Origin of the sequence: Massilimicrobiota sp. An142 (assembly GCF_002160725.1) — a bacterium.
In the GTDB taxonomy this organism is placed as follows: Bacteria; Bacillota_I; Bacilli_A; order Erysipelotrichales; family Coprobacillaceae; genus Allocoprobacillus; species Allocoprobacillus merdigallinarum.
In genome coordinates this window covers 1-115,343 of the sequence record NZ_NFLD01000001.1, presented here as the reverse complement: position 1 = coordinate 115,343, position 115,343 = coordinate 1, and the positions used below count along the sequence as shown (strand labels likewise).

Below are 115,343 nucleotides of genomic sequence, written 5' to 3'. Positions count from 1 at the left end.
TTTGAAGAACTGGAAAATATTTTGATTATGAGTGATGTTGGTGTCAATATGGTTATGACAATTGTGGATGAAATTAAAAAAGAAGTTCGTCTTCAAAACATCAAAGATCCTAAAGAAATTAATGAAATTATTATTGATAAGATGTTTGTCATTTATGCTAATGATTCCTATATGACTACAAAAATCAATTATGATGATGAAGATTTAACAGTTATTTTAATGATTGGTGTTAATGGTGCAGGGAAAACGACAACGATTGCTAAGTTGGCTCATATGATGCTAAATGAAGGCAAGACAGTCATGGTTGCTGCAGGTGATACTTTTAGAGCTGGGGCCATTGATCAGCTAGATGTCTGGGCTAAACGTCTAGGTATTGAATGTGTGAAAGGTAAAGAAGGTGGAGATCCGTCTTCAGTTGTCTTTGATGCTTTAAAACGTGCAAAAGAACAAAAAGTGGATGTTTTGATTTGTGATACAGCCGGACGTTTACAAAATAAAGTGAATCTCATGAACGAATTAGAAAAGATGAATCGTATCATAAAGCGTGTTGTACCACAGGGACCACAGGAAACTCTTTTGGTTATTGATGCGACAACAGGACAGAATGGAGTTTCACAGGCACAGGAATTTTCTAAAATCACAGATATTACAGGTCTTGTTTTAACAAAGATGGATGGAACTGCTAAAGGTGGTATTGTTTTATCTATTAAAGATGCTTTAAATATTCCAGTTAAATTTGTTGGTTTAGGTGAACAAATGGATGATTTACAGGAATTTGATCTTGAACAATATATCTATGGTTTATGCAAAGGATTATTGGAGAAATAATATGACATCACATTTAGAAAAGACACAACGTGTGAATTTGTTGATGGATTGTTATGGTGATTTATTGACAGATAAACAAAGACAATATTTATCGTTATATTATGAAGAAGATTTTTCTTTGTCTGAAATTGCTGAAGACCTGATGGTTTCTCGTAATGCTGTATATGATCAGCTAAAACGAGCAGTAGCTTCATTAGAAGAATATGAGTCAAAACTTCATTTGATGGAAAAGCATATTGAGCGTATGGCTTTGATTCAAAAAATTGAAAATCAGCAAATTGATAATCAACAAATGCAAGATTATTTAGAAATGTTAAAGAAGATATAGGAGGATAAAATATGGCTTTTGAATCGCTTTCTGAAAGATTGCAGGAGAGTTTAAAAAAGATTAGAGGACAAGCAACTTTAACAGAAGAAAATATGGACGAGATGCTTCGAGAAATTAGATTGGCTTTATTAGAAGCAGACGTGAATTTTCAAGTTGTTAAAGAATTTATTGCGAATACGAAACAAAAAGCTTTGGGACAGGATGTCTTAGGTTCATTAAAACCTGGACAGGTCGTTGTCAAGATTGTTCATGATGAGTTGGTTGAATTATTAGGAACAACAGTCAGTGAACTAGATTTATCAAAAAAACCAACAGTTATTATGATGGTTGGATTGCAAGGTTCTGGGAAAACAACAACTTCTGGAAAGATTGCAAAATTATTATCTAAAAAATATAGTAAAAATCCATTATTGGTTGCGGCAGATATTTATCGTCCAGCTGCAGTTGATCAGTTAAAGACGCTTGGGGAACAATTAGATATTCCAGTCTTTGAAAAGGGAACAGATGTGAAAGCAGAACAAATTGTCAGTGAGGCTATGAATTATGCTTATGCGAATCATCATGATGTTGTTCTTATTGATACTGCTGGGCGTTTACATATTGATGAACCTTTAATGAATGAATTACAGAACATTAAAGATATTGTTCATCCTAGTGAAATCTTATTAGTTGTTGATGCTTTGACAGGACAAGACATTGTCAATGTTGCTCAATCATTCCATGATCATTTACAAATTACAGGTGCTGTTCTAACAAAATTAGATGGTGATTCACGAGGTGGGGGGGCACTATCTATTCGTCATATTACACATGTACCGATTAAATTCATTGGAACTGGTGAAAAATTAGATGCGATTGATTTATTCTACCCAGATCGTATGGCAGATCGTATTTTAGGAATGGGTGATGTTGTTTCATTAGTTGAAAAAGTTCAAGATGTTTATGATGAAAAAGAAACAATGAAAACATTTGAACGTATGAAACGTGGTACTTTTGGTTTGGATGATATGCTTGAACAAATGCATCAAGTTAGAAAATTAGGACCTTTATCTGGTATTTTAAAGATGATTCCAGGTATGCCAAAAATGCCTCAAATCAATGATGAAGATACTGATAAAAAATTAAAATTAACAGAATCCATTATATATTCCATGACATTAGAAGAAAGACGTGATCCATCTATTTTAAATGCTAAACGTAAAGAAAGAATTGCAAAAGGATGTGGACGTAGTGTGGCTGATGTCAATCGTTTGATAAAACAGTTTGAAGCTTCTAAACAAATGATGAAACAGATGGGAAATATAGATCCAACAACGGGTATGCCTACGCAAAGGCCACAAAATCGTATGAATTTTAATCCTAATCGTAAAAAGGAAAGACATAAGAAGAAAAAGAAAAGATAGCCAAAAGTCCTTATTGATGATATAATCAATAAGGCTTTTGCATGTTGTGAAGCTATGTAAAAAAATATAAAATAAAAGAATTTATACAGAAAGTATGATAGTATTATAGGAAAATAAATGATTGGAGATAGTAAAATGGATCAAAAACAAATTAAAGGATTAACTCATGGTGAAGTGCTACAACGTCAGCAACGTGGTGAAGTTAATCGACAACAAAAAACAATTAGTAAAAGTTATAGTCAGATATTTCGCGAAAATATCTGTACATTATTTAATTTATTAAATGTTTTAATTGCGATTGCTTTAGCGCTTGTTGGAGCTTGGTCAAATCTTGTTTTTATTGTGATTATCATTGCTAATGTCTGTATAGGAATTATTCAAGAGATACACGCTAAAAAGCTGGTTGATGAGTTATCATTGCTGATGATTCCTCATGTTAAAGTTTTAAGAGATCAGCAACAAGTGACAATTCATGTTGATGAAATCGTAATGGATGATATTATGATTTTAGAAGCAGGAGATCAGATTTGTTGTGACAGTGTTGTTATTGATGGTGAAATTGAAGCTAATGAATCTTTATTAACTGGAGAATCTGATCCTATTCATAAAAATCAAGAAAGTGATTTGCTTTCAGGAAGTAGTGTTATTAGTGGAAAATGTTATGCAAAAGTTATTCATGTTGGTGAAGATAACTATACATCACGTTTAACAAATGAAGTCAAAAAAGCAAAAGAATTACAATCAGAATTATTAAATTCAATGCGTAAAGTAACAAAAGTGACAAGTTTTATGATTGTTCCTTTAGGAATCATTTTATTTCTTGAAGCTTATTTTCTTAGACAAGATGCTTTGTCACAGGCTGTGATCAGTAGTTCTGCAGGTTTGTTAGGAATGTTGCCAAAAGGCCTTGTTCTATTGATGAGTGTAAGTTTGGCAGCAGGGGTCACAAAACTTGCCAAGCAGAAAATTTTAATTCAGGATATTTATTCTTTAGAAACACTTGCTCATGTTGATACATTATGTTTGGATAAAACAGGAACAATAACAAATGGAAAAATGAAAGTTGAAAAGGTAGAGTTTTTATCTTCTTTATCATCTGATACATTTACAGAATATTTTGGTTCTTATTTGCATTATAGTGATGATAACAATGCAACTTATCAAGCGATATGTGATCATTTTACACTGAATGAAAAATATGTTCCAAGTCAAAAGGTTGCCTTTTCATCACAACGAAAATGGAGTGCCATGACATTTGATGATTATGGAAGTATTGTTATGGGAGCGCCTGAACGTTTAATGAAGAATCTTCCAGCATCTTTAATGCAGCAGATTGAAAATGGTAAACGTGTGATTATTATTGCCTATACTCAAAATAAGCTTGATGCTAAAGCTCCCCTTCCTGAAGTGACACCCGTTTTGGCTATTGTTTTAACTGATATGATACGTAAAGATGTTGAAAAAACATTGCAGTATTTTGATAGTCAGGGTGTAGATGTGAAAGTTATTTCAGGAGATCATGTTTTGGCTGTCTCTAAGATTGCTCAAATGGCAGGATTGAAAAATTATGATAAGTATATTGATTTAAGTGAAGTTCAAAATAGTGAAAGTCAAATGGACGAACTTGTGAATCAATATTCAGTTTTTGGTAGAGTGACACCTCAACAGAAAAAATGGCTTGTTGAAGCATTAAAAAGACAAGGTCATACAGTCGCAATGACAGGTGATGGGGTGAATGATATGTTGGCTTTAAAAGAGGCAGATTGTAGTATTGCGATTGCTGAAGGGAGTGAAGCAGTTAAACAGTTATCTCAAATTGTTTTATTGAATTCAGAGTTTTCATGTTTGCCTGAAGTTGTTTTAGAAGGACGTCGAGTTGTTAATAACTTAACAAGAGTTGCTAGTGTTTTCTTTATTAAAACAATTTATTCTATTATTTTAACAATAGCATGTGCAATTTGTAATATTCCATTCCCATTTATTCCTATTCAAATTACTTTAATTGACTTTGCAATTGAAGCTTGGCCATCATTTTTAACATTGTTAGAACCACAAACACAAAAAATCAAAGGTCAGTTCTTACCAACAGTATTAAAAAATACATTCCCTCATGCTTGTGGTGTCTTATTATGTTTTTTACTTGTTTATACAGGTCGACCATTATTCCATATTCCTATGGAACAAAGTGTCACAATGATGTATTTGGCACTTGCATGTATGAGTATGCAGGCTGTCATTGTTTCAAGTTTCCCAATGACGAAATTACGTTTATTTGTCTGTGTAACTATGGTTTTAGGATTTATTTTGGCTATCCTTTTATTCCATCAATTATTACACATCACAATGCTTACATATTCTCAAATCATTCTCACAATCATTATTACTTGCATTGGATTACTCTTTAAAGAGGTTGTTAGACATATTATTGCTTTCAAAACAAAAGATGTTAAGTAAAAATACTTGACACATTTCAAATATATGTTATACTAGGAAAGCAAAATCAATAAATGGAGGAAAGATTATGGCAGTAAAAATTAGATTAAAAAGAATGGGTGCAAAAAAATCACCATTTTATAGAATTGTAGCGGCAGATTCAAGAATGCCTAGAGATGGACGTTTCTTAGAACAATTAGGAACTTATGATCCTAGACAAGATCCAGCTGTTGTCACAATCAAAGAAGAAGAAGTTTTAGCATGGTTAAATAAAGGTGCTCAACCTTCTGATACAGTAAGAAATATCTTAAGCCAAAAAGGTATTATGAAAAAATTTGCTGATTCAAAAGCAAAAAAATAAGCTGGTGATATAAAGTGGATTACGTCAAAACTTTACAGGAACTTGCAAGTGAACTTGTTATTGAAAAAGATAAATTAGAAGTCAGACAGATGCCTTCATTAGATGAAGATACAATCGTTTTATATGTCTATGCTTCAAAAAGTGATATTGCAAGATTAATCGGTAGAAAAGGAATGATGGCTAATTCTATACGTCAACTTATGTCTGTAAGTGGACGTTTAAATCATCAAAAATTAGACATCAAATTTGAATCTTACGGAGAATAGATGTGGTTCCACATCTATTTTTTATTCAAGGAGGACATTATGAATCAAGTCATTGTTGGAAAAATCGTGAATACACATGGCATTAAAGGAGAATTGAAAGTCAAAGCATCAACAGATTTTATTGAAGAAAGATTTCAAAAAGGGGCTACACTTTATCTGGAATATCAGGGCCAAACTATAGAAATGACAGTTGCTTCACACCGTTTTCATAAAGGACATGTGTTAGTGACTTTTGAAAATCACCGTGATATTAATTTAGTGGAAAAATATAAAGGATGTTTACTTTATGCTTATAAAGATGAAAACTTATTAGGTGATGATGAATATTATGTCAGTGATATTATTGGCTGTCAGGTTTATAATGATGGTCAGTTGATTGGTGTTGTACAAGATGTTCAACTTTATGATCATCATGATATTTTAGTTGTTAAGGGAAAAGAAAAAATTATGATTCCTTATGTTGATGCTTTTATTGTTGATGAAGATATAGAAAATAAGCGTATAGACGTACATTTAATAGAGGGATTTTTATAATGAAAATTGATATTTTATCATTGTTTCCTGAAATGTTTAATGGTTTCTTAGAAACTTCTATTATCAAAAGAGCTATAGATGCACAGGTTGTGGAAGTTCACGTTCATGATTTTAGAGAATTTGCTGATAATAAACATAAAAAAGTAGACGATTATCCTTATGGTGGGGGACAAGGTATGGTTTTAATGTGTCAGCCTATTATTGATTGTTTAAAGACACTGACGACTCCTGACAGTCTTGTCATCTTAATGTCACCACAGGGACAGACATTTCATCAGCAATTAAGTTATCAATTATCTTTAGAAAAACATTTGATTTTTATATGTGGACATTACGAAGGATTTGATGAACGTATTCGTGACTATGTGGATATGGAACTTTCCATTGGTGATTATGTCTTAACAGGTGGAGAACTTGCCAGTATGGTATGTTGTGATGCAATTATTCGTTTATTGGAAGGCGCTATTCGTGAATCTTCTCATGAAGATGATTCTTTTAGTCAAGGATTGTTAGAATATCCACAATACACACGTCCTTATGAATATGATGGAAACTGTGTTCCTGATGTTTTGATGAGTGGTCATCATGAAAAAATTAGACAATGGCGTTTGGAACAATCTTTAAAGAAAACTTATTTGAAACGCCCTGATTTGTTAAAAACTAGAAACTTTACTGATGAAGAATTAAAAATATTAGAAAAAATCACAAAAAAAGATTGATTTTTATAATAAAAAATGATAATATTTCTTAGTCTTTGGACGCAGAAGCTCCGCTGGTTAAATAACGTATGAACTTCGAAGATAAATTTTGTGAAGGAGGAAGTCATATCATGAATATGCAATTAGTACAAGAAATTACTAAAAAACAATTAAGAAACGACATTCCAGATTTCAAACCTGGAGATACTTTAAAAGTTTATGTAAAAATTCAAGAAGGAGATAAAACACGTACTCAGTTATTTGAAGGTGTTTGTATTGCTAGAAAAGGTGGAGGAATTTCTGAAACTTTTACTGTTAGAAAAATTTCTTACCAAGTTGGTGTAGAAAGAGTTTTCCCACTTCATTCACCAATCATTGATAGAATTGAAGTTGCTAAAATTGGTAAAGTACGTAGAGCTAAATTACATTACTTACGTGGATTATCAGGAAAAGCTGCAAGAATTAAAGAAATTCGTAAATAAAAAGTATGGGATGGTCCCATACTTTTTTTCTAGTCTTTTGAGCCTATTAAATGTATAATAAAAAGGTACATAGAAAAGGAGCGATGAGAATGAACAAAAAGAAACTCTATGTTTCTATTGTAGAAATTATAGTTGTGATTGCTGTGACTATCGGTATTTTTAAATTTGTTGTAATACCAGTAAGAATTGAAGGCATTTCAATGGAAAATACATTACATGATCATAGTATAGCTATGATTAATGCCATGGGAATTCAAGAAGATAATATCCATCGTTTTGATATTGTAGTGATTGATAGTCAGCAGCTTAATGAAAAGATTATTAAACGTGTTATAGGATTACCTAATGAAACAGTACGTTTTGAAAATGATGAATTATATATAAATGATGAGCTTGTTCAACAAGATTTTTTAGATCAGGATTTTGTTGAAGAATCAAAATTAACTTATAATGTTGAACAATTTACAGATGACTTTGAAGTCACTTTACAAGATGGTGAATATTTTGTGATGGGAGATAATCGTTTGCGTTCCACTGATTCTCGAGAGTTGGGACCATTTACTATTGATGATTTTGTTGGAATGAAAGGACTTGTGATCTATCCATTTACTGATATTCAATGGATTGATTAAAAAGGATGGTGATGAAAATGGCTAATCAAGGATCAAAAATGAATATTCATTGGTTTCCTGGACATATGGCTAAAGCCAGAAGAGAAATAACAGAAAAAATAAAAGTTATTGATATTGTCATTGAATTGGTAGATGCACGTGCTCCTTATTCATCAAAAAATCCAATGATTAATGAGATAACAAAAAATAAGCCTCGTCTTATTGTTTTAACAAAGAAGGATATGGCAGATGACCAGTATACCAAACAGTGGGTTCAATATTATGAAAAATGTGGCTATCAGGCTATGAGTGTGAATCTAAAGAATTTCAATGAATACCAGAAAGTTATTGAAAAATGCCGTGTTGTTTTGAAAGATAAAATGGAAAAGGAAAAAGCCAGAGGTCTCAAACCACGTGCTATTCGTGCTATGGTTTTGGGAATTCCAAATGTCGGGAAGTCAACTTTTATTAATAAACTGGCAAATCGTAAAGCTACAGTGACAGGAAATAAACCAGGTGTGACTAAGGCTCAACAAATTATTCGCATTGCTAAAGATTTTGAATTATTTGATACACCAGGTGTATTATGGCCAAAACTTGATGATGAACATGTGGCCAAAAATATAGCATTATTGGGATCAATCAAACAAAGTATTTTACCTTTAGATGATTTGTTTATTGAAGCTATGCGTTATTTGTCTAAGCATTATCCTGAACTTTTAAAAGAACGTTATCAATTAGAAATTGATGAAAATGATCCTGATTGGATTATTCATACATTTGATCATATTGCAAAAATAAGAAAAATAAAACCATTACGTGGGGAAACGGATTATGATCGTGTTATGGAACTTTTCTTTAGTGAAGTCAATGATGGTAGCATTGGAAAAATCACATGGGAGGATCCAACATGTGTGAACGACTAAAATATGAGCAAATGGCTTATGATTTAGGAAAACATTATATTGTGGGACTTGACGAAGCTGGTCGTGGTCCAATGGCTGGTCCATTGGTTGTAGGAGCTGTTATTTTCCCTCGAGATTATTATGATGAAAGAATTAATGATTCTAAAAAATTAACTGAAAAAAAACGTGAAGAACTTTATCGTATTATTATTGAAAATGCATTAGCTTATCAAATTGAAATTATTGATGTTGAAGATGTCGATCGTTTAAACGTTTATCAGGCTAGTAAAAAAGGAATGCTGGATGCTATTGAACATATATCTATTCGCCCAGATTATGCATTGACAGATGCCATGCCTTTAGGTGATAGTATTGAACATCAGTCTATTATAAAAGGGGATGGATTATCTTTAAGTATTGGTGCAGCGAGTATTTTGGCTAAAGTGACACGTGATCGTATCATGCAGGATTATGCTAAGATATACCCTGAATATGGTTTTGATAAGCATAAGGGTTATCCCACAAAGCAACATAAAGAAGCTCTCAAAAAATATGGTGTTACACCTATTCATAGACGTTCTTTTCAGCCAGTTATTGAAATGTTAAATCAACAATTAAGTTTATTTGATGAATAAAGACATCATCAGATTCTATGTTTTTACTACAAAGTAAAAAATATTAAAATTATTATATCTTACGTTCTGTGAAGTGCATTTTTCTCAATGCGTTGATCAAAGCAATCAATAGAAAAATTGATTGTTTTTTATTTTTTGAAAAAAATTCATGGAAAAAAAGAAAAATGACAATTTTTTGCGTATATAAATAATAGGAGGATAATTATATGGAAGAATTAGTATTGTATTTTTCTTTAAAGTATGAAGGGGATTTTCAAAAAATCTATAAAGCTTTAATGAATAAAGAAAGAGTTGATGAAGAATTAAAAGTAGAATTAATGAAAAGGATGAATTGTCGTTACATAACAATTTTTAGTGATGAATATCCAGAATTGCTGAAACAGATTAACTGTCCACCATTTGTTTTGTATTATTATGGGGATTTATCATTGTTGAAAACAAAAACGATTGGGGTTGTGGGAATGCGTAATATGAGTGAATATGGGAAACGAGCAACACATTTGTTTGTGAAAGATTTAGTTCAAAATGGGTATACCATTGTCAGTGGGATGGCAAGAGGTATTGATACTGTAGCTCATCAAAATGCAATTGCCTATGGTGGACGTACCATTGCTGTACTTGGAACAGGTATTGAATACTGTTATCCTAAAGAGAATAGACTATTATATGAGGAGCTGAAAGAACATCAGTTGGTATTAAGTGAATATCCTTTTTTAACTGCTCCTCAAAAACGTCTGTTTCCATTTCGTAATCGTATTATTGCGGGTTTATCTTACAGTATATTAATAAGTGAGGCAAAACAAAAAAGTGGAACCATGATTACAGCTGGCTATGCTTTAGAACAAGGAAAAGACATTTATTGTATTCCAGGACGTTTTGATGATTATCAGGGGTGTAATGAGCTTATTAAACAGGGAGCTAAACTTGTTTTAAGTGCTCAGGATATTATGGAAGATGAAGATTATGGTTGACAAATCAAAAAAAAGACTTAATAATAGAAAACACGTAGGAGGTAATATGATGGGTAAGAATTTAGTGATTGTTGAGTCGCCATCAAAATCAAAAACAATTCAAAAGTATTTAGGTGCAGATTTTGAAGTGACTTCATCAAAAGGGCATATTAGGGACTTGGCAACTACCGGAAAAGGTGGTTTAGGAGTCGATGTGGAAAATAATTTCAAGCCTAATTATGTTATTAATAAAGACAAAAAAGATGTTGTGAAAGAGTTGAAAAAATGCGTGAAGGAAGCTGATTATGTTTATTTGGCTACTGACCCTGACCGTGAAGGTGAAGCAATCTCATGGCATCTTGCAGAAGTGTTGGGATTAGATGAAAATTCAACAAATCGTATTGTTTTTAATGAGATTACACGTGATGCTGTTATCAATGCATTGAAAAATCCTCGTACAATTGATCAAAATCTTGTTAAATCACAAGAAACGAGAAGAGTTTTAGATCGTATTATTGGATTTAAGCTTTCTAAGCTTCTACAAAAAAAGATTAAATCGAAATCAGCTGGTCGTGTTCAGTCAGTTGCATTGAGATTGATTTGTGAAAGAGAAAAAGAAATTGAAGCTTTTATTCCTGAAGAATATTGGAAAGTCAAAGCTCAATTTGAAAAAGATGATGTGACATTTGAAGCAGAGCTTGCTAAATATCACAATAAAAAAATTGAACTTCATAATGAAGCAGAAACAAATGCTGTTTATGAGGCTTTAAATAAAGAGTTTCGTGTTTCTGATGTGAAGAAAACACAGAAGAAACGTGCTTCAAAACCACCATTTATTACATCTACATTACAGCAGGAAGCATCTTCAAAGTTGAATTTTAAAGCAAAACGTACAATGATGATTGCCCAAAAACTTTATGAAGGTGTCGATATTGGTAATGAAACTGTCGGTCTTATTACGTATATGAGAACGGATTCGATTCGTTTATCTGAAGGATTTATTCATGAAGCTAAGCAATATATCGGTGAAAAGTTTGGTCAAGACTATGTCGGTAGTGTGAAGGTGTCAAAGAAAAAAGACAATGTTCAGGATGCTCATGAAGGTATTCGACCAACAAGTATTATGCGTACTCCAGAAAGTGTGAAAGAGTATTTAAGTCGTGATGAATATAAGTTATATTCTTTAATTTATGCTAGAGCAATTGCTTCATTAATGGCTCCAGCTAAATTGAATGCTACAACACTTTCATTGGATAATAATGGTTATGAATTTAAAGCGAGTGGTTCAGTTATTTGCTTTGATGGATATTTAAGAGTTTATGGCGCTTATGAAAAACAAACTGATGAAATTCTACCTGAAGTGACAGTTGATGAAAAATTATTAAGTCAGGATATTCAAAAAACACAGCATTTTACAAAACCACCAGCTCGTTATAGTGAAGCAAAATTAATTAAGGAACTTGAAGATTTAGGAATTGGTAGACCAAGTACTTATGCAAGTATTATTGATACAATTGTAACAAGACAATATGTTGAACTTGTTGATAAAGCATTTAAACCAACGGAGTCAGGTTTATTAACAAATGAAAAGCTGGTTGAATTCTTTGATAGTATTATCAATGTTGAATATACAGCTCAAATGGAAAAAGAACTTGATGAAATTGCTGAAGGACATGATGATTATGTTCATGCTTTAACAACATTTGAAGATAAGTTTGAACCTTTGTTAGAAAATGCTTATGATAAGATGGAACAGATTCAACCACAAAAAACAGGGGAAACATGTCCTGAATGTGGTGGTGATCTAGTGATTCGTAAAGGAAAATATGGATCGTTTGTTGCTTGTTCTAACTATCCAACATGTAAATATATTAAAAAGGAACCTGAAACGATTGAGTATACAGGAGAAACATGTCCAAAATGTGGTAGTCCAATGATTTATAAGACAGGACGTTATGGGAAGTTTGAAGCATGTTCAAATTATCCTGAGTGTAAATATATTAAAAATGAACGAAAAAAAGCTGAACCAGTGATGACAGATGAAGTTTGTCCAAAATGTGGTAGTCCAATTGTCATTAAAAAGGGACGATTTGGTGAATTTAAAGCTTGTTCAGCTTATCCAAAATGTAAAACAATTATTAAATAAAAGTCCCATATGGGACTTTTTAGAAAGGAAAAACAAATGGAAAGAGTCAATATTATAGGGGGCGGATTAGCAGGAGTAGAAGCTGCTCATCAGTTGATTTTACGCAATATTCCTGTGCGTCTATATGAAATGCGTCCACATCAGACAACTGGTGCTCATAAAACTGAATACTTTGCTGAATTGGTTTGTTCTAATTCATTAAGAGCAGATGGACTTCATAATGCTGTAGGTGTATTAAAAAAAGAAATGGAAATGAATCACAGTTTAATTATGAAATTTGCCAGAGAACATCAAGTTCCTGCTGGAGGTTCATTAGCTGTTGATCGTTTTGGGTTTTCAAAAGCAATTAGTGAATACATCGAATCTCAGCCATTAATTGAAGTTGTACGACAAGAAGTGACTCGGATTCCTGAAGGTCCAACAATTATTGCTTCAGGCCCACTGACAAGCCCTGCTTTATCACAAGATATTCAACAGTTATTGCAGAAAGATTATTTTTATTTTTATGATGCAGCAGCACCTATCATAGAAAAAGAAAGTATTGATTTTTCAAAAGCTTATCTCAAATCAAGATATGATAAAGGAGATGCTGAATATATTAACTGTCCAATGAATGAAGAACAATTTGAAGCTTTTTATAAAGCTTTAATTGAAGCTGAAGTTGTTAAACCAAAAGATTTTGAAGAAAAGTTTTTTGAAGGCTGCATGCCTTTTGAAGAAATTGCCAGAAGAGGAAAACAGACTTTACTTTTCGGACCGATGAAACCTGTTGGATTAGAAAAGGATGGTCAAAGACCATATGCGGTTGTTCAATTAAGACAAGACAATGCTGTTGGTTCACTTTACAATATTGTTGGATTCCAGACACATTTAAAATGGGGAGAACAGGAACGTATTATTCATATGATTCCTGGTTTAGAAAATGCTAAAATTGTACGATATGGTGTTATGCATCGAAACTGTTTTATCTGTTCGCCTCGCTATCTGAAACCAACATATCAGTTTATAAATCGTGATGATCTGTTTTTTGCTGGACAAATGACAGGTGTTGAAGGATATGTGGAGTCAGCTCAAAGTGGCATAGTGGCTGGTATTAATATGGCAAGATATTTACAAGATCAGGAATTACTGATTTTTCCTAGAGAGACAGTGATGGGCTCTTTGGCATATTATATTACTCATGGTAGTGAAGATGATTTTCAGCCAATGAAAGCTAATTTTGGGATTTTACCTGATTTAGCTGTGCGTGTGAAGAAAAAAGAACGTAAGGATGCCTATGCCAAACGAGCTATTGAAACAATGGAGGATTTTATTTCAAATGTCTGATTTTTATAAGACAATGAAAGAATATTTACATTATTTGCAGTATTTTAAAAACTATTCATCTTTAACAATCAAAGGATATCAAAGAGATATTGAAGAGTTTATTCAATACTGTCAGCGTGAGAATATTTCTTGTTTTGAAACAGTGAAGTATTCTTTTTTAAGAGGCTATTTGGCTTATTTACATACTAAGAATTTATCACCTAAAACGATTAATCATCATATGAGTAGTCTAAGAGGACTTTATCGCTATTTACAAAAAGAAGAACGCATTGATGATAATCCGTTTCTACTTATTGAATCGTTGAAAGAACCACAACGTCAACCAGATTTTTTATATATTGATGAAATGTTAGATTTGTTAGATAGTATTGATACACATACATCATTAGGACGTCGTAATAAAGCAATGCTTGAATTAATGTATGCCTCAGGACTGCGTTGTTCAGAAGTTGTAGAGCTGCAGTTATCACAAATTGATTTTTCTAGACAACTGCTGTTGATTCACGGAAAAGGTGGTAAAGATCGTTACGTTCCGTTTCATGATTATGCGGCTTCATGGTTAAAAGATTATATTGAAAACGATCGCCAAGAGATAATGTCAAAATCACAACAGGATCATTATTTTGTATTTATTAATAAGTTTGGTAAACCTTTAACAAATCGTGGTGTGGAAGATATTGTCAATCGTGTGGTCAAAGCATATGATCCCACTAAGAAAATTCATCCTCATACTATTCGTCATTCGTTTGCAACGCATTTATTAGAACAGGGTATTGATTTACGTGTTGTTCAGGAGCTATTAGGACATGCTCATTTATCAACAACACAGGTTTATACACACATTACAAAACAGCATTTAAAAGAAATTTATGATCACTCACATCCAAGAAATCAACAAAATCATTAAGAAGTGAGAATATTTGAAAAAAATGTTGACGATAAGATGATAAAATGATAATATACAAATGTTGTAGACCTCTAGCTACAACCGCACATACAAGGTGTTAAAGCTTAGCTGCCTTGATTGGCGAGTCTGAGATTATTATAAAAAGAAGGAGGTACATCATGTACGCAATTATTGAAACTGGTGGAAAACAATTAAAAGTTGAAGTTGGAGATTCTATTTTTGTTGAAAAATTAGATGTTGCTGAAGGAGAAGAAGTGGTTTTAGATAAAGTTTTATTTATTGGAGATAAAACAAATAAAATCGGTAATCCTTATATTAAAGGAGCTACTGTCACTGCTCAAGTTGAAAAACAAGGTAAAGAAAAGAAAGTTTTAATCTATAAATATAATCCTAAAAAGCATTATCATAAAAAACAAGGTCATAGACAACCTTATACAAAATTAGTGATCAAAGATATTAAAAAAACTGCTAGAAAAGCAGCTCCAAAAAGCGAAACTGCAGAAGCTGCTGAATAATGATTGAAGCTGTTATTAAAAAGCATAAACAATCCATTATTCAAATAACGGTTTCTGGACATGCTCAAAGTGCTGAATATGGCAAAGATTTAGTATGTGCTGGGGTAAGTACTGCTTGCATAGGAATTGCAAATGCATTGGTGCATTATCAGTTTTTATCACAAGAGCTAGGTACGATTGAGATTAATGATGGATATATTGATATTAAGGTTCAACATACGAATGAGCAGATTCAAGTGGTGCTAGGGACATTTGAAGTCATGCTGGAAACAATTGAAGAATCTTATTCAAAATACATGAAAATCAAAAAGATGGAGGTATGAAACCATGATGTTTAAATTAGATTTACAATTATTCGCTTCTAAAAAAGGTGTTGGTTCAACAAAAAATGGTCGTGATTCTGAATCAAAAAGATTAGGAGCTAAATTATCTGATGGGCAATTCTGTACTGCTGGTTCTATCATTTACAGACAAAGAGGAACTAAAATCCATCCAGGTGTAAATGTTGGAAAAGGTGGAGATGACACTTTATTTGCAAAAGTAGATGGTGTTGTGAAATTTGAAAGAGACGGAAGAACAAGAAAAAAAGTTTCTGTTTATCCAGCTGCTTAATAGGAACCCCTTATATGGGGTTCTTTTTTTGAAAAAGACGGTAAAGAAGGTGAAAAGATGAAGTTTATTGATAAAGTACATATTTATGTTGAAGCAGGTAAAGGTGGCGACGGTGTTGTGGCATTTCGTCGTGAAGCCTATGTACCTAAAGGTGGACCTGCTGGAGGAGATGGTGGAAAAGGTGGTAGCATTATTTTTGAAGCTACAACATCACTTTCCACTCTATTAGACTTTAGATATCATCGTGAATATAAAGCAAAAAGCGGTGGTCAGGGAATGGCTAAAAAGATGCATGGTGCAGATGGTGCTGATATGATTTTAAAAGTCCCTGTTGGAACTGTCATTTATGATGAAGATAGTGGACGTGTTTTGGCCGATTTAACTCATGATAAACAAAGAGCGGTGATTGCTAAAGGTGGACGTGGTGGACGTGGAAATGCACGATTCGCAACAAGTCGTAATCCTGCTCCAACTATTTGCGAACGCGGAGAACCTGGTGAAAAATATAATTTGATTTGTGAATTAAAATTACTTGCGGATGTTGGGTTGGTTGGATTCCCGTCAGTGGGGAAATCAACGTTATTATCAGTTGTAACACGTGCAAAGCCAGAGATTGCTGATTATCATTTCACAACAATTGTTCCTAATTTAGGAGTGGCTCAATCTAAAGATGGACGTTCATTTGTTATGGCTGATTTACCTGGTTTGATTGAAGGAGCCAGTCAAGGAAAAGGATTAGGTCATCAGTTCTTACGTCATATTGAAAGATGTCGTGTTATTGTTCATGTTATTGATATGGGTGGTACTGAAGGTCGTGATCCTTATGAAGATTATTTGGCTATTAATAAAGAGCTTGGTGAATATAAATATCGTTTATTAGATAGACCACAAATCATTGTTGCTAATAAGATGGATGAACCTGCAGCTGAGGAAAATCTTGAACGTTTTAAAGCCCAATTGAATGAAGATATTCCTGTTTTTCCTGTTATTGCTTTGATTCAAGAAGGTGTAGATATGGTTCTTTATGCAATTGCGGACTTATTGGATCGTACACCATCATTCGCCAGTGAAGAGGAAGAAACAGAAAACAGTGTTCTCTATACATATGAAAAACCAGATGAAATTGGATTTGAAATTCATAATATGGGTAATGGGCAATGGCACGTTACTGGTGAAAGAGTGGAAAAAATTGTTCAAATGGCATCGCTTGGTAGCGATGATGGTGTCAAACGTTTTGCACAGAAAATGCGTAATATTGGTTTGGATGATGCTTTGCGTGTGGCAGGTGTTCAAGCTGGAGACACAGTTTCAATTTTAGATTTTGAATTTGAGTTTTATGAATAAACCAATTCCATAATAGATGAAAAAATGAGAAAATTGCTTCTCATTTTTTTATTTATGTTAAAAGTGTGCTATAATGATGTGGATATTATGAAATGGGAGTTGTCACATGTATAGTTATATTAAAGGTGTTATTGTCGATATGTGTAAAGATCATATCGTGGTAGATAATCAAGGAATTGGTTATTTGATTTATGTTTCTAATCCTTATCAGTTTACAAAAGGAAAAGAAACATTAGTTTATGTGTATCAACAGGTCAGAGAAGATGGTATTATTTTGTTTGGTTTTTTAACCAAAGAAGAAAAAGATTTGTTTTTAAAGTTGATACTTGTCAAGGGAATTGGTTGTAAAACGGCTATTGGTATTTTAGCTACTGGTGATGTTCAAGCAATCATTTCAGCAATTGAATCCAAAAATATTACCTATTTAAGAAAAATCCCAGGTATTGGACCTAAGGCCGCTCAACAGATTGTATTAGATTTACAAGGTAAATTTGATATACCATCATCACAAATTGTTTTAACATCAGTAGAATTTGATGAAGCTGTAGAAGTTTTGATAGCTTTAGGATATAAACGTCAGGATGTTGATCGTGTGATGAATACACTTTCTCATGAATCGCTAGATACAAATGGGTATGTAAAAAAAGCTCTAGGTTTATTAGTCAAGATATAGGAGGGTGACTATGGATTTAAATCATGATGTTTTAGATATCAATGAACATATAGAAGATGAAGAAAATCAATTAAGACCTCAATCTTTTGATGAATATATTGGACAAAGTCATTTGAAGAAGAATTTAAAAGTTTTTGTTGGGGCGGCTAAACTAAGAAATGAAACATTGGATCATGTTTTATTGTATGGGCCACCTGGTTTAGGAAAAACAACTATGTCCATGATTATTGCTAATGAAATGGGAACGCATTTAAAAGCAACAACTGGACCAAGTATTGAAAAAACTGGTGATTTGGTTGCTATTTTAACATCACTTGAACCTGGAGATGTCTTATTTATTGATGAAATTCATCGTTTGAATAAAGTAGTAGAAGAAATTTTATATCCAGCAATGGAAGATTTCTATGTAGATGTTGTTATTGGAAAAGAAGCTTCAACACGTTCTATTCGTATTGATTTGCCACCTTTTACACTTGTTGGAGCGACAACACGTGCTGGTGATTTATCAGCACCATTAAGAGATCGTTTTGGTATTGTTTCTAAACTTGAATATTACAATGTTGAAGAATTAACATCTATTATTAATCGTACCAGCCAGGTTTATCATATTGAAATGGATGATGAAGCTAAAATTGAATTAGCCAAAAGATCACGTGGAACACCAAGAATTGCCAATCGTTTATTTAGACGAGTGAGAGATTTTGCACAATATAATGGTGATGATGTTATTACAAAAGAAAGAACAGTGGAAGCTTTACAATCGTTAAAAGTAGATGAATTAGGTTTAGATGATGTTGATCATAAATATCTATTAGGTATTATTCAACGTTTTCGTGGTGGGCCAGTTGGCTTAGAGGCTATTGCTGCAAGCATTGGTGAAGAACCATTGACTTTAGAAGATGTTTATGAACCTTATTTATTGCAGACAGGATTGATTAAAAGAACGCCTAGAGGGCGTGTTGTTACTGAATTAGCATATCAGCATTTTCACATTTTAAAAGAATCTTAGGATTCTTTTTTTATTTGAGGAGGTATTTATGAAAAAGAAATATCAAGTGTTAGGTCTGATTATTTTAATGATATGTTCTATTGTATATGATTTTCAAAAACCAGATGTTCAAAAAGAAGAGATGATTTCTTTGTCTTATGTTATTTTAGAAGGGGAATTTTTAAAAACAGGAAAGTATGAATTTGAAGGTGAAAAAACAATTCAGGATATTATTGATGAGGTTGGCGTTTCTGAGCAGGCTAATTTAAATTCTGTAAAGGGTGATAAGATTGTTGAAGATGAAAGTCGTTTATATATACCACCCCAACAAGAGCATGCGATTTCTTTAAATAATGCTTGCCAAGAGGAACTTATGAGTTTGCAGGGAGTAGGCGAAAAAACAGCGTTAAAAATTATTGATTATCGTCAACAACATCCTTTTGAAACAATTGAGGATATTATGAATATCAGTGGAATTGGAGAAAAAACATATTTAAGGCTTAGGGAACATCTATGCTTATAAGATATCATTGTTTCTATTATGCATTAGGACTTCTATGTCTGACATTGGGAAAAGTTCTTCATCCACTTTTTTATTTGTTATTAGTGGTTTATGCTATTTTTGTTTATCGACGATTATCTTTATATCATTTATGTTTGATGATATTTTTATGTATCATTTTTTATTTACAGCCACATCATATTTTACAATTACCTTCAGTGATTGAAGGTGAAGTCGTCAAAGCAAGTGAAAAATATTGTTATTTGAAAACAGATATAGGAACCGTTAAGCTTTATCATCAGGAAGCTATTGAATATGGTGATGTGATTAAAGTAAAAGTTGAACCACTAGAACTTTATGAAAATACAAATGATTATGCTTTCTGTGAAAGAGATTATCTTTATGGACAAAAGATTTTTCATAAAGCTTATTTACAGACATTACTCAAGCAACAGCATCATCCTACATTTTATCACTGGCTGGAACAGCGTTTATCAGAACATCAAGATATAAATGATTATCAGAAATTATTTATTTTGGGTGAAAGAAATGAAAGTATTCATGATGATTATCAGGTTTTGACAGATTTATCTTTAGTCCATATGTTTGCTTTATCAGGTATGCATATTCATATTTTGTATGCTCTCATCAAAAATGTTCTTGGTTTATTTTTACCACGTTCTTTGTCTCGATTGATAACCTATTTATTGATTGGTTTTTATATTTTTTCTATCCCAATGCTTGTGTCTTTATATCGTGCTTTTTTTGTTTTATTGTTGTATGATTTATTGAAAAAGTGGCTGAATAAATTAGATGTTTTTGCTATTTTGATTATGGCATCTTTATTTTATAATCCTTATATCATTTTTAATATTTCTTTTGTTTTTTCTTATTTTGTTTATTTTATTGTTTTATTGACACAACATATGCGTTATTCTTCATTTTGGATTTATTTATCTTCTTTACCTATTATTCTCACACTTAATGCTCAAATTCCACTGATTGCTTTTTTTGTTAGTGATATTTTGAATCTTTTTATTGAATATTTTTATAGTTTATGTATTTTTTCAATTATTTTTCCTGCTTTAGAAATTATTTTAAAATATTATGTAAGTGTTTTTCAAAGTATTTTATCTTTTTTAGAAACAATCAATCATTTTATTGTTTTTTCAAAACCTACATTAGCATGGCTTGTCTTGTTTTATTTCTTTTATTTTCGGCTTTTATTACGTCAGGAACTCCAGCATCGCTATCGCCATGATATATGTGCTTTACTTTCGTTAATGCTGGTGTTAAATGTATGGAGTCAATATAAGATTTATGGAGAAGTGACAATGATTGATGTTGGACAGGGAGATTGTACTTTGATTCGTTTACCAATGAATCAGGGACATATTTTAATTGATACTGGAGGGCATCAGGAATATGATTTGGCTACACAAACAATTATTCCCTATTTAAAGTCAGTTGGAATTTCACATTTAGATTATGTTTATATTTCTCATGATGATTTTGATCATTGTGGAGCATTAGATTCTTTGCTGGAACATTTTTCAGTTGGACAAGTGATTGATAGTTTTGAAGAGAGTCGACAAATTGGATGTGCTCATATTCAAATGTTAAAAAGTGACAAAATTTATAGTGATTCAAATGACCAGTCTTTACTCATGTATGTGACTTTACCAGCTATGAATATCCTGTTTATGGGGGATGCTTCTGTTGCTGTTGAAAAGGATGTTGAAAAACAGCTTCAAGACTTAGATGTTGATGTTCTTAAAGTATCTCATCATGGAAGTGCAACGGCTACATCAGCCACTTTTTTATCACAAATTCATCCTGAAATTGCAATGATTGGTGTCAAGAAGGATAATATGTATCATCATCCATCATTAGAAGTGATTGAACGATTGCAAAGAAAAGGAATCACAATTTTACGTACTGATCAAGATGGGATGTTTCATATTCGATTTTATGGAAAAGAACGTTACATTTTAAGGTGATTCATGTATAATGATAGGCGTGGGGTGATTCTATGAATTTTGTTATTTATGGTGAAGATAAATTATTAATGGAACAAAGATTGAAGACATTAAAGAAAAAATATCATATTCAGGAAGATGATATGAATATTGTGACATATTGGTGTCAGGACACACCGTTATCATCTATCATAGAAGATGCTTTAACACCACCTTTTTTAAGTGAGTATAAAATGATTGTTGTGAAAAACCCCGTTTTTTTGACAACGCAAAAACAAAAAATAGCAAGTGATGAAGATATTCAAAAATTTATGGATTATTTAAAACTAGACAATCCTACTACAGTTCTTGTCATCTATCATGATCAAAGAAATTTTGATGAAAGAAAAAAAGTTGTTAAAGAGTTGCGTAAAAATGCTCATTTTTATGATATTGAAAAAATGGATGAACATCAATTATATAAAGCCACTCATCAGGCTATTAAAAGTCGTGGCTGTGAGATTGATGAAGAAGCTTTAAGGTTGTTTTTATCACGTATGCCAAATAATTTATTAGAAATTTCTCAGGAAGTTCAAAAACTTTGTTTATATACAAAGCATATTACAACACAGACAGTTGATTTGTTAGTGAGTAAACAGATTGAAGAAAATGTGTTTGAATTAACTCAAGCTATTTTAAACAAGGAAACAGCGAGAAGTTTTCGTATTTATAAAGATCTTATTATGAATAATGAAGAACCAGTGAAATTAATTGTGTTGATTGGAAATGCTATGCGTTTATTATACCAGGTGAAATTATTGGATAGAAAAGGCTATAATGATAAAGAAATAGCCCAAATGTTATCTATTAAATCTGGCCGTTTGTGGTATATTAGACGAGATAGTCGAAATTTTGATTTGAAAGAATTATTGGTTTGTATTGATGAATTATCACAACTTGATATTGCGATAAAAACAGGAAAAATTGATAAATACAAGGGTTTAGAACTCTTTTTAATGCGAATGGGAGGAAATGGAAAATGGAATCAATGAGAGAATTATTTAAAATTGGTGTTGGGCCCTCTTCATCACATACGATGGGGCCTCAAAGGGCAGCCTTAAAAATAAGTGAAATGTATCCTGAAGCCACACATTTTCATGTTGATTTACACGGTTCATTGGCTTTAACAGGGAAAGGACATTTAACTGATTATATAATTGAAAAGACTTTTGCGCCAAAACCTGTTCAATTTTCTTTTAAAAGTGAAGAATTACCTTTTCATCCTAATGGCATGATTGTTCATGTTTATAAGGATGATGTAGAAATGAAAACGGTAGAAGTTTATTCTATTGGTGGTGGTTCCATCCTATTTAAAGGAGATTTGGCTCAAGATCCAGTTCAGGTATATCAACAAAATACAATGAAAGAAATACTTGACTATGTAGATGTTCATGGTATTTCTTTATATGATTATGTTTTAGAAAATGAAGGTGAGGATTTTGATCATTTTCTTTCTGATATATTGGAAGCTATGTTTGAAAGTGTTGAAAATGGTTTGAAAAAAGAAGGAGTCATTCAAGGAAAGCTAAAATTAAAAAGAGTAGCAAAATCAATGTTTCAACAGGCACAAAATACGCGACGTGAAGCTGATCGTGAAAGACTATTTATTTCTAGTTATGCTTATGCTGTGTCAGAAGAAAATGCTGATGGTGGACAAATTGTGACAGCACCAACATGTGGGGCAAGTGGTATTATGCCGGCTATTCTTTATTATTGTTATAAGCAATTACATATTGAAAAGAAAGATTTGATTAAAGCTTTAGCTATTGGCGGTTTATTTGGTAATGTTGTTAAAACAAATGCTACAATTTCTGGCGCTGATGGTGGTTGTCAGGCAGAAGTAGGAACGGCCTGTGCAATGGCGGCTGCTACAATGGCTTGGATATATGAACTTAATAATTCGTTAATAGAGTATGCTGCTGAAATGGGATTAGAACACAATCTAGGATTGACTTGTGATCCTGTAGGTGGTTATGTTCAAATTCCATGTATTGAGCGTAATGGATATGGATCATTACGTGCATTAGATGCAGCAATGTTAGCTAAACAGTTAGGTTATTTAAGAAAAAACAAAGTATCTTTTGATACTATTGTCAAAGTCATGAAAGAAACGGGTAAAGATTTATCTAGTGATTATAAAGAAACCTCTCTAGGTGGATTAGCGAAAGAATTTGGTTTATCATGAGTGCTTTATATGTTCATGTTCCATTCTGTCAGCATATTTGTAGCTATTGTGATTTTTGTAAAGTCTTTTATGATGAAAAATGGGCCTGGGATTATTTAAAAGCTTTATCTTTTGAAATAAAAGATAAAGCTTTATCAACATCTTATGATAGTATCTATATTGGTGGTGGAACACCAACTGCTCTTACTTATCAGCAGCTTCAATACTTATTTGAATTATTAAAACCTTTTTCCAAACAAGTTCAAGAATATAGTATTGAAGTCAATCCAGAAACAATGGATCAAGAAAAATTAGAGCTTTGTTTTCAAAATGGTGTCAATCGTTTAAGCATTGGTGTCCAGACCTTTCGTGATGATTTATTAAAAAAGATTGGTAGAGTTCATACATCTAAACAAGTTTTAGAACTCATAAAAGATGCTCAAACAATAGGCTTTCAGGATATTAATATTGACTTGATGTATGGATTACCAGATCAGACATTAGAAGATGTTCAAGCAGATATTCAACAATTATGTCAATTAGACATAGGACATGTTTCCTATTATGCGTTGATTTTAGAGGATCATACAATCTTAAAAAATATGAATTATCAGCCTTTGGATGATGAAGAAGATGCCAAGTGGTATCATTTTATACGTCAGGAATTAAAAAAATATGGTTTCCATCAATATGAAGTGAGTAATTATTATCGTTATAAACCATCGTTACATAATCTTGTATATTGGCATTATCAGGATTATGAGGGGATTGGTCTTTCTGCACATTCGTTAAAAAAACATCATCGTTATGAAAATACAAAATCTTTGACACGTTATTTGAATCATCATTATTTAGAAAATGATATTCCATTGTCTATGGAGGATTGCTTGTTTGAAAAAATAATGATGGGTTTACGTTTGAATGAAGGAATTTCTCTTGAGGAAATGAATAGATTATTTGATATTGATTTTCAAGTGAAATATCAAGATGTCATTACTAAATATCAAAATATGAATTTTTTAGAAATAACGAATGGATATTTAAAAACAACATCTTTAGGGATGAATTATCTCAATAATATTTTAATAGATTTTTTAGAAGATGAACAGGGATGACCTGTTTTTCATTCTTTTTTAGCACAAAAGTGTTGACAGTGCTAAAAAGATGAGTATAATGTAATTAGCACAAGAGGAAAAGGAGTGCTAAAGGAGGCTATGATATGCTGACAGCTAGGCAATTACTGATTTTAAAATGTATTGTTGAAGAATTTGTGGAAACGGCTGAGCCAGTAGGATCAAAAACCTTAATGACGAAATATCAGCTTCCTTATTCGAGTGCAACAATTAGAAATGAAATGTCGTTTCTAGAAGAACACGGTTACTTAGAGAAGACGCATACGTCTTCAGGGCGTGTCCCATCAACAAAAGGATATCGTTTTTATGTCGATACTTTGATGCAACCTAGTGTAGATGACGAGGTGAAAAATCAGGTTTCAACAATTTTGGGAGATCGACATCGCTCTTTAAATGAAATTATTAAAGAGAGTTGCCAAATTTTAAGTCAATTGACTCATTTGACAACAGTCGCATTAGGACCAAATGCAATTTATGAACATTTACAGAATATTACACTTGTTCCTTTATCTGAACATACTGTGACAGCCATTATCGTCACAGATAAAGGACATGTTGAAAATCGAAACTTCAATATTAAAAATAATGCTTATATGGAAGATTTAACGAGTTGTGTCAATGTCATGAATGAATTGCTTGATGGAACACCAATGAATCAAGTCGTTTATCATTTAGAAAGAGATGTCAAACCTATATTAAGTGCTCGTATTAAAGAACATGAAGTTCTATTCAATGCTTTCTTGGAAGCATTTATGAAGTTTGCGAATAACAATGTTTATTTTTCTGGAAAAGAGAATATGTTATATCAGCCAGAATATAACGATGTGAATAAATTACGTCGTTTAGTAACTGCATTTGAAAATTCACAATCTTGGAAAAGTTTGGAGCCGATTGCTTTGGAAGATGGTGTAACGGTCAGAATTGGAAGTGATTCACCAATAAAGGATTTAAATGATGTTTCGGTGATTTCAGCTTCGTTTAAAACAGGGAATGAGTCTAAAGGATCTATTTCAGTCATTGGGCCAACGCGTATGCCTTATGAGAAAGTCGTTTCTTTAGTTGAGTATATTTCAAAGAGCTTAGAAGAAGTTCTTGTAAGTCAAAATGATGAAGATGATGAATAGAGGTGAAACAATGGCAAAGGAAAAGGAAACTGAAAAAGAAGAAGTGACAGAAGAAGTTGTAGATGAACAAACAAATGAAAATGAAGAAAAGCAAGATGAGAATACAACAGAAAGCTTAGAAAAGCAAATGAAAAAATTGGAAGAAGAAGTCAATACATGGAAAACGGATTATTATAAAGTTTTTGCAGATATGGAAAACTTAAAAAGACGTTTAGAAAAAGAACATCAAAATTCATTAAAATTTATGATGCAGTCATTTATTGAAGAATTGCTTCCAGTAGTGGACAATTTTGAACGTTCGTTGAATGTGCAAAATCCAAGTGAAGAAGTTCAAACTTTCTTGAAAGGTTATCAAATGATCTTTGATCAGCTGATGAACATTTTAAAGAAAAATGGTGTAGAAGTGATTGAAGCTCAAGGTAAAGAATTTGATCCAAATCTACATCAGGCAGTTATGACAACACAAGATGAAAATTTTGATCACAATGTTGTTGTGGAAGAACTTCAAAAAGGTTACAAATTGAAAGATCGCGTTATTCGTGCATCTTTAGTCAAAGTCAATGAATAAATTTTAGGAGGATGATCATTATGGGTAATAAAATTATTGGTATTGATTTAGGAACAACAAACTCATGTGTAAGTGTGATGGAAAATGGTGAAGCAAAAGTTATTGCAAATCCTGAAGGATTAAGAACAACTCCATCTGTTGTTGCTTTCAAAAATGGAGAAATTATTGTTGGTGAAGCTGCTAAACGTCAAGCAGTTACAAACAAAGAAACTGTTATGTCAATTAAAAGACATATGGGTACAAGCTATAAAGAACATGTTAATGGTAAAGATTATACACCTCAAGAAATTTCAGCTATGATTTTACAAAACTTAAAAGCAACTGCTGAATCTTATTTAGGTGAATCAGTTAATCGTGCTGTTATTACAGTACCTGCATATTTCAATGATGCTCAACGTCAGGCAACAAAAGATGCTGGTAAAATTGCTGGATTAGAAGTTGAACGTATTATCAACGAACCAACTGCAGCAGCATTAGCATTTGGTGTTGATAAATTAGATAAAGAACAAAAAGTTTTAGTTTATGACTTAGGTGGAGGAACATTTGATGTTTCTATCCTTGATTTAGCTGATGGTATGTTTGAAGTTTTAGCTACTGCTGGTGATAACCATTTAGGTGGAGATGACTTTGACCAAGCTATCATGAACTGGATTGTTGCTGAATTCAAAAAAGAACAAGGTGTTGATTTAAGCAACGATAAAATGGCTATGCAACGTGTAAAAGAAGCTGCAGAAAAAGCAAAGAAAGATGTTTCTGGTATGATGCAAACTCAAATTTCATTACCATTCATTTCTGCCGGTCCAGCTGGTCCATTACATCTTGAATTAACACTAACAAGAGCTAAATTTGATGAATTAACACATGATTTAGTTATGCGTACAGAAGGACCTGTAAGACAAGCATTAAGCGATGCAGGTATGTCTCCAAGCGATATTGATCAAGTTTTATTAGTTGGTGGTTCTACACGTATTATTGCAGTTCAAGAATCAGTAAAGAGATTACTTGGAAAAGAACCTAACAAATCAGTAAACCCTGATGAAGTTGTTTCTATGGGTGCTGCAATCCAAGGTGGAGTTATTGCTGGAGATGTTAAAGACATTGTCTTACTAGATGTAACACCATTATCATTAGGTATTGAAACAATGGGTGGAGTTATGACTGTCTTAATTGAAAGAAATACAACTATCCCAACAACTAAATCACAAATCTTCTCTACTGCTGCTGATAATCAACCTGCTGTTGATATCAACGTATTACAAGGTGAAAGAACAATGGCTAAAGATAATAAACAATTAGGTTTATTTAAATTAGATGGTATTGAACCTGCACCTAGAGGAGTCCCTCAAATTGAAGTAACTTTCAGCATTGATGTTAACGGTATTGTTAATGTTAAAGCAAAAGATATGAAAACACAAAAAGAACAATCTATCACTATTCAAAACTCAACTGGTTTAAGTGATGAAGAAATTGATAGAATGGTTAAAGAAGCTGAAGCAAATAAAGCTGATGACGAAAAGAAACGTAAAGATATTGAAACAAGAAATAAAGCAGAACAAATGATTAATGAAATTGATAAAGCTTTAGCTGAACAAGGTGATAAGATTGATGATAATCAAAAAGCTCAAGCTACTGCTTTAAGAGATGAATTAAAGAAAGCATTAGATGCTAACGATATGGCTACACTTGAAGCAAAAATGAGTGAATTAGAACAAGTTGCTCAACAAATGGCAGCATATCAATATCAACAATCACAACAAGGAGCTAATCCAACAGGTGATGCTTCAAATACAGCAACTCAAGATGATGATGTTGTTGATGCAGATTTTACAGAAAAAAATTAAAATAAAGCCAAGGCTTTGCCTTGGTTTTATCTAGTCAAGAGGTGAGATTATGGCTGAAAAAAGAGATTATTATGAAGTGCTAGGTATATCAAAGAGTGCCAGTGCTGATGAAATAAAAAGAGCATATCGTAAAATGGCTAAAAAATATCACCCTGATGTCAATAAGGAACCTAGAGCAGAAGAAAAGTTTAAAGAAGTTCAGGAAGCCTATGATGTTTTATCTGATGACAATAAAAAAGCTGCCTACGATCGTTATGGTCATGCTGCATTTGATCAAGCTGGTGGATTCGGTGGAGGAGCCGGAGGCTTTGGCGGATTTGGTGGCTTTGAAGATGTTGACTTAGGAGATATTTTTGGTTCATTCTTTGGTGGTGGAGGATCACGTCAAAGAAAAAGTGGACCTATGCGTGGTGAAGACCGCTTTGTTCAATTAGAAATTGATTTTATGGATGCTATTAAAGGTAAGAAGGCAGAAATTAAAATCAATTATGATGAACAATGTTCACATTGTCATGGAACTGGTGCGAAAACACCTAACGATTATCAGACATGTTCTAGATGTGGTGGAACAGGTACGATTCGTACACAACAACGTTCGCCTTTTGGAACGTTTGTAAATCAGACAACATGTCCTGATTGCCATGGTACAGGTAAAGTCGTTAAAGAAAAATGTCCTCACTGTCATGGTAATGGATATGTCAATAAAAATATAACAGTTGAATTAAATATACCAGCTGGTATTAATACGCACCAACAGTTACGTGTTCAAGGTAAAGGACATCGTGGTACAAATGGTGGACCTAATGGTGATTTATATGTTGAAATCTATGTCAAACCACATCAACACTTCCAACGTGATGGTAGAAACATTTATATTTCTATTCCAATTTCAGCAGTTGATGCCACTCTAGGTTGTGAAGTAGATGTCCCAACGGTTTATGGTGATGTGACATTAAAAGTTCCAGAAGGAACACAACCAGGTACAACATTACGTTTAAAGGGTAAAGGTGTGAAGGATTTACGTAGTGATAATTATGGAGATCAATTTGTTAAAATTGATGTTAAGATTCCTACAAAATTATCTCGTGAAGAAAAAGATCTTTATCATAAGTTAAAAAAAGCCGCAAAAAAAGAATCAATCTTTGATCAATTCAAAAAAGGTTTTAGAAGATAGCATGAATTTGTTATCTTCTTTTTTCATATGATAGGGTATAATGATTGAATAAAAGAGCATAAAAAAAGCATCCAGGAAGGATGCAATCTTTATCATTAAGCACTTTTTCTAAGAGTTCTTAATTCTCTTGCTGAAATTTTTACTTTTTTTGGTTTACCATTGACTAAAATAGTAGCTTTTTGTAAGTTAACATTCCATTTTCTCTTAGTTGCATTTAATGCATGAGAACGAGAATTACCAGACATAGGTCCTTTTCCGCTCACTTCACATTTTCTAGCCATTATATTCACCATCCTTTACAAAGTGTCATTCACATACCTAAGTATAATATCATTAATAAAAAGAAAATGCAAATACTTTTTTATATAAACATAAAAAATATTTTGTATTTGAACGTAAATATAATATATGAAAAATATGAATATTTCAATATTTTTTTAAATTTTATTTACAAGATAATATAAGTGGGTTATAATGCGTATGCATTGTTATGAAATAATTGTCAACAATTTAAAAATAAGATATAATATAGTTAACTATTTATGAATTTATGATAAGAACGGAGGAATAGTTATGATAACAAAAACAACTGATTTAGGAGATATTCATCTTTCATTAGATGTCGTTGCTAGCATTACTGGGGGTGCTGCAACTGAATGCTATGGAGTTGTTGGAATGGCAAGTCAAAAGATTATGAAAGATGGTTTTTATGATCTTTTAGGTAAAGATAATTATGCTAAAGGGATTGTCGTAGAAGATGGGGAAACAGGAATTATTTTAAATGTCTATATTATCGTTGGATATGGTGTCAAAATTTCTGAGGTTGTTTATGAAGTTCAAAAGAAAGTGAAATATGTTTTAGAAACAACTTTAGATATTGATATTGAAGCAGTGAATGTTTTTGTACAAAGCATTCGTGTAACAGATTAGTGGAGGGTTAACATGAGAATCATTGATGGTAAACAGTTTAAAGAGATGGTTATAACAGGTGCGACTGTTTTGCATAATAATCATCCAGAAATTGATGCACTAAATGTTTTTCCTGTGCCTGATGGAGATACAGGTACAAATATGTCTTTAACATTTAGTTCTGGGGCAGATGAGATTGAAAAGTTAGATTCTAACGATATATATGAAATTTCAAAAAAATTATCTAAAGGTTTATTGATGGGAGCAAGGGGAAACTCTGGTGTTATTTTATCACAGATCTTTAGAGGTATTTCTATGGCTTTTGAGGGAAAATCTCAAGTGGATGCTGTAGAATTAGCACAAGCTTTACAAAATGGAGCAAAAGTAGCTTATAAAGCTGTTATGCGACCTGTTGAAGGTACAATTTTAACTGTCATAAGAGAATCAAGTGAAGCTGTTGTAAAATATGCAAAACCTGGTATGGAAATCGAAGATGTTTTTTCTTACTTTGTAAAAGAAGCTGAAGAATCATTGGAAAGAACACCAGAACTTTTACCTGTATTAAAAGAAGTTGGTGTTGTTGATAGTGGTGGTGCTGGTCTCTTATTGATTTTAACAGGGTTTATGGCTGCTTTAGCTGGTGAAGAAATTGAACGTGTAGATATTAATAACGATAATGCAAAAGAAGCACTTGTTGATGTTGAATCTGATAGTGAAGATGCATATGGTTATTGTACAGAATTTATTTTTAGATTGGATCCAGCAAAAATAAAAGTTTTTAAAGAAGAAAATTTACGTAATGAACTAGAAAGATTACCTGGTAATAGTATTGTTGTTGTTCAGGATGAAGATATTGTTAAAGTTCATGTGCATACATTAAAACCAGGAAATGCTTTAAATGTGGCACAAAGATATGGTGAGTTTATTAAATTAAAGATTGAAAATATGCAAGAACAGCATAATTCTATTTTAGAAGCTAATAGTACACCCGCTGCTAATGCAAAAGCAACATTAACTGCACCTAAAGAAGAACCAAAAGAAGTTTCTATTATTAGTGTGGCTGCTGGTGATGGTATTAAAGATATGTTCTTAGAATTGCATTGTGATTATGTTGTCAGTGGTGGACAAACAATGAATCCTTCTGCTGAAGATATCGTTCAAGCTATTCGTGATGTTAATGCAAAACATGTCATTATATTACCAAATAACTCAAACATTGTGATGACAGCACAACAGGCAGCTATTATTTTAGAAGATGAAGTAGATGTTCATGTGATTCCTTCTAAAACAATTCCACAAGGTTTATCAGCATGTATTATGTTTAATCCAGAAGTGTCTTTAGAAGACAATTTAAATGAAATGAATGAGGCTATTGCAAATGTGAAAACTGGACAAGTGACTTTTGCGATTAAAGATACAAATATTGATGGTGTGGATATTAAGGCTAATCAATATATGGCATTATGTGAAAAAGAGATTATTGCCTGTGTTCCAAATAAAGTAGAAGCTTTAAAAGAAACTTTAAATGGATTGGTTGATGAAGATTCAGAAATTATTACTTTAATTTATGGTGAAGATGTGACTGAAGACGAAGTTGAAGATATTGAAAGTTATGTTGAAGATCACTTTGAAGCTGAAATTGAATGTGTAAATGGAAAACAACCGGTTTATTCATTTATTGTAGGTGTTGAATAAATAAAATATTAAAAAAGTGCTGATTACATCAGCACTTTTTTAATAAACAATCAAATTTTACGCTTATTTTAGCTTATTTACGCACTGATCTGTGTATTCAAAGCAAAAAACATCGTGTTTTTTTATTATGAAGATAGCAAAGATTAGATTTTTTAATATGAGCAAGCATCATCTAAAAATTCTAGATATAGAAAAAGGATAACAAATGATACAGTTGGTGGTTATTTTGATTATACAGGTAGGATGAATGCAAAAAAAATTTATTATTTAGTTGATTTGATATCTTTACTTAAATAATAAGTTCATCAATGTTATATTAAAATCAGATTATTAAAAAATTGTTATAAAAAAATGTTTCATAATTTTATAGTCCATTTAAGTAAATTTTTTTATGAATACTTTCTAATTCTAACGTTTCATCATAGTTTTTAGCGAACAATATAGCAAACATCAAATCAAACAGATATTTACTTGATATATTAAATACAAGATCGCCAAGTTTACTAATAGATGGATCAAAGGCGCATATTAAAGAATAGTTACAATTTTTAGCGAGATTGTTTTGTCCATCTGTAGTCAAAGCAATGCTAGGAATTTTTCTTTTCTTTATTAATTTAGCTGTTTGTAAAATTTGCTTATTAATTACATGTTTGCTCATAAAAATAATAACATGATTTTTTTGTACATTAAGACCTAAATAAAGTTGTTTGTCGGCTGTTTTATATACCGTAACTGTTTTATTAACAATACAGAAATTATGGCTGGCATATTCAGCAATGTCGCTATTGGCATCATCTGCAACGATATCTATATAATGAGCGTTTTGTATTATTTGAATGATATTATAAAAATCAGAGTAGTTTAATGCTTCTTTTGTCTGTTGGATAACCGAGGTTTGTAGTTCTGTTAGGTTATTAATTGTAGATAAAATGTCGTTTTGATCTATTACATTTTGATATTCTGTAGACATTTGTTTAACAAAGCTTTGAATATGAATTTTTAGATCATTAAAGTTTTGAAAACCACATTTTTTTGATAAGCGTAAAATAGTGGTTGGATGTGTAAATGTAGCTTCAGCAAGCTTACGTGATGACATATAAGGTATACTATCAATATTGTCAAGCATATACTGCCAGATATATATATCATTATCATTTAGTTGATAGTGTTCTTTTAAATAATTTATAATGTGTGACATGGTAACACCTCCATTTATATTGTAACAATGTTACTAGAAACTATCGATTTTTTTATGTTTTTTGTAACAGAAACTCTATCTTCTTTATATCCATTGTATGTTTTTTTTAATATGTTATTCTGTCATCAGGAGGTGGTGTTATGAAAGATAATTTTTTATGGTGAGCATCAAGTGCTGCTCACCAAATTGAAGGAGGTTTAAAAGGAACAACAAAAGGTCTGTCAGTTAGTGATGTTTTAACTGTTGGAGGAATAGGTAAATCTAGACAGATTACTGATGGAATTGTTGAAGGTGAATATTATCCTAATCATGAAGCTATTGATTTTTATGGACATTATAAAGAAGATGTCAAATTGTTTGCTGAAATGGGGTTAAAGTGTTTCAGAACATCTATTTCATGGGCACGTATTTTTCCTTGTGGCGACGAGGATAAACCTGATGAAGAAGGACTACAGTTTTATGATAATTTGTTTGATGAATTGCTAAAGTATGGAATTGAACCTGTTATTACATTATCACATTTTGAAATGCCTTATGCATTGGTTAAAAAATATGGTGGATGGCGTAATCGAAAACTTATTGATTTCTTTGTTAGATTTGCAAAAGTTTGTTTTGAACGATATAAAGATAAAGTGAAATATTGGTTAACATTTAATGAAATTAATAATCAGGCTAAATATCAGGCAGATGTTCCGGTATTTACAAATTCAGGAATTATTTTTAAAGAAGGCGAAGATCGTGAAAAAATTATTTATCAGGCTGCTCATTATGAGTTTGTAGCAAGTGCACTATGTGTAAAGATAGCTCATCGTATTGATTCAAATCTTAAAGTGGGATGTATGATTGCCTGTGAAGCTTTTTATCCCTACAGCTGTCATCCTTTAGATATGATGCAATCTATTGAATCTGGTCGTGAAGTATTCTTTTATAGTGATGTGCAAGTAAGGGGCTATTATCCTGCTTATGCATTGAAAAAATTTGAAAGGAAAAATTATCATTTAGATATGACTTCAAAAGATCTGGAAATATTGAAAAATGGTTGTGTTGATTTTATTGGTTTAAGCTATTATTTCTCATATGCTGTTAGTCATCAGTCACATCATATTGATTCAAACAATATTAATATTGTTTGTGATAAGATAGTAGATAACCCTTATTTAGAAAAAACAGAATGGGGCTGGCAAATTGATCCAATTGGATTAAGATATAGTTTAAACACTTTATATGATCGTTATCAAAAACCTCTGTTTATTGTTGAAAATGGTATAGGAGCTCAAGATCAGTTAGTAAATGGTAAGATTCATGATTATTATCGTATTGATTTTTTAAAGCAGCATATAGAACAATTAAAATTGGCTATTGAAAAAGATGGAGTAGATGTTATCGGTTATGCCGTATGGGGTGCTATAGATATGATTTCATTTTCGACTGGAGAAATGAAGAAAAGATATGGATTTATTTATGTTGATAGAAATAATGATGGTACTGGAAGTTATCAAAGATATAAAAAAGATTCTTTTGAATGGTATAAAACAGTTATTGAAACAAAGGGGGAAATTTTATGAACTTATTTAAAGAAACAACAATAGAAAATTTAGAAGTATCCAATCACTTTATTCGTTCAGCGACATATGAAGGAAAAGCAACTGAAGATGGTTATCCAACTCAGCAAACAATTAATATTTATCAAAAATTAGCTGAAGGAAATGTTGGAACTATTATTACAAGCTATTCATACATTACAGACTATGAACAACCACAGAAATATCAGTTAGGAATATATAGTGATGATATGATACCGGCATATAAGAACTTGACTGACCAGATTCATCAATACAATTCGAAGATCAACATGCAAATCGTTCATGGTTCGTCATGGGGACAAGGATATCCCGAAACAGCTAAAATTTTAGGTCCATCAACAATGGAACATCCAGATTCACATCTTGTCTCTAAAGAAATGACAAAAGATGAAATTCAGGAAGTAGTTCAATTATTTGCTAAGGCTGCATTGAGAGTCAAAAAAGCTGGCTTTGATGGAGTACAGATTCATTGTGCTCATAATTATCTTTTGGCTCATTTTATTTCACCGTTATTTAATCATCGTATTGATGAATACGGAGGAAGTGTTGAAAATAGATTTAGAATAGTAAAAGAAGTTTATCTTGCTATAAGAGAAGCTGTAGGTAAAGATTATCCTGTATGGATCAAGATGAATTCATCAGACGAATTGCCTGGTGGCTTAACAGTTGAAGATTTTCTATATATGGCCAGTGAATTAGCTAAGCTTGGAATAAGTGCGATTGAAGTAAGCGGTGATCGCTGGAAAACGCACAGTTTGAAAGAAAGAGCATATTATAAAGATGCAGCTATTAAATTATCAAAGATTATTGATACACCAATTATCCTTACTGGTGGTCTAAGAGAGATGTCGGATCTAAAAGATGTAATGTTGCATAGTCGAATTAATTTATTTGGATTTGCCAGACCGTTTATGAGAGATCCATATTTTATTGAATCGCTAAAGAAAGAACTAGATGTCTGATATATAAATTTTTGTAAATGTATAATGTGATGTTTTTAAATAATTACTCAAGGATACATTTTAAAATGTATTTATGTTTAATTATAAATGAGATGAATTAATTTATTATGAAAAAATAAATACTCCTCATATAGATAAAAGTGAAACCTTGTAGAATGATAGTTCTCAATTTATTATAGGTATAATCTGTCAAATGAAGAAATATTACTTTAATAGTCGCAATGTTTATTAAAATTAAAGAAAAATAACGAGTTTAAAAGTACCACCTAAAAATTCCAGATATTGAGATAAGATAACAAATGATACAGTTGGTGGCTATTTTTATTATACAGGCAGAGATGAATCTAAAGATATTGTACTCTTGTAAAAATAATGACACCAAAGTACGATAACGTACGCAACAAACAAAATATAAAATTGAAAAAACAAATATTTTATAATGGTTTTAAAGATTTTGTGACTGTAATAGTGTTTCGGTTTCGATGTTATTTCTAAATAAGAAAAAATTAGGTGTTATTTAAAAGTTACGATATAATTATAATAAATTAATATAAGCGAGGTTTTGATTATGATAAAAATGATTGTATCGGATATGGATGGAACACTTTTATTAACAGATGCTTCAATTAGTAAAGAAAATTTAGAAGCTATTAAATATGCTCAAAGTAGAGGAGTGAATTTTACAATTGCCACTGGACGAGATTATTTTGGTATAAAAGGAATCATGGATCGTTATGATTTGCATTGTTCATGTATTCTAGGAAATGGGGCTCAGTTTTGTGATGAAACAGGAAAAATTTTATCTAGCTGTTATTTTCCTAAAGATAGATTTAAAGAGGTTTTAAAGATTTTTGATGATTTAAATACCTACTATATGATTTTTACAACAGCTGGTTTTTATACAACTAAAAAACCACAAATAGTTCGTGATGCTTTTATTGATCGTTGTATTCAGCGTTTTAATCGTAAAAAAGAGGAATATTTTAATGGAGTGCAACAAGATATGCCCTGTATGCATTTAAAAGAAATCAAGGATGTTGATGAGTTTTTAGAACAAGACATTGATATTATTAAAGTAGAAGCGTTTAATACTAATACAGTTTTAATTTCTAAAGCTAAAGAAAAATTAGCAAATCTTTCAGGAATTGCTTATTTATCTTCTTTTGACGACAATGTCGAAGTGACTGATAAAAAAGCACAAAAAGGGCTTATTTTAGAACAGGTTGTTGCTAAGATGAATATTTCTAAAGATGAAGTTATGGTTTTAGGTGATGGGCTCAATGATATTACAATGTTTGAACGTTTTAGATATTCATTTGCACCTGAAAATGCAGATTCTACAATTAAAGAAATGGCTTATCAGGTCGTAAAGAGTTGTGAAGATAATGGAGTGGCTCAAGCAATCTACACAATGGTTTAAAAGTTTATATGAAAAAAGTAATTACACGAGCTAAAAAATGATAAATGATATTTCCTTTTTAGAAGTTGAAAGTTTATAGGTTTATCTTGAAATAACAGAGTAAATGTTAAATCATGTGCTCTTTTTTACAATTTTGTTGCTGCTATTTTTACATTTTTAATTTAACATCTTTTTTTGTCTTGCATCGTTGAAAAATGGAGTTTAAAGAAAAAATACTACAAGTGATTCAGATAATCTATGAAAAAATATATATGATTGAATTTCATTATTCTTTATCTTGTTTAATTTTATTTAATTCTTCTTCTAACTTTTGAAAACTTTTCTTTAAAAGATCATACTCATTATCCTGATTATCTTCTTGAGAGTTTGAGTCTTGTTCATTGGATTGACTATCTGTTGTCTGAAAGGAAGAAAGATAACTGCTGTTAAGAGCTAATAAATCACCAAGTACATTGAAAAAGGCACCAACAACAGCTTGTTCATCAACGGATAAACTTTCTGTTAAAGGGGCAACCAATAAAACAGCTAAACCATCAAGTGCGATAGGATGAATAAAAGTTAAGGACATTGTCATCACCATAATTATCATATGTTCCTATTTGAATTTTGAGTGTGGTAAATGACTTATATGACAAAGTGATTGAAGAAATGAAGATGAAAATATTATTTATCTGGTATATACAGATATTTTTTTCATAAGTTGAAATTTATATGAATAAATAAGAATATGTGATATGATAATAATAACTTTCAACAAGACTTAACGAAAGTGATTGAATCTTTTATCAAAGAATTGAAGTTTAAATAGAAAGCGTGATATTTTGTCAAAAGTTAAAGATTTAAAACACATGAATATTCAAAAAGTAAGACAATGTTTTTATGATGGAAACATATGGACGAAAACACAGTTATCTGATGAGACGCAATTATCGTTATCATCCATGACAAATATTTTGCAGAAACTATTAAAAAATCAAGAAATATTTTTTATAGGTGAAAATGCATCAACAGGAGGACGAAAATCAAAACAGTATGTTTTGAATAAAGATTATCGTCATATATTAAAAATGATTTTAAAAAGACAAATCAATGGTTATGAATTTATTTGTCAGAATATGAATCTTTTTAATCAGGTTATTTCATCTCAAACAGTTTCTTCAATGTATGGTCAAGTGGATGAATTGATTTTATTAATGAAGAAGTTTTTATCTGCTGACTCTTCTATAACGATGATTTGTTTAAGTATTCCTGGTGTTTGTCATGATGGATATATTGATGTTTGTGACTTTGAATTGTTTGAAAATGTGAATCTTTTAGAGATGATTCGTGATTTTTATAAGAATCAAATCATTTTAGAAAATGATGTTAATATTGCCAGTATTGGTTTTTATCATCAATATCCAAAATGTCAGCATTTGGCATTTGTTTATCAGCCAGCAGTTCAATATATAGGCTGTGGAATGATTATTAATGGAAAGTTATATAACGGTTTTACGCATTTTGCGGGCGAGTTAAGATATTTACCGTTTTATACATCTGAGCAACAAAATCAAATGCTTGAAACTCAACCTAAAGAATTACTAGAAAAACAGTTGTCGACACTTTGTTGTGTTTTCAATCCAGAAATGATTGGGATTTGCAGTGATGTTATTGATTGTTTAGATGATTTTCATCTCAATACGATTCCATTTAAACATAGACCGTGTATGATTCATGTAAAGAATATGGATTCATTGATAGAAGATGGGCTTTATCAAATGAGTATTCAAAAAATATTAGAGGAGGAGAAGAATGATGACAAAGAGTTATATTGATTTACATATGCATAGTATGTATAGCGATGATGGAGAATATACACCAACACAGTTAGTGGATATGTGTCATGAGGCAGGTGTGAAAATCATGGCTATTGCTGATCATAACTGGGTAAAAGCAAATGAGGAAGCAAAAAAACATGCAGATGAATTAGGGATGACATATATTCCTGCTATTGAAATTGATTGTACATATAAAGGTGTTAATTTACATGTGTTAGGATATGGTATTGATAATCAGGAAGTCTTTAACCAATTAGGTGAAGATATTGAAAAGCAGGAACTTGCATGCAGTATGAAGAAATTAGAATTAACGAATGCCTTAGGATTTGATTTGAAAAAAGAACAATTAGATGCATTATCAACAAATGGTGTTTATACAGGCGAAATGTTTGGTGAAGCCTTATTAAATGATTCACGATATGAAGATCATGAATTATTAAAGCCCTATCGTCAAGGTGGAGAAAGAAGTGATAATCCCTATGTGAATTTTTATTGGGATTATTATGCCCAAGGGAAACCATGTTATACAGAAATACATTTTCCAACTTTAGAAGAAACTATACAATTGATTCATCAACATGGTGGAGTTGCCCTGTTGGCTCATCCTGGTAATAATTTAAAAGGACAGTTTGAACTGTTTGATGAAATGGTGGCATTAGGATTAGATGGAGTAGAATGTTTTTCAAGTTATCATACAACAGAAACAAATGAATATTTCTACAATAAAGCTAAAGAACTAAATGTCTTGTATACATGTGGAAGTGATTTTCATGGTAAGACAAAACCATCTATTCATTTAGGAGAAAATGGTTGTTCAAATCCACAGGAAATAGAAGATTGCTTAAAAGCTCATCATCTTATTTAATAGAATGAAACACTACAGTATTGGAAATCAATAGGTAGTGTTTTTAATTATTATTTGATCAAGTTATATTTTTCTTTAAGCGCTTACATAAAAGTGATAAAATATAAATGTGTAGGTGAGGAGGAAAAATATGTTAAGAGATTATCAATTTGAACAAATAGAAATTGCACCTGATATTGAAGAATGTTTAGAAAATGCAAAACTTGAGTTGTCTAAAAAACAGATGTTATTAAAAGAAAAGAAATTACCTGTTGTAGTTTTATTTGAAGGATGGGGAGCATCTGGAATTGGGACAACGCTTGGCAAAGTGATTCAAAATATGGATCCACGTTTTTATAATGTTGAAACAATGAATAAGATAAGTGAAGATGAACAAAGACGACCTTTCTTATATCGTTATTTTTTACGCATTCCAGAAAATGGAATGGCCACATTTTATGACCATGGTTGGATGAATGATGTCACAAGACAATATATGCATAAACAAATTTCAAAAAAACAATATCATCAAAGAATTGAAAGTATACAGAAGTTTGAAAGAACTTTAGTAGATAATGGTTATATAGTGATTAAATTCTTTTTCCATATTTCTCAATTGGAACAGGCAACACGTACACATAAGTTATTGAAAAACAAGAATACAAAATGGCGTGTCAGTGATGAGGATTTATGGCAAAATAAACATTATGATGAATACTTAAGTTTATATGATGAATATATGAATGCGACAAATGACACATATGCTCCTTGGTATATTATTGATGCAACAAATAAAAAACTAGCTCAATTACAGGTGCTTGAAACATTAATGAGCTGTATTCAAGAACGTCTAGAGCATGAAAAGCAGGATGCACCACTGATTGACAATGTTTTTGAAATGAGAGAGAAAATCCATTTAGAAGATTATGATTTGAGTGTTAACATTAGTGAAGAAACATATCGTAGAGAATTGAAAAAATGTCGTAAAAAATTAATGAAGTTGCATAATAAACTTTATCGTCAAAAAATACCTGTGATTATTGCCTATGAGGGTTGGGATGCAGCTGGTAAAGGTGGAAATATCAAGAGAGTCACTTCTGGATTGGATCCTCGTGGATATACAGTTTATCCTATAGCAGCTCCTGATAAAAGTGAATTGAATAGACATTATTTATGGCGCTTTTATAAACGTTTACCAAAGGACGGACATATTGCCATTTTTGATAGAACATGGTATGGTCGTGTTATGGTTGAAAGATTAGAAGGATTTTGTAGTGAAAATGACTGGCAACGTGCTTATAATGAAATGAATGAATTTGAAAAAGAACTTTATGACTGGGGTGCTATTGTTATTAAATTCTGGGTACAGATAGATAACCAAACACAATTAGAACGTTTTACTGAACGTCAAAATACACCTGAAAAACAATGGAAAATTACTGAAGAAGATTGGCGTAATCGTGAAAAATGGGATTTATATGAAAATGCTATTGAAGAAATGCTTCAAAAAACAAATACAGTGTTTGCACCATGGTATGTATTAGAATCAGTAGATAAAAAATATGCACGTATTAAAGCAATGAAAATTGTCATTCGTGAAATTGAAAAGAGATTAGGATAATATAAAAACAAGAATAAGCTCATGTCTTATTCTTGTTTTTGGCATAATTGAAAATGAACACAGGCATTCAAAATACCATCATGATCAACATCATCTGTTATATAGTCAGCAATAGACTTGACTTCATCATTGGCATTTCCCATTGCAACACTTATAGCAACATGCTTTAACATAGGAATATCATTTCCACCATCGCCAAAAGCCATAGTTTGGGATAAATCAATATGATAATGTTTTAAGAATTCATCAATTCCATGTTGTTTAGAACCACCTATCGGTGAAATATCACAGAAAGTGGGATACCATCTTGAAGCATGACAATGCGGCATGACTTTTAATAATTCCTTTTCCTCATTTTCATCAACAAAGCACATACATTGATATATCTTTTTATGGATAACCTGACTGCAATCACGAGCAGGATGATCGTCGTTATGTGTGATTGCATGGATTTCATCAACAAGATGATTACGCATATTAAAATATTTGGTATGTTCTTCAGTAAAACCACAAGGAAATGGTTTTTCTTTTAAATATTCTAATAAAGCCTGAATATCCTGAGAATCAATTGTATTTTCATAAATCAGTTCATTATTTGTAAAACAATATTGCCCATTTAATGTAATATAGCCATCAAAGGGGAAACCTTGTAAAATATCTAAACCATCTTTTCCTCTTCCTGTCGCAATAAAGAGTTTGATTCCGTTATCTTTGAGTTTATTTAAAGTATAAAAAGTTAAATCAGGGATTTGGTGAGTTTTGAAACTGGCCAAAGTACCATCTATATCAAAAAAGATTGCCTTAATCATATATATCCTCCTTATCGTTTCTTTTATTATATCAGGCATTATATATTTTACAAAAGATTTTCATTTTTTGCTTGTTTTATCTTTTTTATAACAAAAGTGCTATAATGCATGAAGAAAGAAGGGGAAAAAATGTTTGACGTTTTGATAACATCATTAACTTTTATTTTGATTATTGTGATTGCATACTTTTTAAAAAAAGTGAAAGTTTTAAAAAAGAGTGATGCAAATATTTTAGCAACCATTATTATGAATGTGACATTGCCATGTGCTTTATTAACAAGTGCCAATGGAATTACATTAGATATGACAATTCTTATATTGATAGCTGTAGGTATTTTATCTAATGTTATTATGATTCTCGTTGGTTATGGATTTGCTTATAAAGAACGTCCTGTAATAAAAGGAACATATATGATTAATGTATCAGGATATAATATTGGGAATTTTGTATTGCCATTTGTTCAATCGTTTTTTCCTGGTATGGGAGTCGTTTATTTATGTTCTTTTGATATTGGAAATGCATTAATGGGATTAGGGATTACGTATGCTTTAGCCGATCATGTTGCCAGTGGTCAAAGTGATTTTCATTTAAAGGATGTTTTAAAAAAGCTTTTTTCTTCTATTCCATTTGATGTCTATTTATTGATTTTTATAATGGCTATATTTCAAATTGAATTTCCATCATATATTCTTTCTATGGCAACAACTATTGGTGCAGGAAATAGCTTTTTAGCCATGATGATGATTGGGTTAATGCTTGAAATCAAAGTCTCACATAGTGAAGCATATCATGTTATCAAAATTATAGTGTTAAGAATTGTTGGCACTTTGATTTTATCAGGTATCATTTTCATTGTATTACCATTGCCATTATTAGCTAAAGAAATATTAACTATGGCTCTTTGTGCCCCTTTATCAACAGTTTCAGCTGTGTTTAGTCAAAGAATTGGCTATAGTGGTGATATGCCTGCAACAGCAAATTCTTTAAGTATCATTATTTCTATTGTTTGTATGATTACATTGTTATTGATTTTTATTTAATCAAATGAAAGATATTCTAAATGAGTATCTTTTTTTTGAATTTATGGTACAATAAACGACAGGTGGTGAGAATATGACAGATATAAAATTATTAAAAACGACATCTCGACGTTTAGAAATTTTAGCTTCAATGAATATAACAACTTTGGAAGACTTGATTTATCAGTATCCTTATCGTTATGAAGTGATTGAAGAAAAATATCCCACTGATGAGGATGAGCATCTGATTATTGAAGCGACTGTCATTTCACCAGTCAAGATTTTTTTTAAGGGTAAAATGTCTAGAATGAGTTTTGAAGTCGAAGATAAGTATTTACAACATTTTCAGGTGAATATTTTTAATCGTCATTTTTTAAGGCAACATTTAAAGCTAGGAACAACCATAACAATCATTGGTAAATGCGTCAATCATCGTATTACGGCATCTGATATTAAAATCAAGCCATTACAAGACATATCTGGTATTTATCCAGTTTATTCCTTAAAAGAAGGAATAACACAAAAATCTTTTAGACAATATGTCAAAAAAGCATTGTCTTTATTAAATCATGAATTTGATGATTTTATTCCTGAAAAATACCGCATTCAACATCATCTGATCCGAAAGGAAAGTGCTTTGTATTGTATTCATTTTCCAGAAAATAAAAAAGATGTTCAAGAAGCGTTGAAATATTTAAAATATGAAGAATTCTTAAAATTTCAATTAACAATGCAATTGATGAAGCAACAACGTACTCAAGAAATGGGGATTGCGAAAGATTTTGATGTAACACAATTACAATCATTGATATTATCATTGCCTTTTGCTCTTACCAAAGATCAACAGACGGCTATTAAAGAGATTGTAGAAGATTTAAAAAGTCCACAGATGATGTATCGCTTTTTACAGGGTGATGTTGGTAGTGGGAAAACAGTTGTCAGCTCTGTAGCTTTATATGCCAATTATTTGGCTGGTTATCAAGGGGCTTTAATGGCACCAACAGAAATTCTAGCGACTCAGCATTATCAGACATTAAGCCGTTTCTTTGAAAATACAGATGTCCGTATAGAGTTATTAACAGGTTCATTGTCATTGAAAGAAAAAGAACGTGTTTATCAGGCTATCCAAAGTGGAGAGGCAGATATTGTGGTTGGGACACATGCTTTATTTCAAAAAAAAGTTGTTTACCATAATTTAGGATTTGTGATTACTGATGAACAGCATCGTTTTGGTGTCATGCAACGTAAGGCTTTAAAAAATAAAGGTCAGCAGGTTGATTTTTTGATTATGAGTGCAACACCTATACCACGTACGCTAGCTATTTCTATGTATGGTGATATGGATGTATCGACAATCAAAACAATGCCTCAAGGGCGCTTGCCAGTGAAAACACAATATATTCACTCGTCTTCGATGAAGCCGATATTAAAACATTTAAAATCATATTTAGCTCAAGGAGGACAATGCTATGTGATATGTCCGTTAGTGGAGGATAGTGAAAATTTAGAAGCAAAGAGTGCCTCACAGATTGCGGAGGCTATGCAAAAGTATTTTCAAACTCAATACAATGTTGGATTATTACATGGACAGATGAAAGAAGACGAAAAAGAAAAAGTGATGAATGGCTTTTTGAATAATACAATTCAGATTTTGGTATCTACGACAGTTGTAGAAGTAGGAGTAGATGTTAAGAATGCAAATATGATGGTTATTTATAATGCAGAGCGATTTGGAATGAGTCAATTACATCAATTGCGTGGACGTATTGGGCGAGGACAGGAGCAGGCTTATTGTTATTTAATGAGTTCATCATCGTCAAAAGAAGCCATTGAACGATTGAAATATTTAGAAAAGAGTCACGATGGATTTGAAATATCATTGTATGATTTAAAACTTAGAGGACCTGGGGAAGTTTTAGGCCAACGACAAAGTGGTTTACCAACTTTTTTAGTTGCTGATATAATGAAAGATTTTCCTATTTTATCAATTGCAAGAAAAGATGCCGATGAAATTATACATGATTATATACAAAATCATGAGTATCAGGGAATTGTATGTAAGATTCAAGAGAAATTACAGGTGAATAATGAATATGTTGATTAAATATGTTATACTATACAAACGAGGAGTGAAAGAATTATGTATAAGTTATCAATAGATGCTATGAGTGGTGATTTAGGAAGTTCTATCGTTGTAGAAGCTTGTGAAATGTTTATGAAAAATCATCATGATGTAGAACTTTATGTCACTGGAAAAAAAGAAGAATTAGAAACATTAACAAAATATGAAAATATTCATATTGTAGATGCCAGAGATGTTGTGAAAATGGATGATGGCATTATGTCTGTGCGTCGTAAAAAAGAATCAAGTATGGTAAAAGCTGTCATGATGGCACGAGAAGGTGTTGTTGATGGTGTGGTATCATGCGGTTCAACTGGTGCCTTTTATACAAGTGCTATGCTCTTTTTAAAACGTATTGAGGGTGTTGAAAAGTCTTGTCTGATGGTTATGATGCCTACATATAATGGAAAGGGCATGGCTATGCTTGATGTAGGAGCTAATGCTGAAAATACAGATGAACAATTGTATGATTTTGCGATTATGGGGAATATTTATGCTAAAAATATAAGGGGAATCCAAGAACCTAAAGTTGCTTTATTAAATATTGGAACTGAATCTAAAAAAGGTGATGAAGCGCATCAGCAGGCATATCAGCTCTTACAGGCAAGTGATCGTTTGCACTTTGTAGGAAATGTTGAGGGTCGAGATATTTTAAGTGGTGATTATGATGTTGTAGTCACTGATGGTTTTAGTGGTAATATTGCTTTGAAAACTTGTGAAGGGGTTGCTTCAACATTAATGAAAATGATCAAAGAAAGCATGATGTCTTCACTAAAAGGAAAAATAGGGGCATTATTAGCCAAATCTTCACTTTATAGTTTGAAAGAAAAATTTGATTACAAATCTGTTGGTGGTGCTTTAATGATGGGATTTGAAAAAGCAGTTGTAAAGGCACATGGAGCCAGTGATGCTAAAGCGTTTTGTAATGCTATGGATTTAGCTTATCAGATGGTGAAAATGGATGTTGTAACTCAAATGAAGGAAGGATTAAGTCAAAAATGAAAATATTAGATTTTTTACAGAAAGAAAATATACCATTTCATAACATTGCCATTTATAAAGAAGCATTTACACATGCTTCATATGCTAATGAATCGCATTATGTAAAAAAAGACTATGAACGTTTAGAATTTATGGGAGATGCTGTTTTACAGCTTTATGTTTCAGAGTTTTTATTTAATCTTTTTCCTGATGTTCCAGAAGGAACATTGACAACTTTACGTAGTAAACTCGTACGTGAAGAGTCATTAGCACGTTTCTCTAGAGAATTAGGTTTAGGAGAATTGCTATACTTAGGTGTTGGTGAAGAGAAAAGTGGTGGTAGAGAACGTGAAAGTGTTCTTGCCAATATTTTTGAATCATTTATAGGTGCATTATATTTAGATTGTGGTCACGATGAAGTTTTAAAGATATTACAACAAACTATATTCAAACATATCAACGATTTAGATTATGATGATATTACTGATTATAAAACAACTTTGCAGGAATTGATTCAAGCTGATCAGCGTCGTACTGTCACATATGAATTGTTAGAAACATCTGGTCCGTCTAATGCTCCAGAATTTAAAGTAGCTGTCATGATGGATGATATGTGTCTAGGTGTTGGGAAAGGAACAAGCAAAAAAAGAGCTGAACAGCAGGCAGCGAAGGATGCTTTAAATAAACTTGCGACAAAATAATGATGAAATGATGGATTTTGCCTAGATATCTTTTTCAAAAAAGCATAGTTTATTTTGGGAGTGATAATCATGTATAATCCATATATGTATGATGATGAAAGAGTCATAAATCCTCGTGTTGGAGAAATTGTTTTATATACGGTACACAAAGGTGATAATGTTTATCGTATTGCGAAAACATTAAATAGTGAAGTGGCATGGATTCAGGTTATGAATCAGCTTAATGATGATTTGTTGATTCATCCTCAACAGGAACTCTTGGTGCCAATTGTTTATCAAAAGGTTCCACCAATGCCACAACCATTCCAAAGAGAAACTTATGATTTATATTTTTAAAAAAATGCATAAGATTTTCATTTGAGCAAAAACTATAAATAGGAGGTTTGAAAAATGAAGAAAATAATCATCCTATTTGTAGCTATGATATTATGTGGATGTGCTCAAGAAAAACAAGTAGAAGAAAAATCGCAATATAAAGATGGGACTTATACAACAACTGCTATGGGATATGGCGGAGAGTTTGAGGTTGAAACAACATTAAAAGATGATAAAATTCAGGATATTGTGATTAAAGAGCATAATGAAACACCATCTATTGGAGGTGTAGCTTTAGAACAAATGATTGACAACATGAAGAAAAAGAATCATTATGATGTTGATACCATTTCTGGAGCTACCAAGTCTTCTCAAGCTTTAAAAGAAGCCGTTGCTAAGGCTTATGAAGAAGCTAAAAATGAATCTTAGTATTTTATATTGATCAAAAGTAGTTACAATAAAAGTGACTGCTTTTTTTGTTTATTGAAGAATAAATCTTTATTTTTTAGGAAAATTAGTATATGATAATGAAAATGATAGGGGGCTAAATAATGGAAAAAAACTATGTTGGTTGTGAAAGAAATATCACTTTGATCATGGATTTTTATGAATTAACAATGGCTTATAATTATTTTAAATTAGGAAAACAAGATGAAATTGTTTATTTTGATATGTTTTATCGTAAAAATCCTGACCAGGGTGGTTTTGTTATTTTTGCGGGTTTACAGCAGTTAATTGAAGCAATTGAAAATATGCATTTTACAGATGGAGATATTGAATATTTAAGATCATTAAATGTCTTTGATGAAGATTTCTTTGCGTATCTCAAAGATTTTCATTTTACAGGAACTATCTTTTCGGTAAGAGAAGGGACACCTGTTTTTCCATATGAACCATTAATTACAGTGAAAGCTAAACTTATTGAAGCACAGTTGATAGAAACATTTTTATTAGTGACAATTAATCATCAATCTTTAATTGCAACAAAGGCTAGACGTATTGTGCAGGAAGCAAAAGGGCGTGCTGTGATGGAATTTGGAGCACGTCGTGCTCAAGGATATGATGGCGCTCATTATGGGGCGAGAGCTGCTTATATTGGAGGAGTGGCTGGAAGTGCGACTGTATCTGCTGGAAAAGATTTTGGAATACCTGTATTAGGAACAATGGCACATTCATTTGTACAGTCTTTTGATTCGGAATATGAAGCATTTAAAGCTTATGCTCAAATTTATCCTGATAATTGTGTTTTGCTTGTTGATACTTATGATACTTTAAAAAGTGGTGTTCCTCACGCTATACGCGTTGCTGAAGAGGTTTTAGCACCAATGGGGAAAAGATTAAAAGGAATTCGTTTAGACAGTGGAGATATTGCTTATTTAACTAAAAAAGCCAGAATGATGTTAGATGTTGCAGGATTGCATGACTGTAAAATTACAGTTTCTAATTCATTGGATGAGTATTTAATTCGTTCAGTGTTGGAACAAGGCGCTCAGATAGATTCATTTGGTGTAGGTGAAAATATGATTGTCTCTAAATCTTCACCAGTTTTTGGTGGTGTATATAAACTTGCTGCTATTGAAAAAGATGGAGAAATTATTCCTAAAATTAAAATATCTGAAAATACTGAAAAAATTACAAATCCAGGATTTAAAAAAGTTTATCGTTTAATTGAAAAAGAAACTCATAAAGCCATTGCTGATATTATTGCTTTCCATGATGAAGTTTTAGATGAAAATCAAGATCTTACAATTTATCATCAATTAGATGCATGGAAACATAAAACACTTTATGCTGGAACATATGAAATTCAACCATTGCAGACACTTGTGTTTGAAAATGGAAAAAATGTTTATCCATATAATTCTTTAGATGAAATTAGAGCATATTCTAATCAGCAAAAACAATTATTATGGGATGAAATTTTCCGTTTAGAATACCCTCATTTGTATTATGTTGATTTAACTCAGAAATTATTAGATTATAAGCTAAAAATGTTAGCGAAAGGGAAAAAAGGACATTAGTCCTTTCTTTTTAAAGGATTTTATTTATGATTATTACAGTTGTAGGATTAGGTGTTATTGGTGGTAGTTTTGTTAAAGCTTTAAAAGGGAAAGGATATGATGTTTATGGAGTGGATTGCGATCAGCAGACTTTAGAAATGGCGAAAGCTGAAGGGTGTATAATTGAAGGGTATCTTGATGGACATCAGATTATTTCACAGAGTGATTTAACGATTATTTGTTTGTATCCATCAAAAGTTTTAGATTTTATTTCTGAACATACTTTTAAAAAAGGAAGTATTGTTACAGATGTTGTTGGTATTAAATCATATTTTTTAAATCAAGCTTTATCAAGAATAGATCAGGATGTCGAATATATTAGTGGTCATCCTATGGCTGGTCGTGAAAAAAAAGGCTATTTGTATGCCAGTCAGGAAGTTTTTCAAAATGCAAATTATATAGTTATTCAGCATGAACATAATCAGATAGATAAAATTGATTGGATGCGTCAATTTGTAGGACAACTAGGTTTTAAGAGTGTGAAAATCATGAGTCCTTATGATCATGATGAAATTATTTCCTATACATCACAATTACCACACACATTAGCTGTAGCATTGATGAATAGTGATGATGAAAAATATGAAACAGGTAAATATATTGGAGATTCATTCCGTGATTTAACGAGAATTGCTAATATCAATGCAGATTTATGGGCAGAACTTTTCTTTCATAATCGTGATTATTTATTGGCTTCTATGGAGCGTTTTGAAAAGCAATTTGATTTGTTAAAACAAGCTATTGCTTCAGGAGATGAAAAATCTTTAAAGGAAATGTTTTGGCAATCATCTAAGCGTAGAGAAAAGTTAGAAAAATAAGTCATCAAAGAATTAAGAGAGTAGATTTATCAATGAAAAGATAAAGATACTCTTTTTATAAAAAAATTATATTTTATAAAATAAAAAAAGCTTTGAATTTAAGAAGTAAAATTAAAATATGGAGTCAAATGAGAGCAATCATTTGTAAAAAAAACGAAAAAAGGTATTGCATAAATGGGGAAAATATTATATACTAGGTGAGCAACGAGTTAAGGAAGTTGGTTCCATAGCCAAGTTGGTAAGGCTACAGACTGCAACTCTGTCATCGTCGGTTCGAGTCCGGCTGGAACCTCCAACTGCCCAGGTGGCGAAATTGGTAGACGCACAGGACTTAAAATCCTGCGGACCTTAAAATCCGTGCCGGTTCGACTCCGGCCCTGGGCACCATTCAAAAAAAGAATTTGAAAAAAATGAAAAAAAGTGTTGCAATTGAATAAGAAATGTGATATTATTGAATGGCACTGTTAAGAGGCGCTAGTAGCTCAACTGGATAGAGTGCTTGACTACGGATCAAGAGGTTGTGGGTTCGATTCCTGCCTAGCGCGCCAATCAAATATACGAACGGGAAGTAGCACAGCTTGGTAGTGCACCTGGTTTGGGACCAGGGGGTCGCAGGTTCGAATCCTGTCTTCCCGACCATTGTAATGGGGCTTTAGCTCAGCTGGGAGAGCGCCTGCTTTGCACGCAGGAGGTCAGCGGTTCGATCCCGCTAAGCTCCACCATTATGTTGCGGAGGTTTACCCAAGTCCGGCTGAAGGGATCGGTCTTGAAAACCGACAGGGGATGAAAGTCCCGCGGGGGTTCGAATCCCTCAACCTCCGCCATTTATTAAATTTCATATCGCGGGATGGAGCAGTCTGGTAGCTCGTCGGGCTCATAACCCGAAGGTCGTTGGTTCAAATCCTTCTCCCGCAACCAAATGGTCTGGTAGTTCAGTTGGTTAGAATGCCGCCCTGTCACGGCGGAGGTCGCGGGTTCGAGCCCCGTCCAGACCGCCATTTGTTTTGGTTCCGTAGCTCAGTCGGTAGAGCAGAGGACTGAAAATCCTCGTGTCGCTGGTTCGATTCCGGCCGGAACCACCATTTTTATCAAAAACGATTCACTACATGGCGGGGTAGCTCAGTTGGCTAGAGCAATCGGTTCATACCCGGTGGGTCGGGGGTTCGAATCCCTTCCCCGCTACCATTAAGTTTAATAGTGGTGAATACCACTTTTTATTTTACTTGGACCCTTAGCTCAGTTGGTTAGAGCTATCGGCTCATAACCGATCGGTCGAAGGTTCGAGTCCTTCAGGGTCCACCAAGATGTATGCAACCTCTTTATGAGGTTTTTTTATTTTTTTATATTATAATTTGTGTTATGATATTTTTATGATATTCATATATATTTCATAACAATGTTATATATTGATATAAAAGTAGGTGATTTGATGGATGATATGAAATATATGGGGTTAACATATCAACAGGTAGATGAACGTAAGCAACGAGGGCTTATTAATATATCACATGATAATATTTCAAAAACAAAAAAACAAATTGTTTTAGAACATACTTTGACTTATTTCAACTGTTTAAATGTTTTTTTAGCAGCCATTATTATTTCTACTGGTCGTTGGACCAATTTAACCTTTATGGTTGTCATCTTTATTAATGCTTTTATTGGTATTTATCAGGAGTTTAAGGTTAAGAAAATTATTGATCAGTTAACTGTTGTGACAGTTAAGAAAGTAAAAGTTATAAGAAATCAAGAAGAAATTATTATTCCTACGGAAGAATTGGTTTTAGATGATATTGTTTTTTTAGAAATGGGTAATCAAATAGGAAGTGACTGTGTCGTTTTAAGTTCGCAGGGAATGGAAGTTAATGAAGCTATGTTAACTGGTGAATCTGAACCTGTTAAGAAGTATAAAGATGATGAGTTACTTTCAGGTAGTTTTGTAGTTGCCGGAAGTGCTTATGCGAAGGTTATTCGTGTAGGGAATGATAATTATTCCACTAAGCTTGTTCATAAAGCGAAAAATAAAAATAAAGCTTCTTCTGAAATGAAAGACTCTATTGAAAAAGTGATTAAAGTTTTAAGTGTTGTGATTATTCCAGTTGGTATCGTATTGTTTTTTTCACAACGTAGTGCCTTTCCAAATGATTTAGCCAGTGCCATTGTCAAAACTGTAGCGGGTGTCGTTGGAATGATTCCTGAAGGTTTGGTTTTATTAACAAGTTTATCATTTATCATTGGTGTTGGGAAATTGGCACGTAAAAAGGCCTTGATTCAAGAAATGGAAGCTATTGAAGCTTTAGCAAGGGTAGATGTCTTATGCTTAGATAAAACAGGAACCATTACAACAGGTGAACTCAAAGTTGAAGAAGTGATACCTGTTGAGCCATATTGTTTAAAGGAAATAGAATATATTATGGGTGTGATGGCTCATGAGTTTGATGATGTCAATGCAACGCAATTAGCATTGCAAGACTATTTCTTTAAACAAGACAACGTTATTGTGAATAAACGTATTCCTTTTTCATCTCAAAGAAAGATGCGTGCCTTAAGTATTCAAGGAAATGGTAACTATGTCTTAGGAGCACCAGAATTTTTATTACCATCAGATCATGTTGTTTTAAATCAGGCTGATGAATATGCCCAAAAGGGATTTCGTGTTCTTTTGTTAGGGAAAACAGATTTGATTGATGAACAAGAATCCAAGATTGGTCAAGTCAAGCCAATCGCACTTATTATTATTTATGATTGTATTCGTCCTGAAGCTAAAGAAACATTACATTTCTTTGAAAATGCAAATGTGGATATACGTATATTATCAGGGGATAATCCAGCAACTGTATCTCGTGTTGCGCAATTAGCTGGATTAAAGAATGGTCATCTCTATATTGATGCTTCAACATTACCTGAAGATGATATGGAATTAGAAAATATTGTTGCACATTATCATGTTTTTGGTCGTGTTAAACCAGAACAGAAACAGCGTATTATTAAAGCACTACAGGTAAATGAGCATGTTGTTGGAATGGTTGGAGATGGAGTAAATGATGTTCTGGCACTTAAAGATGCTGATTGTGGTATCGCTATGGCCGCGGGAAGTGATGCTGCTAAACAGGCTGCACATATTGTTTTATTAGATTCTTCTTTCGCATCTATGGTTGATATTGTGAAAGAGGGGAGAGCTATTATTGCAGATATTGAAAGAGTCAGCTCACTTTATTTAACCAAAACAATTTATTCAACAGTATTAGCCTTGATTTTTGCGGTTTTAAGAATGAGTTATCCATTTACACCATTACAGTTAAGTTTAATTAGTGGTTTAGCAATCGGTTTACCTAGTTTCTTGTTGACTCTGGAACGTTCATCGTCTTTATCATCACAAGGTTTTTTGAAACATGTCATTTCGACAGCTTTGCCTTGTGCCCTGACTATGATCATTTATATGCTGGCCATTACCTGGATTGGAAAAGAATTCCATTTTGATGCTAAAATGTTATCTACATATTATTATTTAGTTGCTGGTTTTATCAGTTTTCTGGTCGTTTTTGTTGTATGTTTGCCATGGAATCGTATAAGAGTCATTGTTACGAGTACGATTACAGTTGTTTTTTATCTCATATTGATGATAATGCATGATTTCTTTGAGATTTATTCACTTTTCTCAAAATCATTAATTTTCATTATTCCAATATGTTTGAGCAGTATTTTTGTATTATTGATTTTAAAAAAAGCAATTGTCCTTTTATATCAACACTTTGAATGTCATTAACGTAATAATTTTAAATTATAAACTGAAATGTGAGTTTTATCTTTAGATAAAATTTGTTGACATTGTTCTTTAGCTAGATCAAAGAGCTTATAAGGATGAATATTAATGGTTGATACATAAGCACCACATTTGATTTGAAATGAACATGTATGATGTAAGTATTCAAATGTTTTGTTTTTCAAATATGAATGAAATTGAATAAAAGCAATTTCAATCAGTTCTTCATTTGTATTAAACATAACTAAAAAGAAGAAGTTCGATCTTTCATAATAGAGGTGAGCATCACCAAAATCAAAGAATTCACTCATTTTTGTTGCTAAATGTTTTGAGATATGAAAATAAAGTTGAGGATATTCTTCAATATGATATGGTACAATTTGATATTCAATATATATTCCTGTTAAAAAGCGTACAGTAGAAGGAATATCTAACTGTTTAAAGAAAGGATATAGATTTTTTTGATAATCAATATGCTGATAGGAAAAATCTGGATCTAAAATTGGAAATTGATATTGATTATTCGTTGAATCATATATATGCATTTTTAATCACCATGATTAACTTTAACATGTTTTCAATAAGAAAAATGTCGATTGTTGTCATGAATTGTATAAATAAGTCCTGAATGGACTTATTTTTATTTATAAACATATAAATGAATAGGTGAGTCTATGGATAAAAAACGATACCTTATCATTGGGTTTGGTTTATTAATATATATCATTATTTTAAAATATATGTTTTCTTTACTTTTTCCATTTATATTAGCTATTCTCTGTTTTTTTGTTTTAAAGCCATTGATTGATCGTATTCAACAGTATATTCCATTACAAAAAAGTGCTATAGGTATTTCTTTGCTATTATTTATTTATCTTGCTTTAGCATTCCTTTTGGGCATATTAATAACAGCTTTATTTTGTTTATGTGTCCACTTTTTTCAACAATTGCCTATGTATTATGATTCTATTTTTTTACCCTTTATATATAAAATAACAAAACTTTTAGAAAGTATTTTTTCTTTTGTACCTCAAGATTTTGTAATCATCTTTCAAAACTGGATTAATCAGAATATGCTTGACTTCATATCCTTTGCATCATCTTTTATTAAATCTATTCCTTCATTTCTTTTATCTTTCTTCATATTTGTGATTTCTACATTTTTTCTTGTTTTAGATTATGAAGATATGAAAGATTGTTTTTTACGACTCTTACAAAAAAAGACATGTTTTCAACTTGTACAGTTTAAAAATAGAGTCTTAAAAAGTTTATGGATTTACATGAAATGTCAGATTATTTTAATGTTTGTAACATTTTTAATTTTATTGATTGCTTTTCTTATTTTAAAGATTGATTCACCGTTACTTTATGCTTTTACAATTTGTTTGCTGGACAGTTTGCCATTTATTGGAATTGGAATTATTTTAATTCCTATGATGGTTTTATATTTATTTCAAGGGGCATATATGAAGGCAGTTTATTTATTTTGCTTATATTTGATTATTAACATGATACGTAGTTTTCTTGAACCTCATATCATGAATAAAGAGATGAAAATTCCTGCTTTTTTATTATTGGTATCTATGGTTCTGCATATTCATTTTTTTGGTATAGCTGGCGTTATTCTTTCACCCATTCATATGAGTTTTATTTATCAGTATTTTCATAAAAGTGAGGATTTGATATAATAAACTTTAGGAAGGTGATGGTTATGAATAAAAAATATTTTTTCTTTGATATAGATGGAACACTTACAAATAAGCAAACAGGTGAATTGATACCTAGTGCAAAAACAACAATCAAAAAATTACAGGACAATGGTCATTTTGTATGTATTGCGACAGGAAGAGCTTATTATAAAACAAAAGAATTTGCGAAAGAAGCAGGATTTCACCATATTGTAAGTAATGGAGGCGCTGCTATTATAATGAATGATCAGCTTATTGAAAATAAACCTTTGGATCGTCAAAAAGCTATTGCGTTATGTCAGGAAGCTCATCAAAAAGGATTTGGACTTCTTATTTCACCTAATGATAGTATTGATGTTATTATGAATGATGAATTATTTATTCAACAGGTTGGATATAGAAAAGAACCAACTAGATATTTCTTTGATTCATCATTAACTTATCAGGATATTCAAGATTATTATAAAATTTATATTGCTGTGGATGAAAAACATGAACATGAATTAACACTTCTTGATTCAATTGGACATATTCGTTTTATGAAAGAATATTTAACATATCAGCATGATGCTAAAGATGAAGGAATTTTCAAAATGTTAGAGTATGTGCATGGTCAAGCTGAAGATGTTGTCGTTTTTGGGGATGATTATAATGATTTGATTATGTTTAAACCAGAATGGACATCAATTGCAATGGGAAATGCCTGTCAAGAATTGAAAGATAAAGCGAGCTTTATTACAAAAGCAAGTTATGAAGATGGTATTGAATATGCCTGTCAATATTTTGGATGGATTTAAATATCTATTTATTGTATACAGTGATAATTCAACCATAATTCAAAAATAATGTCTCAAAAAGTTGATTTACTATAATTTTCGGAAAATATTTTTAAAAATCACAAATATTTTTAAATTGTATCAATAGATACAACAACCTTTTTTACATCAATTTAAAATTTATGATTTTAATAAAAACAGTAGTAATCATACTACTGTTTTTTAGTTTATATACTTAAAAATATTCTTGAGTTCTTCCATTAGTTTTTCATTTTTTAAGACATCAGAAATTGTGATTTCATGTTTAATGTTAGAATCTCTGAATTCTGCCAAGGGTTTTTCAGATTTTATGAAATTAAAATATTCTTCTATTTTTTGAGCTGGTTCATTTTCCATGTTGTTGATGTATTCTGAATAATGCTGACTCAGTGTATTAATATTGTGTTCAGTATAATTCTGTATTAAGGGAAGTGGGGTTCCAAGCTTTAGATTTAAGATAGTGAAAGTTTTTCGGAAAGTTCTTGATGTAATCTTGTTTCCATTATTATCAACCATTCCCTCTGTTAATGAAGAAATCAATGAATTCAATGATTGCAAGGTCATTGGCTTATTGTTATCACCTGCTACTGAAAAGAAATCAGGCTTAAATATAAAGGAATTAGGGTGCCTGTCATAGTCTGACAAACTGTGATAATAAGTATTGATATCATCTCTTACCATTTTGGGCAAATAAATGGTATCTTTTTTCCCAACTTTCTTATGATTCACAAACAATGTATGGTCATTCCAATCATAATTTCTCCATCTTGCCTCTAAAATCTCATTAGCTCTAAGACCAAGACATAACATATCAAGAAGTAACTTGTTTCTTAGATATAATGGTTTTCCATTTGTTTTTTCAAGATTTTTAAAAATCTGACATAAGTTAAAATTAGATAAATATCCTGTATTATTACTTTCTATTCTCATTTCTTGATTAGTAGAAAGATAATTTTTGCTTAATATATAATTATGAGTGTTATTTGTAATTTCTCCTTGGTTATACGCATATTGGAGATATACCACCACATTACTCATATAGGAGCGTTTTGAATTGTTAGAAAGCAATCTATCCTTAGATGTTTTATATTGTTGTAAATAATTGTAATATTCTAAGATTATATGAGGTGTAATTTGATAGGTGTATTTAATTTTTGGAAATTTATTATTTAAGAATTTTAGAAATTTTTTAATATCGGAATTTTTTCGGTTTTTTGAATTTGAGCTAATATGAGAAGAGCTACTTTTCTTACCTCTTGCAATATATCCCAAGTCAACTTGTTTAAGATAGTTAGCAATTGAATCTTCTATTTTAATATCCTTTTTTACTAATCCATCATTAATTGTAATCTTATGATTGTTTAATTTATTTAATTTTTCCATAATTTTTATTCTCCTTTTTTTATTTTAAAAAATATTATGAGGTTATCAAAATAAAGAGAATTATATAATTTTAAGTTTTTATCATAAAATACCTCCTACAACCAATACAATTTTAATTGTATCTCAAGCTTATGATTATACAATAATAACAAATAATAATTATGTCAACATGTTAAGATAAAAAAATAACAAAAATAATCAAAAATTTAAAATAAAAGTTAAAATATTAAATTTAGACTTATTTTTATAAAAAAAGCAAAAATATTTTGTTATAATTATAAAAAGTGGTGCATATAATTAATAAAGGTGGTGGTGTAAGAATGACTGAAAAAAATAGAATAACAATATATTTATTACCTGAATTATATGATGAATTTAAGGAAATTGAATACAAGACAAGGGGAACTAAAAGATATATATATATTTTTTTATCAAAAGCTGTCAGTGTTCTATTAGAAAACTCATTATACAGAAATGATGTTAATTTTAATAGAACAGTATGCAATCATGATTTCTTAGAAATATTACTAAAAGAATATGGTAATAATGTTAAGCGAATGTCAATGACTTTAACTGATGAAGTTTATGATGAATTAATTTTTCTAAAAAAACAAGGTTTTGATATTAATATATTCATTAACTATGCTATTTTCATTAGGGTAAAATATTTTCAAAAACATGGTAAATAACTACTATGTTTTTTATTTTTTTAAAATAAAAAAATATAATATATAGAAAAATAATAATAAGGAGTGAAAATGATATGAGCTTGACTTATCCAAAAGGTAGTATTTTCGACAAGTGCATTCTCGAAAATTATATTAAGGAAATATATATTGATTCTGTCGGAGAAACTTTTTACATTCGAAAGTTGACAGTTAAGGAATATGAACCGATAGCTTCTGCTGCCTTAAAAAATGATAAGGCTATTAAAGAAGGAAAAGATGTTAAAACAACAGATTTGACAATTACAGCCTTAATTCAATCATTATGTGACAAGGATGGAAGAAGATTATTATCTCCAACAGATTTTGACACAGTCAAAAATTTTGATAATGAAATAGCATCGATTATCACTAATGAAGTTTTAAGACTAAATAATCCTGATTTCGAAGAAATAAAAAAAAAGTAAATGACCCCGATGAGGATTTCTCAACAATTTATCAGAAAGATATAGAACCTACTATTTTTAACAAATGTTATATCGCTGATAAGCTCGGAATTACTCTTGAGGATGTTGACCAAATGCTTTTTTGTAATTTTGTATCATTGATTAACTATTATCATTTACTTGATTTCATTAGCGAGGAATATCAGGTATATTCCAAAAATAAAAGACATAATAATAAATAACAAGGAGGAAATTTTATGAAAAATAATGTTGAAAATATAAAAGAAAATATTAATGAAATTAATGAAATTGAAAAACCAATTGTTAAAGGTTCTAAGTATAAACATAAGGACTTAGGTATAGATATTGTTGATTTATATAAAACACCAAAAGATGAAATCTTAGAAATTGAAGATTGGGATATTCCTTTTGAAGAAATGTTCCCTCTTACATATGTAGCTAATTTGTCTGGATTGAAAATATATACAAGACAGATGACTATGAAACAACAGAGTAATTTTGTCGAACAAATGAAAAAACTAAATAATAATATTGAGTTTATGGGAAAGACAATATGCGAACTTGCTTATCTTGAAGATGGGACAAGAGCCTTTCCAAGTGGTCGAATGAATGAGACAATTCTTTCTAAAAGACAAGATATGGTTTTAAAACTGTATCTTAAGTTAATAGATGTAGCTAACCCAGATTTTGATACAACTTTTGAAAAAATTAAAAGAAAATAATAGAGGATTAATATAATCCTCTGTTTTAATAATAGGTGGTGATTAAGCATGAACAATGTAGGTTCAATTAGTGTTGATTTTGAAATTAATACACAAAAAGCATTACAATCTTTACAAAATGTAAAAAAAGAAATGGAAAATATAGCCAATGATATTAAGAATATGAATAATCAATCATTAGGAACAACAACTGCTCCTGTTAAAGCAGAAGTTGATAATAGTTCTCTTGATGATGCATTTAATACAATCAGTGCCTACTTTGGGATGAATACAATCAATGCTATTGTCAATGTTGCTGCAGATGCTGCAAAGATTGATTATGATATGCTGGATGCAAAAATTTTAGCAGATATGTCTGACAAAGAATATGATATATATTCTAAATATATTTTTAAATTATCTGGTGATAGTGGTATAGATGTTAGCGAGATTATATCTGCATCAAATGATGCTTTCTCAAATGATGTTTCATCAAATGAAATTGAAACACTTATGAATTTAAGTTCTAAACTTAGTATTGCTAACAATTCTTCTATTGAAAGTAGTACAGGTGTATTAACATCAATTAAAAATTCTATCGGTTTACAAGTAAATGAACTTGGACAGGTTGCTGACTACATAACTCAAGCTAATACTGATTATGGTCGAGTTGATATAGAGGCATTAGCACAAGGCTTAAAAAGAAATGCATCTTATCTTACTTCTGGTAAAATAAAGTTATCAGAATACTTAGCTATGGGAGAAGTATATACATCTCAAGGTATAGGTATGGAAGAATCACAAACTTTTATATCTAATTATTTGGCACAAGTAGATAGTGCCTCAGATGCAACAAAAAAATGGGCTAAAGAAACTTTAAATCTTGATTTTTCGATGAAAAATTTAAATAAGCTTGGTGTAAAAGGTTTCACTGAGGAAGTTATGAAAAAAACAGGAGGAAATAGTGATTACATATCTAAATTATTTGGTGGAATAAGAGGTAGAAATGCATTTGATGCACTTGCAGGAGATATTGATAAATATGGGAAAGCTCTTGATAATTTAAAAAATTCAAGAGGAGCTCTTGATGATATATTTGACCAAAAAATGGAAACACCATTTCAAAAATGGACAGTTGCGGTTAATAAATTTAAAAACGCTATGGTTGGATTAGGACAGAAATTAAGCCCTATCTTAACAGGATTTGCAAGTGCACTCAATGTAATAACTGCTATAATCAATGCAATACCTGCTCCTGTTGTTCGATTAATTGCAGTGTTGTTAACATTAATTTCTGTTATGGTTATTTTGAATGGTGCTGCTTCTATTGTTAAGATTGGTCTTAAGTCTCTTGTTCCTATGTTTAATTTATTAAAAAGCCCTGTTAAAAACACTATTGGATTTTTTAAGAATTTTGACATGAAACTTTTGGCTACTGGTGGATACATATTATTTGTTGCATATTTGATTTGGTTCTTATATGAGAATTTTGATGTAGCAGGAAACGCAATAGGCTCAGTATTAATGTTGCTTGTCGGAATTGTTGCCACAGCATTTTATGCAATTTTGAAAATTGTGGATACTGTGTTAATTGCCATGAGTAATGCAATTATTGGCTTTGTCAATGGAATTGGAGGTATTGTTAATGCTGTTGGAGATTTAATCGGCATGGATGGTCTTGGTTGGAAATTTGATGAAGTAAAAAGAACTTTTATCACAGGTGCTGCCGATTTGGTTGGAGAAGGTGCAAGATGGTCGGCTAAAATTGGTAAGGAAATGGGAGACTTATCAGAAAAGAATTATAATGACCATGGTCTCGAATTCAACCCATTTAATAGTGTTTCAAATGGAATGGAAGATGCATCAAATGAGATTGAAAATATGGCAACTGGTGCGTATGATGATATTTCTAAGGATTTCTCAGGTGGAGACACTATTGCAGATGGAATTGATGATATAGGTGATTCTGCTGAAAATGCAGGTGATGGTGTTGATAGTCTAACAGATAGTTTGAATGATAATAGAAAGACTTGGGATGATTTAAAATCTTCATTAGAAGAAACTGCTGATTCATTTAATGATATTTCCGCTAAGTTTGAACAAATGACATACAAGGTTATTAATTCTGCTGATTTGTTAAAAACAGCCCAATATAATTTAGCTATTACTAACCAATGGGCTAAAGTTAGAGATAATTTGCTTGGCAATTCAAACTTATCAGGATATGCATTGAATTATATAGCTGGACTTGATGCTTCCAATTTAGGTGAATTAAAAGCACTATCAAATCTAAGTAATTCAGATTTATCAAAATGGAATTCAATGATGAATAATATGAACAAGGTTAACACATATCAAGCTGGAAAAACTGAAATAATTGAAAATAATTTTACAATCAATAGAGTCAAAAATGAAAAAGAAATAATAGATTATATTTCTAAGGTTGGAAAGAAACAAGGATGGGCTAAATAATTTTAAAAACACTATATTAAATAGTGTTTTTTTGTTGTCTCAAAATTTTTGGGAAATTATACTAAAAATTAAGGAGGAGATATATATGTATACAAAAAAAATATATAAATACACAAAAGATTATATAGAGGTTATTGAAAATGATTTAAAAGAATTCGAAAATTTCATCAATGAATTTTCAGAATTATATTACAAGTTGGCTAATGTTGATAATTTTGCTAAATATGTAAATAATTTACAAAATAATGGATTTGATTTTTTTGAAATTGAAAAAATATTAAACAACCCAAACATTTTTACTATTATCGCTTTTGTTAACTATGTAAGAAATGGTTCTCAACTTATTTACCTCAATGATGTTGGATTAAGATGCATTGAGTGGTTTAACTTATCATATTTCGAATTATTTAACCAAATGGAATATCTATTATCTGAATATAGTTTTAATAAAATAAAAGACATATTCAATTCTTTTAATTTTCTTATTGAAAATTTAACACCAGATGATAATCAAGTTTTTAAAATTATTGAAAATAATTTTGAAGAAGATGATGATATTATGTTTTAAGAACAATTTAAACCGGTTCTTGCCTTTTTCTATTAAAAAAAGATAGTGCTATTTCTTACTTAATATAGATTGTTCTATTAGTATACCATCTATCATTTTTGTTCATTAAACAAAAAAATAACAAAACTGAATAGCAGATTAGCTTGATTTGCGAGAGCAATATAAATACTTGTGTGTTTTTTTAGAAAGGAAAAATTATCATGAAATTAAAATTTAAAATATCTGAAATTAATGAAATAAAAATATTGCCAAGAATATATACATGCGATACCCAGAAAATATTAGATTCTAAAAATAATATCGAGAATCCAGTTGGGTTAACTGAAAATGTGGTGTTATCTGGCAATGTGTATAAATGCATTAACTTAAACACTTGGGAAACTCAATTTTTAAACTCATCTTATGAAATATGTATTAGAGCTTATGTTTTGTCAAGATTTTATATTTTGAGAAATTTACAAAAAAATAATAATGATTTATTTTTTTCATATTTAAAAAAAATTAGTTCTGATATTGAATTTTTTGTGTTTAATTATGAAATATTTTTTGAAAATTTTTACATAAATTACAGTGTTTCTGAATGGGAAAACCATTTTGTTAGTTATAATATTGGCTGCTTACAGAGAGAAATTAGAAAAGCCTTAATATTTTTTTCGGCAAAATATGGTAGCATTGAAAATGCAATTGAAGAAGATTATGTTAATTTTTTATTGCACATGACAACTATCTTAATAGAATATATTGAATATATCTTAGAAATTAATCATATCCTATATAAGTTCATTGTTGATAAGTATCAAGAAGATTTTAAGCTTGCAAATTAGCAAGCTTTTTTAATTATTTTAATTTAAAAAAATATAATATTAATATGAAAAAATATTGAAAAAATTTAACTTTAAAATCTATAGGAGGGATTTTCATATGAAATACACTAAGTTATTAATTAATAATGTTGATTATATGCATTTTTTAAAAAGTGAAAGTATTGAACTTGAAGTTAATAATTCTGATGAATATGATTTTAGTTTTATACTAACTCCATTAAAACAACATGATATTGATTTTCTAATTCAATCACAATTTGGAGAAGTTAAATTGCTTGATGAAAATGACAACATTGTCTATGGAGCGATTTTATATTCTATCAAAGCAGATGTTTTTGATAAATCCATTAATGACATCTTCTATGAAATAGAAATCGACACTCAGAGCTATACAGAAAATTGTTCGAGAATTTCTGCAAAATGGGAAATATCTCCAAACAATCCAGACCCTGACCTTAATGCCATGGAGTTAGCAATATATGATTTAGCAGAAAAATATCTTAAACCAAAAGGTATTATTGTTGATAAGAAAAACATACAAACAGGATTACATACTAAGGAAATTGATTCTGAAGATGTAAAAGATTTAAAAACTTTTACAGAAATTATGGATTTCATAGCAGAAAAAACTAAATCTCATTGGTACATTTCAAAAGAAAAAGTCTTCTATGTAGACAGAGGGATAGCTAATTATTCAATCATTGATGAACCATTTGTTTTTGTCGATGATGTAAATAGCCAAATTGATAAGAATAGACATTTCCTATCAGAAGATTTTTCAATCGAGATTTCAAATGAGGACTATTTTAATCGCCTAATTTTACATGGAGCAAGAGCAGGAGAACATTATGTTATTGATGATAATTTTTTAGATGAAAATGGAGATTTGATTTATCAGATTGAAAATAAGACTGAACAAGAAAGGTTGTCAAAACTTAATGGAAGTGATGGTATTGTTGAAAGAGAAGAAGATAATTCAAAACTCGACACAGTTGAGAATCTCAAAATGTATGGAGACCAACTTATCGCTAAGTATGGTGCACCTGTTTTGAAAATTGAGTGTAAACTATTAGATGGTTCGATAGATATTAATATTGGTGATTTTATCAAAATCAGACATAATCATAGATTCGATAGTTATTTGAACACATATAAACCAGAATTGGTTGATAAAGAAAATCTAATCTTCTGTGTTGATTCTGTTAGTGATGTCGATTATGGTGCTGCAGGAAAAATCATGAAAGAATTGGAATTAAGCCAGAGAGATGAGAATAGTGTTAATAAATCTTTTTGGGATATTTTTAAAAATGATGATGAAAGTTTTGATTTGGGTAATGAAAAAGCTAATATTTTCTCAAATTCGGTTACTGTGCAAATGAATAAGGCTATTATAACTGATGTTCAATTTAATAAAATAGAAGGTGATTTTAATGAATAGTTTAAAAAATAATTTTAAAAATCATGTAAAAGGAGTATGTAGACTTGTTATAGAAGATGATAAAGGTAATGTAATTACTGATGTATCTCAAGAAAATACCCTTAATATTAACTATATATGGGATATGTGTAGACAACAATTAATTAGAACTAATGCACATAAGCGAGAAATAAGCCCATTTGGTGGAGTTTTATTAACTAATAGTGAAATACCTAAGAATGCATATTTACCTTGCTATATGGGAAATATAGCTGGTTTTGCATCATTATATAACAAGGTTAGTGGAATATATGATATGCAAGGATATCCAGATACTACTGAAATTCTATCAAAAGATGGAGAGTTCACTTTTGAATTTAAGTGGGGTGCAACTAAGATTCTGAAAGAATTCAATACAATCTGGTTATATGGTGGTAATCATGGTGAATCATCTGTTGATGGTGGATTTCATGGTTTGATACAAGTCTGTGAACCATCTAATAAACCTCCAAGAAATGCAATACTTGGTTCATCTGGAAATGGTTTTGTCTATGGAATGTATCAAAACAGAATTTATCAATATAAGATATGTCCTGATATTAATAGTATTTATTCATTTAAAGAGATAAAAAATATACCAATATCTGGAACTATTGATACTGATATTGGCAGTTTCGAAACTAATGGAAATTACTTTGTCATTCTTCATCGAGACAGAATAACAGAAAATTGGAAAATATCTAAAATTAATATTAATGGTGATATTCAATTGACAAAAGAAGTAGATTATAAGGATTTAGTAGCTGATATAGCATGTATTAATGGTTATACATATGTTATGTCTGGTGGAGTTCTTCGAATTTATAAATCAGATGATTTATCATTTATCAAAACAGTAGATTTTGGCAATACAATATATGGTCCTCAGTCGCATATTTATAAAGATGGCTCAGATTTAATAATCTATGTTTATGACTATAATGTAACATCAATGCAAACTAAGCGAACAGATATATATGGAATCAGTGATGATTTAAGCTTTGTTAAAATTAACAGTTTTACGCATACATCATTAGCAGAGTCAGGAGAAAGATTGTATCCAATGAATCATTTGGGATACAATATCTTCTATGACACTTACTCAGGATATTTCTATAATAATCATATTTTCCCATGCACTCAAGATGTTATTATTGATGGTGGTACTGGTGAAACCTTATCATTTTCAAAACCGCTTGGATATTCTGCGAAGATTATATACAAGATATATTTTGATTTTGAAGATAAAGATGAATGTGAAAATCAAAAAATCAATCCAAGAGTTTTCCAAGATATGGTATTAAATATGCTTTTACCATCTGATAGTAAAACTGAAGGTATTAATTCATTTGGTTCATTCTTGGTGGTGGATAATGGTGATAATCAAGGATTAACAACAGCTAATACTCCTAAGATTGGTTTTGCGAACTTATACAGTCAGGAAAAAAGTCCATATCTTCCATATACTCAAGGAATTGCTGATATAACAGGGTGTAATATTAATAGACTATCTGGAATATTACAATACAGGTATGAGTTTGATTACAATGTATCTAATGGCCATATTAGTCATATTCAAACTTCAACTAATTCAATGATAATAACAGGTATGAATTCCCCTGATGGTAGATGTTATGCCCCTAAGAGAATTGCTAAATTTAATGAAGAGCATGCATCACCTATTATTAATGAACATGGACACAAGATATTAATCACAGATAATACAAGTGGTGATGCTAAGGCTTATATTTTAAGTAAATCGCTAAAAAATACAATATTAGAGCTATATCTTAACTTTTTTGACAAAGAAAATATAGACATCACTTTAAATGCCGCTAAAAATCCAATAGTATTGGAAGAAGTTAATCTTAATAATCAAGAAGTGATGCAGGTAGTTTATATAGCATCAATAAGAAAGTTTGCATGTTTTACATCAGAAAAATTATTCTGGTATGATGAGAATTGGAACTTTATCGAGCATGAAAACTTACCTTTTAAAGACGCATCAATCAACTCAACATATAATGTAACATATCATGGAGGTATGGAAGATGTTTATGCTATTATTAAAGAAAATGATAATTATAAGATTATAAGATATAATTTTGTCAAAAAGGAGATAATATGGGAAGTATCTGATTTCGGATACAATTTAGAAAGAGTTGAAGCAATAGCTTGTGATGATGAATATCTATATATTAATTGTAAGACATCAATTAATACAGTCGATAGTTATTATTTTTTAACTTACAAGATAAAAAATGATGGATTAGAACTGGAAACTTTTAACCAATCAAGACAAATCATCAATGGTTCAATAATTTCAACAAGAGGAATTTTAGGAAAGTATATTTTTTTAGAAACAACAGAAGGTGTTATTAGGAATGAATATCCAGAAGATTTAGATAAATATGGTGAATCTATTAATCAAGGAATGTTTTTATCCAAATCTACTCCTTATATTACTGCCACACATGTTTTAGAAAATGATGTAGAAAAAACTAAAGATGATTTTTTTGAAGGCATTTTTCAAATGAAATTGATTTAAAAATGTCGAATATTAGTTATATTATTTTGAAATTGGTATATAATAATGAGAATGAGAATTAATTCTTGTTCTTAATAAGTAGCCTCCATTTAATATATCTAAAAAGAGATTCTTGATGAATCTCTTTTTACTTTATTTTTTCATTATTTTTTAGAAAAAAAATAAAATATATATTAGAGAGGTGATTTTTATGCAAAAAAAATACAAAATTGAAAATATCGATTTTTATCGAACAGATATATTTAATACCAATCCTGTTAAAGATGCAGAAGACTTAAATATATGGTTTACTCAAAATGACCAAGGAACTGCTTTTATCGAATGTATTTTAGTTGATGAAAATATGACTCCTATTAATCTTGAGAATATTGATATTAATTTAAATTGGCAGCTTTCAAACAGAGAAAAAAGAATACAAGAACTTGGGATTACTAAACTTGAGGATGTTGGAAAAATATTAATAGAAATACCTTCAGAAATAATTAATGGTAAGCCTGGAAAGAATTATTTCACAATAACTCTTAATAATTCTGATAATTCATTAACAAGCGGTGCCTTTTTAGTAACAATAGTAGATTCTCTTTCTGATTCTGAAATTGTTGGAAATGAGCTTTTAACCAAAGTTAAAGATGCTGAAAGATTTGATGGAAAGACTTATCAAGAAGTAACTGAAGACATAGCTTCTAAGGTTGGTTCGATTTCAACTGAGGGGCTTGCTTCTGAAGAATATGTAGATAATGCTGTTAAAAATCTTGCATCAGAAGAATTTGTCAATAATTCCATCAATGATGCTACTAATGGTCTCGCTACTGAAAAATTTGTTGAAGATGCAATTCAAAATATACCAGAAGTTGACTTATCTGGATATGTTTTAGATTCAGAATTATCTAATGTTGCTAAGAGTGGTAATTATACTGATTTGGAAGGTAAACCAATTTTAGAATTTAAAAATACAGAATTAAATATTGATGAATTACAATATGGCTCTTATTATGTTGAGAATGTTAGAATACTATATTCCAAAAAAGACCAATCAATTGGAGAACTTTCTGGTATTGATAATGGTGTTCTTTTGGTTGGCAAGAAAATATCAGGATTAATTAACTTCACAATCATCATTTATCAATATTCTGGGTTTATAATTTATTATTCAAAAAATGGAGAATTAGCAAGACTGTCAGATAATGATATTGTTGTAAGAAATGACATCCAAGATTTTGCTTCAAATAGAGATATTGAAAATGCTATCGAAGAACTTCAAAATGATATTTCTAATGAAAATATTGCTTTCAGAGATACAATATACCAAGCAATAATTGATACTTTCTCTAAGGTTCCAGAAACTTACTTGAGTGATTATGCAACATCAGATTATGTCAACAATGCAATTGCTCAAGCAATTCAAGATTTGCCATCAGGTGGTGGTGGAGATATATCAAAAGAGGAAGTAGAGAATTTAATTAATGAAAAATTAGTAGACTATTATAATAAGACTGATATTGATGTTAGATTAAAACAATATGTCACTAATCAAGAACTTGAACTTAAGAATTATCTAACAATAGAGGAAGGAGATGAAAGATATATGCCATATGTTGATAAAACAATAGATGATTATAAGCCAAATATTGGAGAATATAAGACTGTATTAAAAGGAGATTTTTTTAAATATTTCTATGAAATTACTGATTTCTGGCCTACTAATGTAACTAATAACCATGAATTAAGGAGACCACTTTGGTTTTTGAACAAGATTCCAGGAACTGATAGATATATTATCTATGTCGGAAATTATCAAAGTGAGCATGAGAAAGGATTCTCAATTTTCCATTTTGTTACAAACAAATCGATTGAGGAAGATATTTATGTCAAAATTAGCGAACTTGGTTTAGCAATCCCTGATAACATCACTAATATTAGATTTAAAATTGCTAAAGATAAACCATTAATTAATGTTACATATTATACTGCTACTAAAGAGGCTAAAAGTGCTCTACTTTCGATAAATACAGAAAATTGGGCAATTAGTGTTGATGATGAAGTTGTTATTAAAGATAGTTCATATGGTGCATGGCTAACAGAAAACTTCTCAATATTCTCAAATGACATTGCCATCACAAAAGAATTTGATAGAATTGGATACATTTTTAACAAAACAAATGATATAACAGCATTAAATTTGGTTTTTTATGACATCAATTTTGATGAAGAAAGCTCAAAATATAAGTTTGAAAATAAAATTGAATTACCATCTTATTATTCAGATTTTGGCGGATATTTTAGTTCAAATTTTGATTTCATCGACAAAAACCATATTATTATAGGCTATTGGAATAAGAATAGTATAATGATTGGCACTATCGATGATGCAGAAAATATAATTACATATGATAGTTATACAGTTAATTTAACAGCTGAATTTTCAAAGATTATAAATAATTATTTATTTATTTTCGGGAGTGCTAAATATTCTGAACAAGCACTCTGTTCTTGTTATAAGATTAATTCTGATTATACAATTGAAAAAACTGATATTTTGAATGACATATCTCTTAAGGATAGCTTAAACCCTTGGAAAAAATATTGTCCTTATGGAACAGGACCAACTTTTAGAGCTAATTATGATGATATACCAGCATATCGACCAACTTTTGTTAGAGAAACAGAAAATGCAATATATATTACTCATACTGGTTATAATTATGATTTGTTTTATGCATCTAAAGCAGGCACTATTTGTTTCAATAAGGTAACAGAAAAATTTGAATACTTCTATCCAAATTTCAGTAATTATAACAGACAATTGACAGATTTTATTATCGATGGACAAAAAGGACTTGGAGTTTATAAGAACAAGATATTTATTTTTGATATCTTGAAAGAAGAACCATTGGTGGTAAAGGCTGGTAGTGGAATATTATACTCTTATGCCAATTGTGGTATCCCAGAATCTCAACAATCTGATTTTGAAGAAGAAGCATAATGCTTCTTTTTTTAAAATAAGTTTGTTAGCTTTTTCATAAATAGAATTTAGAAAAATATAATATATTAAATAGAAATATAAGGAGATGATTTTAAATGGCTAAGATGAAAGTTAATGATTTTTGTAAGAAAGCAATTGAAGTTGAAAAAATTAAAACATTATATGGATGGGGTAACTTCATGAACGCTAAGAATGGAATATATACACTATGTGATTGTTCGGGATTGATTAAGGGTATCTTATGGGGGTATCCAGAAAAAGGAATATATGCAAGCAATGGTGTTCCTGATATTAATGCTAACACTATGATTTCAAGATGTTCTGAAGTAACTACTAATTTTAAAAAGATAAAAACTGGTTGGCTTGTTTGGATGGAAGGACATATCGGTATCTATGTAGGAAATGGTGTGGTTGTAGAATCTTCGCCAAAATGGGAAAATGGGATTCAAAAAACATACTGTGTTGGGTCTCCATATAAGAATTCTGCTAAGTTGAATGAAAGAAAATGGAGTAAATGTGGAAAATTTGACAAATATGTGGATTATTCACAAGAAACACAAAAACCATCTAAACCATCTACATCTACTAATTATTATCCAAAATATACTGGTTCGAGTAATTCAATATCTGATGCTTTAAAATCAATTGGTGTTGATAATTCTTATAATAACAGAGCTAAAATTGCTAAAATTAATGGAATTAGTAACTATACAGGGACTGCATCTCAAAATACCAAATTATTGAAATTGTTAAAAGATGGTAAATTGAAAAAGACTTCTACATCTACTACTAATTATTATCCAAAATATACTGGTTCAAGCAACTCAATTTCTGATGCTTTAAAATCAATTGGTGTTGATAATTCTTATGATAACAGAGCTAAGATTGCTAAGATTAATGGTATTAGTAATTATACTGGTACTGCTTCTCAAAATACAAAATTATTGAATTTGTTAAAAGATGGTAAATTAAAAAAATAGATAAGGAGGATTAGTTAATATGAATCAAATATATATGATATTAGCATTATTATTAGTTATGCTAATTAATACATTGCAAGGTTGCACGCTTGCTAACTTAAAAGAGATTTTTGATAAACAAGCGTTAATTAATGGCTTATACAAAAGCGGAATTATACTAATTAGTTTTGTCGGATTATATGTATCAATTCATTTTATTCCAGAACTCGAAATTTTTGGGTTTACAGGCGTAGAGGTAATTAATGGTATTACTGCTATTGCAATTGTTAAGTACGCAATTGACATAGCTAATAAATTAATAGAGTTGATTGGATTAAGTGTCAATGATTTTGAAAAAAAATAAAAACAAATTAAAAAAGGGGTTATAAACCCCTTTGATTTTAGAGGTGATTTTTGTGGAACAAAAAATTATTGAGTTAAAAAATGAGATTGATAATTTAAAAAATGAAATTGAAAACATCAAATTTTCGATTAAAGTATCTAAAAATAATCAAAAAGAGTTATACAAGAGAATTGATACCTTAAATAGCGAAATTAAGCAGCTTAATGACCAAATTATACTTTTTATGGCCAAAAATGACACAGCGACAATTGTAAAGGATATTACCGATGAACTTCTTAAGGGAACTCTTCAGCTTAATGAGAATAATAATGAGAAAATCAATGAACAGATTGAGTTTATGAAAAAAACCCAAATAACATTTATCATCGCTGCAATAGCAATAATCCTTGGTGCAGCATCATTAATTTTTCCACAAATCCCTCATTTATTGCAAGTGCTTGGGTAGGTGATTTTATGAACAGTAGACAAAAGAAAGATTATGCTTTTAAAGAATTTTTAAAAGGAAGAAGCCTAAAAGAAATATGTAATGATATTGATACTGATACTGGTAAAAAAATTATGTCTTACAGTCTAATTTCAAAAATTTCTGCTAATGAAAATTGGTCTCAACTAAGAAAAGATTATATTGATGAGAAAAAGAATGATATAAAAAATGAACTCTTAGCAGAAGATTTACAATTTTCTAAAAAATTTATTAAAAAAGCGAACATAATAATAGACCTAACACTTGATAACTTATCACAATCAGGGTTCAAGGATGAAAAAGCAATAGTTCAATTCTTAAAATTTCTTGAAGATTATAAGGATAAAATTAAGGGTGTTGATGATGTTATAAAGGTTCAAACTGAAATCATTTCTGATGAAGAACAACTAAATCTATTAAAAAATATTGCTCAAGAAATAGCAATTAATAGCCAAGAAAAAGCCCATTCTCTTGATGATTTTTTTGATAACAATGATGATGCTTAATGTTATTTTATGATGAAAAAGAAAAAAATCCTCTGACAGACAAGCAGCTAAGATTTTTAATAGAATCGAAAGCTATTCCGGATATTACAACTTGGGAAATTGTTTGTCGATATATAATGAAAATGAGGCTTTCTGATTGGCATTTCAAAGCAATGAATGAGACTCTTCAGCATGGATGCACATTAACAATGGCTCCGAGGGGAATTGGTAAATCTTATCTATTAACAACCTCTTATGTTTTGTTTAAGATTTTAAAATACAGAAATATCAGAATTGGTGTTGTTTCAGCTAACTACACAAGTGCACAAGCATTTTCTATGGAATTGAAACAATATTTTGAGAAAGATATGTCACCAATTTGGGATATTTTCGGAGATATAAGAGGAGATAAGTGGTCTGGCTCTAAGTTTTCGCTTAAAAGGGACAAAATATACAAGGAGCAGACTGTATCTTGTTTTTCTATGCAATCCACTAATGCAATGGGAACACACATGGATGAGTGGATTTTTGATGATATTGTTAGCGAATTGAATAGTGATACTGAGCAGAAAAGGAATAAGCTTAAAAATAGGTTCCATTCTGTATTTGAGAAGGCAATAGTTCAAACAGGACCTAAGATATTTAGATTTATCGGAACGCCTTGGCATCCTAATGATTTCTATGTTTATTTAAGGCAAAATCCTGTTATGGCTAAAAAATATCATCAAATAATTCTTCCTGCAATTATTCTTAATAAGAAAACAGGTGAGCAGAGAAGTATTGACCCAGTTCAATTAAAATGGGAAGACTTGATGGAAGCTAAGGCTATTGATACAAGAAGTTGGAAAATGCAATATCTTATGCAAACTTTTAATGATGGTGGAACCTTATTCAAGTCGAAAGATATCCAATATTATCGAGACAGTGGAGTTGAGAATGGGAAAGCTTATGTTACAAAAATAATTTCTGAAGAATATAGAGATGAGAAAGAGTCTTTTAAGGAATGTAAGGTCAAAAAAATATTCATAAAATCTGTCTGGATTGGTTGCGACTTGGCATCTGCCGGAAAAGATAAGAGCGATGACATGGTAATAGCTGTTGTTGGAATTGATGATTTAAATAATATATATCTTCTTGACATATATGTAGGAAAACCTCAAGCTTCTAATATTTTAAAGGTGATTAATAAAATGTATTTAAAATGGAATATGGCTAAAAGGGTTGGCATTGAATCTAATGCTTTTCAGAAATTCTTATATGATTTGGTTAATGAAAATTATAATATTCCAACTAAAAAAATAGTTACTTCTAAATCGAAGTATGATAGATTCTATCAATTTTCAGCAGAATTTGAAAAAGGAAAGGTCTTTATAAAACAACCATATTCTAATTTGGATGAAGAATATAAGAAACAATACAATTCTCATTATTATAAGTTGGAAGAACAATTGCTTAATTTTGTGGATGGCAAAGATGGAACACATGATGATACAATCGATGCATTCTGCATGGGTTGGGAACTATATGTATCATCTACTGTTTCAGAAATTGAAAGTGGAACAGTTGAGAATATATCTCCAGGAACATTTTCTGGTTTGTGGTAAAGAAAAAAAGAGTAAATATACTCTTTTTTTTAAATTAAAGAAATTAATTTGTTGATATTTTAAAAAGAAAGGTAAAAATGAATAATGCTTATTTTTGATAAATTTATCTCTTTTTTTATCTCCTTTCATCATTATTATATTACATTATATTTTATGAAAAAACACTTTATAACTTTTTATAAAAAAAAATATAAAAAATATAATAAATTAAAAGAGGTGATATTATGCTAAATTATGAAAGTCAAATCATTTTTATCAAAAAAAATCCAGATTATCTTCTTGAATTAGTAGAAGAACATATTTCTAAGGTCAATGCTAAAAAATATGAGGAAAAAGAAAAATATTATCATTTTAAGAACACAGGAGATAGTTTCGATTTCTCATTAGGAGAGCTATTAGTTGATACATATTCTGGTTTAGCTATAAATGATATATATATTCAGAATAAGACAGACAGAGATGTTGAAAGAGTTGTTAAGAATGTCTTAAGCAATGTCGATTTTACTAATTCTGTTAAAGACAAATGTTTGAAAAAGTCATGCATTCTTGGAACATCATTTATTCAGCTTGCAATCGAAAAAAATAATAAGAATGATATAGGAGACTTAAGAATACTAACTCTTTCTCCTTATAACACATTTGTAAAATATGATGAATTTAGCAGAGGAAGATGGGCTTTTAGGTACTATTTATCAACAGATGCTGTTGGAAGAATTACTGACAAGAGCCACCTTGTAGTTGAATTTATTGATGATAAATACATAACTATTTTTGAGAAAAATCTTGATAAACTTGTTTTTAAAAAAACATACCTTCATGGATTTGATAAACTTCCTATTGCTGAATTTTCTTTAAATGAATACAGAAGCGATATTTTGACAAAAGCGATAAAGGGCACAAGGAAGGCAGTTGAGGTTCTAAACAATGCTGATTTTGCATTAAGAAAAGCCTTGAAAGAATATATGATAGCTCACAATATACAAGCTCCAGATGGCGTTGATATCGCAGATGTTGTTAAGAATATATTGATTAATAGAGTTGGTGTTGTCAATGATAAGGTAACTGCTGATGGTGCTCAAAAACTTGAAAGTGGTATTGAGATAGTTTCTGGCTCAGGTATTACTAATTTTAGTGAGTGGCTTGAATTTTGTAAATATATTGTACAACTTGTTTTTATTACTTCTAACATTCCTAATTTTCAAAGTGAGGATTTTGTGAATCCTCAGAGCGGTGAGGCATTAAAGATGCAATTAATACCAGCTAATGCTAAGATTGGCAGTACTGTTGGATTTTTTAAGAAATCTATAAGATATATACTTGAAGTTCTCGAACCTTATTTTAGGGTAAAATACAACTTGGAATATAATGTAGAAGATTTCGAAATTAACATCACAAGTTATCAATATTCTGACATTAATGAGGTTGCACAAGCCATCACACAGTTAAGCAATAGTGATATGTTCAGTGATGAGACCTTAATCAAACTTAGTGGTATTGTTGAGGACGCCAGCAAGGAGATTGAGGCTAAGCAAGCTCAGGATGCTAAGAACTTAGCAGAATACATCAATAGGTGATTGTTATGAAAAAAAGAGATGAAAGATTAATCCAAAAGAAAAAAAGGCTATCCAATGAATATGATAGTCTTTTTGAAAAAATTGTTGAAATATTGATTAAATATAGAACTGAGGTTAAGGATTGGAATTATTCTGAGTTAAAAAAATATAATAGACTTGTTAATTTTGACAAAGAAATTTCTAATTTATTAAGAGATTTTTCTAAAGAAGAACTTGAAGTTGTTAATGAAATTCTTGTTGATGAATTTAAGGAATCCTGGAAAGAAACGCAATCCAAAATTCATAAGAGAAAAAAAATGCCAGAAGAAAAAGAAATTAAGAAAATTGTAAATTATCGAAATTCTAATGATGGTCTTAGTGTCGAGGAAAGAAACAAGAGAAATGTTGATTACCTGTCTTACAAGATACATGGAACTGTTGTTAAGAATTCTAAGGAAAGCAAGGATTTTGATAAGTTAATTAATCAAGATTTAAATAATTTGAAAAAAAACCATGTTTCAAAAACATCAACAAGACAGTTGCAAGATGATATCACGCAGGCTGAAAGCTTAGGAGTAATGTTCTTGGCTGCATCTCTTAATGGAACATATGATGATGTTTATAATACTGTTGTTAATGGTGGTGATTATGCTGATGTTTCTCAAAAAAAAGAAATATGGATGTTATATTACATAACAGCAGGAGATGGAAGAGTATGCTCGAGTTGTTTGGAAAGAGAAGGTAATTATTATCCTGCTGATGGTAGTTTTAGCATACCAGACAACACTCACCCTAATTGTAGATGCGAGTTGTTGCCTGAACTTGTTGAAAATGATTTTTATTAAATTAAAAAAGCCGAAATTATCGGCTTTTTATTAATATTCAAAATTTGGCACTTTAATTTTTTCTGAAATTACAACTTCCTTACATGCTTTAACCACAGATTCTTTTATTAATTTTTCATTAGTTGGAAAAATTTCAATATTCTTTTTTTCAAAATCTAAGTTATATCCTTTATCATTGCTGTTAGACATCAAACTAATTTTCCATTTTGGTGAAAATTCTGAAATATAACAAGAATAGCTTTGACTATTAGCTTCATAGAAACTATGTAATAATCCAGTTTTTTTCCATTCTAAAATAGCATTTTCATTTTCATAAACAATATCAATTGTTTCACTATTAATAATAATATTCTTAGATGCATTAACTTTCTTGCTAACATTTGTTAGTAAGAATAGGATATTAACAATAATTAATGTGATTAATACCAAATATTTGATTTTATTTAATTTTTTATTCATTTTTATTTCTCCTTTTTTATATCTTTATATTTTATTATATTAATTAGGTGGTGCAGATATAACTTATTAATTATATTTTTTTAAAAAAAATTGTTATATTTTTAAAAATATTGTAAAATATTTTTTGGTAAAAAAAGGAGAGGAAAAGATGGAAAAGTTAAAAACAAAAAAGGGAATATTAACTATTAGTGTTATATTAGTTGCAATTGTTATAGCAATTTTATTATTATTTTTAAATAATTCTAAAGATAATCAAAAATTGTTTTATCAAGTAGATAAAACTATTGAATTAGCTACAACTGATACTTATCAATTAAATGTTAAAGATGCAACTAATAAAAAAATTAATGCCGCATTTAGTTCAACTAACGCAGAAATTGCAACAGTTGATAAAGATGGAATTGTAACAGGAGTTAAAGAAGGCATTACAACTGTTATTACAAAAGTTGATGGTCAAGAATTAAAAACAACTGTTTCAGTTAAAAATCTTGAGTTTATTGTTCCTGAAAAATTAACAGTAGAAACAGGAAAATCAGAAAAAATTGAAGTTAAAGAAAATTCATTAAGCGATGTATCATTTGAAAGTGATAATTTAAATATTGTCACTGTTAGTAATATAGGTGAAATTAAAGGCTTAAAAGCAGGAACAGCTAAAGTTACAGTTAAATTAAATAAGCAAGAAAAAATTTGCACTATTACTGTTTCTGATAATAAAGTAGAAAATAAAGATGAAAAAGTTACTAATAGTGAATCAACTTCAAATAGCAACTCAAGTAGTAATTCAAGCTCTACTGTTTCAACTGGAAGTGCTTCTAAACCAACTAATTCAGATAAACCAACATCTTCAAATAGTAGTAGTTCTTCATCAAGCTCAAGCAAACCAAGCAATAGCGGTAATTCATCAAGTAGCAATTCTGGAAGTTCTAAACCATCTAATAAACCAAGCGGTGGTTCTTCAAGTAGTAATAGTGGTAGTGGTTCTTCTTCTAATAGTGGCTCTGAAAAGCCTTCTACACCTTCTCAAACTGTTAGTTATGAGTATTTTGGTAAAACTGCCTATAACTACTTATTGAATCAAGGAGGTAAAGTCATTAATGGTGATGCATATATCGGAAATCCTAATTTTGAAGGAGTAGGAAATCCAGATATAAATCAACCTTTAGCCAAAGTTCATAATGTTGGAAGTAAAGATTATGATTATTCAGTAACATTAGCAGGTTCAATTGTTGATAAAGAATCCTTTGTCATGCAAATGGCAAGAGGTACTATGCCAGATGCTGATATTGTTATTAATAAATTTTTAGATGGTGAACAAAAAATTACAGTAAATGGTAGAACTTACACAGTTAGTATGTCTAAACTTGGTTATACTTTTAAAGTTTCTGCTAAGAAAATTGTTAAATAAATAATTAATTAATAGCTGGTCTTAGAACCAGTTTTTTTTATTTTATAAATTAAAAACCGGTTCTTGCCTTTTTCTGTTAAAAAAAGATAGTGCTATTTCTTACTGAATATAGATAGTTCTATTAGAATACCATCTATCCTTTTGTTTTTTAAACAAAAAAATAACAAAACTTAATAGCAGATTAGCTTGATTTGCGAAAAAGCAATATAAATACTTGTGTGTTTTTTTTAGATAAAACACATTTTTTTATTTTAATTAGCAAAAAAAGTTATTTTTCTCACCACTTGAGCATAGATTACTAAAAACAGAAAAGAAATTTATGTTTTTAGTAATTTTTTAACAGGAAGTGGTGATATGTTTGAAATGCATGAGCATGAGAAGAAAGCACAAGATTTTACTTTTTTGAATTTAAATAAATTTATTAATAAATACAAGAAATATATACATTGTTCAAAAAAAGAATTAATGAGAGATATTCCAGAAGAATTATTTAAAATGATAGAAAATAGGCAGTATTATATCGATGATGATGTATATCAGAAACTATTAATGTATCCTAATTTTAAGAATATTGTTGATAAAAAAAGAGATAATAGAACAGTTACTGCTCTAATATATTATGTTATCACAACCACAATATATGAGAATGTCTTAATTGAAATCTTAAAAAACTTAAATTGTCAAGTAGAAAGAACTGGAACAAGCTTCCAATATGACATGTCAAAGGCTAAGAATGATGCTGACATTACTGTTGTAGATGGTGATAATGTTTTTAAATTGGAATTGCAAAGGAGTAATTTTGTCCTAAGAAATAATCCGCTGGAGGTTAAGTATTCTAAGATTAATAAGAATATATTAAATTATATTATAGATAATGATGGTAATTTAAGATTCCTAATTGTTAATGTTGGAAAATCTTCTATTAAAAAATATGATGCTGCTTATACTAATTATCTTAATTGTTCTCATAAGAAGGGCTACTATCTTAATAATATTAAACTTGATAATTTCTTAAAATTAGAAGATGTATTAATTTCATCTAATAATTTCGATGACTTTTTTAAAAAATCTTTTTGTTAAAATAAAAAAAATTATATTCATAATTATTATGAATATAATAAATATGAATAACTATTGTTATTCGGATTTCATTTTTATTCCTCCTCCATTATTTTAAAAGAGCATTATAAAGCTCTTTTTTTTAAAAAAAATGCATTATAAGTTAAATAATAATTATATTTTTATTTTAAAAAAATAAAATAAATTAAAAGAGATAATCTCTTTTTTCTAAAATAAAGGAGGTATTATCATGGATAAAGATATTGATGTAAATTCTAATGAAGAAGAAAAAAAAGATGTGGATTCGACTACTGCTGAATCAGAAGAATCAAAGGAATCTTTCACTAAGGAAGAATTACTTGATTATGTCAAAAATGAATTAAAAAAACAGAAAGAGGCTGAAGAAGAAGCTAAAAGAAAAGCTGAGGAAGATTCGAAATTATCTGAAAAAGAAAAAGAAGACCGAGATTTAAAAAATGCTCAAATCAAGCTGAAGGTTGATAGATTTAATTTCGACATCGAAAAATATAAGGCATCTCTTAATCTATTAGAAGATGAAACTCTTTCTAAATTGCTAAAAACAGATGCTTTCATTAATTCAGAAAATGCTGTTGAAGATGCTAAGGATTTTATCAACAATTACAAAACAGCAATTGATGGTGCGTATAACAAAGGAAAAGCTGATGCTGAAGCTGATTTTAATAAAATTAAGATGGGTGGTCAAGATATCTTTGATGGTTTTTCGCAGAAAAAACAGAACCCTAAAATTACCGATTTTGATAGCTTTTTCGATTCATTAGAAAAAAATAATTAATAGGAGTTGATTATAATATGATGGATACTTACACTTTTCCAAAATTACAAAAAAAGGATTTTGATAAAGTAATGGGAATCTTAGATGTTCCTAACACTGCTACATATTCTCTTTTATTAAATCACAAAAGAGTTTCTAAGACATCTCAAGAAATTTTCAATGACAAATACGCAAAAATTGGAGATAGAACTTACTCTGGAAAACAGAGAGAAGGTTCAGCACCAGCTAATGCTGAAAAATCCACTTATGAATATGTAGAAAACGCTTGTGAAATTTTCAAGAAAACTGCTAAAGCTACTGCTACTGCAATCGCTGTTGCTAAAGCTAATGGCGAAAACATCATTAAAAATGAATTGCAATATTCTTTAATTGCAATCAAAAAAGATATTAATCATGCAATTGTTGTTGGTGAATTATCTAAGACAGACCCAAGAGCTACTGCTGGTTTCAAGAATTTAGTAGCAGAAGAAAATACTTTTGAAGTAGAAGGCGAATTAACTAAAGCAATTATCGACAACATGGTTCTAAAAGTTAGTAAGGTTGCTAAAGGTCAATTATTCTTAGCTGTTTCATCAGCAGATTTACCAACATTGCAAGAATTATTATTACAAGGAAAAACAATTAATGTTAATGATGGTGGAGACGCTATTGCTGGTGTTGCTGTAACAAAATACAAATCAGTATATGGTCCTGTTGTCAATATTTATTGCGAAGATGAACTATCTACTGGAGAAGTCTTAGTTTATGATATCGCAAGTGTTGGAATTAGAGTCTTAAGAGATTTTTTCCAAAAAGATAATGCTAAGGATTTCGATGGAGAGTTATCAGAAATCATCACTGAATTAGGTGCTACTGGTAATCCACAAGCTATCGCATTAGCTAAACCACAAGTTTAATTTTTAAGAAAAAACAGGGAAATAGTATTGGCTGTTTCCCTTGTTTAATAACAAGGGGTGGTTAATATGATTGACATTCAAACAATATCTTCTAATGTAGAAGTTATAACAGGGGCAGATTTCGAGAAAATAGAAATCATCGCTAAAAAATCTAAAATCGAAATATTAGCTGAAATAGGAAAAGAAGAATCTGAAATTGATTCAAAGTATTTTGATGAAATTTCATCAATAATAGAAGATTTGACTATTTACAAACTAAACACACTGGAAGTTAGTGGAATTCAGAGCCAGAAATTTGACATAATACAGACAACATACCGAGAATCTACTACCTATCCATCATCTCTTTTAAAACAGATTAGCAACATTGTTGAAAGAATTAATCCTAATTCTTCTATTAAATCATCAGGTTATGCCACTATATCTGCTCCTTTAGATTTATGATGCTTGATAAGTTTTTGACTGAAAAAGTCAAATTTCAAAAATTAATTAAAATCGATGAAAATGGCATGCCTGTTTATCAGAAAGAGAGTTATTTACAATGTTACAAGAAAAGAGAAAAGAAAGTAATGACAACTACTAATGATAGTGTCATTACTCAAACCATTATTTCAAACTATTATGTTATGACTGGAAGAGTTAAAGCAGGAGATTTGATAGATGGAGTAGAAGTATATCAGGTTCAGAAAATTAAGGAAATTGGGTTGGATTTGGTCTATGTCAAATAAGAATATTTCTAAGGGTTTTAAGCAAATAGAATCTGATATTAATCTTAAAATACAGGATGGAATGGCTGAGGTAATATTGTCTGTTGCAAGAAAAAGTAATGAGATATGCCCGATGGATAAAGGAGAATTAAGAAAGTCATTAGGGGTTTATTTCAATGGAAAAAAAATAGGCTCTGGTAGTAAGACAGGTGTTTTAAGAGAATTGAAAATTAAGACTTATTCTAACATCAGTCCTAAGTATATTGGTTCAATAGTTTATGATTGCAAGCACGCAATCTATCCGCATGAGATGGATGATGAAGCTACTAACTGGACTACTCCAGGAACTCATTCTAAGTATCTTGAGAATCCTCTCTATCAAACAGATTTGGTTTCTGAATTTTCTAAAGGATTTAAAAAATAGGTGATTATATGAGTTATATCGAACTTGTTCAGAAATTACTCAAGGAAATTTTAGAAACAGAAAATATTTCTATTGGAAAAATCAAACCCACAGGCGATGTTATATACTTAAGACAGACAGGAGGAAAGGGACTCGAAAAATGCCAATCATTTAGAAATAGTTACTTGTATGAAGCAAAAATTCAAATAATGATATACAATGATGATTTGTTAAATTCATTTAGATTATCGGATTTGATTGAGCACAAATTAAATAATGTATCTGGATATGTTGTTGATGATGTTGAAATTTTTTCGAGTGAAAAAATTAGTGGGCCTATTGATTTGGGCTTCGATGAAAAGAATAGAAAGCTTATTTCTTTAAATTATATTATTAATTTTGTTAACGCAAAAAATTGAGGTGATTATATATGGCAAATTCAATTATTAAAGGAGATAAAGTTAGAGTGAAGGTATCTAACACAGAGATGACTACACCTTGGTCTGAAGATGGTCAGTTTGTGGAAACATCTTATAAAATTGAAGTTAAATCACAGAGAGACTCTGCTGATACTACTGTTTTCTTGGATGAATTCAAAACAAAAGTATTCATGAAAAAAGATGTAACTTTAACACTAACCTGCAGACAAGCAGTAAATGACCCTGGTCAAGATTTGATTAAAGAATGTGAAGATACTAATACTGATTTCTACATTGCTTTCACAAAAGATTACACACAAGGTGCATGGTCTCAGTATAAGGTGGCTTGCGAGTCATATGATGAGGGATTAGAGGTATCAAATCTTACTGACACAAGTTACTCACTCGCATTAGCACCTGGAGCTACATTGATTAAGTTACAAGAACCACAAGATTAAGTTGGTGATTTATTATGGCAGAAAAATTGTCGCAAATTATCAAAGGTGATACTGCATATATTAAGGTGAAGAAATCAGGAGATTCAAATTCTTCTATCTTGTATGAGTGTAGAAAAGTTGAAATTAAGAAATCTAAGGAGAAAAAAGATGTTACACAATTTCCTTATGATTATACAACATATATTGTCATGGGAAAAAAAGAAATCACTATTACATTTGAGTCATATACTGTCAATGAGTATATTAAGGAAGCTATTGAGTCTTTAGATTCAGATATTCTGTTTGATATAGAAATATACAAGGATGATACTCATAAGGAAGTATTTACTAATATGATAATGGTGAGTGATACTAATGTTCTTGATGTCAATGATGTTGAACAATATACGCTTGAATTCACTAAGGGAAAATAAAGGAAAATAAAGATGGTTAGTTTTTACTAACCATCTTTTTTGAAAAAATAGTTAAATTAAGTTATATTCGATTCATATTTCTAATATATTATAATGTGGAGGTGGTGCAGTATGATTGATACTTTGTGTTTTAACAACAAGGAAATTAACCTAAAACATAAGGAATGGCTTATCTTAATGAAAAATTCTGGAAATATAAATGAAATTGTTAAATCTCAGATTTTTGATGAAGAAATCTTATCAGAACAGCTTAATAATAATTCATCAATTTTTAAATTGTTCAACCATAACATTTCTAATTATAGATACAAAAATAAATTAAAAATTGAATCTTTTGAAGAAGCAGAAAAACTAATTAACAGATTAATTAGTTTCTCAGATATATTTGGCGTTAAAGTAAATGAGGATTTTAGAAACATGTTCTATGTCTCTGGAACAATGAGAGTATTAAGAAACAATAAATTGATGTTTCATTTTTCAGAAAGATTAATTTTCAATGAAGGTAAGAAATATGAGTTTGACCACAAAAACATAACTTGCACTGTAATACAATTATTTAAAGTAGTAAACAATATAAGGTTCTATCAAAAAGCAATCGAGCTTCTTTGCGAAGAATTAAATATTGAAATTGTTGGAATGGAGATGAGAATCAAGATGAGAGAAAGAAAAAAAATTATTAATAATATTTCCAAAATCAAGGAAATAGACAGATATCGACATTTAAGTCAAATGATTAAGAAAAACATGTTTGTTTTTGAGCAAATACAGATGTTGGCTTTAGATAACTCTTATAAGAATTCATTTAACAATAATGGAAATATCATAATCCTTTTAACATCATCATATATTCATAATTTGCTAAAGAAAATCAATGAATCAATTACTCAAGAAGAAGGAGAAAATTTTAAAACAAAAACAAAAGTATTATCTCAAGCTTATATTCGAAGATTAATGGTTACATATCAAGTATTAGGATTAATCAATATTGTAGATAATCCACCTGAACAATTAAGAAAGATGGAAAATAAAAATAATAAGTTTTCAAAAGACATGAAATATTATATAATCCAAGAATTAACTAATGCAAAACTTAAAGAGGCTGATATTTTGGCTAAGAAATTGTTAGATAATGGTGTTAGAGTTTCTAACATTACTAAAGATAAGATTAACTTAGCATTAGAAGGAAAAATGTTAGATGTAAAAGAAGAAGATATAGATGATATAATTATGGATTTTTCTATTAAGTAAAAAAGCGGGTTAAACCGCTTTTTAATTTTTGTCTCAAAAAACAATTTATTTTTGAGATGTTTCAAAAATAAAAAACATAACTTTTTGGGATAAAAAAATCACTTAATATATATTGTATCAAAAGGTATACCTTTTGAAACTCAGTTGCATCACTCGAACATCATATCAATTATATCCATTGATAAAACTGATATAATTATATTGTATTAATCATTAAGGAGGTTTTATTATGCTAAAAGTAATTGTAGATATGTTCAAGTCAATAATATTATTACCTATTTTTCTAATATTATTATTTTGTTTTTCTTTCAATAAAAAAAATAATCAAATAATTATCAAGGAACTAAAAGATGATATCTTATGCTCATTGTCAAGCATATCATTATTGGTATTTACATTAATGATACCATTCACAATTTTAATTAACTTATGACCTATTATTTTTAATAAAATAATAGATTTTTTTTAAAAAAATGTCGAATAAAAGTTATAAACTGCACCACTTGTTAATATTATATATTATAAAGAATTTAAGGAGGTTTTTATATATGAAAAATAATAATTATGATTTTATTTTAGATGATTTGAAAAAATTATATGATAACTCAGATGTGTCTACTAAAAAAGAAATTGAGCGTGTTGTTGATAAATTTACTGATATTTTATTTAAAGCTTATAATAAAAAAGTAGATAAGTTTAATGAAGCAGCAGGAGGATATGGTCGAAAAAATATAAGAAGAGGAAACAATTTATGATTAAATTTTTCAAACAATACATAAAAATTAGAAAAATAAGAAAAAAATTAAGTATTGAACTCGATTATAATCCAGCTGACCAGTTACTTAATGATTTATATCTATCATGCGAAGACTTAATCGATAAGGCTAATAAAATTATCATAGCTTTCTTATCAATATTTATATTAATAATAATAATTGGAGGTGTTGTATTATGGCTATAATTTTTAAAATACTAAACACAATGATTAAACCATTATCATATATTGATACTAAATTGTATCTTGAGTTTAAATATAGAATTTTTCAACATGAATACAGAAATTTTAAAAAAAATACTAAAAAAAGCCGATAAATTGGCTTTTTTTATTAAACAATAATTTTTTGCATATAATATAAAAATAATAAAAAAGAAAGGATAATTAAAATGGAAAAAGTAAAAGAAACAACTAAAAGAATCTATGCGTATGCAAGAGTTTCGACAAGAGAGCAGAACTTAGATAGGCAAGTTATATTGTTTAAGGACAAATACAAGATTGATTCAAAAAATATCTATGCTGAAAAAATATCAGGTAGAATTAGTGGAAAGGATAGACCAGTATTCTCTTATTTAATAGATGTATTATTAAGAGAAGGAGATACATTGGTAATTGATTCTATCAGCCGCCTTGGTAGAACTTATAAGGATATCTTAGAAAATTGGAAATTGTTGAACAAGTTGGGTATATATGTGGTTGTAGATGATATGCCTTTTCTCGACACAAGACCTAATTCTAAAGATGGTGGTGTTATGACAGAATTAATTATTGATTTGGTAACAACACTTCTCGCATATTGTGCAGACAGAGAAGTTGCTGAGAAAAAAAGAGCACAGATGGCTGGCATAGAAGCTGCAAGAAAAGCTGGAAAATGTATCGGAAGACCAAGAGTTGAGATTCCTGATAATTTCCCAAAAGAGTATAGAAAATGGAAAAGTGGTCAGCAGACTGCGACTCAGACTATTAGAAGATTAGGAATGTCACATAGTACATTTTACAGAATTGTTAAGATTTATGAAAAAAAGAAAATTTAATTTTTCTTTTTTATTTTTAATAAAGATTTTTAATATAATATAAAAAACATTAAAATGAGGTGAATTATATGTTATATTTTATTTTTGAACTACTATTGATTGCAATAAGTGTTTTTGCTCATGAATTAGGACATTTTTTAGCTTGCAAAATTTTAAATTTTCAAGTTTTTGAGTTTAGTCTTGGAGTTGGACCAAAATTATTTACTTTAAAAAATTTTACACTAAGATTAAATCCAATAGCATCTTATGTTGTTTATGGATATGAGACAGAAGACACTTCAACAGAATATTCTATTAAAAAATCAATTGTATATGTTTCAGGGATTTTGATGAATATGTTAATGGTAGTATTAGGAATACTATTAAATAGTCATGTCTTTGTTTTCATCAACACATTTTTGATAATTTTCAACACAATTCCGATTAACAAAACAGAATCTGGTTTTTCTTCAGATGGAAAGAAATTTTTCAATGAAATAAAAAAAATTGTTTAATAAGACAATTTTTTTTTAAAAAAAGTAATAACTGCACCACTTGAAATTTATAATATATTGTAAGATATAGATTAATGGAGGCGATTTATATGGATAAGAAATTTATCAAATTTAAAATACAAAAAGTTCTATTTTCAGAAGAATTAGAAGGAGAGTTTCTGTTTCGAACGCTCGCAATCGCAAAAGATATTTCTTGTGATGATGATATAAATGATGGTATTGTTGTTAAGATTGATTGCATTATTGAAGTATCAGAAGATTTCGAAATTGAAGGAACATATGATGTATTTTTTGACAAGAAATTTGGTCAATGTCTCTATCTTCCATTCGCTTCTGCTAATCCATATAATGATAAGAAATTTATCCAAATATTAAAATATATTTTTAAAAACATATTGAACAATAATCAAATTAATTTGTTATACAAAGATTTTGGACAAAAAGTGTTAAATTCATCTTTTGTGAAAAGAAATGTTTTAGAAGAAATTGGTGTTGAAGATGATTTAATAGAAGAAGTTATCAGAATTGTTAAGTTTTATGAAACATATCTAAATGCGTGCTCAGGGGCTAACAATCTTCTCAAAAATAATAAAAATCTTAAAAATGCAAGTAATGATTTTAGTAGTGATATGATTAAGGATAATATATATTATCTTGCTTATTATGGTGTTAGAGTTCAAGACCTTGATTGGGGTTATAGAAGTTATCTTAATAAGGAAAGAACACAAGCTTGCTTATTTCAGTATATTTCTGAAAGATTTAAGAAAAATGGAGACATGTTTGTAAAAATTGATAAAAATACAATTAATGATATTGTTAATTATGTTAATTTAATAAACAGACAAATACAAGTTAAAGATATTAATATTGATGATATTATTTCTTATAGAAATGGTAAAGAAATGTTTAAAAAAGTAAATAATTTTCTATATATTAGAAATAACTATTATATCGAAAAAGATATTTCTAAGTGTTTAAGAAATTTATCGAGCAAAAAAATATGTGAAATCAGTTATGATTTTCAAGATAATTTAAGCTTTTCGCAAAATTTAGCTATAAAAAATTCTATTAATTATCCATTATCTATAATAACTGGTGGTCCTGGAACAGGAAAATCTTTTACAATAACAGAAATTGTCAAGAAAATAATTTCATTACAAAAGACAGTAATGGTGCTTTCTCCAACAGGAAGAGTTGCTGATGCTTTGAGTAAGAAAATAAATGATGACAGATGTATCTGTCAAACAATTCATCGAGGAATTGGGTTAAATAATTTGGAATATGTTGGAAGTCTTAAGGATATCAATACTGATTATGTTATTGTTGATGAATGTAGTATGATTGATATAATTCTTTTTAAATATTTAATTCAACATATTAACAAAAATAGTAAGTTAATATTGGTAGGCGATTATAACCAATTACCTCCAATTGGAGGTTGTAATATTTTTAAAAAACTTGTACAAGCAGATTTTAATAGTAGTTTTAATATTTTTAAAATCAAACTAAATGAAATACATAGACTATCCAGTATAAGCAGCATCATTAAAAATAGTCAAAATATCATCAATGGTTGTAAGACTACTGACTTAATAACAGATAATAATTTCTATTACATAGATGCTGGCAATTTTGACACTGAAAAAATAGCTATTAAGGCTATTGATAATTTTATTAAACAGAGAAATGTCAATATTGATGATATCATGATTTTAAACCCAAACAACAATTTTGTTAGAAACATTAACAAGAAAATTCAAGAAAAATACAATTTAGAAAATTGTTCTATTAAGATTGGTAATAGAGTTTTTAAAAAAGGTGATAAGGTTGTTCAAATTAAGAATAATTATGATATTGGTGTTTTTAATGGAAATGTTGGAAAAATTATAGATATATCTTGTGATAATATTATTGTTGATTTTGATTCTAAGATTGTTAAATATGATAAGAATATGGCTAAGGAACTTGACATTGCATATGCAATTACAATCCATAAATCACAAGGCTCAGAGGCTCAATATGTTTTTGTGATTATTGATAAAAACAGTAAAAATATGTTAAATATGAATTTAATATATACTGCAATAACAAGGGCTAAGGAATGCTGTGTGTTAATTGGGGCATCCGAAGATATTAATTTGGCTTTTTCTAAATCCGCAGAAAACAATGGTAATAGCAACATCATTAAGTTGATTAATGATGGATATATTTAGAAGATTATTTTAGGAAAAAAACTATTGAAACATTAATGATACAATTGTATCAGTCAATGCACTGAAATGAATTTTTGTCAAGAGTGTAAAATTTTTTCGATATTTATCGAAAATTCCTAATTTGGTTTGATTAATTGTTGTATACAATTATACAAAATAGTGATATAATGGACTTAATATAGAAAAAGGGGTGAGAATCTATGAATGATCAAATCCAAGATTTTTTTGAAAAGTCCTTAGTTGAAAATCATATAGATAATGAACTTTATCAAACTTATTCTGTGAAAAAAGGTTTACGTAATGAAGATGGTACAGGAGTATTGGTTGGGTTAACTAAAATTTCTGATGTTGTTGGATATAAAATCCAAGATGGAGAAAAAACAGATGATTATGGAAGTCTTTATTATCGTGGTATTAATGTTGAAGACATTATAAATGGTCAAAGAAAAGAGAAAAGATATTTATTTGAAGAAGTGTGTTTTTTAATTCTTTTTGGTTATTTGCCTTCATATGATGAGTTTGAAAAATTCAAAAAAGTTTTAAGTGATCGTTATGAATTGCCTCCACATTATTTAGAGGCCAATATCTTAGGATTTCCAGCTAAAAATTTAATGAATAAATTACAGCAGGAAGTATTGATGTTATATGGTTATGATGATGATCCTGATAATACGAGTATAATAGAAACTCTTAACAAGGGAATTGATTTATTGGCTAAGATTCCAAGTATTGTCTGTTATACATATCAGACAAAAGTTCATTATTTTGATGAAAAGAGTTTGGTTATTCATCATGTCCAAAAAGATTTGAGTATTGCTGAAACGATTTTATCTTTATTGAGAAATGACGGAAAATTTACTCAAAAAGAAGCAGAAGCTTTAGATATTGCATTGGTTTTACATGCAGACCATGGTGGAGGAAATAACTCTACATTTACCAATGTCGTTATTTCTTCAACTGGAACAGATATATATTCTTCAGTAGCTGGAGCAATTGGTTCTTTAAAAGGACCACGTCATGGAGGAGCAAATTTAGCTGTAAAAAAACAAATGGAAAACGTTATTGAAGAAATATCATTAGATGCAACTGATGATCAAATAAAAATGATTATTAATCGTATTTTGGATAAAGATTTCAATGATGGCAGTGGTCTTGTTTATGGAATTGGACATGCTGTTTATACATTAAGTGATCCTCGTAGTGAGATGTTAAGTCAAATCTGTGAGGAATTGGCCATTGAAAAAGGGCGTCATCAGGAATATTTATTTTATAAACGTTTTGGTGAAATTGCTGTTCAAGAAATTTATCAACGAAAAGGAATTCATGTCTGTACGAATGTCGACTTTTATAGCGGTCTTGTTTATAATATGTTGAATATACCGAGTGATCTTTATACATTATTATTTGTTGTTGCAAGAACAGTAGGTTGGATCGCACATAATGTAGAAAACAAATTATATTCAAACCGTATTATCAGACCAGCTACAAAATATGTTGGGACATTAAAAGACTATCAGCCAATTGAAAAGCGTAAATAAAAAGCAAGTCTAAGCTTGCTTTTCTTTTTGTATTTTTAAACGATATGTTAATGATGATGGATGCTTTTGGCCAATAGCAATATAAATAAGAATAGATAAAATATTTGCTATAGCAATGATGGCAAACATATAATTATATCCAATCATATCAATCAAAACACCAGCGATTCCTCCACCTAAACCAATTCCCATATCATAAGCACATAGAAATGTTGAATTGGCTGCACCTCTTCTTTGAGGTGGTGCAATACTCACGGCCATAGACTGTAAGGCGGGTTCAATTCCTCCAAAGGCATAACCAGAAAGGGCTGCTGAAAGAAGAAAAGTGATGTTATGAGGTATGAAGGCTATCAGGAATAATGCAATAAACCTACACATATGACATGTATAAACAAAGATCGCTTCGCCTTTTTGATCGGCCACTTTTCCTATGAAAATTCTTGTTAAGAATAACATCACAGCTATAATTGTAAAATATATTCCACCTTTAAATGACAAAAAAGGCATAAGTCCATAATCTGGACTTACGCCTTTTTGCTGCTCGATAACGTTGATATTATAGCAAAATCATTTTTAAAATGTAAAAGTTTGTTTAAACAAATCTCTATATATTCATTATTTAACAACTTTTGTCCAATGATATTTATCTTCAAGACGCCCCCATTGAATACCTGTTAGAGTGTCATAAAGTTTTTGTGTGAGAGGACCTGTTTTAAAGTCATGAATCGTTATTTTTTCACCTTTATAACAAAGTTCACCAATTGGAGAAATAACAGCTGCTGTACCCGTTCCCCATGCTTCTTTTAATTGACCAGTACGACCCGCTTCCATGAGTTCATCAATACTTAAATCACGTTCTTCTACTTTATATCCCATATCTTTTAAGATATGTATAATAGAATCTCTTGTCACACCAGGTAAGACAGAACCTTCAAGTGCCGCTGTCACAACGGTATCACCAATAAGGAACATGACATTCATAGTTCCAACTTCTTCAACATATTTTCTATGAACACCATCTAACCAAAGAACCTGTGTATATCCGTTTTGTTCAGCTTTGACTTGTGCAGCAATGCTGGCAGCATAATTTCCACCACATTTTGTAAAACCGGTACCACCTTTGACCGCTCTGACAAATTCATCTTCAACCCAAATTTTCACTGGGTTTACACCTTCAGGATAATAAGCACCTACTGGTGAAAGAATGATGATGAAACGATAACTGTCAGCAGGATGTACCCCAACGCCTGGTTGAGAAGCATACATAAATGGACGAATATATAAAGATGTATCTGGTGCTGTTGGAATCCAATCTTGTTCAAATTTAACAATGGCTTCAACCGCTTCTACAAACATATCTTCAGGAAGTTCAGCCATACATAGACGTTTGTTAGAATTAATCATACGTTTTCCATTCATTTCTGGTCTGAAAAGTAAAATATCGCCATTTGGATTACGGTAAGCTTTTAATCCTTCAAATGTTTCTTGAGCATAGTGTAAAACCATTGTGGCTGGATCCATTGGAATGGGTCCATAAGGGACAATGCGTGCATCATGCCAACCTTGATCTTTATCCCAATCCATAATGAACATATGATCAGTAAAATATTTTCCAAAACCTAACTGATCTTGATTAGGTTTTTCTTTTAAAGTTTGTGCTTTTTCAATTCTTATTTCCATAAAAATCCCCCTTTTTGATTAAAGAAATTATACTCTTTTTTAAAGTTGTATACAATGTTTTTTTGAAATGAAATAATGAAAAAACGTTATATTTTCTATAATTCATAAATTTGTTTATAAAAAATTGTTATATTGGTATAAAATAGTAATGAACAACTTTAGTGAAAAGGGCATTGAGTTGCAAGAAATAGAAAAATCATATATAATATTTCATATATAATATTTTTGTTAACATTTTGAAAGGGGAGTGTATTTGTGGAGTATATAACACTGATTGGAATCGTTATCATCGTTGTAGGATTTGCCTTAAAATTAGATGTTTTAGCGACTGTTATTATTTCAGGAATTGTGACTGGTTTAGTCTCTGGAATGAGTTTTATTGAAATATTAGAAATCTTAGGAAGTTCTTTTGTTTCTAATCGTTTAATGTCAATTTTCTTAATTATTTTCCCAGTTATTGCGATTATCGAAAGATATGGTTTAAAAGAAAGAGCCGCATATTTAATTGGTAAAATAAAAAATGCATCAGCTGGAAAAGTTTTAGCTATTTACTCTGTTATTCGTACTATTGCTTCTGCATTAAATATTAGAATCGGTGGGGTTGTACAGTTTGTAAGACCATTAATTTATCCAATGGCTCAAGCAGCAGGTGAAAAAGTTAAAGGTGGAGAGTTAGATGAAAAAGAAGAAGAATCATTAAAAGGATTATCTTCTGCAGTAGAAAACTATGGAAACTTCTTTGCACAAAACTGTTTCCCAGCTGCCAGTGGTGTTGTTTTAATGTATGGAACAATGGCTGAAGCAGGATTTACAGAAGTGACTCTTGCATCCATTGCAACGGCTTCTATATATATTGCAGTTATTTCTGTAGCATTAACATTTGTTCAAGTCTTTTTATATGACAGAAAAATCAAGAAGGGAGGAAATAAATAATGTTAGACTTTTTAACAATTTATCTTCCTGAGTTCTTCTATGTTTTATGTGCATTTGTAAGTTTTGATACTGCTTATCGTGCAACACGTAATAAAGAAGCAAAAGTAGGAACAACATTATTCTGGGCTTTATTAGGTGTCATTTTTATGTTAGGGAAATTACTTCCCAATGTTTTAATTGGAGCTATGCTTGTTGTTATGGGATGCTTAACAGCAACAAATCAGGTGAAAATGGGTGAATTTACAGAATCAACTCATGAATTCCGTCAACAAGCGAGTGAAAAATTAGGAAATAAAATCTTTATTCCTGCTGTTTCTATTGGGGTTATGGCTTTAATTTTATCTTTAATTCAATATAATGCTGAAACAGCACAAACATTTTTCTTGAAATTAAGTAATTTCTTTACTTTACAATTATTTTCATTTGGTAGCAGTGCAGGAAATCCAACTGCATTAGATGGTGCCGTTATGACAGGAATTGCATGTCTTGTAGCACTTGTTTTAGCGATGATCATTTGTAAACCAAAATTATCTGAAACACGTAGTGATACATCACGTTTATTAATGCAAGTAGGAGCTTCTTGTTTATTACCACAGTTGTTAGGAGCTTTAGGAAGTGTTTTTAATGAAGCAGGTGTTGGAGATGTTATTTCAAACATTATTTCAAGTGTTATCCCATCTGGTAATATTGTGATTGGTGTTATTGTTTATGTTTTAGGTATGGTTATCTTTACAATGATTATGGGTAATGCTTTTGCGGCATTTACCGTTATTACCATTGGTATTGGGATTCCATTTGTTATTAATCAAGGTGGAGATCCATCAATTGTAGCTGCTTTAGGTATGACAGCTGGATATTGTGGTACACTATTAACGCCAATGGCAGCAAACTTCAATATTGTTCCTTGTGCCGTTTTAGAAACAAAAGATCAAAAATGGACTGTTATTAAATCACAGCTTCCAATGGCTATGATTATGATTGTTATTCATATTGTATTAATGCTTGTCTTAGCATTTTAGGAGGTTATAAAAGATGAAAATTTTAGTGACTGGTTTTGACCCATTTGGTGGAGATAAAATTAATCCCGCGATTGAATCTGTAAAATTATTGCCTGATGAAATTGCAGGAGCTCAGATTATAAAATTAGAAATTCCAACAATTTGTCATCAATCTTTAAAGGTCATTGATGAAGCAATTGCTAAATATGATCCAGATGTTGTTTTATCTATTGGTCAGGCTGGAGGACGTACAGCTATCACTGTTGAAAGAATTGGAATTAATATTGATGATTGCCGTATTCCTGATAATGCTGGGCAACAAATTATTGATGAACCTGTTTTTGAAGATGGACCTGCAGCTTATTTTTCTAATTTGCCAATAAAGGCCATGGTTGCACGAATTTGTGAAAAGAATATACCAGCTGCAGTATCTAATACGGCAGGGACATTTGTATGCAATCATGTGTTATATGGAGTTAGACACATAATTGAAACGAAATATCCAGGGAAAAGAAGTGGATTTATACATATTCCATTTTTACCAGAACAAGTTATTGAAAGAGCAAACACTGCAAGCATGAGTTTATCAACTATAGTAGAAGGTTTATGCGCAGCTATCGAAGCTATTGTAGATACTAAAGAAGATTTAAAAGTAACAGGTGGAGCGACACATTAATGGCAAAAGTATTTGTATATGGAACTTTAAGACAAGGTATGTATAATTATGACATTTATTTAAAAGATCAAGCAACATATTGTGGTCATGGTTATATAAAAGGAAGTTTAATGACAATTATTGGTAAAATTTATCCTGCTTATTTATGTGAAGGTCAGGATATGATTTTTGGTGAAGTTTATGATGTTAATGATCAGACTTTAGCTCATCTTGATGAGTTAGAAAGTTATTTTGGTGAAGATTGCCAGAATAATGAATATAATAAAATTTATATGGATATTTTAGATAATGATGGACAAGTTAAAGATCAAGCATATGTTTATGAGTTTAATATGGATAATCCTATGAATGTCAATCTCTTAGGTAAAGATATCCTAGAACATGATTATGTTCAATATATGCAAAAGAAAAAATTAAATTCACAAAATTTATTTGATGATGAAGATATGTTTTATTAAAGAGTGTTTATATTGAAACAAGTCTATTATAAATGTAAAAAACCACGTCTTTTGAATGAACTCTAAAAGTTCAATTCATGGCGTGGTTTTTACTATTCAATTATTTCTATTTGTAAAGACTTCATAACGTCAATACTTTTTTGATGAGTGATTTGATCACTGCTGGCACAACCTTTTAAATCTACACGTACGGGAGTGTCAGGTAAAGCTGATTTGACCATGATTGCATTCGATAAAACACAAATATGTGAAACAAGTCCAACTAAAGTAACACTTTCGTATTCTTTATTTTTTAAATCAATAGCCATTTCTAAAGATGGAAATGTTTCTTTCTTATAGCAGGTACAATCACTTAATAATTCTTTCACTTTTCCATATAACTGCCATCCTGGTGTATTTTCTATACAATGGGCAATAGGAAGATGCAATCCTTCATAAGTCTGTAGATAATTTGTTTGATGTGTATCCATTGTATAGATAATATCATCTTGATTTCGTTGGAATGTCTGAATTAAATGGACAATATGATTTTCTAGTTGAGGAGCTTCATCAAATCCTAAACTACCAGTCACAAAGTCATTTTGAAAATCAACAACAATTAATAATTTTTTCATGTTTTCACCTCAATATTATTTTACTGCTTGTTTGAAGCATGTCAATGATATTGGAAAAGATAATATTTTCATTGTTTAAAAAATGCGTTATAATGGGTAGGTAGATGAGGTGAGGGTATGACATTAGATCAGATGAGTCCTCAAACATTGGTACAGATTGTATCTGTTAATGGTAAAGGACTTTTGAGAAGACGCTTATTAGAAATGGGTTTAACACCCCATACATTAGTGAAAATCAGGAAAGTGGCACCTATGGGGGATCCAATAGAAGTTTATTTAAGAAGCTATGTTTTGACTTTGAGGAAAGAGGATGCTGCCTTGATTGAAGTGAGGGTGGTTGATGATGAGTAAAAAAATTGCTTTAATTGGTAATCAAAATTGTGGGAAGACAACATTATTTAATGCTTTGACTGGTTCTTCTCAGCATGTTGGGAATTTTCCTGGCGTTACTGTCGAACAAAAAACAGGATTCATAAAAAAACATAAAGATGAATTAGAATTAATAGATTTACCTGGTATTTATTCATTATCACCTTATACAGCTGAAGAAATCGTTTCTATTCGTTATTTATTGGAAGAAAAACCATGTTTAATTATTAACATTATTGATGCAACGAATATGGAACGAAATCTTTATTTAACAACTCAATTATTAGAATTAAATATTCCTATGATTCTGGTTTTAAATATGATGGATGAAGTGATTACGAGTGGTAATAGCATTGATATTGATGGCTTAAAGGAACGTTTAGAAATGGATATTGTTCCTATTTCAGCAAGTAAAAATGAAGGTATTGAAGATGTTATAACGGCTATTGAAAATAATTTAGATAAGCCATCACAACATATTGATATTTGTCATGGTGTTGTGCATAAAGCTATTCATTCTATATCACATATCGTTGAACAGAGTGCACAATCTTTACAGTTACCTTTACGTTATTGTGTGACAAAGATTATCGAAGGTGATGATGAGATGTTTGATCAATTGCATATTGATCAGGGAGATCGTCATATTATTGAGCATATTTTACAGAAGATGGAAGAAGAAGCAGGAACAGATCGTGAGGCAGCACTTGTTGATATGCGTTATTCTTTTATTGAAGATGTATGTAAGCAAACTGTTTTTATAGAAAGTGAAACAAAAGAACAAATTCGTTCTGAGAAAATTGATCGTTTATTGACACATAAATATTTAGGAATTCCTGTTTTTATTCTTATTATGTTGTTGATCTTTTATTTGACATTTTCACTTATTGGAGCACCATTACAAGATTTAATGGATTCTATTATTGGAGAATTTTCAAATATGATCATTCGCCTTCTAGAACAATATGATGTTGCTTTTTGGTTACGTTCTTTAGTTGGAGATGGTATTTTGGCAGGTGTTGGAAGCGTATTATCATTTCTACCAGTGATTGTGATTTTGTTTTTCTTTTTATCAATGCTGGAAGATAGCGGTTATATGGCACGTGTTGCATTTGTCATGGATAAGGCGTTGAGAAAAATAGGATTATCAGGACGTTCTTTTGTACCTATGTTAATTGGTTTTGGATGCAGTGTTCCAGCTATTATGGCAACACGTACCTTATCCAGTGATCGAGATCGTAAGATGACAATTATTTTAACGCCATTTATGTCTTGTAGTGCGAAACTGCCTATTTATGGAATGATTATTGCGGCTTTCTTTCCTCATAAAGCAGCAATAGTCATGATAAGCATTTACTGTATTGGAATTTTAGTCGCTATTATTTCTGCTTTATTATTGAAAAATACGATATTTATTGGTGAACCTGTTCCATTTGTATTGGAGCTTCCAGCTTATCGTATTCCAACTTTAAAAAATGTCTATTTAAATGTTTTAGATAAAGCAAAGGATTTTATCCATAAAGCTTTTACTATCATTTTTATGGCTTCTATTGTGATATGGTTTTTACAAAGTTTTAGTTTTACTTTTGATTTTGTCACAGACAGTTCGCAAAGTATTTTAGCTGCAATCGGCTCATTTGTATCACCTATTTTTGCACCACTTGGTTTTAATGATTGGCGTGCTTCAACAGCTTTAATGACAGGTATTACTGCAAAAGAGTCAGTTGTTTCTACTTTAACTGTTTTAACACAATCTTCTTCAACAGCAGCTTTAAATCAAGCATTAATTGGCATTTTTACACCATTAAGTTCTTTTACATTTTTAGTTTTTACCGTTTTATATATGCCTTGTGTTGCTGCTTTTGCTGCAACAAAACGTGAATTACGTTCATGGCCTCAGGCAATTTTAACAGTCATATTTCAAACCGGGATGGCATATCTGGTTGCGTTTGTTATCTATCAGTTAGGGCAACTGCTATTATAGGAGGATAAAAAATGGAAGAAAATTATCAAACATTATTACGTATGAAAGAAAATCAGTTAATAAAGGCTTTTGAAAAAAATCAGATGTCATGTATGATTGTGAAGGATGAAAATGAATTAAAACAATATTTAAGAACTGTTTTAAAGGATCAAAAGAAAGTTGCTGTAGGAGGAAGTGTCACATTATCACAATTAGGAATCATTGATTTGATAAGAGAAAGTGATGTACAGTTTATAGATCGTTATGAAATGGGATTATCTCAAGAACAAGTAAAAGAACGTTTAAGAGAAGGGCTATTGGCAGATATATTTATTACAGGAACTAATGCTTTGACAATGGATGGATGTTTATATAATATAGATGGTACAGGTAATCGTGTAGCTGCAATGATCTTTGGTCCTAAAGATGTTTATGTTATTGCTGGAATAAATAAAATCTGTGCGAATGAACAGGAAGCGATTGAACATATACGTCAATATAGTGCACCAGCTAATGCTTTACGATTGCATAAGCATACACCTTGTACAAAGTTAGGACAATGTCAGGATTGTTTAAGTGACGAACGTATTTGCAGCAGTTACGTTAAACTTGCTTATCAGGGACAAAAAAAGCGTATTCATGTCATTATTATTGAGGAAAATATAGGTTATTAGGTGAAAAGTTATGAAAAAAACAGGTATTTTATTTCCTATTTCAGCATTGCCTAGTGCATATGGAGTAGGAGATTTTGGTCAAAATGCATATCAATTTATTGATAAAATAGCCGCAGCACATCTTGAAATTTGGCAGATACTGCCATTAAATCCATTAGGATATGGTCATTCCCCATATCAGCCTTTATCAAGTCATGCTGGTGATGAAATTTATTTAGATATCGAAGCTTTTATTGAAGCAGGGTTGTTATATCCTGATGAAGTTCACATTGATAATCAACAGAGTTTATATGTAGATTATGCAAAGGTAAGAAAACAAAAACAAGCATATTATCGTTTGGCATTTTCACGTTTTCATGGTGATCAGCAATATCAGGAATTTGTTGAAAAAAATAAGTCATGGCTTTATTCTTATGCTATTTTTAGAGTTTTTAAATCACATCATCATGAATGTTCATGGGCTGAATGGCCAGAAGAATATAAAAATTATCAACATGATCAATCTTTTTCATTATTGCCGTTTACTAAGGATATTGATTATCAAATTTTCTTACAGTATTTCTTTTTCTTACAGTGGCAACAACTCAGAGATTATGCGCACCAAAAAAATATTGAAATTATTGGAGATATGCCTATTTATGTAGGATTAGATTCGGCAGATGTCTGGCAAAATAGAGAATGCTTTTTACTAGAAGAAGATGGGACACCTTCATTTGTAGCAGGTGTACCTCCTGATTATTTTAGTAAATTTGGACAACGTTGGGGAAATCCTATTTATAATTGGGAATATTTGAAGCAACACCATTATGCCTTTTGGGTTGAACGTATGAAAGCGAGTCAACAAATGTATGATCGTGTCAGAATTGATCATTTCAGGGGATTTGATACGTATTGGAAAATTCCAGCGAGTGAACCGACTGCTGTTATCGGGGAGTGGGTTGAAGGACCAAGTTATGATTTATTTGATACTCTGTATTCATCAATTAATCATTTATCTATTTTAGCTGAAGATTTGGGTGATTTAAGAGATGAAGTTTATCAGTTGAGAGATCATTATTATTTAAAAGGTATGTATGTTTTTCAGTTCCATTATGCCTATGATTTTGATTTTTCAAAAGTTGTTGTTTATAGTGGAACACATGATAATGATACTTTAGTTGGATGGCTCAATACTTTAGATGAAGATGAATATAAAAAATTAGAAGAACTATTACAAGATTATTCACAACAACATATGTATCAGAAAATCTTAAATTATTGTTTAGATTTAGATGCCAAAGAAGTTATTATTCCATTTTGGGATTTGATGGGCAAAGATACATCTTGTCGCTTTAATGTACCAGGGAAAATTGGTTCTCCTAACTGGGAATATCATTTAACAGATTTTCAGGAATTTGATGTCTATTTAGAACAGTTCTCTCATATGATAAAAGAGAGCAAAAGGGGAGATTAATTTTGAAAAAAGCAATTGTTTTCGCTGGAGGAGGAGCCAAGGGTGCTTATGAAGCTGGGTTTATAAAAGCTATTCATGAAGCGCAAATGGATTATCAGATAGTAACGGGAACATCTATAGGAGCTTTAAATGCCTGTTTGTTAGCGCAAAAGGATATAGATGTTCTTTTGCATTTATGGGAAAATATTGAAGAAAAAGATGTTTTTGAAGGGGGCTTACCAGATTTGAGTTTTGATTTTGATCATATGCTTGATCAATCACATCTGGTTATTTCATTTTTTAAGAATTATATGAAAGAAAAAGGTGCTGATATTACACCTTTAAAACATTTGATACGCCAGTTATTAAATGAAGATAAACTCCTTCAATCATCAATTGATTTTGGATTATGTACAGTGCAATTTCCATCACTCAAACCCTTGTATATAACAAAAGAAGAAATGCCACGTCAACATATTTATGATTATTTATTAGCCAGTGCCTCTTGTTTTCCATTGTTTCCTATTCATCGCTTTCAAGATCAGGCGTATATTGATGGAGGGTATTATGATAATGTTCCCATTGATTTAGCTTTAGCTATGGGAGCAGATGAAGTATTAGTCATTGATATGAGTTATCCTGTTAAGCATTCCCATTATTTGCATCGTCCTCATATTCATTATACGTATCCAACTGTTGAACTCAGTGGATTTATGGATTTTTCTAAAGAATCTATTCAACGTTCACTACGTTTAGGATATCAGCAGGGTCAAAAAGCAATGAACAAGTATGTTGGTCATAAATATACATTTTTACCATTTCAAACTGTCTTATTTGAAAAAACTTATCAAAATATTTTATTGACAGAAAGATATATACGTCAATATACAAAAAGTAGCAGTCAAGATCATCTTTATCAGCAGTTTCTAGAGGCACATTTTCAAGAGCCTTTACAAAAAGAAGATTATTTATATATTTTACTCGATTGGATCTGTGAAATTTTAGAACGTGATGAGAGTTATGTTTATCAGTTTGATATATTCGTTCATGATTTACTGCAAGATTTTCAAGAATATCTGCAAAAAGATTTTTCTGTTTTATTAAATGGTGATTTGCACATTCTTAAACATATGAATAATAAAGGAATTGTAGGCATCATTCTACATTTTCTGCTTTATCCTGAACATGATAAAATTGGAAATGAAAGATTGATGACATTATTTGATAAACAATATGTTATAGCTCAATTGATTAAAATGATATATATAGAAGAAAAACAAGGTTCATTATAAACCTTGTTTTTCATATAAATTCTTTTTTGTTTTATCATAAATGATTTTAAGACCTTTAAATGTAAGATCAGCATCATAAATATCAATGAAATCTGTTTCTTTAGCAATCATTCTTCCTAAACCACCAGTTGAAATGACTTTCATATCTTGTTGATATTCTTTTTTGATTTGTTTAATTAAATATTCCGTTTGTCCAATATATCCAAAGAAGACACCAGCCTGCATACTTTTGATAGTATTTTTAGCAATCACTCGTTCTGGTTTTTGAATTTCAATTTCAGGAAGTTTAGCTGCCTGAGAAGACAATGCATTTGCACAAATGCCTATTCCTGGAGCAGTTGCTCCACCTAAAAACTCTCCTTTTTCACTCACAACATCATAAGTTGTAGCAGTCCCAAAATCAATAACGAGGCAAGGACCACCATAAGTATAATAAGCACCAGCAGCATCAACCAGACGGTCAGCACCTAAAGTTGAAGGATTATCAATACGAATATCAATACCAGTTTTGACACCTGGACCAATAAAGATAGGATTTTTATGTAAATATTTTTTGATACAGTTAGTAAATGAATAGTTGATTTTTGGTACAACACTACTAATAATAATATCTTGAATATCATCAGCAGATATTGAAGAAGCGCTCAAAAAAGATAATAACATAAATCCATATTCATCAGACGTTCTTTGGAATTTTGTTGTTAAACGATAAGTTCCAATTAACTGATCTTGATGATAGATTCCCATTGTAATATTTGTATTTCCAATATCAATAACAATTAACATTTTTCTTCCTCCAGCTTTTTCATTTGATTTAAGATAATGTAAGCTAATTCCTGTTTAGACATCTTTTGATAATCTGTGATTTCTTGTGGTGTTAAAATACTGACGACATTGGTATCTCCCTGAAAACCTGCGCCATCTGTTTTTAAATGATTAGCTACAATCATATCGCAGTTTTTCTTTTGTAGCTTCATTTGAGCATTTTCGATAAGATGACTTGTTTCCATCGCAAAACCACAGATCACCTGAGATGCTAAACGTCTTTTCCCAATTTCTAATAATATATCTTTGTTTTTATGAAGTTCCAATGTGAGTGTATCAGTAAGCTTTTTGATTTTCTCATCAGCTATTTCATTGCAGGCATAGTCACCCACGGCAGCAGACATAATCATATAATCATATTCTTTAACACACTGAATGATTTGATGATACATATCGTTTGCACTGATCACATCAATAACATTGACTCCATGTGGCTTTTTGAGATGCGTAGGTCCACTGACAAGCGTGACATTGGCCCCTAATTGGAAAGCAGCTTTCGCAAGTGCATAGCCCATTTTACCACTTGAGTGATTGGTAATAAAACGAACAGGATCCAGACTTTCTTGTGTAGGTCCAGCACTGATTAATATGTTTTTACCTGAAAGTGTTTTTGGTGCTAACATATAATCAATCATTTCTAATAAAGTGTCTTCATCTGCCAGTTTTCCATTTCCTGTATCACCACAGGCTAATAATCCTGAGATAGGTTCTACAAAAACAACACCTGTTTCTTTTAATAACTGCATGTTCTTTTGTGTGATAGGATTTTCATACATATGAACATTCATTGCAGGCGCAATAAGTTTTGGACATGTGGCAGCTAAAAAAGCACTTGTTAACATATTGTCAGCCATACCATATGCCAGTTTTGCAATCGTATGAGCACTGGCAGGGACAACCATAAATAAGTCAGCATCTTTGACAATATCTACATGGGTAATAATAGCTGGATTTTCATCATCAAATGTATCCACATAGACTTTACGTTTTGTCAGCGACTGAATACAAACAGGAGTCACAAAACGTGTAGCACTTTCACTCATCATGACTTCAATCTGATATCCCTGTTTCACTAAATCACTAATGAGCTGTATGCTTTTAAAAGCCGCAACACTTCCTGTAATACCAATAATTATTTTTTTTGACATTTTTTCACCTTATTTCTTAATTTGAATTAAAATACGTGAAACAATAACAGAAATAATTGTTCCAACGATAGCTTCTAACAAACCAGTTGTCGCAATGATCGTGAGAAGATAGGGCATCAATTTTGAAAATGTCATGCCTAAAGCTGAAGCATATTGATTTCCAAAGAAAAGATAAATACCACCCAATACAAGAATTGTATTTGTCATTGCACCTAAAAAAGAACCTAGACTCATTGCTAATATAGGATGTTTTTTCCATTTTTCATAAATCATTCCAGCAACATATCCAATACAGACCCTAGGAATGATCGCAATCACTAAACTCCAAAATGAGCCACTTATAAATGGTGAGAAAACAAAAGATGTAATGGTTGGCTGAATTGTATTTATAAATAGACTTGATAAGCCAAAAACCAGACCAACTTGAGCACCTTTATTTTTCCCTAAGACAATCCCTGCAATAATAACAGGAATATGCAAAGTTGTGGCACGTAATGGACCAATAGGAATAAAACCTAGAAAAGGAACCATAACCATTAAAATTTCAATGGCAATAAAAAGCGACATGAATGCAAGATTCTTAGTTTTTTGTTTATTCATTTGTACCTCCACTGTCATTTCTATCATAGAATACGACGTTTTCATAAGTTTAAAAAAGAAAAGTTAGTGCTTGATAAAAGTCACTACTGACGATATTCTTTTTTCATTTCACATTATACATGGTTATCTTCTTAAAAGCAATGTATAATATTATTAATAATAATTACTATTATTAAAAAAGTCCTTGCTTTATTATTTTTAAGGTGTATAATGAAGATAGATGAAGAAGGAGGAAAAAGAAAATGTCAAAATGGATTTGTAAAATTTGTGGATATGTTCATGAAGGAGAAACAGCTCCAGAACAATGTCCAATCTGTAAAGCTCCAGCAAGTCAATTTGAAAAAGTTGAAGAAGAAAAGAAATCTAAATATGCTGGAACAAAAACTGAAAAGAATTTAATGGAAGCTTTTGCAGGTGAATCTCAAGCAAGAAATAAATATACTTATTTTGCTGAAATGGCAAGAAAAGAAGGTTTAGAACAAATTGCTGCTATTTTTGAAGAAACAGCTAACCAGGAAAAACAACATGCAAAAATGTGGTTTGCTGAATTCCATGGTATTGGTTCAACTGATCAAAACTTAGAAGATGCTGCTGCTGGAGAAAATGAAGAATGGACTGATATGTACAAACGTATGGCTCAAGAAGCAAGAGAAGAAGGTTTCGAAGAATTAGCTATTAAATTTGAAAATGTCGGTAAAGTTGAAAGATCACATGAAGCACGCTATTTAAGATTATTAAAAAATTATAAAGAAGGAAAAACATTCAAAGGGGATGCCCCAAAAGGATGGAAATGTAGACAATGTGGTTTCATTTATGAAGGAGAAGAAGCTCCTGAAAGATGTCCAACATGCGGTTATCCAAAAGCATATTTCGAAAGAATGACTGAAAATTATTAATCTAATCTGGTAAGTGATGAGAATTTCTCATCACTTTTTGTTTCTATTGCGACTTCAAACTATGTCATATATAATAGGATACGTAAAGCAATGGTTTTTAAAGAAGGTGAAAGTGATATGTTAAAAAATCAATTTGTCAACAATTATTTTGATGATGGTTTGCTTTTCAAAGAAGATTTTGTTGTTAAGGGAAGACAAATATCAGTCTTTTTAGAGGTGTTTCTATGAATTCATATATGCATACATATACAGGTAAAAAAATTAATCCTCTTGCATTTACAAAAGATGATATAGATATCAAAGACATTGCGCATGCATTAAGCTTATTATGTCGTGGTGGCGGCCATTTAAAAATGTTTTATTCTGTAGCACAACATAGTCTTAACTGTGCTCAAGAAGCATTTCTTCGATATCGTGATTCTCGACTATCACTGGCCTGTCTATTACATGATGCCAGTGAAGCCTATATATCAGATATTATCAGACCTCTTAAACAGCATTTAAAGCTTTATGAGGATATTGAAAGTCAATGGATAAAAGTTATTTTTGAAAAGTATGAACTTTCAGAATTAAAAGACGAAGACCTTTTAAAAATCAAAAGGATAGATGATGATATGTTAGCTTATGAACTATATACATTGATGGAGCAGCAACCAAAGCCGACTTGTTTATTAAAAAGTCAACCATGTTTTACAGAAAAACATTATCGAGATGTTGAAAAAGAATTCTTAGAATTATTTGAAAGATTATCAAATATAAAATAAACAGCTCATGAAACCAAATCATTAGCTGTTTTTCGTAGACTTGATTAAAGGACGATGTCCTAAACCAACTTTATTTTTCAATGTCATAAACATAATGAAGCATCCAATCAAAGTCAATCCACATACAAAGATAAGCATACTATTTAAACCTAAACTATCTTGTAATATACCACCAAAGATATTTCCTATGGATGATCCTAATCCTGTTGACATCATCGCAATCATTGTTTGTCCCATCATTTGATCACTTTCATCAAGATGATCATTGACATAATAAGTGATGGTTGCAGTAAAGAGTCCAAAAGATAATCCCTGGAACATCATACCTATCAATAAGACAATCAAATGAGGTGCTAAACAGATTGTCAGATTACGCAAAACATAGAAGAAAGCACTCGCTAAAAGTAATGTTTCAGAACGGTATTTTTTTAATAAACGATAAGTGATGGACATAATTGGCATTTCACTGGCAGCCATACAAAAGACAGCAATTCCATATAATGAAGTGTTTCCACCAAGATTTTTAACAATATTAATTAAATAAGTTGATAAGGCTGTTGAAGCAGCATACATAAATGTAAAAGCTACAAGAATGAAAAAAAATATACGATATTTTTTAATAACAGAGAATATATTTTCCTGGTTTTTTGTCGTTGTTTCTTCTTGAATTTGATAGGGTGGCATTGTATAAAGAAGAATTAATAAAGCGATACTGGCAATTGCATAGACAAATGCAATGACTGTTGGATTAAAAAAATCAATCAGCTGACCAACAATAATAGCTCCCGCAGCATAAGAGATAGAGCCTAGTCCTCTAGCTAAACCAAAATTGATATATTGACCATCTTTTAAGTAATTCATACATATTGTAGAAAATAGAGGAACCATTGCAGCAATCAGACTTAATAGGAAAACATATAAAATCATAATGAGAAAAATAGGTGAAGTGATGATTGTTAAGACAGTAAAGATGACAATCATGATCAAGTATAGGGTGAAAATCAGTTTGTTAATAGATAAACCTTTGATGCGTGATAAAAGGGATGAGATAAATGGAGATAAAAAGATGGACAAAATAGCTCCACCACCTGTCACTATCCCAATATCCGTATTGGATAAACCACGGTATTGTAAAAATATAGCCACATAACCATAAATAGCTAAATAGGATAACCAGAAAAGAATTTGTAATCCATTATATTTCATTTGTAAAGATTTCATTGATTCACCCTCCATAACTTTTGTTTTTTTCAATCATAACAAAAAAAGTATTGAAACGTGTTTTTTTTCATATTATGAAATTACTTTATTTCATCACTCACTGGACTAGATAATGGATGACGAAAATCATTCTTTTTATCGTAACTAATTTTATTTTGAATATTCTGTTCATAGTCTTTTTGAAAAATACAAGAGAAAATGACATTAAAGAGATATTCAATAGAAATTTGTGAAGCAAAAGGAGCTATTTTCGTAAAAATCTTTTCTCTAGAACCAATATTTAAAATATAATCAGCATAATGAGATAAACGGTTATCACCAACTGATGTTAAAACAATGATGGGTGTATTGTTTTCTTTTAAGGTTTGAGCAATCTGAATATTTTCATTGGTTTCTCCTGAATAAGAAATAATCATCGCAATACGTGAGGAATTGGAATTATATGACATAAAGACCTGTTCACCATGTAAAATTCTTAAATTGACATCTCTGGAAATACGCATCATCTTATGTTGAAAACTCATGGCTGCTAATAAGGAATTACCAGAACCATAAATATCAATATGCTGATGGGGATATAATAAATCAACAATCTTATTTAATTCAGTAAAATCAATAAGTTTAATTGTATCTGCAATGACTTCCTGATAAAGAGAAGATAACTTATGACAAATCATAGGATAACTGTCATCTTTAGAAAAAGGAAAATTGACATCAATACGATCAGTATGATGTAAATCATATTGTAATTCGGCAGAATATTTGATTTTAAAATCATTATAACCTTCTAAACCTATTTTTTTACAGAGTCTGACAATGGTCGCAGGAGAAGTATATGTTTCTTTTGCCAGTTCTTTGACTGACATGCTTAAAACTTCTTCACCATGATTTAAAATGTATTTTGCAATTTGTTTTTCTGATTGAGAGAATTCCAGTTCAAATTCTAATTGTGTCATTATACTCATTTTTATCACCAATCCTAGTATACCATGAAACTTTGTTCCATAGAAGTGATGATTTTTACTCTTATTATGAAAAATGATGTTTGTTATATTTTTGAAGTATTTTATGATGCTTTGTGTTAGAATAGAATCAGTATTGATGGATGGATGAAAGGAGATTCATAATGGATATCAAAGAAGCAGTAGAAAAACGACATAGTGTTCGTCAATATTTAGATAAACCCATTGATGATGAAAAAACACAAATATTAGAAAAACAAATTGAAAAATGTAATCAGGCGGGTCATTTAAACATTCAGTTGATTCTCAATGAACCGCGTGCTTTTCAAAGTCAGCTGGCTCATTATGGTAAGTTTAAGGGTGTTCAACATTATATTGCTTTAATTGGTAAGAAGAATAGTTCTGATTTACAGGGAAAATGTGGCTATTATGGAGAGCATCTTGTTTTATTAGCACAACAGCTAGGTTTAAATACATGTTGGGTGGCTTTAACTTATAAAAAAATTCCAGAAGTGCTTCATCTTGATTCTGATGAGAAAATAGTAGCTGTGATTTCAATTGGTTATGGTGAAAATCAAGGAGTGGCTAGACGAAGCAAAGATATGAAAGATGTTATAGAAACAGAGGGAAATCTTCCACAATGGTTTTATGAAGGCGTTCGTTATGCATTATTGGCCCCAACTGCTATGAATCAACAGAAATTTAAGTTTGGTTTTGAAAATGGAAAAGTGAAAGTGAAAAGAGGAATAGGTTTTTATACAAAATTAGATTTAGGTATTGTGAAATATCATTTTGAAATAGGTGCAGGAAAAAATCATTTTCAATGGGACAATGAAGATGATCAAAGATAGGTGATTAAAATGACAGGTAAATACGATTTCTAATAAAATGTTAAGTTGCATTGGATATCGCCTGCCTAAAATAGATAAATACGAACAATTATGAAACAAAGTTTCATATGACAATGCATTTTTTATATAATTATGAAACTAATTTATAAAGTTATGAAAAGATATTTACTCATATGTCAATATCTTTTAAAATGAGAATATAAGAGAAAAAGGAGGACTTTATAAGTGGAAAAGAAAATGCCAAAAGATTTTTATTGGGGTGGTTCTGTATCATCATTCCAAACTGAAGGAGCAAGAAATGAAGGAGGAAAAGGGGTTTGTATTTATGATGTCAGACCAATGAATCCTGAATTTTCAGATTGGAATGTTGCGATTGATGAATATCATCGTTATGATGAAGATATTGCATTAATGAAAGAAATGGGATTTAATTTCTATCGTTTTTCTATTTGCTGGTCAAGAATTATTCCTAATGGAACTTTAGATGAACCTGTTAATGAAGAAGGTGTGAAGTTCTATAGTGATTTAATTGATAAGTTATTGGCAGCAGGTATTGAACCAATGATTACATTAGTTCATTTTGATATGCCTTACCATCTTGTTAAAAATTATAATGGTTTTGCATCTCGTTATGTTGTAGATTGCTTTGAAAGATATGCAAGAGTATGTATTGAAAGATTTGGAGATCGTGTAAAACATTGGATGAGTTTCAATGAACAAAATTTACATGGTCAAATGTTAAGAGTTTCTAATGCTGAAGAAATTCCTGAAGGTGTAAGTGAACCAAAACATTTATATCAAGTTAACCATAATGTCTTTATTGCACATTGTAAAGCTGTTAAAGCATTAAGAGAATTACAACCAGATGCTAAATTCTGTGGTATGGCTGCTGTTACAAATATTTATCCATACACAAATACACCTAAAAACAACTTATTTGCATGGCAAGCTTATCAATATATGAATGGTTTCCATGTTGATGTTTTTGCAAAAGGAAAATATCCAGATTATATGGTAGCTTATCTTGAAAATAGAGGATGGATGCCTCATTTTGAAGAAGGCGATGAAGAATTATTAAAATACACTGTTGATTATATTGCATTCAGTTATTATCGTTCTAATACAGTGACTGAAGGTGAATTTGACTTAGAAAGACCATATCATGAAGTTGTTGGTGAACATATGATCAAAAATCCTCATTGTGAAGCTAATGAATGGGGATGGGAAATTGACCCAATTGGATTTAGATGGACATTAAATGATTTACATACACGTTCTGATTTGCCAGTATTCGTTCTTGAAAATGGTATTGGATGGCGTGAAGATATGACTCAAGAAGAAGTAGATGCAATGCTTGCTGCAGGTAAAACAATCGAAGATGATTATCGTATCAACTATCATAGAGATCATATTAAAGAAATGGAAAACGCAATGTTTGAGGATGGTGTTCCTTGTTTAGGATATATTACTTGGGGACCAATTGATATTTTAGCAAGTATGTGTAATATGGATAAACGTTATGGATTTGTTTATGTTAACAGAACAAACAAAGATATCAGAGATTTAAAACGTATTCCTAAAAAATCATTCTATTGGGTTGCTAAAGCATTTAAATCTAATGGTGAAGATTTAGATTAATAAAATCAAAGAATGGCAAGTTGACTTGACCATTCTTTTTTTTGATAAAAATTATATTAAAAAAGAATATTCAATGTAGTTATTTTTATGAGACGGATAAAAAAAGAAAAATTAGCACATCTGGGTTGACAGTGCTAAAAGATAGGTGTAAGATACTATTAGCACAAAAATAGATAGAGTGCTAATAAAAGGAGATGTAAATATGGCAGAAAAGAAACAGTTTAAAGCTGAGTCACAAAGATTATTAGATTTAATGATTAACTCTATTTATACACATAAAGAGATTTTTTTAAGAGAATTGATTTCAAATGCCAGTGATGCTTCAGATAAATTATATTACAAAGCATTGACTGAAAATTTAAATGGTATTTCAAGAGAAGATTTATCTATTCAAATTGTGATCAATAAAGATCATCGTATGTTATCTATTATTGATCAAGGTATTGGTATGAATGCAGATGAATTAGAAGAACATTTAGGAACGATTGCCAATAGTGGTTCTTTTGAATTTAAACAGGCATTAGAAAAAGGACAAGATGATGTTGATATTATTGGACAATTTGGTGTTGGATTCTATTCAGCATTTATGGTTGCTCATAAGGTGGAAGTGATTTCTAAAAAGTATGGAGAAGATCCGGCTTATATTTGGGAATCTGATACAAGTGATGGATATACAATCAATGAAATTGATTATCCAAATCATGGAACAAGAATTAACTTATATTTAAAAGATAATACTGATGATGAAAATTATGACCAATATTTAGATGAATATGAAATTCAAAGATTAGTTAAGAAATATTCTGATTATGTTCATTACCCAATTAAGATGGATATGACAACTTCTAAGAAAAAAGAAGATAGTGATGAATATGAACAAGTCATTGAAAATAAGACATTAAATTCAATGGTTCCTTTATGGAAAAGACCTAAAAAGGAAATTACAGAAGAAGATTATAATGAATTCTATAAGGATAAATTTAATGATTTTAGCGATCCATTATGTGTTATGCATAACAGTGTAGAAGGAACAATTTCTTATGATTCATTATTATTTATTCCTTCTAAACCGCCAATGAATTACTATTCACAAGATTATGAAAAAGGTTTACAACTTTATTCTCGTGGTGTCTTTATTATGGATAAAGCCAGTGAACTTGTTCCTGAACATTTCAGATTTGTGAAAGGTTTAGTAGATTCACAAGATTTATCATTAAATATTTCTCGTGAAATGTTACAACATGATCGTCAATTGAGAATTATTGCTGATAAAATTGAAAAACGTATTCAAAGTGAACTTGAAAAAATGTTAAAGAATGATCGTGAAAAATATGAAGAATTCTTTAAGAGTTTTGGATTACAGTTAAAATTCGGTATTTATAACAGCTATGGTATGTTAAAAGATAAATTACAAGATTTATTGTTATATTATAGTGCAAATGAAAAGAAAATGATAACTTTCAATGAATATGTTGAAAACATGAAAGATGGTCAAAAAGAAATCTATTTTGCTAGTGGTGAAAGCTATGAAAAGATTGATCATTTACCAACAGTAGAAATGGTTAAAGATAAAGGATTTGATATTCTTTATATGATTGATAATGTAGATGAATTCTGTATTCAGATGTTAAGAGATTATAAAGAAAAACCATTTAAAAATATCAATCAAGGTGATTTAGATATTGATAGTGAAGAAGAAAAGAAAGAGTTAGAAAAAGTCAGTGAAGATAATAAAGACTTAATCTCAACTCTTAAAGATGCATTGAAAGATAAAGTTCAAGATGTCAAAGTGTCTTCACGTTTAAAAACACATCCTGTTTGTTTGGTAAGTAGTGAAGGTGTTTCTTTTGAAATGGAAAAAGTTTTAAATCAAATGCCTGATGGACAAAATATCAAAGCAGGAAGAATTTTAGAAATTAATCCAAATCATGCAATCTTTACAGCTTTACAATCTTTATTTGAAAAAGATAAAGATAAAATTAATGATTATGCATCATTGTTATATGATCAGGCTTTATTAATTGAAGGATTTAGTATTGATGATCCTGTTGAATTTTCTAATAAGGTTTGTCAATTAATGGTAGATGCAAATAAATAAGTCATTGGAAGAAACGGTTTTGATAAATCGTTTCTTTTTTTATGTTATAATAGATTTGGGTGAGGAATCATGATAAAAAAGGGTATTTCTATAATGATTATAAGTTGTTTATTAATACTGATAACAGGTTGTCAATCTCAAGACGAATCTCAACAAACGAATCTAACAGAATATCGTTTTGCAGGTTATTATGACTGGTTTTTAGGAAAAGAGGAATATGAAGATTTTATGACATATGTCTCTAATGATCAATCTTTAAAGATTGATTCTCAATATGGTGAAAAGATTTATCGAGATGATGAATACCTGATTATAGAAGCAACTGATGAACAAAAACAAGCACTGATCAATCAAAATAAGCAGCTTATTGAAGAGGCTACACAAGAATTTATGAAAATGGGAGAAGATTACCAGATGGATTATAGTGATGATTACTCGTCTATGACAATTTGGATTGATCAGGAACATTTTATAGATATTTTTTCGAGTGAAGCATTTCAAGTAGGTGGGAACATGCTTGGTATTATGAGTCTTGTTACAGCGAGTCGTGTATTGACAACGGGAAATTGTGATAGTGCTGTTGAAATTCATATTATTAATTTAGATAGTGACTATCAGGTTGCAGAAGCTATTTTTCCGTATGAATCTATTCAGATCACTTCTCAAGATTGGCTGACAAGTCAACAAAATGATGTGACTGACTCTTCAAAACTGGAAGGTTATTCAAGAGTTTTAGCAACAGTCATTGAAAAAAATGACAATCAGATATTTTTCAAGCCTGAATCAACTTCATCTGATTACCAAAAAGATGAAAAGCTATGCTTGTGTTTAGATAGTGTTTATGGAGAAGATGTTTTTATACCTTATCAGTTATCAAAAGGTGATCAAGTCTATTTAACATTGAATGGAAATTATGCTCTTCATGATGATGGTGATGAAATTCCTGATATTGCTCCAATGGCAATCATTCCTGTACAATATATAGATGATGCCATGTAACTTTATTTGCAAAACGGATTTATCAAGATTATAATAAGGATAGGTGATGAAAACATGGAATTAAATGAAGTTTTGAATAAAAGAAAAAGTACAAGAAGACAATATCTGTCAAAAAAAGTTGATGATAATGTAATTCGTCAGGTTATTGAAGCGGCGATTTTAGCGCCTTCATGGAAGAACTCACAGGTGACACGTTATTATATTGCTAAATCAAAAGAAGCTTTACAGCAGGTTAAAGGTTCATTGCCAGAATTCAATCAGGAAAATGTTGGTCAGGCTCCTGTTTTAATTGTTTCCACGATTGTTTTGAATCGTTCTGGTTATAATAAAGATGGTACACCAACGAATGAACTTGGCAATGGATGGGGATATTATGATTGTGGTATGCATAATATGAATCTTTTGTTGAAGGCAACAGAATTAGGATTATCTACGTTGGTTATGGGTATCCGTGATGAACAGAAAATAAAGGAAATATTTGCGATTCCTGATAGTCAAGCCGTTGTTAGTGTTATCGCTTTAGGTTATAGTGATATGGAAATTGAAAGACCACAACGTAAAACATTTGAAGATATAGTTGTAATGAAATGAGGAAAGATATGATAGTTTTATATATTATTGGTGGATTTGTTTGTTTATTATTGGCTATATATGTATTAGATCGTAGAGAAAAAATGTCAAAAAAGATTAAACAAATCAAAGAACAAAAACAAGAAATTCAAGAACTGAATAATCAATTAGATGAGATTCAATACCAACTTGATTTGATGGATGAGTCTATTCAAAAGGCTCATGATATAAGTTCACAAATTTTATTTTATATGAAAAAATAAAATGATTTTTTGTGAATATAATAAAATAATGATAGCTTTTATAGTAAAATTCAAAATATAATGATTTATATAAATAAAAAGTAAAAAAAGTGTTGACATGTTTATGTAAATGCATATAATAAAAGCATATAAAA

General features: G+C 30.4%; 114 protein-coding genes, 11 tRNA genes, 1 pseudogene and 1 other annotated feature (1 of these 127 running past the window's edge). Of the genes and pseudogenes, 111 read left to right on the top strand and 15 right to left on the bottom strand.

Annotated elements, in window-relative coordinates; translation table 11 throughout:
• The 31 genes from ftsY to dnaJ form a co-directional block, all read left to right on the top strand.
• Positions 1-828, top strand: the 3' portion of a protein-coding gene (ftsY, locus tag B5E87_RS00635; RefSeq protein WP_087242917.1) for a signal recognition particle-docking protein FtsY. It extends 153 nt beyond the left edge of the window; the window shows 828 of its 981 coding nt (coding positions 154-981); its start codon lies off the left edge, out of view; its stop codon occupies positions 826-828.
• A gap of 1 nt (position 829) precedes the next feature.
• Positions 830-1,156 (top strand): YlxM family DNA-binding protein, encoded by a 327-nt coding sequence (ylxM, locus tag B5E87_RS00630; RefSeq protein WP_087242915.1) that lies wholly within the window; start codon positions 830-832, stop codon positions 1,154-1,156.
• Between the two features lie 11 nt (positions 1,157-1,167).
• Positions 1,168-2,559 carry a signal recognition particle protein gene (gene ffh / locus B5E87_RS00625; RefSeq protein WP_087242913.1) on the top strand — a complete coding sequence of 464 codons (1,392 nt, stop codon included), beginning with the start codon at positions 1,168-1,170 and terminating at the stop codon, positions 2,557-2,559.
• Between the two features lie 135 nt (positions 2,560-2,694).
• Positions 2,695-5,013 carry a cation-translocating P-type ATPase gene (locus B5E87_RS00620; RefSeq protein WP_087242911.1) on the top strand — a complete coding sequence of 773 codons (2,319 nt, stop codon included), beginning with the start codon at positions 2,695-2,697 and terminating at the stop codon, positions 5,011-5,013.
• A 67-nt stretch (positions 5,014-5,080) separates the two neighbouring features.
• On the top strand, positions 5,081-5,353 hold the full coding sequence (gene rpsP, locus B5E87_RS00615) for a 30S ribosomal protein S16 (protein ID WP_087242909.1): 273 nt from the start codon (positions 5,081-5,083) through the stop codon (positions 5,351-5,353).
• 14 nt (positions 5,354-5,367) lie between these two features.
• Positions 5,368-5,619, top strand: a complete 252-nt coding sequence (locus tag B5E87_RS00610; protein WP_087242907.1) for a KH domain-containing protein — start codon at positions 5,368-5,370, stop codon at positions 5,617-5,619.
• Between the two features lie 39 nt (positions 5,620-5,658).
• The gene (gene rimM / locus B5E87_RS00605; RefSeq protein WP_241146939.1) at positions 5,659-6,153 is read left to right on the top strand and encodes a ribosome maturation factor RimM; all 495 of its coding nucleotides are present in this window, start codon (positions 5,659-5,661) and stop codon (positions 6,151-6,153) included.
• Entirely contained in the window at positions 6,153-6,872 is a 720-nt protein-coding gene (trmD, locus tag B5E87_RS00600) for a tRNA (guanosine(37)-N1)-methyltransferase TrmD (RefSeq protein ID WP_087242905.1), read from the top strand. The genes rimM and trmD overlap by 1 nt, the downstream gene beginning before the upstream one ends.
• Before the next feature lie 110 nt (positions 6,873-6,982).
• Entirely contained in the window at positions 6,983-7,333 is a 351-nt protein-coding gene (rplS, locus tag B5E87_RS00595; protein ID WP_087242903.1) for a 50S ribosomal protein L19, read from the top strand.
• Between the two features lie 89 nt (positions 7,334-7,422).
• On the top strand, positions 7,423-7,965 hold the full coding sequence (lepB, locus tag B5E87_RS00590; protein ID WP_224759469.1) for a signal peptidase I: 543 nt from the start codon (positions 7,423-7,425) through the stop codon (positions 7,963-7,965).
• A 17-nt stretch (positions 7,966-7,982) separates the two neighbouring features.
• Positions 7,983-8,870: a ribosome biogenesis GTPase YlqF gene (gene ylqF / locus B5E87_RS00585; RefSeq protein WP_224759470.1), complete on the top strand. Its 888-nt coding sequence runs from the start codon at positions 7,983-7,985 to the stop codon at positions 8,868-8,870.
• Positions 8,855-9,484, top strand: a complete 630-nt coding sequence (locus tag B5E87_RS00580; RefSeq protein ID WP_087242899.1) for a ribonuclease HII — start codon at positions 8,855-8,857, stop codon at positions 9,482-9,484. Before ylqF ends, B5E87_RS00580 begins: the two co-directional genes overlap by 16 nt.
• 206 nt (positions 9,485-9,690) lie before the next feature.
• Entirely contained in the window at positions 9,691-10,455 is a 765-nt protein-coding gene (gene dprA, locus B5E87_RS00575; RefSeq protein WP_087242897.1) for a DNA-processing protein DprA, read from the top strand.
• Between the two features lie 49 nt (positions 10,456-10,504).
• Entirely contained in the window at positions 10,505-12,580 is a 2,076-nt protein-coding gene (topA, locus tag B5E87_RS00570; RefSeq protein WP_087242895.1) for a type I DNA topoisomerase, read from the top strand.
• 36 nt (positions 12,581-12,616) lie between these two features.
• On the top strand, positions 12,617-13,906 hold the full coding sequence (gene trmFO, locus B5E87_RS00565; RefSeq protein ID WP_087242893.1) for a methylenetetrahydrofolate--tRNA-(uracil(54)-C(5))-methyltransferase (FADH(2)-oxidizing) TrmFO: 1,290 nt from the start codon (positions 12,617-12,619) through the stop codon (positions 13,904-13,906).
• Positions 13,899-14,813 carry a site-specific tyrosine recombinase/integron integrase gene (xerA, locus tag B5E87_RS00560; RefSeq protein ID WP_087242891.1) on the top strand — a complete coding sequence of 305 codons (915 nt, stop codon included), beginning with the start codon at positions 13,899-13,901 and terminating at the stop codon, positions 14,811-14,813. Before trmFO ends, xerA begins: the two co-directional genes overlap by 8 nt.
• Before the next feature lie 69 nt (positions 14,814-14,882).
• Positions 14,883-14,951 (top strand) — a sequence feature (ribosomal protein L21 leader region).
• Between the two features lie 20 nt (positions 14,952-14,971).
• Positions 14,972-15,328, top strand: a complete 357-nt coding sequence (gene rplU, locus B5E87_RS00555; protein WP_087242889.1) for a 50S ribosomal protein L21 — start codon at positions 14,972-14,974, stop codon at positions 15,326-15,328.
• Positions 15,328-15,651: a ribosomal-processing cysteine protease Prp gene (locus B5E87_RS00550; RefSeq protein ID WP_087242887.1), complete on the top strand. Its 324-nt coding sequence runs from the start codon at positions 15,328-15,330 to the stop codon at positions 15,649-15,651. Before rplU ends, B5E87_RS00550 begins: the two co-directional genes overlap by 1 nt.
• Before the next feature lie 4 nt (positions 15,652-15,655).
• The gene (rpmA, locus tag B5E87_RS00545) at positions 15,656-15,940 is read left to right on the top strand and encodes a 50S ribosomal protein L27 (protein ID WP_087242885.1); all 285 of its coding nucleotides are present in this window, start codon (positions 15,656-15,658) and stop codon (positions 15,938-15,940) included.
• Positions 15,941-15,997: 57 nt separating this feature from the next.
• On the top strand, positions 15,998-17,284 hold the full coding sequence (gene obgE, locus B5E87_RS00540; protein ID WP_087242882.1) for a GTPase ObgE: 1,287 nt from the start codon (positions 15,998-16,000) through the stop codon (positions 17,282-17,284).
• 106 nt (positions 17,285-17,390) lie between these two features.
• Positions 17,391-17,957: a Holliday junction branch migration protein RuvA gene (gene ruvA, locus B5E87_RS00535; RefSeq protein WP_087242880.1), complete on the top strand. Its 567-nt coding sequence runs from the start codon at positions 17,391-17,393 to the stop codon at positions 17,955-17,957.
• 10 nt (positions 17,958-17,967) lie between these two features.
• Entirely contained in the window at positions 17,968-18,966 is a 999-nt protein-coding gene (gene ruvB / locus B5E87_RS00530) for a Holliday junction branch migration DNA helicase RuvB (RefSeq protein ID WP_087242876.1), read from the top strand.
• A gap of 28 nt (positions 18,967-18,994) precedes the next feature.
• Positions 18,995-19,468, top strand: coding sequence for a ComEA family DNA-binding protein (locus tag B5E87_RS00525; protein WP_087242874.1), 474 nt, complete (start codon positions 18,995-18,997; stop codon positions 19,466-19,468).
• A complete protein-coding gene (locus tag B5E87_RS00520; RefSeq protein WP_087242872.1) occupies positions 19,459-21,447 on the top strand; it encodes a DNA internalization-related competence protein ComEC/Rec2 in 1,989 nt (662 codons plus the stop codon). The genes B5E87_RS00525 and B5E87_RS00520 overlap by 10 nt, the downstream gene beginning before the upstream one ends.
• Positions 21,448-21,479: 32 nt before the next feature.
• Positions 21,480-22,457, top strand: a complete 978-nt coding sequence (gene holA / locus B5E87_RS00515; protein WP_087242870.1) for a DNA polymerase III subunit delta — start codon at positions 21,480-21,482, stop codon at positions 22,455-22,457.
• On the top strand, positions 22,445-23,650 hold the full coding sequence (locus B5E87_RS00510; protein WP_087242868.1) for an L-serine ammonia-lyase, iron-sulfur-dependent, subunit alpha: 1,206 nt from the start codon (positions 22,445-22,447) through the stop codon (positions 23,648-23,650). Before holA ends, B5E87_RS00510 begins: the two co-directional genes overlap by 13 nt.
• Positions 23,647-24,744 (top strand): radical SAM family heme chaperone HemW, encoded by a 1,098-nt coding sequence (hemW, locus tag B5E87_RS00505; protein WP_087242866.1) that lies wholly within the window; start codon positions 23,647-23,649, stop codon positions 24,742-24,744. The genes B5E87_RS00510 and hemW overlap by 4 nt, the downstream gene beginning before the upstream one ends.
• Positions 24,745-24,848: 104 nt before the next feature.
• Entirely contained in the window at positions 24,849-25,886 is a 1,038-nt protein-coding gene (gene hrcA / locus B5E87_RS00500; protein WP_087242864.1) for a heat-inducible transcriptional repressor HrcA, read from the top strand.
• A gap of 10 nt (positions 25,887-25,896) precedes the next feature.
• Complete coding sequence (gene grpE / locus B5E87_RS00495; protein ID WP_241146898.1) at positions 25,897-26,454, top strand: nucleotide exchange factor GrpE; 558 nt, start codon at positions 25,897-25,899, stop codon at positions 26,452-26,454.
• A 20-nt stretch (positions 26,455-26,474) separates the two neighbouring features.
• Positions 26,475-28,295: a molecular chaperone DnaK gene (gene dnaK / locus B5E87_RS00490; protein WP_087242862.1), complete on the top strand. Its 1,821-nt coding sequence runs from the start codon at positions 26,475-26,477 to the stop codon at positions 28,293-28,295.
• Positions 28,296-28,344: 49 nt separating this feature from the next.
• The gene (gene dnaJ / locus B5E87_RS00485; RefSeq protein ID WP_087242860.1) at positions 28,345-29,469 is read left to right on the top strand and encodes a molecular chaperone DnaJ; all 1,125 of its coding nucleotides are present in this window, start codon (positions 28,345-28,347) and stop codon (positions 29,467-29,469) included.
• A gap of 95 nt (positions 29,470-29,564) precedes the next feature.
• Here dnaJ and rpmB read toward each other — a convergent pair whose 3' ends face one another.
• On the bottom strand, positions 29,565-29,750 hold the full coding sequence (gene rpmB, locus B5E87_RS00480) for a 50S ribosomal protein L28 (protein ID WP_087242858.1): 186 nt from the start codon (positions 29,748-29,750) through the stop codon (positions 29,565-29,567).
• A 292-nt stretch (positions 29,751-30,042) separates the two neighbouring features.
• On the opposite strand from rpmB, the gene B5E87_RS00475 reads away from it, so the two are divergent.
• Positions 30,043-30,399 (top strand): Asp23/Gls24 family envelope stress response protein, encoded by a 357-nt coding sequence (locus B5E87_RS00475; protein WP_087242856.1) that lies wholly within the window; start codon positions 30,043-30,045, stop codon positions 30,397-30,399.
• A gap of 12 nt (positions 30,400-30,411) precedes the next feature.
• Entirely contained in the window at positions 30,412-32,073 is a 1,662-nt protein-coding gene (locus tag B5E87_RS00470) for a DAK2 domain-containing protein (RefSeq protein ID WP_087242854.1), read from the top strand.
• A gap of 364 nt (positions 32,074-32,437) precedes the next feature.
• Here the strand turns inward: B5E87_RS00470 and B5E87_RS00465 are convergent, their stop codons facing one another.
• Positions 32,438-33,271 (bottom strand): MurR/RpiR family transcriptional regulator, encoded by an 834-nt coding sequence (locus B5E87_RS00465; protein ID WP_087242852.1) that lies wholly within the window; start codon positions 33,269-33,271, stop codon positions 32,438-32,440.
• Positions 33,272-33,411: 140 nt separating this feature from the next.
• Here B5E87_RS00465 and B5E87_RS00460 point away from each other — a divergent pair.
• From B5E87_RS00460 to B5E87_RS00450, 3 genes and pseudogenes are all read left to right on the top strand, one after another.
• Positions 33,412-34,836 (top strand): annotated as a pseudogene (locus B5E87_RS00460) (6-phospho-beta-glucosidase).
• Positions 34,833-35,816, top strand: a complete 984-nt coding sequence (locus B5E87_RS00455) for an NADH:flavin oxidoreductase (protein WP_087242850.1) — start codon at positions 34,833-34,835, stop codon at positions 35,814-35,816. Before B5E87_RS00460 ends, B5E87_RS00455 begins: the two are co-directional and overlap by 4 nt.
• A gap of 568 nt (positions 35,817-36,384) precedes the next feature.
• The gene (locus B5E87_RS00450; protein WP_087242848.1) at positions 36,385-37,236 is read left to right on the top strand and encodes a Cof-type HAD-IIB family hydrolase; all 852 of its coding nucleotides are present in this window, start codon (positions 36,385-36,387) and stop codon (positions 37,234-37,236) included.
• Between the two features lie 265 nt (positions 37,237-37,501).
• Here B5E87_RS00450 and B5E87_RS00445 read toward each other — a convergent pair whose 3' ends face one another.
• Positions 37,502-37,804, bottom strand: a complete 303-nt coding sequence (locus tag B5E87_RS00445; RefSeq protein WP_087242846.1) for a hypothetical protein — start codon at positions 37,802-37,804, stop codon at positions 37,502-37,504.
• A gap of 253 nt (positions 37,805-38,057) precedes the next feature.
• Here B5E87_RS00445 and B5E87_RS00440 point away from each other — a divergent pair, with 253 nt between their 5' ends.
• The 3 genes from B5E87_RS00440 to pap all read left to right on the top strand — a co-directional run bounded on the left by B5E87_RS00440 (position 38,058) and on the right by pap (position 41,518).
• Positions 38,058-39,050 carry an ROK family protein gene (locus B5E87_RS00440; protein WP_087242844.1) on the top strand — a complete coding sequence of 331 codons (993 nt, stop codon included), beginning with the start codon at positions 38,058-38,060 and terminating at the stop codon, positions 39,048-39,050.
• On the top strand, positions 39,028-39,918 hold the full coding sequence (locus tag B5E87_RS00435) for a PHP domain-containing protein (RefSeq protein ID WP_241147093.1): 891 nt from the start codon (positions 39,028-39,030) through the stop codon (positions 39,916-39,918). Before B5E87_RS00440 ends, B5E87_RS00435 begins: the two co-directional genes overlap by 23 nt.
• 130 nt (positions 39,919-40,048) lie before the next feature.
• Positions 40,049-41,518 carry a polyphosphate:AMP phosphotransferase gene (gene pap, locus B5E87_RS00430; protein WP_087242842.1) on the top strand — a complete coding sequence of 490 codons (1,470 nt, stop codon included), beginning with the start codon at positions 40,049-40,051 and terminating at the stop codon, positions 41,516-41,518.
• Between the two features lie 26 nt (positions 41,519-41,544).
• On the opposite strand, the gene B5E87_RS00425 is transcribed toward pap, so the two are convergent.
• Complete coding sequence (locus B5E87_RS00425; RefSeq protein WP_087242840.1) at positions 41,545-42,327, bottom strand: Cof-type HAD-IIB family hydrolase; 783 nt, start codon at positions 42,325-42,327, stop codon at positions 41,545-41,547.
• A 129-nt stretch (positions 42,328-42,456) separates the two neighbouring features.
• Here B5E87_RS00425 and B5E87_RS00420 point away from each other — a divergent pair, with 129 nt between their 5' ends.
• The 20 genes from B5E87_RS00420 (at position 42,457) to B5E87_RS00325 (ending at position 54,110) form a co-directional block, all read left to right on the top strand.
• On the top strand, positions 42,457-43,368 hold the full coding sequence (locus B5E87_RS00420; protein WP_087243093.1) for an AEC family transporter: 912 nt from the start codon (positions 42,457-42,459) through the stop codon (positions 43,366-43,368).
• 73 nt (positions 43,369-43,441) lie between these two features.
• The gene (recG, locus tag B5E87_RS00415) at positions 43,442-45,451 is read left to right on the top strand and encodes an ATP-dependent DNA helicase RecG (protein WP_087242838.1); all 2,010 of its coding nucleotides are present in this window, start codon (positions 43,442-43,444) and stop codon (positions 45,449-45,451) included.
• Positions 45,452-45,487: 36 nt separating this feature from the next.
• Complete coding sequence (gene plsX / locus B5E87_RS00410; RefSeq protein ID WP_087242836.1) at positions 45,488-46,471, top strand: phosphate acyltransferase PlsX; 984 nt, start codon at positions 45,488-45,490, stop codon at positions 46,469-46,471.
• Positions 46,468-47,151 carry a ribonuclease III gene (gene rnc / locus B5E87_RS00405; RefSeq protein WP_087242834.1) on the top strand — a complete coding sequence of 228 codons (684 nt, stop codon included), beginning with the start codon at positions 46,468-46,470 and terminating at the stop codon, positions 47,149-47,151. The genes plsX and rnc overlap by 4 nt, the downstream gene beginning before the upstream one ends.
• A 69-nt stretch (positions 47,152-47,220) precedes the next feature.
• The gene (locus B5E87_RS00400; protein WP_087242832.1) at positions 47,221-47,487 is read left to right on the top strand and encodes a LysM peptidoglycan-binding domain-containing protein; all 267 of its coding nucleotides are present in this window, start codon (positions 47,221-47,223) and stop codon (positions 47,485-47,487) included.
• Positions 47,488-47,541: 54 nt separating this feature from the next.
• Positions 47,542-47,895 (top strand): FMN-binding protein, encoded by a 354-nt coding sequence (locus B5E87_RS00395; protein ID WP_087242830.1) that lies wholly within the window; start codon positions 47,542-47,544, stop codon positions 47,893-47,895.
• Between the two features lie 122 nt (positions 47,896-48,017).
• Positions 48,018-49,487 (top strand): nicotinate phosphoribosyltransferase, encoded by a 1,470-nt coding sequence (locus B5E87_RS00390; RefSeq protein WP_087242827.1) that lies wholly within the window; start codon positions 48,018-48,020, stop codon positions 49,485-49,487.
• 26 nt (positions 49,488-49,513) lie between these two features.
• Positions 49,514-50,344, top strand: a complete 831-nt coding sequence (locus B5E87_RS00385; RefSeq protein WP_087242826.1) for a prephenate dehydrogenase — start codon at positions 49,514-49,516, stop codon at positions 50,342-50,344.
• 220 nt (positions 50,345-50,564) lie between these two features.
• A tRNA-Cys gene (locus B5E87_RS00380) sits at positions 50,565-50,639 on the top strand.
• 3 nt (positions 50,640-50,642) lie between these two features.
• Positions 50,643-50,731, top strand: a tRNA-Leu gene (locus tag B5E87_RS00375).
• Positions 50,732-50,815: 84 nt separating this feature from the next.
• A tRNA-Arg gene (locus B5E87_RS00370) sits at positions 50,816-50,892 on the top strand.
• Positions 50,893-50,906: 14 nt separating this feature from the next.
• Positions 50,907-50,983, top strand: a tRNA-Pro gene (locus B5E87_RS00365).
• A 7-nt stretch (positions 50,984-50,990) separates the two neighbouring features.
• Positions 50,991-51,066 (top strand) — tRNA-Ala (locus B5E87_RS00360).
• 9 nt (positions 51,067-51,075) lie between these two features.
• Positions 51,076-51,168 (top strand) — tRNA-Ser (locus B5E87_RS00355).
• Positions 51,169-51,185: 17 nt separating this feature from the next.
• Positions 51,186-51,262 (top strand) — tRNA-Met (locus B5E87_RS00350).
• Positions 51,263-51,265: 3 nt separating this feature from the next.
• Positions 51,266-51,342 (top strand) — tRNA-Asp (locus B5E87_RS00345).
• An 8-nt stretch (positions 51,343-51,350) separates the two neighbouring features.
• Positions 51,351-51,426: transfer RNA gene (locus B5E87_RS00340), tRNA-Phe, on the top strand.
• A 26-nt stretch (positions 51,427-51,452) separates the two neighbouring features.
• Positions 51,453-51,529: transfer RNA gene (locus B5E87_RS00335), tRNA-Met, on the top strand.
• A 40-nt stretch (positions 51,530-51,569) separates the two neighbouring features.
• Positions 51,570-51,646: transfer RNA gene (locus tag B5E87_RS00330), tRNA-Ile, on the top strand.
• 127 nt (positions 51,647-51,773) lie between these two features.
• Complete coding sequence (locus tag B5E87_RS00325; RefSeq protein ID WP_087242824.1) at positions 51,774-54,110, top strand: HAD-IC family P-type ATPase; 2,337 nt, start codon at positions 51,774-51,776, stop codon at positions 54,108-54,110.
• On the opposite strand, the gene B5E87_RS00320 is transcribed toward B5E87_RS00325, so the two are convergent.
• Complete coding sequence (locus tag B5E87_RS00320) at positions 54,107-54,652, bottom strand: hypothetical protein (protein WP_087242822.1); 546 nt, start codon at positions 54,650-54,652, stop codon at positions 54,107-54,109. The genes B5E87_RS00325 and B5E87_RS00320 overlap by 4 nt on opposite strands.
• A gap of 129 nt (positions 54,653-54,781) precedes the next feature.
• Here B5E87_RS00320 and B5E87_RS00315 point away from each other — a divergent pair, with 129 nt between their 5' ends.
• Both B5E87_RS00315 and B5E87_RS00310 read left to right on the top strand, forming a co-directional pair.
• Entirely contained in the window at positions 54,782-55,795 is a 1,014-nt protein-coding gene (locus B5E87_RS00315; RefSeq protein ID WP_087242820.1) for an AI-2E family transporter, read from the top strand.
• Between the two features lie 23 nt (positions 55,796-55,818).
• A complete protein-coding gene (locus tag B5E87_RS00310; protein ID WP_087242818.1) occupies positions 55,819-56,592 on the top strand; it encodes an HAD-IIB family hydrolase in 774 nt (257 codons plus the stop codon).
• A gap of 201 nt (positions 56,593-56,793) precedes the next feature.
• On the opposite strand, the gene B5E87_RS00305 is transcribed toward B5E87_RS00310, so the two are convergent.
• The gene (locus tag B5E87_RS00305; RefSeq protein ID WP_087242816.1) at positions 56,794-57,993 is read right to left on the bottom strand and encodes a tyrosine-type recombinase/integrase; all 1,200 of its coding nucleotides are present in this window, start codon (positions 57,991-57,993) and stop codon (positions 56,794-56,796) included.
• Positions 57,994-58,313: 320 nt separating this feature from the next.
• Between B5E87_RS00305 and B5E87_RS00300 the strand changes: the two genes are divergently transcribed.
• From B5E87_RS00300 to B5E87_RS00225, 16 genes are all read left to right on the top strand, one after another.
• A complete protein-coding gene (locus tag B5E87_RS00300) occupies positions 58,314-58,682 on the top strand; it encodes a hypothetical protein (RefSeq protein ID WP_087242814.1) in 369 nt (122 codons plus the stop codon).
• Positions 58,683-58,756: 74 nt separating this feature from the next.
• Entirely contained in the window at positions 58,757-59,125 is a 369-nt protein-coding gene (locus tag B5E87_RS00295) for a hypothetical protein (RefSeq protein WP_087242812.1), read from the top strand.
• 236 nt (positions 59,126-59,361) lie between these two features.
• Positions 59,362-59,847, top strand: a complete 486-nt coding sequence (locus B5E87_RS00290) for a hypothetical protein (RefSeq protein ID WP_087242810.1) — start codon at positions 59,362-59,364, stop codon at positions 59,845-59,847.
• 48 nt (positions 59,848-59,895) lie between these two features.
• Positions 59,896-62,298 (top strand): phage tail tape measure protein, encoded by a 2,403-nt coding sequence (locus tag B5E87_RS00285; protein ID WP_087242808.1) that lies wholly within the window; start codon positions 59,896-59,898, stop codon positions 62,296-62,298.
• A gap of 85 nt (positions 62,299-62,383) precedes the next feature.
• A complete protein-coding gene (locus tag B5E87_RS00280) occupies positions 62,384-62,866 on the top strand; it encodes a hypothetical protein (RefSeq protein WP_087242806.1) in 483 nt (160 codons plus the stop codon).
• A gap of 200 nt (positions 62,867-63,066) precedes the next feature.
• Entirely contained in the window at positions 63,067-63,690 is a 624-nt protein-coding gene (locus tag B5E87_RS00275) for a hypothetical protein (protein ID WP_087242804.1), read from the top strand.
• A 97-nt stretch (positions 63,691-63,787) separates the two neighbouring features.
• On the top strand, positions 63,788-65,128 hold the full coding sequence (locus tag B5E87_RS00270; protein ID WP_087242802.1) for a hypothetical protein: 1,341 nt from the start codon (positions 63,788-63,790) through the stop codon (positions 65,126-65,128).
• Positions 65,121-67,694 carry a hypothetical protein gene (locus B5E87_RS00265; protein WP_087242801.1) on the top strand — a complete coding sequence of 858 codons (2,574 nt, stop codon included), beginning with the start codon at positions 65,121-65,123 and terminating at the stop codon, positions 67,692-67,694. The genes B5E87_RS00270 and B5E87_RS00265 overlap by 8 nt, the downstream gene beginning before the upstream one ends.
• 190 nt (positions 67,695-67,884) lie before the next feature.
• A complete protein-coding gene (locus B5E87_RS00260) occupies positions 67,885-70,677 on the top strand; it encodes a BppU family phage baseplate upper protein (RefSeq protein WP_087242799.1) in 2,793 nt (930 codons plus the stop codon).
• Positions 70,678-70,772: 95 nt separating this feature from the next.
• The gene (locus B5E87_RS15345) at positions 70,773-71,657 is read left to right on the top strand and encodes an NlpC/P60 family protein (protein WP_241147092.1); all 885 of its coding nucleotides are present in this window, start codon (positions 70,773-70,775) and stop codon (positions 71,655-71,657) included.
• 19 nt (positions 71,658-71,676) lie between these two features.
• Entirely contained in the window at positions 71,677-72,000 is a 324-nt protein-coding gene (locus B5E87_RS00250) for a hypothetical protein (protein WP_087242797.1), read from the top strand.
• A 52-nt stretch (positions 72,001-72,052) separates the two neighbouring features.
• Positions 72,053-72,445 carry a hypothetical protein gene (locus B5E87_RS00245; RefSeq protein ID WP_087242795.1) on the top strand — a complete coding sequence of 131 codons (393 nt, stop codon included), beginning with the start codon at positions 72,053-72,055 and terminating at the stop codon, positions 72,443-72,445.
• 8 nt (positions 72,446-72,453) lie between these two features.
• Positions 72,454-72,969, top strand: a complete 516-nt coding sequence (locus B5E87_RS00240) for a hypothetical protein (protein WP_087242793.1) — start codon at positions 72,454-72,456, stop codon at positions 72,967-72,969.
• Positions 72,969-74,552: a phage terminase large subunit family protein gene (locus B5E87_RS00235; protein ID WP_087242791.1), complete on the top strand. Its 1,584-nt coding sequence runs from the start codon at positions 72,969-72,971 to the stop codon at positions 74,550-74,552. Before B5E87_RS00240 ends, B5E87_RS00235 begins: the two co-directional genes overlap by 1 nt.
• A gap of 224 nt (positions 74,553-74,776) precedes the next feature.
• Complete coding sequence (locus B5E87_RS00230) at positions 74,777-76,126, top strand: phage portal protein (protein ID WP_087242789.1); 1,350 nt, start codon at positions 74,777-74,779, stop codon at positions 76,124-76,126.
• A gap of 5 nt (positions 76,127-76,131) precedes the next feature.
• The gene (locus B5E87_RS00225; protein ID WP_087242787.1) at positions 76,132-76,950 is read left to right on the top strand and encodes a structural protein; all 819 of its coding nucleotides are present in this window, start codon (positions 76,132-76,134) and stop codon (positions 76,948-76,950) included.
• A 30-nt stretch (positions 76,951-76,980) separates the two neighbouring features.
• Here B5E87_RS00225 and B5E87_RS00220 read toward each other — a convergent pair whose 3' ends face one another.
• Positions 76,981-77,409, bottom strand: a complete 429-nt coding sequence (locus B5E87_RS00220) for a hypothetical protein (RefSeq protein ID WP_087242785.1) — start codon at positions 77,407-77,409, stop codon at positions 76,981-76,983.
• Positions 77,410-77,557: 148 nt separating this feature from the next.
• Here B5E87_RS00220 and B5E87_RS00215 point away from each other — a divergent pair, with 148 nt between their 5' ends.
• The 17 genes from B5E87_RS00215 (at position 77,558) to B5E87_RS00130 (ending at position 91,285) form a co-directional block, all read left to right on the top strand.
• Positions 77,558-78,814: an Ig-like domain-containing protein gene (locus B5E87_RS00215; RefSeq protein ID WP_087242783.1), complete on the top strand. Its 1,257-nt coding sequence runs from the start codon at positions 77,558-77,560 to the stop codon at positions 78,812-78,814.
• A gap of 354 nt (positions 78,815-79,168) precedes the next feature.
• Positions 79,169-79,894: a hypothetical protein gene (locus B5E87_RS00210; RefSeq protein WP_087242781.1), complete on the top strand. Its 726-nt coding sequence runs from the start codon at positions 79,169-79,171 to the stop codon at positions 79,892-79,894.
• A gap of 229 nt (positions 79,895-80,123) precedes the next feature.
• Complete coding sequence (locus B5E87_RS00205; protein WP_087242779.1) at positions 80,124-80,687, top strand: hypothetical protein; 564 nt, start codon at positions 80,124-80,126, stop codon at positions 80,685-80,687.
• Between the two features lie 17 nt (positions 80,688-80,704).
• A complete protein-coding gene (locus B5E87_RS00200) occupies positions 80,705-81,583 on the top strand; it encodes an SU10 major capsid protein (protein WP_087242777.1) in 879 nt (292 codons plus the stop codon).
• A gap of 66 nt (positions 81,584-81,649) precedes the next feature.
• Positions 81,650-82,027, top strand: a complete 378-nt coding sequence (locus tag B5E87_RS00195) for a hypothetical protein (protein ID WP_087242775.1) — start codon at positions 81,650-81,652, stop codon at positions 82,025-82,027.
• A complete protein-coding gene (locus B5E87_RS00190; protein ID WP_087242773.1) occupies positions 82,024-82,311 on the top strand; it encodes a hypothetical protein in 288 nt (95 codons plus the stop codon). Before B5E87_RS00195 ends, B5E87_RS00190 begins: the two co-directional genes overlap by 4 nt.
• Complete coding sequence (locus B5E87_RS00185; RefSeq protein ID WP_087242771.1) at positions 82,301-82,714, top strand: hypothetical protein; 414 nt, start codon at positions 82,301-82,303, stop codon at positions 82,712-82,714. Before B5E87_RS00190 ends, B5E87_RS00185 begins: the two co-directional genes overlap by 11 nt.
• Positions 82,715-82,722: 8 nt before the next feature.
• On the top strand, positions 82,723-83,112 hold the full coding sequence (locus B5E87_RS00180) for a phage tail terminator protein (RefSeq protein WP_087242769.1): 390 nt from the start codon (positions 82,723-82,725) through the stop codon (positions 83,110-83,112).
• A 68-nt stretch (positions 83,113-83,180) separates the two neighbouring features.
• Positions 83,181-83,570: a hypothetical protein gene (locus B5E87_RS00175; RefSeq protein WP_158095516.1), complete on the top strand. Its 390-nt coding sequence runs from the start codon at positions 83,181-83,183 to the stop codon at positions 83,568-83,570.
• Between the two features lie 14 nt (positions 83,571-83,584).
• On the top strand, positions 83,585-83,983 hold the full coding sequence (locus tag B5E87_RS00170) for a hypothetical protein (RefSeq protein WP_087242765.1): 399 nt from the start codon (positions 83,585-83,587) through the stop codon (positions 83,981-83,983).
• A 111-nt stretch (positions 83,984-84,094) separates the two neighbouring features.
• Positions 84,095-85,231, top strand: coding sequence for a hypothetical protein (locus B5E87_RS00165; RefSeq protein WP_087242763.1), 1,137 nt, complete (start codon positions 84,095-84,097; stop codon positions 85,229-85,231).
• Positions 85,232-85,779: 548 nt separating this feature from the next.
• Positions 85,780-85,986, top strand: coding sequence for a hypothetical protein (locus tag B5E87_RS00155; RefSeq protein WP_087242759.1), 207 nt, complete (start codon positions 85,780-85,782; stop codon positions 85,984-85,986).
• Complete coding sequence (locus B5E87_RS00150) at positions 85,983-86,192, top strand: hypothetical protein (RefSeq protein WP_087242758.1); 210 nt, start codon at positions 85,983-85,985, stop codon at positions 86,190-86,192. Before B5E87_RS00155 ends, B5E87_RS00150 begins: the two co-directional genes overlap by 4 nt.
• A gap of 203 nt (positions 86,193-86,395) precedes the next feature.
• Positions 86,396-87,040, top strand: a complete 645-nt coding sequence (locus tag B5E87_RS00145) for a recombinase family protein (protein WP_087242756.1) — start codon at positions 86,396-86,398, stop codon at positions 87,038-87,040.
• A 68-nt stretch (positions 87,041-87,108) separates the two neighbouring features.
• Positions 87,109-87,534, top strand: a complete 426-nt coding sequence (locus B5E87_RS00140) for a site-2 protease family protein (RefSeq protein WP_087242754.1) — start codon at positions 87,109-87,111, stop codon at positions 87,532-87,534.
• An 89-nt stretch (positions 87,535-87,623) separates the two neighbouring features.
• A complete protein-coding gene (locus B5E87_RS00135; protein WP_158095515.1) occupies positions 87,624-89,747 on the top strand; it encodes an ATP-dependent DNA helicase in 2,124 nt (707 codons plus the stop codon).
• Positions 89,748-89,947: 200 nt separating this feature from the next.
• A complete protein-coding gene (locus B5E87_RS00130) occupies positions 89,948-91,285 on the top strand; it encodes a citrate synthase (protein ID WP_087242750.1) in 1,338 nt (445 codons plus the stop codon).
• Positions 91,286-91,294: 9 nt separating this feature from the next.
• Here B5E87_RS00130 and B5E87_RS00125 read toward each other — a convergent pair whose 3' ends face one another.
• Together B5E87_RS00125 and B5E87_RS00120 are read right to left on the bottom strand one after the other, a co-directional pair.
• Entirely contained in the window at positions 91,295-91,783 is a 489-nt protein-coding gene (locus tag B5E87_RS00125; RefSeq protein WP_158095514.1) for an MFS transporter, read from the bottom strand.
• Between the two features lie 117 nt (positions 91,784-91,900).
• The gene (locus B5E87_RS00120; protein WP_087242746.1) at positions 91,901-92,965 is read right to left on the bottom strand and encodes a branched-chain amino acid aminotransferase; all 1,065 of its coding nucleotides are present in this window, start codon (positions 92,963-92,965) and stop codon (positions 91,901-91,903) included.
• A 255-nt stretch (positions 92,966-93,220) separates the two neighbouring features.
• On the opposite strand from B5E87_RS00120, the gene B5E87_RS00115 reads away from it, so the two are divergent.
• Genes B5E87_RS00115 through B5E87_RS00100 form a run of 4 tightly spaced genes read left to right on the top strand, consistent with a single transcriptional unit; the run spans position 93,221 to position 96,030 of the window.
• Complete coding sequence (locus B5E87_RS00115) at positions 93,221-93,898, top strand: DUF969 domain-containing protein (RefSeq protein WP_087242744.1); 678 nt, start codon at positions 93,221-93,223, stop codon at positions 93,896-93,898.
• The gene (locus tag B5E87_RS00110) at positions 93,898-94,917 is read left to right on the top strand and encodes a DUF979 domain-containing protein (RefSeq protein ID WP_087242742.1); all 1,020 of its coding nucleotides are present in this window, start codon (positions 93,898-93,900) and stop codon (positions 94,915-94,917) included. Before B5E87_RS00115 ends, B5E87_RS00110 begins: the two co-directional genes overlap by 1 nt.
• 13 nt (positions 94,918-94,930) lie before the next feature.
• Entirely contained in the window at positions 94,931-95,572 is a 642-nt protein-coding gene (gene pcp / locus B5E87_RS00105; protein ID WP_087242740.1) for a pyroglutamyl-peptidase I, read from the top strand.
• Positions 95,572-96,030: a gamma-glutamylcyclotransferase family protein gene (locus tag B5E87_RS00100; RefSeq protein WP_087242738.1), complete on the top strand. Its 459-nt coding sequence runs from the start codon at positions 95,572-95,574 to the stop codon at positions 96,028-96,030. Before pcp ends, B5E87_RS00100 begins: the two co-directional genes overlap by 1 nt.
• A 92-nt stretch (positions 96,031-96,122) precedes the next feature.
• On the opposite strand, the gene B5E87_RS00095 is transcribed toward B5E87_RS00100, so the two are convergent.
• Positions 96,123-96,644 carry a cysteine hydrolase family protein gene (locus B5E87_RS00095; protein WP_087242736.1) on the bottom strand — a complete coding sequence of 174 codons (522 nt, stop codon included), beginning with the start codon at positions 96,642-96,644 and terminating at the stop codon, positions 96,123-96,125.
• Positions 96,645-96,761: 117 nt separating this feature from the next.
• On the opposite strand from B5E87_RS00095, the gene B5E87_RS00090 reads away from it, so the two are divergent.
• The 5 genes from B5E87_RS00090 to B5E87_RS00070 are packed head-to-tail and all read left to right on the top strand — an operon-like array spanning position 96,762 to position 102,374.
• Positions 96,762-96,995 (top strand): FeoA family protein, encoded by a 234-nt coding sequence (locus B5E87_RS00090; protein WP_087242734.1) that lies wholly within the window; start codon positions 96,762-96,764, stop codon positions 96,993-96,995.
• Positions 96,985-98,997: a ferrous iron transport protein B gene (gene feoB / locus B5E87_RS00085; RefSeq protein ID WP_087242732.1), complete on the top strand. Its 2,013-nt coding sequence runs from the start codon at positions 96,985-96,987 to the stop codon at positions 98,995-98,997. The genes B5E87_RS00090 and feoB overlap by 11 nt, the downstream gene beginning before the upstream one ends.
• Before the next feature lie 11 nt (positions 98,998-99,008).
• Positions 99,009-99,650 (top strand): lactate utilization protein, encoded by a 642-nt coding sequence (locus B5E87_RS00080; RefSeq protein WP_087242730.1) that lies wholly within the window; start codon positions 99,009-99,011, stop codon positions 99,648-99,650.
• A gap of 10 nt (positions 99,651-99,660) precedes the next feature.
• Positions 99,661-101,103, top strand: a complete 1,443-nt coding sequence (gene malQ / locus B5E87_RS00075; protein ID WP_087242728.1) for a 4-alpha-glucanotransferase — start codon at positions 99,661-99,663, stop codon at positions 101,101-101,103.
• A 2-nt stretch (positions 101,104-101,105) separates the two neighbouring features.
• Positions 101,106-102,374, top strand: coding sequence for a patatin-like phospholipase family protein (locus B5E87_RS00070; RefSeq protein ID WP_087242726.1), 1,269 nt, complete (start codon positions 101,106-101,108; stop codon positions 102,372-102,374).
• Here the strand turns inward: B5E87_RS00070 and B5E87_RS00065 are convergent.
• The 3 genes from B5E87_RS00065 to B5E87_RS00055 are packed head-to-tail and all read right to left on the bottom strand — an operon-like array spanning position 102,369 to position 104,947.
• Complete coding sequence (locus B5E87_RS00065) at positions 102,369-103,160, bottom strand: type III pantothenate kinase (protein ID WP_087242724.1); 792 nt, start codon at positions 103,158-103,160, stop codon at positions 102,369-102,371. The genes B5E87_RS00070 and B5E87_RS00065 overlap by 6 nt on opposite strands.
• Positions 103,154-104,347: a bifunctional phosphopantothenoylcysteine decarboxylase/phosphopantothenate--cysteine ligase CoaBC gene (gene coaBC, locus B5E87_RS00060; protein ID WP_087242722.1), complete on the bottom strand. Its 1,194-nt coding sequence runs from the start codon at positions 104,345-104,347 to the stop codon at positions 103,154-103,156. Before coaBC ends, B5E87_RS00065 begins: the two co-directional genes overlap by 7 nt.
• Before the next feature lie 9 nt (positions 104,348-104,356).
• Entirely contained in the window at positions 104,357-104,947 is a 591-nt protein-coding gene (locus B5E87_RS00055; protein ID WP_087242720.1) for an ECF transporter S component, read from the bottom strand.
• Between the two features lie 242 nt (positions 104,948-105,189).
• On the opposite strand from B5E87_RS00055, the gene rbr reads away from it, so the two are divergent.
• Both rbr and B5E87_RS00045 read left to right on the top strand, forming a co-directional pair.
• On the top strand, positions 105,190-105,843 hold the full coding sequence (gene rbr, locus B5E87_RS00050) for a rubrerythrin (RefSeq protein WP_087242718.1): 654 nt from the start codon (positions 105,190-105,192) through the stop codon (positions 105,841-105,843).
• A 224-nt stretch (positions 105,844-106,067) separates the two neighbouring features.
• Positions 106,068-106,607, top strand: coding sequence for a hypothetical protein (locus B5E87_RS00045; protein ID WP_087242716.1), 540 nt, complete (start codon positions 106,068-106,070; stop codon positions 106,605-106,607).
• 21 nt (positions 106,608-106,628) lie between these two features.
• Here B5E87_RS00045 and B5E87_RS00040 read toward each other — a convergent pair whose 3' ends face one another.
• Together B5E87_RS00040 and B5E87_RS00035 are read right to left on the bottom strand one after the other, a co-directional pair.
• Positions 106,629-107,828 (bottom strand): MFS transporter, encoded by a 1,200-nt coding sequence (locus B5E87_RS00040; RefSeq protein WP_087242714.1) that lies wholly within the window; start codon positions 107,826-107,828, stop codon positions 106,629-106,631.
• 80 nt (positions 107,829-107,908) lie between these two features.
• Positions 107,909-108,793, bottom strand: a complete 885-nt coding sequence (locus B5E87_RS00035; protein ID WP_087242712.1) for a MurR/RpiR family transcriptional regulator — start codon at positions 108,791-108,793, stop codon at positions 107,909-107,911.
• A gap of 161 nt (positions 108,794-108,954) precedes the next feature.
• Between B5E87_RS00035 and B5E87_RS00030 the strand changes: the two genes are divergently transcribed.
• The 6 genes from B5E87_RS00030 to B5E87_RS00005 all read left to right on the top strand — a co-directional run bounded on the left by B5E87_RS00030 (position 108,955) and on the right by B5E87_RS00005 (position 115,209).
• Entirely contained in the window at positions 108,955-109,641 is a 687-nt protein-coding gene (locus B5E87_RS00030; protein WP_087242710.1) for a nitroreductase family protein, read from the top strand.
• Between the two features lie 225 nt (positions 109,642-109,866).
• On the top strand, positions 109,867-111,279 hold the full coding sequence (locus B5E87_RS00025; RefSeq protein WP_087242708.1) for a glycoside hydrolase family 1 protein: 1,413 nt from the start codon (positions 109,867-109,869) through the stop codon (positions 111,277-111,279).
• A gap of 202 nt (positions 111,280-111,481) precedes the next feature.
• Entirely contained in the window at positions 111,482-113,377 is a 1,896-nt protein-coding gene (gene htpG / locus B5E87_RS00020; protein ID WP_087242705.1) for a molecular chaperone HtpG, read from the top strand.
• Positions 113,378-113,446: 69 nt separating this feature from the next.
• Complete coding sequence (locus tag B5E87_RS00015; RefSeq protein WP_087242702.1) at positions 113,447-114,376, top strand: hypothetical protein; 930 nt, start codon at positions 113,447-113,449, stop codon at positions 114,374-114,376.
• 54 nt (positions 114,377-114,430) lie between these two features.
• On the top strand, positions 114,431-114,967 hold the full coding sequence (locus B5E87_RS00010) for a nitroreductase family protein (RefSeq protein WP_087242701.1): 537 nt from the start codon (positions 114,431-114,433) through the stop codon (positions 114,965-114,967).
• Positions 114,968-114,975: 8 nt separating this feature from the next.
• A complete protein-coding gene (locus B5E87_RS00005; RefSeq protein WP_087242699.1) occupies positions 114,976-115,209 on the top strand; it encodes a hypothetical protein in 234 nt (77 codons plus the stop codon).
• The last annotated feature ends 134 nt before the right edge of the window (positions 115,210-115,343 follow it).

Bases quoted from the DNA above. Each gene is read 5' to 3' on its own strand.
- B5E87_RS00225 (WP_087242787.1), top strand. From the start codon at position 76,132: ATGAAAAAAAGAGATGAAAGATTAATCCAAAAGAAAAAAAGGCTATCC.
- B5E87_RS00030 (WP_087242710.1), top strand. From the start codon at position 108,955: ATGGATATCAAAGAAGCAGTAGAAAAACGACATAGTGTTCGTCAATAT.
- B5E87_RS00470 (WP_087242854.1), top strand. From the start codon at position 30,412: ATGAGAATCATTGATGGTAAACAGTTTAAAGAGATGGTTATAACAGGT.
- rplU (WP_087242889.1), top strand. From the start codon at position 14,972: ATGTACGCAATTATTGAAACTGGTGGAAAACAATTAAAAGTTGAAGTT.
- B5E87_RS00045 (WP_087242716.1), top strand. From the start codon at position 106,068: ATGAATTCATATATGCATACATATACAGGTAAAAAAATTAATCCTCTT.
- B5E87_RS00010 (WP_087242701.1), top strand. From the start codon at position 114,431: ATGGAATTAAATGAAGTTTTGAATAAAAGAAAAAGTACAAGAAGACAA.
- ylxM (WP_087242915.1), top strand. From the start codon at position 830: ATGACATCACATTTAGAAAAGACACAACGTGTGAATTTGTTGATGGAT.
- B5E87_RS00165 (WP_087242763.1), top strand. From the start codon at position 84,095: ATGATTGATACTTTGTGTTTTAACAACAAGGAAATTAACCTAAAACAT.
- B5E87_RS00280 (WP_087242806.1), top strand. From the start codon at position 62,384: ATGTATACAAAAAAAATATATAAATACACAAAAGATTATATAGAGGTT.
- B5E87_RS00435 (WP_241147093.1), top strand. From the start codon at position 39,028: ATGATGACAAAGAGTTATATTGATTTACATATGCATAGTATGTATAGC.
- ylqF (WP_224759470.1), top strand. From the start codon at position 7,983: ATGGCTAATCAAGGATCAAAAATGAATATTCATTGGTTTCCTGGACAT.
- B5E87_RS00210 (WP_087242781.1), top strand. From the start codon at position 79,169: ATGTTTGAAATGCATGAGCATGAGAAGAAAGCACAAGATTTTACTTTT.
- rpsP (WP_087242909.1), top strand. From the start codon at position 5,081: ATGGCAGTAAAAATTAGATTAAAAAGAATGGGTGCAAAAAAATCACCA.
- B5E87_RS00055 (WP_087242720.1), bottom strand. From the start codon at position 104,947: ATGAATAAACAAAAAACTAAGAATCTTGCATTCATGTCGCTTTTTATT.
- B5E87_RS00110 (WP_087242742.1), top strand. From the start codon at position 93,898: ATGTTAGACTTTTTAACAATTTATCTTCCTGAGTTCTTCTATGTTTTA.
- plsX (WP_087242836.1), top strand. From the start codon at position 45,488: ATGTATAAGTTATCAATAGATGCTATGAGTGGTGATTTAGGAAGTTCT.
- holA (WP_087242870.1), top strand. From the start codon at position 21,480: ATGAATTTTGTTATTTATGGTGAAGATAAATTATTAATGGAACAAAGA.
- B5E87_RS00175 (WP_158095516.1), top strand. From the start codon at position 83,181: ATGACTACACCTTGGTCTGAAGATGGTCAGTTTGTGGAAACATCTTAT.
- B5E87_RS00475 (WP_087242856.1), top strand. From the start codon at position 30,043: ATGATAACAAAAACAACTGATTTAGGAGATATTCATCTTTCATTAGAT.
- B5E87_RS00420 (WP_087243093.1), top strand. From the start codon at position 42,457: ATGTTTGACGTTTTGATAACATCATTAACTTTTATTTTGATTATTGTG.
- B5E87_RS00290 (WP_087242810.1), top strand. From the start codon at position 59,362: ATGAAAAATAATGTTGAAAATATAAAAGAAAATATTAATGAAATTAAT.
- B5E87_RS00320 (WP_087242822.1), bottom strand. From the start codon at position 54,652: ATGCATATATATGATTCAACGAATAATCAATATCAATTTCCAATTTTA.
- B5E87_RS00065 (WP_087242724.1), bottom strand. From the start codon at position 103,160: ATGTTAATTGTTATTGATATTGGAAATACAAATATTACAATGGGAATC.
- lepB (WP_224759469.1), top strand. From the start codon at position 7,423: ATGAACAAAAAGAAACTCTATGTTTCTATTGTAGAAATTATAGTTGTG.
- B5E87_RS00620 (WP_087242911.1), top strand. From the start codon at position 2,695: ATGGATCAAAAACAAATTAAAGGATTAACTCATGGTGAAGTGCTACAA.
- B5E87_RS00395 (WP_087242830.1), top strand. From the start codon at position 47,542: ATGAAGAAAATAATCATCCTATTTGTAGCTATGATATTATGTGGATGT.
- B5E87_RS00230 (WP_087242789.1), top strand. From the start codon at position 74,777: ATGCTAAATTATGAAAGTCAAATCATTTTTATCAAAAAAAATCCAGAT.
- ruvA (WP_087242880.1), top strand. From the start codon at position 17,391: ATGTATAGTTATATTAAAGGTGTTATTGTCGATATGTGTAAAGATCAT.
- B5E87_RS00120 (WP_087242746.1), bottom strand. From the start codon at position 92,965: ATGGAAATAAGAATTGAAAAAGCACAAACTTTAAAAGAAAAACCTAAT.
- B5E87_RS00315 (WP_087242820.1), top strand. From the start codon at position 54,782: ATGGATAAAAAACGATACCTTATCATTGGGTTTGGTTTATTAATATAT.
- B5E87_RS00465 (WP_087242852.1), bottom strand. From the start codon at position 33,271: ATGTCACACATTATAAATTATTTAAAAGAACACTATCAACTAAATGAT.
- ffh (WP_087242913.1), top strand. From the start codon at position 1,168: ATGGCTTTTGAATCGCTTTCTGAAAGATTGCAGGAGAGTTTAAAAAAG.
- B5E87_RS00135 (WP_158095515.1), top strand. From the start codon at position 87,624: ATGGATAAGAAATTTATCAAATTTAAAATACAAAAAGTTCTATTTTCA.
- dnaJ (WP_087242860.1), top strand. From the start codon at position 28,345: ATGGCTGAAAAAAGAGATTATTATGAAGTGCTAGGTATATCAAAGAGT.
- B5E87_RS00150 (WP_087242758.1), top strand. From the start codon at position 85,983: ATGATTAAATTTTTCAAACAATACATAAAAATTAGAAAAATAAGAAAA.
- rbr (WP_087242718.1), top strand. From the start codon at position 105,190: ATGTCAAAATGGATTTGTAAAATTTGTGGATATGTTCATGAAGGAGAA.
- B5E87_RS00190 (WP_087242773.1), top strand. From the start codon at position 82,024: ATGATGCTTGATAAGTTTTTGACTGAAAAAGTCAAATTTCAAAAATTA.
- B5E87_RS00580 (WP_087242899.1), top strand. From the start codon at position 8,855: ATGTGTGAACGACTAAAATATGAGCAAATGGCTTATGATTTAGGAAAA.
- B5E87_RS00170 (WP_087242765.1), top strand. From the start codon at position 83,585: ATGGCAGAAAAATTGTCGCAAATTATCAAAGGTGATACTGCATATATT.
- dprA (WP_087242897.1), top strand. From the start codon at position 9,691: ATGGAAGAATTAGTATTGTATTTTTCTTTAAAGTATGAAGGGGATTTT.
- B5E87_RS00205 (WP_087242779.1), top strand. From the start codon at position 80,124: ATGGATAAAGATATTGATGTAAATTCTAATGAAGAAGAAAAAAAAGAT.
- B5E87_RS00095 (WP_087242736.1), bottom strand. From the start codon at position 96,644: ATGAAAAAATTATTAATTGTTGTTGATTTTCAAAATGACTTTGTGACT.
- B5E87_RS00035 (WP_087242712.1), bottom strand. From the start codon at position 108,793: ATGAGTATAATGACACAATTAGAATTTGAACTGGAATTCTCTCAATCA.
- rpmA (WP_087242885.1), top strand. From the start codon at position 15,656: ATGATGTTTAAATTAGATTTACAATTATTCGCTTCTAAAAAAGGTGTT.
- B5E87_RS00305 (WP_087242816.1), bottom strand. From the start codon at position 57,993: ATGGAAAAATTAAATAAATTAAACAATCATAAGATTACAATTAATGAT.
- B5E87_RS00130 (WP_087242750.1), top strand. From the start codon at position 89,948: ATGAATGATCAAATCCAAGATTTTTTTGAAAAGTCCTTAGTTGAAAAT.
- B5E87_RS00385 (WP_087242826.1), top strand. From the start codon at position 49,514: ATGATTATTACAGTTGTAGGATTAGGTGTTATTGGTGGTAGTTTTGTT.
- B5E87_RS00325 (WP_087242824.1), top strand. From the start codon at position 51,774: ATGGATGATATGAAATATATGGGGTTAACATATCAACAGGTAGATGAA.
- dnaK (WP_087242862.1), top strand. From the start codon at position 26,475: ATGGGTAATAAAATTATTGGTATTGATTTAGGAACAACAAACTCATGT.
- B5E87_RS00185 (WP_087242771.1), top strand. From the start codon at position 82,301: ATGTCAAATAAGAATATTTCTAAGGGTTTTAAGCAAATAGAATCTGAT.
- B5E87_RS00250 (WP_087242797.1), top strand. From the start codon at position 71,677: ATGAATCAAATATATATGATATTAGCATTATTATTAGTTATGCTAATT.
- rpmB (WP_087242858.1), bottom strand. From the start codon at position 29,750: ATGGCTAGAAAATGTGAAGTGAGCGGAAAAGGACCTATGTCTGGTAAT.
- B5E87_RS00260 (WP_087242799.1), top strand. From the start codon at position 67,885: ATGCAAAAAAAATACAAAATTGAAAATATCGATTTTTATCGAACAGAT.
- B5E87_RS00300 (WP_087242814.1), top strand. From the start codon at position 58,314: ATGACTGAAAAAAATAGAATAACAATATATTTATTACCTGAATTATAT.
- B5E87_RS00235 (WP_087242791.1), top strand. From the start codon at position 72,969: ATGTTATTTTATGATGAAAAAGAAAAAAATCCTCTGACAGACAAGCAG.
- obgE (WP_087242882.1), top strand. From the start codon at position 15,998: ATGAAGTTTATTGATAAAGTACATATTTATGTTGAAGCAGGTAAAGGT.
- coaBC (WP_087242722.1), bottom strand. From the start codon at position 104,347: ATGTCAAAAAAAATAATTATTGGTATTACAGGAAGTGTTGCGGCTTTT.
- B5E87_RS00080 (WP_087242730.1), top strand. From the start codon at position 99,009: ATGGAAGAAAATTATCAAACATTATTACGTATGAAAGAAAATCAGTTA.
- B5E87_RS00295 (WP_087242812.1), top strand. From the start codon at position 58,757: ATGAGCTTGACTTATCCAAAAGGTAGTATTTTCGACAAGTGCATTCTC.
- B5E87_RS00285 (WP_087242808.1), top strand. From the start codon at position 59,896: ATGAACAATGTAGGTTCAATTAGTGTTGATTTTGAAATTAATACACAA.
- feoB (WP_087242732.1), top strand. From the start codon at position 96,985: ATGATGAGTAAAAAAATTGCTTTAATTGGTAATCAAAATTGTGGGAAG.
- B5E87_RS00145 (WP_087242756.1), top strand. From the start codon at position 86,396: ATGGAAAAAGTAAAAGAAACAACTAAAAGAATCTATGCGTATGCAAGA.
- B5E87_RS00215 (WP_087242783.1), top strand. From the start codon at position 77,558: ATGGAAAAGTTAAAAACAAAAAAGGGAATATTAACTATTAGTGTTATA.
- B5E87_RS00270 (WP_087242802.1), top strand. From the start codon at position 63,788: ATGAAATACACTAAGTTATTAATTAATAATGTTGATTATATGCATTTT.
- hrcA (WP_087242864.1), top strand. From the start codon at position 24,849: ATGCTGACAGCTAGGCAATTACTGATTTTAAAATGTATTGTTGAAGAA.
- topA (WP_087242895.1), top strand. From the start codon at position 10,505: ATGGGTAAGAATTTAGTGATTGTTGAGTCGCCATCAAAATCAAAAACA.
- B5E87_RS00005 (WP_087242699.1), top strand. From the start codon at position 114,976: ATGATAGTTTTATATATTATTGGTGGATTTGTTTGTTTATTATTGGCT.
- B5E87_RS00525 (WP_087242874.1), top strand. From the start codon at position 18,995: ATGAAAAAGAAATATCAAGTGTTAGGTCTGATTATTTTAATGATATGT.
- pcp (WP_087242740.1), top strand. From the start codon at position 94,931: ATGAAAATTTTAGTGACTGGTTTTGACCCATTTGGTGGAGATAAAATT.
- B5E87_RS00400 (WP_087242832.1), top strand. From the start codon at position 47,221: ATGTATAATCCATATATGTATGATGATGAAAGAGTCATAAATCCTCGT.
- malQ (WP_087242728.1), top strand. From the start codon at position 99,661: ATGAAAAAAACAGGTATTTTATTTCCTATTTCAGCATTGCCTAGTGCA.
- ruvB (WP_087242876.1), top strand. From the start codon at position 17,968: ATGGATTTAAATCATGATGTTTTAGATATCAATGAACATATAGAAGAT.
- B5E87_RS15345 (WP_241147092.1), top strand. From the start codon at position 70,773: ATGGCTAAGATGAAAGTTAATGATTTTTGTAAGAAAGCAATTGAAGTT.
- pap (WP_087242842.1), top strand. From the start codon at position 40,049: ATGTTAAGAGATTATCAATTTGAACAAATAGAAATTGCACCTGATATT.
- B5E87_RS00275 (WP_087242804.1), top strand. From the start codon at position 63,067: ATGAAATTAAAATTTAAAATATCTGAAATTAATGAAATAAAAATATTG.
- B5E87_RS00310 (WP_087242818.1), top strand. From the start codon at position 55,819: ATGAATAAAAAATATTTTTTCTTTGATATAGATGGAACACTTACAAAT.
- B5E87_RS00090 (WP_087242734.1), top strand. From the start codon at position 96,762: ATGACATTAGATCAGATGAGTCCTCAAACATTGGTACAGATTGTATCT.
- B5E87_RS00015 (WP_087242702.1), top strand. From the start codon at position 113,447: ATGATAAAAAAGGGTATTTCTATAATGATTATAAGTTGTTTATTAATA.
- grpE (WP_241146898.1), top strand. From the start codon at position 25,897: ATGGCAAAGGAAAAGGAAACTGAAAAAGAAGAAGTGACAGAAGAAGTT.
- B5E87_RS00140 (WP_087242754.1), top strand. From the start codon at position 87,109: ATGTTATATTTTATTTTTGAACTACTATTGATTGCAATAAGTGTTTTT.
- B5E87_RS00450 (WP_087242848.1), top strand. From the start codon at position 36,385: ATGATAAAAATGATTGTATCGGATATGGATGGAACACTTTTATTAACA.
- B5E87_RS00180 (WP_087242769.1), top strand. From the start codon at position 82,723: ATGAGTTATATCGAACTTGTTCAGAAATTACTCAAGGAAATTTTAGAA.
- B5E87_RS00240 (WP_087242793.1), top strand. From the start codon at position 72,454: ATGAACAGTAGACAAAAGAAAGATTATGCTTTTAAAGAATTTTTAAAA.
- trmD (WP_087242905.1), top strand. From the start codon at position 6,153: ATGAAAATTGATATTTTATCATTGTTTCCTGAAATGTTTAATGGTTTC.
- B5E87_RS00510 (WP_087242868.1), top strand. From the start codon at position 22,445: ATGGAATCAATGAGAGAATTATTTAAAATTGGTGTTGGGCCCTCTTCA.
- B5E87_RS00550 (WP_087242887.1), top strand. From the start codon at position 15,328: ATGATTGAAGCTGTTATTAAAAAGCATAAACAATCCATTATTCAAATA.
- B5E87_RS00455 (WP_087242850.1), top strand. From the start codon at position 34,833: ATGAACTTATTTAAAGAAACAACAATAGAAAATTTAGAAGTATCCAAT.
- B5E87_RS00195 (WP_087242775.1), top strand. From the start codon at position 81,650: ATGATTGACATTCAAACAATATCTTCTAATGTAGAAGTTATAACAGGG.
- B5E87_RS00100 (WP_087242738.1), top strand. From the start codon at position 95,572: ATGGCAAAAGTATTTGTATATGGAACTTTAAGACAAGGTATGTATAAT.
- B5E87_RS00265 (WP_087242801.1), top strand. From the start codon at position 65,121: ATGAATAGTTTAAAAAATAATTTTAAAAATCATGTAAAAGGAGTATGT.
- rimM (WP_241146939.1), top strand. From the start codon at position 5,659: ATGAATCAAGTCATTGTTGGAAAAATCGTGAATACACATGGCATTAAA.
- xerA (WP_087242891.1), top strand. From the start codon at position 13,899: ATGTCTGATTTTTATAAGACAATGAAAGAATATTTACATTATTTGCAG.
- rplS (WP_087242903.1), top strand. From the start codon at position 6,983: ATGAATATGCAATTAGTACAAGAAATTACTAAAAAACAATTAAGAAAC.
- recG (WP_087242838.1), top strand. From the start codon at position 43,442: ATGACAGATATAAAATTATTAAAAACGACATCTCGACGTTTAGAAATT.
- rnc (WP_087242834.1), top strand. From the start codon at position 46,468: ATGAAAATATTAGATTTTTTACAGAAAGAAAATATACCATTTCATAAC.
- B5E87_RS00220 (WP_087242785.1), bottom strand. From the start codon at position 77,409: ATGAATAAAAAATTAAATAAAATCAAATATTTGGTATTAATCACATTA.
- B5E87_RS00425 (WP_087242840.1), bottom strand. From the start codon at position 42,327: ATGATTAAGGCAATCTTTTTTGATATAGATGGTACTTTGGCCAGTTTC.
- B5E87_RS00155 (WP_087242759.1), top strand. From the start codon at position 85,780: ATGAAAAATAATAATTATGATTTTATTTTAGATGATTTGAAAAAATTA.
- trmFO (WP_087242893.1), top strand. From the start codon at position 12,617: ATGGAAAGAGTCAATATTATAGGGGGCGGATTAGCAGGAGTAGAAGCT.
- B5E87_RS00445 (WP_087242846.1), bottom strand. From the start codon at position 37,804: ATGTCCTTAACTTTTATTCATCCTATCGCACTTGATGGTTTAGCTGTT.
- B5E87_RS00520 (WP_087242872.1), top strand. From the start codon at position 19,459: ATGCTTATAAGATATCATTGTTTCTATTATGCATTAGGACTTCTATGT.
- htpG (WP_087242705.1), top strand. From the start codon at position 111,482: ATGGCAGAAAAGAAACAGTTTAAAGCTGAGTCACAAAGATTATTAGAT.
- B5E87_RS00390 (WP_087242827.1), top strand. From the start codon at position 48,018: ATGGAAAAAAACTATGTTGGTTGTGAAAGAAATATCACTTTGATCATG.
- hemW (WP_087242866.1), top strand. From the start codon at position 23,647: ATGAGTGCTTTATATGTTCATGTTCCATTCTGTCAGCATATTTGTAGC.
- B5E87_RS00040 (WP_087242714.1), bottom strand. From the start codon at position 107,828: ATGAAATCTTTACAAATGAAATATAATGGATTACAAATTCTTTTCTGG.
- B5E87_RS00200 (WP_087242777.1), top strand. From the start codon at position 80,705: ATGATGGATACTTACACTTTTCCAAAATTACAAAAAAAGGATTTTGAT.